Annotated in this window: 90 protein-coding genes and 3 pseudogenes; 33 read left to right on the forward strand and 60 right to left on the reverse strand. The window is 41.4% G+C overall.

What is annotated here, in order from left to right; all coding sequences use genetic code 11:
• Positions 1–71: 71 nt before the first annotated feature.
• Positions 72–266, reverse strand: a complete 195-nt coding sequence (locus HWQ23_RS25785; RefSeq protein WP_292834732.1) for a CopG family transcriptional regulator — start codon at positions 264–266, stop codon at positions 72–74.
• 34 nt (positions 267–300) lie between these two features.
• Between HWQ23_RS25785 and HWQ23_RS25790 the strand changes: the two are divergent.
• Positions 301–1,520, forward strand: a pseudogene (locus tag HWQ23_RS25790) (RNA-guided endonuclease InsQ/TnpB family protein).
• Here the strand turns inward: HWQ23_RS25790 and HWQ23_RS25795 are convergent.
• The gene (locus tag HWQ23_RS25795) at positions 1,458–1,721 is read right to left on the reverse strand and encodes a hypothetical protein (protein ID WP_292834735.1); all 264 of its coding nucleotides are present in this window, start codon (positions 1,719–1,721) and stop codon (positions 1,458–1,460) included. The pseudogene HWQ23_RS25790 and the gene HWQ23_RS25795 overlap by 63 nt on opposite strands.
• Positions 1,722–2,685: 964 nt before the next feature.
• On the opposite strand from HWQ23_RS25795, the gene HWQ23_RS25800 reads away from it, so the two are divergent.
• Positions 2,686–3,012: an STAS domain-containing protein gene (locus tag HWQ23_RS25800; RefSeq protein ID WP_292834738.1), complete on the forward strand. Its 327-nt coding sequence runs from the start codon at positions 2,686–2,688 to the stop codon at positions 3,010–3,012.
• Here the strand turns inward: HWQ23_RS25800 and HWQ23_RS25805 are convergent, their stop codons facing one another.
• The 10 genes from HWQ23_RS25805 to HWQ23_RS25845 all read right to left on the reverse strand — a co-directional run bounded on the left by HWQ23_RS25805 (position 3,013) and on the right by HWQ23_RS25845 (position 8,920).
• Positions 3,013–4,149 carry a PP2C family protein-serine/threonine phosphatase gene (locus tag HWQ23_RS25805; RefSeq protein ID WP_292834741.1) on the reverse strand — a complete coding sequence of 379 codons (1,137 nt, stop codon included), beginning with the start codon at positions 4,147–4,149 and terminating at the stop codon, positions 3,013–3,015.
• A gap of 154 nt (positions 4,150–4,303) precedes the next feature.
• Positions 4,304–5,071 (reverse strand): DUF1350 family protein, encoded by a 768-nt coding sequence (locus HWQ23_RS25810; protein WP_292834744.1) that lies wholly within the window; start codon positions 5,069–5,071, stop codon positions 4,304–4,306.
• A 409-nt stretch (positions 5,072–5,480) separates the two neighbouring features.
• Positions 5,481–6,200 carry a hypothetical protein gene (locus HWQ23_RS25815; protein WP_292834964.1) on the reverse strand — a complete coding sequence of 240 codons (720 nt, stop codon included), beginning with the start codon at positions 6,198–6,200 and terminating at the stop codon, positions 5,481–5,483.
• A gap of 282 nt (positions 6,201–6,482) precedes the next feature.
• Positions 6,483–6,734, reverse strand: a complete 252-nt coding sequence (locus HWQ23_RS25820) for a hypothetical protein (RefSeq protein WP_292834747.1) — start codon at positions 6,732–6,734, stop codon at positions 6,483–6,485.
• Positions 6,735–6,739: 5 nt separating this feature from the next.
• Positions 6,740–6,967 (reverse strand): DNA-binding protein, encoded by a 228-nt coding sequence (locus HWQ23_RS25825; protein ID WP_292834749.1) that lies wholly within the window; start codon positions 6,965–6,967, stop codon positions 6,740–6,742.
• Positions 6,968–6,991: 24 nt separating this feature from the next.
• Positions 6,992–7,585 carry a Uma2 family endonuclease gene (locus HWQ23_RS25830; RefSeq protein ID WP_292834752.1) on the reverse strand — a complete coding sequence of 198 codons (594 nt, stop codon included), beginning with the start codon at positions 7,583–7,585 and terminating at the stop codon, positions 6,992–6,994.
• Positions 7,582–7,767 carry a ribbon-helix-helix protein, CopG family gene (locus tag HWQ23_RS25835; protein ID WP_365742716.1) on the reverse strand — a complete coding sequence of 62 codons (186 nt, stop codon included), beginning with the start codon at positions 7,765–7,767 and terminating at the stop codon, positions 7,582–7,584. Before HWQ23_RS25835 ends, HWQ23_RS25830 begins: the two co-directional genes overlap by 4 nt.
• A gap of 194 nt (positions 7,768–7,961) precedes the next feature.
• On the reverse strand, positions 7,962–8,342 hold the full coding sequence (locus HWQ23_RS33505; protein WP_365742762.1) for a PIN domain-containing protein: 381 nt from the start codon (positions 8,340–8,342) through the stop codon (positions 7,962–7,964).
• A gap of 21 nt (positions 8,343–8,363) precedes the next feature.
• Positions 8,364–8,600 (reverse strand): hypothetical protein, encoded by a 237-nt coding sequence (locus HWQ23_RS25840; RefSeq protein WP_292834755.1) that lies wholly within the window; start codon positions 8,598–8,600, stop codon positions 8,364–8,366.
• A 101-nt stretch (positions 8,601–8,701) separates the two neighbouring features.
• Positions 8,702–8,920 (reverse strand): type II toxin-antitoxin system HicB family antitoxin, encoded by a 219-nt coding sequence (locus HWQ23_RS25845; RefSeq protein WP_292834758.1) that lies wholly within the window; start codon positions 8,918–8,920, stop codon positions 8,702–8,704.
• Positions 8,921–9,031: 111 nt separating this feature from the next.
• Between HWQ23_RS25845 and HWQ23_RS25850 the strand changes: the two genes are divergently transcribed.
• Both HWQ23_RS25850 and HWQ23_RS25855 read left to right on the forward strand, forming a co-directional pair.
• Positions 9,032–9,379, forward strand: a complete 348-nt coding sequence (locus tag HWQ23_RS25850; RefSeq protein WP_292834761.1) for a DUF6883 domain-containing protein — start codon at positions 9,032–9,034, stop codon at positions 9,377–9,379.
• Positions 9,376–9,600, forward strand: a complete 225-nt coding sequence (locus HWQ23_RS25855) for a DUF4926 domain-containing protein (protein ID WP_292834764.1) — start codon at positions 9,376–9,378, stop codon at positions 9,598–9,600. Before HWQ23_RS25850 ends, HWQ23_RS25855 begins: the two co-directional genes overlap by 4 nt.
• Before the next feature lie 14 nt (positions 9,601–9,614).
• On the opposite strand, the gene HWQ23_RS25860 is transcribed toward HWQ23_RS25855, so the two are convergent.
• The 4 genes from HWQ23_RS25860 to HWQ23_RS25875 form a co-directional block, all read right to left on the reverse strand.
• Positions 9,615–10,166 carry a hypothetical protein gene (locus tag HWQ23_RS25860; protein WP_292834767.1) on the reverse strand — a complete coding sequence of 184 codons (552 nt, stop codon included), beginning with the start codon at positions 10,164–10,166 and terminating at the stop codon, positions 9,615–9,617.
• On the reverse strand, positions 10,163–10,492 hold the full coding sequence (locus HWQ23_RS25865) for a hypothetical protein (RefSeq protein WP_292834771.1): 330 nt from the start codon (positions 10,490–10,492) through the stop codon (positions 10,163–10,165). The genes HWQ23_RS25860 and HWQ23_RS25865 overlap by 4 nt, the downstream gene beginning before the upstream one ends.
• Before the next feature lie 22 nt (positions 10,493–10,514).
• Entirely contained in the window at positions 10,515–10,718 is a 204-nt protein-coding gene (locus HWQ23_RS25870; protein WP_292834774.1) for a hypothetical protein, read from the reverse strand.
• A gap of 112 nt (positions 10,719–10,830) precedes the next feature.
• Positions 10,831–11,034 carry a DUF2281 domain-containing protein gene (locus tag HWQ23_RS25875; RefSeq protein WP_292834777.1) on the reverse strand — a complete coding sequence of 68 codons (204 nt, stop codon included), beginning with the start codon at positions 11,032–11,034 and terminating at the stop codon, positions 10,831–10,833.
• 150 nt (positions 11,035–11,184) lie between these two features.
• Between HWQ23_RS25875 and HWQ23_RS25880 the strand changes: the two genes are divergently transcribed.
• Positions 11,185–11,352: a hypothetical protein gene (locus HWQ23_RS25880; protein WP_292834780.1), complete on the forward strand. Its 168-nt coding sequence runs from the start codon at positions 11,185–11,187 to the stop codon at positions 11,350–11,352.
• Here HWQ23_RS25880 and HWQ23_RS25885 read toward each other — a convergent pair.
• Positions 11,323–12,654 carry a GIY-YIG nuclease family protein gene (locus HWQ23_RS25885; protein WP_292834783.1) on the reverse strand — a complete coding sequence of 444 codons (1,332 nt, stop codon included), beginning with the start codon at positions 12,652–12,654 and terminating at the stop codon, positions 11,323–11,325. The genes HWQ23_RS25880 and HWQ23_RS25885 overlap by 30 nt on opposite strands.
• Positions 12,655–13,311: 657 nt before the next feature.
• Positions 13,312–15,525, reverse strand: a complete 2,214-nt coding sequence (locus HWQ23_RS25890; protein ID WP_292834786.1) for a phosphoketolase family protein — start codon at positions 15,523–15,525, stop codon at positions 13,312–13,314.
• Positions 15,526–15,859: 334 nt separating this feature from the next.
• Here HWQ23_RS25890 and HWQ23_RS25895 point away from each other — a divergent pair, with 334 nt between their 5' ends.
• The 6 genes from HWQ23_RS25895 (at position 15,860) to HWQ23_RS25920 (ending at position 23,302) form a co-directional block, all read left to right on the forward strand.
• Positions 15,860–17,242: a cytochrome P450 gene (locus HWQ23_RS25895; protein WP_292834789.1), complete on the forward strand. Its 1,383-nt coding sequence runs from the start codon at positions 15,860–15,862 to the stop codon at positions 17,240–17,242.
• A gap of 322 nt (positions 17,243–17,564) precedes the next feature.
• Positions 17,565–18,323, forward strand: a complete 759-nt coding sequence (locus tag HWQ23_RS25900; protein WP_292834792.1) for an LmeA family phospholipid-binding protein — start codon at positions 17,565–17,567, stop codon at positions 18,321–18,323.
• 104 nt (positions 18,324–18,427) lie between these two features.
• On the forward strand, positions 18,428–20,122 hold the full coding sequence (gene crtO / locus HWQ23_RS25905; RefSeq protein ID WP_292834795.1) for a beta-carotene ketolase CrtO: 1,695 nt from the start codon (positions 18,428–18,430) through the stop codon (positions 20,120–20,122).
• Positions 20,123–20,763: 641 nt separating this feature from the next.
• Positions 20,764–21,138: a DeoR family transcriptional regulator gene (locus HWQ23_RS25910; protein ID WP_292834798.1), complete on the forward strand. Its 375-nt coding sequence runs from the start codon at positions 20,764–20,766 to the stop codon at positions 21,136–21,138.
• 457 nt (positions 21,139–21,595) lie between these two features.
• Entirely contained in the window at positions 21,596–22,339 is a 744-nt protein-coding gene (locus tag HWQ23_RS25915; RefSeq protein ID WP_292834801.1) for a tetratricopeptide repeat protein, read from the forward strand.
• Positions 22,340–22,417: 78 nt separating this feature from the next.
• Entirely contained in the window at positions 22,418–23,302 is an 885-nt protein-coding gene (locus tag HWQ23_RS25920) for an SDR family oxidoreductase (protein WP_292834804.1), read from the forward strand.
• A 273-nt stretch (positions 23,303–23,575) separates the two neighbouring features.
• On the opposite strand, the gene gcvP is transcribed toward HWQ23_RS25920, so the two are convergent.
• The 3 genes from gcvP to gcvT all read right to left on the reverse strand — a co-directional run bounded on the left by gcvP (position 23,576) and on the right by gcvT (position 28,342).
• Complete coding sequence (gene gcvP / locus HWQ23_RS25925; RefSeq protein WP_375466592.1) at positions 23,576–26,473, reverse strand: aminomethyl-transferring glycine dehydrogenase; 2,898 nt, start codon at positions 26,471–26,473, stop codon at positions 23,576–23,578.
• 217 nt (positions 26,474–26,690) lie between these two features.
• Positions 26,691–27,080, reverse strand: a complete 390-nt coding sequence (gene gcvH / locus HWQ23_RS25930) for a glycine cleavage system protein GcvH (RefSeq protein ID WP_292834810.1) — start codon at positions 27,078–27,080, stop codon at positions 26,691–26,693.
• Positions 27,081–27,205: 125 nt separating this feature from the next.
• A complete protein-coding gene (gene gcvT, locus HWQ23_RS25935) occupies positions 27,206–28,342 on the reverse strand; it encodes a glycine cleavage system aminomethyltransferase GcvT (protein WP_292834813.1) in 1,137 nt (378 codons plus the stop codon).
• A 238-nt stretch (positions 28,343–28,580) separates the two neighbouring features.
• Here gcvT and HWQ23_RS25940 point away from each other — a divergent pair, with 238 nt between their 5' ends.
• On the forward strand, positions 28,581–29,078 hold the full coding sequence (locus HWQ23_RS25940; RefSeq protein WP_292834816.1) for a pentapeptide repeat-containing protein: 498 nt from the start codon (positions 28,581–28,583) through the stop codon (positions 29,076–29,078).
• A 147-nt stretch (positions 29,079–29,225) separates the two neighbouring features.
• On the opposite strand, the gene HWQ23_RS25945 is transcribed toward HWQ23_RS25940, so the two are convergent.
• From HWQ23_RS25945 to HWQ23_RS25970, 6 genes are all read right to left on the reverse strand, one after another.
• Positions 29,226–29,522, reverse strand: coding sequence for a type II toxin-antitoxin system HicA family toxin (locus tag HWQ23_RS25945; RefSeq protein WP_292834818.1), 297 nt, complete (start codon positions 29,520–29,522; stop codon positions 29,226–29,228).
• Positions 29,519–29,719 (reverse strand): type II toxin-antitoxin system HicB family antitoxin, encoded by a 201-nt coding sequence (locus tag HWQ23_RS25950; RefSeq protein ID WP_292834821.1) that lies wholly within the window; start codon positions 29,717–29,719, stop codon positions 29,519–29,521. Before HWQ23_RS25950 ends, HWQ23_RS25945 begins: the two co-directional genes overlap by 4 nt.
• A gap of 168 nt (positions 29,720–29,887) precedes the next feature.
• On the reverse strand, positions 29,888–31,780 hold the full coding sequence (locus tag HWQ23_RS25955) for a tetratricopeptide repeat protein (protein WP_292834824.1): 1,893 nt from the start codon (positions 31,778–31,780) through the stop codon (positions 29,888–29,890).
• A gap of 435 nt (positions 31,781–32,215) precedes the next feature.
• On the reverse strand, positions 32,216–32,698 hold the full coding sequence (locus HWQ23_RS25960; RefSeq protein WP_292834826.1) for a PIN domain-containing protein: 483 nt from the start codon (positions 32,696–32,698) through the stop codon (positions 32,216–32,218).
• Positions 32,688–32,942, reverse strand: coding sequence for a UPF0175 family protein (locus tag HWQ23_RS25965; protein ID WP_292834828.1), 255 nt, complete (start codon positions 32,940–32,942; stop codon positions 32,688–32,690). The genes HWQ23_RS25960 and HWQ23_RS25965 overlap by 11 nt, the downstream gene beginning before the upstream one ends.
• A 141-nt stretch (positions 32,943–33,083) precedes the next feature.
• Positions 33,084–35,501 (reverse strand): tetratricopeptide repeat protein, encoded by a 2,418-nt coding sequence (locus tag HWQ23_RS25970; RefSeq protein WP_292834830.1) that lies wholly within the window; start codon positions 35,499–35,501, stop codon positions 33,084–33,086.
• A gap of 615 nt (positions 35,502–36,116) precedes the next feature.
• On the opposite strand from HWQ23_RS25970, the gene HWQ23_RS25975 reads away from it, so the two are divergent.
• A complete protein-coding gene (locus HWQ23_RS25975; RefSeq protein WP_292834833.1) occupies positions 36,117–36,413 on the forward strand; it encodes a hypothetical protein in 297 nt (98 codons plus the stop codon).
• Here HWQ23_RS25975 and HWQ23_RS25980 read toward each other — a convergent pair.
• From HWQ23_RS25980 to nfi, 3 genes are all read right to left on the reverse strand, one after another.
• Positions 36,405–38,363: an FHA domain-containing protein gene (locus HWQ23_RS25980; RefSeq protein WP_292834836.1), complete on the reverse strand. Its 1,959-nt coding sequence runs from the start codon at positions 38,361–38,363 to the stop codon at positions 36,405–36,407. The two genes, HWQ23_RS25975 and HWQ23_RS25980, sit on opposite strands and share 9 nt — an antisense overlap.
• Before the next feature lie 138 nt (positions 38,364–38,501).
• A complete protein-coding gene (locus HWQ23_RS25985) occupies positions 38,502–39,002 on the reverse strand; it encodes an FHA domain-containing protein (RefSeq protein WP_292834839.1) in 501 nt (166 codons plus the stop codon).
• Between the two features lie 157 nt (positions 39,003–39,159).
• A complete protein-coding gene (gene nfi, locus HWQ23_RS25990) occupies positions 39,160–39,825 on the reverse strand; it encodes a deoxyribonuclease V (RefSeq protein WP_292834842.1) in 666 nt (221 codons plus the stop codon).
• Positions 39,826–40,073: 248 nt separating this feature from the next.
• On the opposite strand from nfi, the gene HWQ23_RS25995 reads away from it, so the two are divergent.
• The 5 genes from HWQ23_RS25995 to HWQ23_RS26015 all read left to right on the forward strand — a co-directional run bounded on the left by HWQ23_RS25995 (position 40,074) and on the right by HWQ23_RS26015 (position 43,611).
• Entirely contained in the window at positions 40,074–40,595 is a 522-nt protein-coding gene (locus HWQ23_RS25995; RefSeq protein WP_292834845.1) for a hypothetical protein, read from the forward strand.
• 171 nt (positions 40,596–40,766) lie between these two features.
• Entirely contained in the window at positions 40,767–41,993 is a 1,227-nt protein-coding gene (locus tag HWQ23_RS26000) for a hypothetical protein (RefSeq protein ID WP_292834848.1), read from the forward strand.
• Positions 41,994–42,062: 69 nt separating this feature from the next.
• Positions 42,063–42,278, forward strand: coding sequence for a type II toxin-antitoxin system HicB family antitoxin (locus tag HWQ23_RS26005; protein ID WP_292834851.1), 216 nt, complete (start codon positions 42,063–42,065; stop codon positions 42,276–42,278).
• Positions 42,271–42,498, forward strand: coding sequence for a type II toxin-antitoxin system HicA family toxin (locus tag HWQ23_RS26010; RefSeq protein WP_292834854.1), 228 nt, complete (start codon positions 42,271–42,273; stop codon positions 42,496–42,498). The genes HWQ23_RS26005 and HWQ23_RS26010 overlap by 8 nt, the downstream gene beginning before the upstream one ends.
• A 147-nt stretch (positions 42,499–42,645) precedes the next feature.
• Entirely contained in the window at positions 42,646–43,611 is a 966-nt protein-coding gene (locus HWQ23_RS26015) for an aldo/keto reductase (RefSeq protein ID WP_292834857.1), read from the forward strand.
• Between the two features lie 31 nt (positions 43,612–43,642).
• Here HWQ23_RS26015 and HWQ23_RS26020 read toward each other — a convergent pair whose 3' ends face one another.
• The 8 genes from HWQ23_RS26020 to purC all read right to left on the reverse strand — a co-directional run bounded on the left by HWQ23_RS26020 (position 43,643) and on the right by purC (position 52,829).
• Complete coding sequence (locus HWQ23_RS26020) at positions 43,643–44,911, reverse strand: DNA cytosine methyltransferase (protein WP_292834860.1); 1,269 nt, start codon at positions 44,909–44,911, stop codon at positions 43,643–43,645.
• 155 nt (positions 44,912–45,066) lie between these two features.
• A complete protein-coding gene (gene lpxB / locus HWQ23_RS26025) occupies positions 45,067–46,233 on the reverse strand; it encodes a lipid-A-disaccharide synthase (RefSeq protein WP_292834863.1) in 1,167 nt (388 codons plus the stop codon).
• Positions 46,234–46,333: 100 nt separating this feature from the next.
• Positions 46,334–47,152: an acyl-ACP--UDP-N-acetylglucosamine O-acyltransferase gene (gene lpxA / locus HWQ23_RS26030; protein WP_292834970.1), complete on the reverse strand. Its 819-nt coding sequence runs from the start codon at positions 47,150–47,152 to the stop codon at positions 46,334–46,336.
• Between the two features lie 312 nt (positions 47,153–47,464).
• On the reverse strand, positions 47,465–47,995 hold the full coding sequence (gene fabZ / locus HWQ23_RS26035) for a 3-hydroxyacyl-ACP dehydratase FabZ (RefSeq protein ID WP_292834866.1): 531 nt from the start codon (positions 47,993–47,995) through the stop codon (positions 47,465–47,467).
• A gap of 99 nt (positions 47,996–48,094) precedes the next feature.
• A complete protein-coding gene (gene lpxC / locus HWQ23_RS26040; RefSeq protein WP_292834869.1) occupies positions 48,095–48,967 on the reverse strand; it encodes a UDP-3-O-acyl-N-acetylglucosamine deacetylase in 873 nt (290 codons plus the stop codon).
• A 203-nt stretch (positions 48,968–49,170) separates the two neighbouring features.
• Positions 49,171–51,822, reverse strand: coding sequence for a BamA/TamA family outer membrane protein (locus HWQ23_RS26045; RefSeq protein ID WP_292834872.1), 2,652 nt, complete (start codon positions 51,820–51,822; stop codon positions 49,171–49,173).
• Between the two features lie 45 nt (positions 51,823–51,867).
• Complete coding sequence (locus HWQ23_RS26050) at positions 51,868–52,068, reverse strand: hypothetical protein (RefSeq protein WP_292834875.1); 201 nt, start codon at positions 52,066–52,068, stop codon at positions 51,868–51,870.
• A 23-nt stretch (positions 52,069–52,091) separates the two neighbouring features.
• Positions 52,092–52,829, reverse strand: a complete 738-nt coding sequence (gene purC, locus HWQ23_RS26055; RefSeq protein ID WP_292834878.1) for a phosphoribosylaminoimidazolesuccinocarboxamide synthase — start codon at positions 52,827–52,829, stop codon at positions 52,092–52,094.
• Between the two features lie 693 nt (positions 52,830–53,522).
• Here purC and HWQ23_RS26060 point away from each other — a divergent pair.
• Positions 53,523–53,783 carry a DUF7219 family protein gene (locus HWQ23_RS26060; RefSeq protein ID WP_292834881.1) on the forward strand — a complete coding sequence of 87 codons (261 nt, stop codon included), beginning with the start codon at positions 53,523–53,525 and terminating at the stop codon, positions 53,781–53,783.
• A 67-nt stretch (positions 53,784–53,850) separates the two neighbouring features.
• On the opposite strand, the gene HWQ23_RS26065 is transcribed toward HWQ23_RS26060, so the two are convergent.
• The 4 genes from HWQ23_RS26065 to HWQ23_RS26080 all read right to left on the reverse strand — a co-directional run bounded on the left by HWQ23_RS26065 (position 53,851) and on the right by HWQ23_RS26080 (position 59,965).
• Positions 53,851–56,472 carry an adenylate/guanylate cyclase domain-containing protein gene (locus HWQ23_RS26065; RefSeq protein WP_292834884.1) on the reverse strand — a complete coding sequence of 874 codons (2,622 nt, stop codon included), beginning with the start codon at positions 56,470–56,472 and terminating at the stop codon, positions 53,851–53,853.
• A 101-nt stretch (positions 56,473–56,573) separates the two neighbouring features.
• Positions 56,574–57,704: a glycosyltransferase family 4 protein gene (locus HWQ23_RS26070; protein WP_292834887.1), complete on the reverse strand. Its 1,131-nt coding sequence runs from the start codon at positions 57,702–57,704 to the stop codon at positions 56,574–56,576.
• Positions 57,705–58,036: 332 nt separating this feature from the next.
• Positions 58,037–59,191 (reverse strand): NAD-dependent epimerase/dehydratase family protein, encoded by a 1,155-nt coding sequence (locus HWQ23_RS26075; RefSeq protein ID WP_292834973.1) that lies wholly within the window; start codon positions 59,189–59,191, stop codon positions 58,037–58,039.
• A 243-nt stretch (positions 59,192–59,434) separates the two neighbouring features.
• A complete protein-coding gene (locus HWQ23_RS26080; protein ID WP_292834890.1) occupies positions 59,435–59,965 on the reverse strand; it encodes a hypothetical protein in 531 nt (176 codons plus the stop codon).
• Between the two features lie 220 nt (positions 59,966–60,185).
• Between HWQ23_RS26080 and HWQ23_RS26085 the strand changes: the two genes are divergently transcribed.
• The 4 genes from HWQ23_RS26085 to HWQ23_RS26100 all read left to right on the forward strand — a co-directional run bounded on the left by HWQ23_RS26085 (position 60,186) and on the right by HWQ23_RS26100 (position 63,683).
• Positions 60,186–60,974, forward strand: a complete 789-nt coding sequence (locus tag HWQ23_RS26085; RefSeq protein ID WP_292834893.1) for an FHA domain-containing protein — start codon at positions 60,186–60,188, stop codon at positions 60,972–60,974.
• 258 nt (positions 60,975–61,232) lie between these two features.
• On the forward strand, positions 61,233–61,586 hold the full coding sequence (locus tag HWQ23_RS26090; RefSeq protein WP_292834896.1) for a slr0373 family blue light stress response protein: 354 nt from the start codon (positions 61,233–61,235) through the stop codon (positions 61,584–61,586).
• 92 nt (positions 61,587–61,678) lie between these two features.
• Positions 61,679–63,190 carry a stress-responsive protein Ycf46 gene (gene ycf46, locus HWQ23_RS26095; RefSeq protein WP_273762402.1) on the forward strand — a complete coding sequence of 504 codons (1,512 nt, stop codon included), beginning with the start codon at positions 61,679–61,681 and terminating at the stop codon, positions 63,188–63,190.
• Positions 63,191–63,332: 142 nt separating this feature from the next.
• The gene (locus tag HWQ23_RS26100; RefSeq protein WP_012407317.1) at positions 63,333–63,683 is read left to right on the forward strand and encodes a DUF1257 domain-containing protein; all 351 of its coding nucleotides are present in this window, start codon (positions 63,333–63,335) and stop codon (positions 63,681–63,683) included.
• Between the two features lie 126 nt (positions 63,684–63,809).
• Here the strand turns inward: HWQ23_RS26100 and HWQ23_RS26105 are convergent, their stop codons facing one another.
• Complete coding sequence (locus HWQ23_RS26105) at positions 63,810–65,255, reverse strand: hypothetical protein (RefSeq protein ID WP_292834899.1); 1,446 nt, start codon at positions 65,253–65,255, stop codon at positions 63,810–63,812.
• Between the two features lie 95 nt (positions 65,256–65,350).
• Entirely contained in the window at positions 65,351–66,211 is an 861-nt protein-coding gene (locus HWQ23_RS26110) for a hypothetical protein (RefSeq protein ID WP_292834902.1), read from the reverse strand.
• 491 nt (positions 66,212–66,702) lie between these two features.
• Between HWQ23_RS26110 and HWQ23_RS26115 the strand changes: the two genes are divergently transcribed.
• Positions 66,703–67,089 (forward strand): hypothetical protein, encoded by a 387-nt coding sequence (locus HWQ23_RS26115; RefSeq protein ID WP_292834904.1) that lies wholly within the window; start codon positions 66,703–66,705, stop codon positions 67,087–67,089.
• A 37-nt stretch (positions 67,090–67,126) separates the two neighbouring features.
• Here HWQ23_RS26115 and HWQ23_RS26120 read toward each other — a convergent pair whose 3' ends face one another.
• From HWQ23_RS26120 to HWQ23_RS26140, 6 genes and pseudogenes are all read right to left on the reverse strand, one after another.
• Entirely contained in the window at positions 67,127–67,372 is a 246-nt protein-coding gene (locus HWQ23_RS26120; RefSeq protein ID WP_292834907.1) for a DUF5678 domain-containing protein, read from the reverse strand.
• A 215-nt stretch (positions 67,373–67,587) separates the two neighbouring features.
• Positions 67,588–67,824 (reverse strand): XisI protein, encoded by a 237-nt coding sequence (locus HWQ23_RS26125; RefSeq protein WP_375466590.1) that lies wholly within the window; start codon positions 67,822–67,824, stop codon positions 67,588–67,590.
• Positions 67,740–67,946 (reverse strand): element excision factor XisI family protein, encoded by a 207-nt coding sequence (locus HWQ23_RS33740; protein WP_375466589.1) that lies wholly within the window; start codon positions 67,944–67,946, stop codon positions 67,740–67,742. The genes HWQ23_RS26125 and HWQ23_RS33740 overlap by 85 nt, the downstream gene beginning before the upstream one ends.
• Positions 67,934–68,350: a XisH family protein gene (locus HWQ23_RS26130; protein WP_292834910.1), complete on the reverse strand. Its 417-nt coding sequence runs from the start codon at positions 68,348–68,350 to the stop codon at positions 67,934–67,936. Before HWQ23_RS26130 ends, HWQ23_RS33740 begins: the two co-directional genes overlap by 13 nt.
• A gap of 46 nt (positions 68,351–68,396) precedes the next feature.
• Positions 68,397–69,062 (reverse strand): annotated as a pseudogene (locus tag HWQ23_RS26135) (Uma2 family endonuclease).
• A gap of 131 nt (positions 69,063–69,193) precedes the next feature.
• Positions 69,194–70,807, reverse strand: coding sequence for an NAD(P)H-quinone oxidoreductase subunit 4 (locus tag HWQ23_RS26140; RefSeq protein ID WP_292834913.1), 1,614 nt, complete (start codon positions 70,805–70,807; stop codon positions 69,194–69,196).
• Between the two features lie 298 nt (positions 70,808–71,105).
• Here HWQ23_RS26140 and HWQ23_RS26145 point away from each other — a divergent pair, with 298 nt between their 5' ends.
• The 4 genes from HWQ23_RS26145 (at position 71,106) to HWQ23_RS26160 (ending at position 75,115) form a co-directional block, all read left to right on the forward strand.
• Positions 71,106–71,840, forward strand: coding sequence for a glutathione peroxidase (locus HWQ23_RS26145; protein WP_292834915.1), 735 nt, complete (start codon positions 71,106–71,108; stop codon positions 71,838–71,840).
• A gap of 221 nt (positions 71,841–72,061) precedes the next feature.
• Positions 72,062–73,303, forward strand: coding sequence for a hypothetical protein (locus tag HWQ23_RS26150; protein ID WP_292834918.1), 1,242 nt, complete (start codon positions 72,062–72,064; stop codon positions 73,301–73,303).
• Positions 73,304–73,339: 36 nt separating this feature from the next.
• Complete coding sequence (locus HWQ23_RS26155) at positions 73,340–74,107, forward strand: phosphatase PAP2 family protein (RefSeq protein WP_292834921.1); 768 nt, start codon at positions 73,340–73,342, stop codon at positions 74,105–74,107.
• 513 nt (positions 74,108–74,620) lie between these two features.
• A complete protein-coding gene (locus HWQ23_RS26160; protein ID WP_292834924.1) occupies positions 74,621–75,115 on the forward strand; it encodes a DUF6174 domain-containing protein in 495 nt (164 codons plus the stop codon).
• Between the two features lie 490 nt (positions 75,116–75,605).
• Here the strand turns inward: HWQ23_RS26160 and HWQ23_RS26165 are convergent, their stop codons facing one another.
• On the reverse strand, positions 75,606–75,878 hold the full coding sequence (locus tag HWQ23_RS26165) for a hypothetical protein (RefSeq protein WP_292834927.1): 273 nt from the start codon (positions 75,876–75,878) through the stop codon (positions 75,606–75,608).
• A gap of 488 nt (positions 75,879–76,366) precedes the next feature.
• Here HWQ23_RS26165 and HWQ23_RS26170 point away from each other — a divergent pair, with 488 nt between their 5' ends.
• Positions 76,367–76,828 (forward strand): DUF7980 family protein, encoded by a 462-nt coding sequence (locus HWQ23_RS26170; RefSeq protein ID WP_292834930.1) that lies wholly within the window; start codon positions 76,367–76,369, stop codon positions 76,826–76,828.
• 318 nt (positions 76,829–77,146) lie between these two features.
• On the opposite strand, the gene HWQ23_RS26175 is transcribed toward HWQ23_RS26170, so the two are convergent.
• On the reverse strand, positions 77,147–77,956 hold the full coding sequence (locus tag HWQ23_RS26175) for a prohibitin family protein (RefSeq protein ID WP_292834933.1): 810 nt from the start codon (positions 77,954–77,956) through the stop codon (positions 77,147–77,149).
• A gap of 639 nt (positions 77,957–78,595) precedes the next feature.
• Here HWQ23_RS26175 and HWQ23_RS26180 point away from each other — a divergent pair.
• Both HWQ23_RS26180 and HWQ23_RS26185 read left to right on the forward strand, forming a co-directional pair.
• Entirely contained in the window at positions 78,596–78,724 is a 129-nt protein-coding gene (locus tag HWQ23_RS26180) for a hypothetical protein (protein WP_267923100.1), read from the forward strand.
• Positions 78,725–79,009: 285 nt separating this feature from the next.
• Positions 79,010–79,621, forward strand: coding sequence for a hypothetical protein (locus tag HWQ23_RS26185; RefSeq protein WP_292834941.1), 612 nt, complete (start codon positions 79,010–79,012; stop codon positions 79,619–79,621).
• A 20-nt stretch (positions 79,622–79,641) separates the two neighbouring features.
• Here the strand turns inward: HWQ23_RS26185 and HWQ23_RS26190 are convergent, their stop codons facing one another.
• The 3 genes from HWQ23_RS26190 to folK form a co-directional block, all read right to left on the reverse strand.
• Entirely contained in the window at positions 79,642–79,779 is a 138-nt protein-coding gene (locus HWQ23_RS26190) for a hypothetical protein (RefSeq protein WP_292834944.1), read from the reverse strand.
• A 7-nt stretch (positions 79,780–79,786) separates the two neighbouring features.
• Positions 79,787–80,335, reverse strand: a complete 549-nt coding sequence (locus tag HWQ23_RS26195; RefSeq protein ID WP_292834947.1) for an NUDIX hydrolase — start codon at positions 80,333–80,335, stop codon at positions 79,787–79,789.
• A gap of 68 nt (positions 80,336–80,403) precedes the next feature.
• Complete coding sequence (folK, locus tag HWQ23_RS26200) at positions 80,404–80,943, reverse strand: 2-amino-4-hydroxy-6-hydroxymethyldihydropteridine diphosphokinase (protein ID WP_292834950.1); 540 nt, start codon at positions 80,941–80,943, stop codon at positions 80,404–80,406.
• A gap of 271 nt (positions 80,944–81,214) precedes the next feature.
• Here folK and HWQ23_RS26205 point away from each other — a divergent pair, with 271 nt between their 5' ends.
• Both HWQ23_RS26205 and psb35 read left to right on the forward strand, forming a co-directional pair.
• On the forward strand, positions 81,215–83,611 hold the full coding sequence (locus HWQ23_RS26205) for a transglycosylase domain-containing protein (RefSeq protein WP_292834952.1): 2,397 nt from the start codon (positions 81,215–81,217) through the stop codon (positions 83,609–83,611).
• 311 nt (positions 83,612–83,922) lie between these two features.
• On the forward strand, positions 83,923–84,153 hold the full coding sequence (psb35, locus tag HWQ23_RS26210; RefSeq protein WP_292834955.1) for a photosystem II assembly protein Psb35: 231 nt from the start codon (positions 83,923–83,925) through the stop codon (positions 84,151–84,153).
• A 99-nt stretch (positions 84,154–84,252) separates the two neighbouring features.
• On the opposite strand, the gene HWQ23_RS26215 is transcribed toward psb35, so the two are convergent.
• The 5 genes and pseudogenes from HWQ23_RS26215 to HWQ23_RS26235 form a co-directional block, all read right to left on the reverse strand.
• Complete coding sequence (locus HWQ23_RS26215; RefSeq protein WP_292834958.1) at positions 84,253–84,675, reverse strand: tellurite resistance TerB family protein; 423 nt, start codon at positions 84,673–84,675, stop codon at positions 84,253–84,255.
• 57 nt (positions 84,676–84,732) lie between these two features.
• Positions 84,733–86,088 (reverse strand): 16S rRNA (cytosine(967)-C(5))-methyltransferase, encoded by a 1,356-nt coding sequence (locus HWQ23_RS26220; RefSeq protein WP_292834961.1) that lies wholly within the window; start codon positions 86,086–86,088, stop codon positions 84,733–84,735.
• An 82-nt stretch (positions 86,089–86,170) separates the two neighbouring features.
• Positions 86,171–87,625, reverse strand: coding sequence for a glycoside hydrolase 100 family protein (locus HWQ23_RS26225; protein ID WP_292834976.1), 1,455 nt, complete (start codon positions 87,623–87,625; stop codon positions 86,171–86,173).
• Positions 87,626–88,283: 658 nt separating this feature from the next.
• Positions 88,284–88,943, reverse strand: a pseudogene (locus tag HWQ23_RS26230) (Uma2 family endonuclease).
• A gap of 271 nt (positions 88,944–89,214) precedes the next feature.
• The gene (locus tag HWQ23_RS26235; protein WP_292834978.1) at positions 89,215–90,987 is read right to left on the reverse strand and encodes a DnaJ domain-containing protein; all 1,773 of its coding nucleotides are present in this window, start codon (positions 90,985–90,987) and stop codon (positions 89,215–89,217) included.
• Between the last annotated feature and the right edge of the window lie 40 nt (positions 90,988–91,027).

The raw sequence follows: 91,027 nt of genomic DNA on the forward strand, positions 1-91,027 counted from the left end.
GTTTTTACTGCTGAATTATTTTAATCTACGCTTAATTTAACAATGTATCAATTAATTTATCCTAAGTTTGGCTAATCCAGATGTTTTTTTCTCGCTCGTGAGAAATCCGGGTAAAGCCCCGTCGTTCGGGCGATCGGCTTTTTCTTCTTCAGACTTCTAATCAATTCTCTAAGAACATCGGTTTTTGTTCGCCCTACTAATTCGCAATATTCTTCAAGAATCTGAAACTCCAATTCTTCGATCCTAAAATCTAATCGCTTTTTCATTGATTATTCCGGCTATATGCTGTACAATATTAGCATGAAAACTCTAAAATTCAAGTTGTACCAACACAAGCGAAATAGATACCTCAAAGCTAGTATTAATGCTGCTGGAGTAATTTATAACTATTGTATTGCTCTCCACAAAAGATATTATCGGATGTGGGGTAAACACTTGAACTCTGCAAAACTTGGCTATCGCCACGCTACGCGAACAGGCGCACATTGCTAGATTGCGGAAACGCAAAGAATTCTGGCAATTAGTAGGTTCTCAGGCAGTGCAAGACATTTGTCAACGCATAGAGAAAGCCTACCAATTATTTTTTAAACACAACAAAAAGGGGGTTAAACTACCAGGGTTTAAGAAGGTCAAGAAATACAAATCATTCACTCTAAAACAAGCAGGATATAAATTTTTAGGTGGTAATCGGGTCAAGATAGGTCAGCGAGTTTATCAATATTGGAATTCTAGAGAGATTGAGGGGAAAGTTAAGACACTAACTATTAAACGCACGCCATTGGGTGAATTGTTTATGGTTGTTGTCGTTGATGGTATTGATGAACCAGAAATCAAGTTCACGACTGGTCAGATAGCGGGATTTGATTTTGGCTTAAAGACATTCCTAACCTGCTCGGACGGTTCTAAAATCGAATCGCCCGAATTTTTTAAACAATCACTTAATGCAATCAAGAAAGCGAATCGGCATCACTCTAGAAAATTAAAAGGTGACGCTCCTAACGTCGCTAACGCAACTCTTGGAGACGCTACGCGAACGCTATCATCCAATCGGGAACGAGCAAGGAAGAACTTGGGACGCGCCCATGAAGACATAGCCAACCGCAGAACTGATTGGTTTTGGAAATTAGCGCATGAGCTGACCGATAGATTTGATGTGCTGTGCTTTGAGACACTTAACCTCAAGGGAATGAAGCGTTTATGGGGAAGGAAGGTTAGTGATTTAGCGCTCCCTTGACTTTCTAAATATCCTGGAATGGGTAGCGAAGAAAAAGGGTAAACAAGTGGTCTATATTGACCGATGGTATCCTTCTACTAAAACTTGTTCTAACTGTGGACACATTTTAGAAAGTCTGGATTTGTCAGTCAGAGAGTGGCGTTGCCCATCATGTCAATCTGTGAATGGTCGTGATGACAACGCATCTAAAAATATTCAAATCGTTGGGGCATCAATGGTTGGGTTAGGCGAGGTAAGACGGTCGAAGACTGCAATCGCTGTTAGCAGCCCAGAATCCCTGCCCTAGAAGTGCAGGGAGTATGTCAATCTCAGCTATATCCCAGCGGTTGATGGTTTCATCCTGGCTACTTCTGAGGGGAGTTTTTCCGTTAGGCCCCAAGGCGATCGCTTCTTCAAAGAAGCGAAAAATATCTTCACGGGCATCTGCATCTATCCAAGTAATGTCTAACTCTGGCCCTAAATCTTCTCTAGACAAATCAATCAGCACCAGTTTGTTACGAACCTTCTAATCTGAACATAACCCTGTTTTGTCAATTTGGGAGAATACAATAGCTGGAAGGGTTGCGGAGCTTTAGTTTCCACTTTTTGTCTATAAATTTTAGTTTCTATTAAAAAATAAAGCCTCAAATATTGATGAAATCAAAGTTTCAGAGCTTGGCTTCGATTATTGTTTTCCGAGAGTGACAAAACAGGGATAAGTAAGTAGGCATAAACAAACCTAACTATGTAACGAAATATAAAATGCTCAAAACCTTTGCGATTGCTTCTCTTCTCTACGAGAGGCTGTGCCAACGAGACGCTCCGCGAACGCTTCACTTCTCTACGTTCCGCTCGCAATGACGTAGTTATGAATTTTCCCGCCTACCTACTTACAGCATTCTGCTTGATATTAAGTACCTTTTCCAGTATTATGCTCAAATAGCTTGCGTAAACGCGCAATTTTATTTGCAGTCATCATGTTGAGCAATAACAAACATTGAGAATAGTAAGTAAAACTTTTATGGTTAAGGAATTCTGGTAAGCTGTTCCACATCTAGTTTACATATCTAAATTTAATTAAAATCTTGTGGGGTGGGCCGGAAAGCCCGCCCTAATTATGCAAGTTAAATGTGGAACAGCTTAATTGTGTTTTTTATAGTTTTAAGGAGCGATCGCCACTCTTAATCTACTTGATACGACTGCTTTTCACCCTTCGCTAATGACAATCATTATCATACTTATTTGCACCCAGTGACTTCTTAACAGTCAAAGTATAATTATAAGTTAATAAATAGTTTTGCTAAAAAAAATAAATATTTTATAATTTACACTGCCTTATTCAAAATTACTTACAAAGTATTGAAGGTTAGTAATCGCTTATTTTTTATCTGGTAAGCATTTTTTAAATGATCTATGATTGGGATATGCTAACAAAAACAGAGCAGGATTTACACAAATCAGAGTGAGGTATTATGAGAGAAGAAGTAAAAGTTATTAAGCTCATCGGTAATTTAAACGCCACAACTTCACAGCAATTTCGACAAAATATTACTGATGTTCTAGTAAGTGGTGCGAAAATTGTATTAGTAGATTTTCAAGATGTAACATTTATGGATAGTTCAGGTTTGGGAGCTTTAGTATTAGCTTTCAAAACCTTGCGAGCAGCAGATACTAAGCTTGTTCTCTGCTCAATTAATGAGCAAGTCAGGATATTATTGGAACTGACTAATATGGATAAAGTATTTGAAATATTCCCCAGCCAAGACGTATTTAATCAGGTTTTAATCTCAAAGACTTAATTAATCAAAGTTCATTTGTAAAATAGATAAATCATCATCAAAAGCATCTTTGGAGTTCAAAGCGATTAAATAACTCAGTACGTGATCAAGTTGGCAATCAACAGGATGTTGTAAACTAACTAGTAGCTGAATAAAAGCATCCAAACTCCAAAGTGTCCCATCTGATTTAGTGATTTCATAAGCGCCGTCACTAAAAATGTAAAGGGAACTGAACTTTTCAATATTGCAAAAATTATCAACATATTTTGCCTCTGGAAACATCCCAACTGGCATACCGGGGGTTTTCAATAGTTTAACTTCAGACTTTCGTGGAGATGTGCCGGTTACTAAAACTGCTGGTGGATGACCTGCGCTAGCATAAATTAAGTGGCGGTTGATTCGGTTGTAAACTCCATACCAAATCGTAAAGTATTTGTCATTTTGATAATTCATCTGAAAGGTATCATTCAAAGCCTTCAATACATCGCTAGGTTGATAGTAATCCAGACTTTTGAGTGCACGGGAACGCAGCAGATTCAGCACTGAAACAGAGGGAAGAGTGGCTTTGAGTCCATGTCCGGCAGTATCCATTAAGTAAATTGCTAGATAATCAGGATCGAGCCAGTAGTAATCGAAACAGTCACCGCCAAGTTGCCGCGAGGGAAGGAATCGGAAATTTATATTGAAGGGTTCAGTCATGGAAAGAGGCAGCAGCGATCGCACATATTCTGCGGCTTCTGACATTTCTGATTCTAAAAGCAACTTTTGAGCCTGCAAATCTCTACTCAACTGATGCAGGCGTAATCCCGCTCTTACCCGTGCTTGTAATGCATTGTGCTCAATCGGTTTGGAGATAAAATCATCAGCACCAGCATCTAGACCTTTAACACAATCGTCAACCGAATCTAAGGATGTTAATAAAATAAAGAATGTGGTAGAAAATTTGGGTTCTGTCTTAATGCGATGGCAAACTTCCAGTCCACTCAACCCCGGCATGATCCAATCACAAATAATTAGTCCTGGACGGTAAACCAGCGCCTTTTCTATTCCTTCCTCGCCGCTACTGGCAGTAACTACCTCATAACCCTGTTTTTCCAACATCCTTTTCAGGAGTATTCTTATTGAATAGTCGTCATCAATTACTAGTATTTGAAACATAGAAAGTTGTATGAAACGCTCATTAATAACTTGCTGTAAAAATAGAAAATAAAAATACTATATGGGCTAATGAGTTAGTAGTATTAATACAGATATACTACTAGCTCATTGAGATTTTTCCATCGAATTTATGACTTTTTAAGGTCATAAAAGATTATGGTGGTGCAAGAGGATTCACCCACAATAGGATAGTATTTTTTAGCTGGTTCAAATCGCGGTATGCTTCTTGCTTGAACCATTGCCCTAAGGCATCAAAGGGGCTGAAAGATGTTCCAGTTTGCCATTTAATATCTTGGCCTAGAGGTGTTGTATGAGTTCCTGGTAACGTTTGTGCTGTCACCATCTCATCAAAACGTTCTTCTAAGATTTTGGTTAAAGCTGCCGATTGATCAATGGTGTCATTACTAAATTTTATTAATAAATTGCGGCGGATATTGTAACGCTCTTGGACAAGCTTGTTAGTTTCCAACGGTGAGGGGGTAAACTCGATTTTCAAAGTAGAATTGAACTGTTCTACTAGGGGGATAGCTTCTTTAGCGGCGTAGTTGTTGAAGGATATTAAAATATTGCCTGCGCGTTCTACTTGAAAGAGGCTACCAATCAGCAAGTGAAGTTTACAGCCCATGCTGTGTCCAATGCCGTAGATGGGAAAGTAAAGCTTGCGTAATGCCCCAGAGTCATGTAAGCGTTCCAGAGTGCGGTCAAAGTTTAGCAGTACAGATTTTGCGATCGCAGTATGATCCAATGTATTGACGAAAGGCGTAGCAATTACAACATAACCTTTACTTGCCAGTTGTTCGAGTAACCAGCGATAAGTAATGTGCGGTGCAGTGGCGACAAATGCACCTCCTAAAAAATGGATGATACCTATGGGATTTCGGGGAATGATTACCCAGTTACCTCTGACTTCTTTCCAGTCCATACCGATGAGCGATCGCTTTAGGAATATTCTTTATGTTAGACCGGGGATCGTAACTGTGGGAAGGATTATGCAAAAAGCCATTCAGGATGTCTGGCAAATACATGGCAAGCCAACCCACCCAGCAGCGTCTATGGACTTATCGGGAGCATTTACGCCTTCTCCAACTCTTACTGAGTGCTGTTAGCTTTCTTCGCGGCGTTTAGCCCGTGATCAGTGCTGAGTAAATTCAGGAGTGCTTTCTAAATGCCCATTACAAAACGTGTCCGCGTAGAGAGCGCGTCTTTTAGAGAGCGTCATTACGTTAGCGTAGCGGTAGCGAGTCCACGTACTCCTGCGGAGGACAAGCTAGCAAGAGCGTCTGTCTGCGACACGCTATTCGCGTTCGTAGAGAGCGTCATTACGAATTATTTTAACGCTGAGTCTGTAATCTTTTCATTTCGTGTTGCACATCTAATGCAATCTCTAATGCTTCATTGAGCAACCTTCCATGCTCAGTAGCCTGTTCAGTTACTTGCATGGCTGTTAAAGTTGCTAAATTGTTGACGAATAGTTCTGTATTACTAAGGATAAAGCTCTTATGCTCCCTCAAAATCCTTTCTGTCTTCAAAGCCCGAACTAAATCAGCTTTGGTGAGTTTAAGCGCTTCGATAACACCCTCTCTTTCCTTTATAACTACTTCTGGATTACCAGCTTCTTCTATTTGGTCATTGATATCTATTACTCTAATAACAGTATTATATCTATTAACCTCATTTAACAGGACTTGCAGAGATTTTGTCATATTACTTTTGACAATTTTATTTCTAGCTTTCCATATTAAATATAAGATAGTTTGCGTCAGTCCACCAATCCAAAGACCTAAGATAATTAACAATATCCAAGATGGAATTGTTATCCACGTCACAAAAAGTTTAATAATTATATCAAAGAAAATATAGACAAAAACAAATGTTGAAAATCCAATAAACACTACAGTTGCCCCTTCAGAGCTTTTAAGCTTTTGTATATATATCTTTGCTAATCTCTTCAGAGGATTTGTAATGATTACAAGTTTCTCGTTGACAGGTAAATTAGTCAGCTTTTGCAGTTCATCCTGACTAATTTCCAAGCCCTGTAAATCATCCCGCACTGCTTTTAAACCCTTGCCAGAATAGTTATTTAATCTAATATAGCAATCAAATTTCTGGAATGCTGGCATTTTGTCTAAACTTTTTTAAGTAAATTAATTACTTCTAGGCAATGTCAAAAATTTTTGTACAATATGATACTCTTTTGCCAAGGGAACTATTTATACTATAGTAATCCAAAAAGATTCCCGACTTCTTCAAGAAGTCGGGGTTCTGAGCCTATCGGTGGAGAGCAAATCAAATAGGATTTGGAAAGCGCCGATTAAAAAGTGTAGCTAGATAAATTACCTATGAATCTGAGTAAATAGGGAATAACCACTGATAGCAAAAATAAAAAAGATGGCGGCAGGAAAAATTACTACATCCCTGACAATAAATAAAATCCAATCTTTTCTCAGTTCTTGTTTAAACTTGAGTTCTCGCAGCTTTTGCTCAAGTTCTACGTCTTCTTGTGACTGCAAGTTTACAGTTGAGATAATTAGTGGATTGTCGCCTTTGCTGGCAATTATTTTTGATAAATCTGTTCTATCTGTCATGCTGTTTAGATACCAATAATTTCAGTTTCCAGGTTTTGGTTATCATCTGCAATCCAAATGTACTTGCCTTTTTGCTTGGCTTCTACGGCTACCTCTAGGAGGGCAATCGCCTTTAACAGCACCTCAGCATTATCTCCATTAATCTGTTGCGCCAGATTATTTAGTGTTTCATAAAGTTCTGGCGATAAATCTAAATTTATTTGAATACGCTGATTTTTTAATTCTACAATCATTTTTAAATTATTTTCCTTAAAATCTTACTGCCGAATTCCTTTGATAAACTCTGTCCTTGCTTCAATTATTGAAGGTATTAAAACGCAACGTGCTAACAATTTTATATCTAGTTCTGGTAGTAATTGACTCTCAGGAATTTGCTCATAGTTATCATTAGTCAGGTGATATACAGATAACTGATTATTTTCCCAAAACCAGACTTCAGGAATTTGAAACCGCTTATACTTTTCTAATTTATCTATGCTGCCACTAGTAATATTTATTTCAATTGCTAAATCAGGATTTTCTTTCTTTTCCCCTATATAATAAGACTCATCAGGTTTAAAAGAAGCTCCCTTTTCTTTTGCTCGACGGGTGGCGCTACCTACAGGAAAAAAGTTGATATTTTTTTCAAAGAAGTACAGCGCTAGTAATATAGCAATCACACTTTTAATAGCTTCGTGTTGTTCACCAAGAGTCATAAATTCCACACACCCATCAAGATAAGTTATCCGCAAACCTGGCGCATCTACTGTTAAGGCTTCAAGTTTCTCAAATTCGTCCCAAGTGTAATGGCCAGGTAAGAGAAAACGCTGTTCTTCGAGGGTGGTGATTTGGTCTAGGGTTTGTGGAGTCATACAGATATAGGTATCAGTGTCGAGTAAAATTTAGCTATAACCATGATTTGCATCAAGGTTATAGCCTGACGCAGAACATCACTTTTACTTATGCCTATTTTATTTGCTAGTTCGTCTAGTATCTGATTTAGTTCAGGTGACAAATCTAAGTTTAAGCGAACCATCTTTTCAGTGTCAGTCATGGTTCCATGCTTGTGTAAAATCTTAAGTACATTATAATTGGCTGAGGCTGTAAGATTTATAGTGATTATGATTCAAGAATTTGATAGGGTTATTCTGAGTAGTGATCTCCCAGAATATTAGATTAGGGTAATATGGATATAGTTGTTTTGCGACAGCAACGTAGCCAAGAATACAAGGGTGATGCAAACATAAATCAAACAAATGGATTAAGGATTCTTACTTTGTTATCTATTAGCTGATTGTGTTGCATATCTTCTGAGTAAATTATGGAACATTTACCTAGTAAAGCTGTAGCTATAATTAGGCTATCCCAATAAGAGTAGTTATATTTCGTATTAATTTCTAATGCTTGTATAACTTCTGTTGTGTTAATTGCTTGAACAGGAAAGGTGTTGATTACATCTGATATAATTGTGATTGCATCTGTTCTTGATGTAAATTTTTTTCTAGTTAAAACATGAAATAACTCACCCAAAACTTGAGTGCTAACTAAGAGCAATGAGGAATTGTTTTTGATAATTTCTGCAACCTTATGGTATTTTTCAGGTGGGTTTTGGCGTAGAGATAAATCCAGAGATTGCTATCGAGAAAAATATTATTGCTCATATATTTCTTCTCGATTAAATTTGTAATCTGGAGGAAGTAAAAAAGAGTAATGATTGACTTTTTCTAAAAAATGGTGGATTTTGGATTCTCCATCATTAATTGTTTGAGTAGATTGAGTTGGTTCCAAAATTACAATTTGTATGGTTTTACCTTCTAATTCCGGGCTAAGTTTTTCACTCAGAACTAGTTCGCCATTAGTGCAGGTTGCTTGGACAATTTTGAGCATAAAATTACTGAAGATGAAAATTGACTTTTTTTCAATGTAAGTTAAAACTTTTCAAAAATCTTGACAGCTTCCTTATCGGAGATATTTAATAAACGTCCCATTTATATTACAACTTCCTCGATAAACACTTGCGATTCTTTAACAATATAAGGTTTACTATGTTTAGCTTGAACGTGCAGATATCCTGTAATGGCATCTTTAATATTTTCAACTGCCTCATCTAGTGTTTTGCCTTGACTCACACAGCCTGGAAGTTCAGGAACCTCAGCAACATAACCTGCATATTCTGAATCAAAAGTAAAAATCACTTGAAATTTCATAATAAATTAATCTTGGATAGTTGAGGTCTAGAATAAATATAACGCTCAAAAAGGCGATAAATTAAGAGGCGACAGGCGATAAACTAAAGATAAGAAGGTAACAAAGGCGGATTGAAACTGCCGAATTATGAACTGGCAGTTGTGCCACAGCGAAAAATCACTGAGTATCTGTTGTCGCCAACTCACCCCGATGGACGCAGCAAGGAAAAGTTTTTCGCTGCGTTTGGTTTTTCAGTAGAGGATTGGGAAACTTTTGCTAAAGCATTACTAAATCATCTTGCTGATAACTATGTTACAAAGATTGAAGATTCACCATTTGGAACTCGATATGCTGTAGAAGGTACACTGCTTTCACCAGATGGGAGAAACCCGATGATTCGTTCGGCTTGGTTTATTGAAACAGGGGAAACTATTCCTAAATTTGTTACTTCATACCCACTGAAACGGAGAGAAGAATGATTCAAGAACTTGATAGGGTTATTCTGACTAGTGATATACCAGAATATAGTTTAGAAGAAGGTGATATAGGTACAGTTGTTTTAGTACATCAGAATGGCAAAGGATATGAGGTTGAATTTGTCACATTAGATGGAGAAACTGTGGCAATTGTTTCACTCTACAGCATACAAGTACGTCCAATCGGTAGAAGAGAAATTGCGCGATCGCGGCTGATAAATTAATACTATATTGATGGCTAATTAATTGCAACAGAAGCCGTAATCAACGATGATAAGAAAGTAATTATTTCTTGGATTAATGGATGTTGTTGTATTATCCTAATTTCTTCATCATTTATATTGCTAAATATTCTAGCGTTTATTTGTTGATTATTACCAAATACTCTCTCTAAAAAATCTTTAGGTTTACTTTGAGATAATTGCCATTCTAAATCATTAAATTGGCGTTGTGCTATTTTCTCAATTAATGATTTATTTTGGAGAAATACAATTTCTAATTCGGGAACTCCCAGAAATACTTGAAAGGGAGTTCCAAATGATACTTGCTTTAATACATAATTAATTAAATCACGTTTTTCAAATATTTGAGATTCGTTATCTGTGTCTGCATCTAAGACAATAGCAACAGGTGTTTTACGAGTAGCAAGAAGTGAAGTACCTAAAGAACGCGCTCTGTAAGAACTTTCACCTGCGATAAATTTGATATCTTCACTCAGATGTTTTGGCAGTAATCTCTGTAAAATTTCTACATCTTTATTATTTTCTGTAATCATGTATGCTAATGTCATGAAAAAATCTCCGTTGTAATGTCGTGATTAGGGATACCTTTATGAACACAAACACGATATTTTTTAACTAGGAATTTACATATACATTTATTTCCTAGTGAATACTCAATTTCTTCTCCTCCCCACAAGAGAATAGTTTGAGGAGCAACAAACCCAGTTAAAATTACGGCGGCTTCTGTAAATCCAGTGCGACTAAACACGCTACCAATTGCTGTTGCTGGTCTTCGTAGTAGTTGATTTCGTAGCTTTGCTATGGGTTCAATATTAACTTCTTCAGTTGTATCTTTACATTCTATCAGGCAGGCTAGGCTGTCTGTATATACCACTCCGTCAATTTGTTCTACTATTTTATCTTGAATTTTTTTTTACAGTATTAGGCCAAGCTACCTCCCCACCATCAAGCTGGAATGCGCGTAAAATTAAATATTCTAATGCTTTACCTGCATCCCAAAAATTTGAAGTATTTCTTGCTTTAATTTCTGACCATAAAATCATTAAATTATCCCAGTCATAACTAATAATTCTTGCTTGATATTCTGCATCTGTGGTCATGATTTAATTTTAGAGGATATAATATTTGAAACGTTAACATAACCAAAATCCTGTATCAACGATGATCATATTTATTAGTTAATGTATTACACAAAACTTATTTATATGTAGTTTATAAATTTTCTTCCACAGAACAACAACCAATTAATCCAATTTCATTAAACTTTTCATAGAGACTTTTTTCCTGACTATGATTTGCTGATTCTGGTTGTGGATAACGCTTTTTGAGTAACTGAATAAAATCAAGTAGTAAGATTTGAGCTTCTTCTGGTAAAGTATCAATATCTTTAGATATGTCTTCAAATTTGATTACCATAATTAACTTCTAAGATTGAGGAAAGTTTTCAGCATTACCCTATTATAAAGTACTTTTAAACCGATCGCGGCTGATGAATTTATAAAGGCATACAGCCTAAGAATATTTTAAACTTTAAAATAAATTAGTTGATACCAGAGGCTAGAGAAAATGAGCATTGAGGAAATTATTATACATAAGGTAAGAATATTACCTCTTGATAAGCAACAAGAGGCATTAGATTTTGTAGAATTTTTACTTGCGAAAATCCAAGTGTCTTATTATATTGTTGGGTTTTCTCAACTCAACCTACTTATTGTTATTGGTTTGAAGCAGTGAAAATAAAGAATTGGATTGAAGCCATGCGAATAATTTTATCCTTTCACTATCATCTGGCTTTGATTTGTACTCACCCTTTTTAATTTCTTCTATAACATTGGTATTATGAAAGCCATACTTGTCTTTCATTAAGTCTTCAAACATAGCTAATGGAACTAGTAAACTATCAACTTCTGCATCATCTTCACTAAATCTAATCGTTTCATATCTAAACCTATAGCCAGACCATCTAATAGTAGGTAGTCTATCTATTTCCTCTTGTAAGCGTTTTATTGTAATATCATTTGGAACATCAGAATTTTTCCTTTTGTACATTATCCACAAGTAAAGATTGTGTCTAACAAAATACTTTCCATTGTCGTTAGTACATACTTCTATTTCTATATCATCCACATAAACAAACTGACGAGTCATTATTCTAACTTCACCTTCAGCCATTGGTTCTAATTCCTCCCAAGGTTCAGCTTCAACTGTATTTTTATAATTACTATTTAAAGGTTGAATTCTATAAATATTTTCTACTGGGATAGGATCATCTTCTAATGCTTCTAAACCTGATGTCTTCTCATCATTTTCTTCTTTTTTATCTAAAATTAATTCTAGCTGTTCCCTACTAAATGCCATAAGTTCTATTCCAGCTAGAGTCTGACGGTTTGAATTTTCCATGAAGTAAACTAAACTATCAAATGGAGATAAATCTATTCTTAAACCTTTGTATTCAGTCTCCCATAAACCAAATTTACCGGAAGATTTAGGATAAGTTTTGTATTCTTTCCACTTTAGCGAACTAGCCTTTTTGTTAATGTTTTTTAATGTAGTTCTAATACTGCCAGATAATCCTTTCATCCCATAAACAGGATATACTAAATATATTGTTGGTGGTTCTCCATCTGATATTGGATCAAAGCCAACTATCATAACATTGAACTTGGCTAACTGCTGAAGACTTTGCTGCAAAGCAGTTTCGGCTGGAGTTATTTTTCTAATTAATACTACTACTTTAGACCAATTAAGAGGTGGTTTGTATAACTTGATAAACTCATTTTCGAGATTTGATAGATTTTCTATATCACTACTACAAGTCAACCAACTAATACTAAGAGGATTTTTCCGATTAAATCTTCTTAGCTGATTAAATCTATGATGTGCTTTCCATCTTTCAACTAAATTAATAGTTCTACCTATATAAATAATCTGACCTTTACTGTCAAATACAAAGTAAATAGCTGCACAATTAGGAAGACGATCTTTGTCAAGTAAATAAACTGATGGTAATTGAGATATTTTGATGTTTTCTAGCAAAATTAGACACCCATAAATAAAAGATATATAATATATATTTTGAATTCTACTTTATATAAACACCAAAAGCTATCTAATAAAACCGCAAATCTACGCAACCAAACGCCAAATTCTCCGCGTTTCACTGCGTATATCTGCGGTTTGAAAATCTTTAATGTACTAACGCGATCGCACTTTTCCTCAAGTCTCCACAGTCACGCTGTAATTTCCCCACGCTTCCAGATAAAAGTATCCCGCTTCTAGCTCAAAAATCAACTTTTGCGACTTGTAAACTAAGTTTCTGACTCGTAAACTAACTTTTGCGACTCGTAAACCAGCTTTTGCGACTCGTAAACTAACTTTTGCAACTCGTAAACCAGCTTTTGCGACTCGTAAACCAGCTTTTGTGACTCGTAAACTAACTTTTGTGACTCGTAAACTAACTTTTGTTAACGGATTTCAGCAAATTTATCCCCATTGTTTCTGTCTGCTAAGTTCTCTTCAATAAAAAACGCAAATATACGCATTCCAACGCCATTTTCAGCGTTTGTATACGTATAAATGCGATAAAAGTGCAAACAATTCCAGCTTTATTTAATGGGCGTTGCTGAATCTAGGGATGAATATTTCACGCAAAGGAAAATTCAATAAAATTATCCCGCATTTATGCAACATCATTTAATGGACTAACGCGATCGCACGTTTTGTCAACGCTTCAGCAGTCAATCCATTAAACGCCATCAACTCACCAGCACTGGCTGTAGTTTCCCCACGCTTCCACGCAAAAGTATCACGCTTGGCTGTACTCCGCAACAGAATTGGTTCTAACATCCCCGCAGCACCACCAGTAACAGCAATTAACGCATCGCCATCAAATAATTCGGCAAATTTCGCATCATCCAAGAAACCGCCTTCGGGTTCAGAACAAGTATCCCAAGCAGTATCATGGCTACGGTACAATTGCCGAGGATTGATCACAGAAATAATCTTGGCACCAATACCTTCAGTTTCTAAGAAAGCAGCAGCTTCAAATACTGGCATTAATGTTAAATCACCAATTACAGCAAATACAACTTGCCTATCACCAGCAACTTCATGTAATAACACTGCACCATCGCGTAACCCTTGACGAGTTTGTTCTAAAGTTGTGCGAATTGGTAACGGGGTTTTACTTGCAGTAATCACAATTCCCTTATTCTTAGTTTTCAACGCCCAGTCATAACAAGCTTGAATACTATTAGCATCAGGCGGAAATAATGGGAAAACATTTCCATTTCGCATCAACGAAGCAAAGTAAGCTTCAATTTCTGGACGTTGGTGAGTCCAACCGTTGCGCCCTTGCTCTAATGCGCCTGCTGTGAATAAAGTAATAGTCGAGGGAGTTTTACGGCGCAATTCTGCCATTGATTGGGTTACAGTTTGCCAAATTGGTACTCCGTTGATGGCAAAAGATTCGTAAGAACACCACAAAGTTCTCGCACCCATTAACGCCAAACCGGCAGCTAAACCGGCACAAGCATCTTCACTCAATGGTTCATAAACTTGTCCATTTGGTGCTTGGTTATATAAGTCGTCGGTTGTGGGGTGGATAATCTTTAATGCTTGGTTGATGTTGGCAATTCCTGATGCTTCATTACCATCGGCGTTAGTGACAAGGAAATTCTGATCTTTATTTCCAACTATTCCTACCAATCGTCCCATCGCTGTTGTGGAAACTTTGGCTTCGCTTCCAACTGCATATTCTTCTAAAGGTAATTCGCCTAAATCTGGTAATGGAAATTCAAATTCTGTCACCACAGTTTTTGCTGCTGGGCCACCACCGGCGCGTTCTGCATTTGTTCTGACTAATTGCCAAGCTTCCGCAGACAAAGCACGGGTTTGCAATGCACTGACAATATGCGGCGCATCTAGCGTATCTTTGGGATACAGATTGTGAGATTTTGCCCCGCGTGCGTGGACTCCTGCACCTTTGAGTTGTTTAATAATGAAGACGGTAAGTTTACCACCCAGTGCAAAACGCGCGGCTTTATCCACACCTGAAAGTACTGCTTGAGTGAATGCTAGCCGCTTCTCGAAGGAAAAGGCGGTACTATCAACGTAATCCCCTGGTTGGTTTTGATCGTCAAAATCCTTGGCATCAACTAATACGACTTCATCAAAACCGTTACCTTGCCAATATGCTTGCATCTGTTCGTTGGTTTTCAGGGAAACCATGCTGTGATGTTCTTGGCTGTAACCGTTCCACACCAACACCGGTAAGAAGTTGGTGACAGCAGGATAAGCAGTATGGAAGTGCGCGATCGCACTTACAATATAAGGCTCACCCAATCCACCATCCCCGACTGTAAAGGGGAATAACTTATCTTTGTGTAACAGTGCAGCCGCCATTGCAAAGTGTTGCCCTTGTCCCAAAGGCCCCGCAGGTGCGAGAATACCGGGAATGAAACCAGAAAGGTGTCCTAAAAGTCCGTGCTTTTCTCGGAAGCGATCGCGCAATTCTTGAACTGTAAAAATTCCCATGTCCTCTAGTGAACGATCCAAGAACATGGCACTATAAAATCCGGGGGCGTGGTGTCCGACTTCAGTAATAATGTTCTTGTATCCCAGCATGACAAGAGATGCGTAAGCTTCTGCTTGGCTGGCGAATCCGCCGGGATGCCCAGAAGCTTTACTAGCAGTAACTTGTAAAGTCAGGTAGCGCAAGGCATCGGCAGCGAGTAAAGTTTGATATACAGCTGCTTTGTCTGTGGGAGATGCGATCGCTATTTTGCCCGACTCGATAGCAGGTGTTGCACCATAAGTTTCAAAATCTGGTAAAGCTTCACCAAAATATTGAATCCCTTCAGAAAAATCGGGAAGTGCTGAAGATGCCTTTGGGGAGATTGCAGTCATGCTGAGTACCTTTTGACGATTAGGTGAAACTGTCTGACAATTCAGGTTATCTGGAAAACCCCTTCTTCATCTCTCTTTTTTTAGGAGAAAGACTTTGAATTTCCCCCCCTACAGCGTTGGTTAGGGGGTTAGATTTTTCGTGGGCTTTTCCAGATGACATGAAAAGTCAGACGAAACTGTAGATGCTCGTTGAATTTAACAAAAATTTTACATCTTCGAGGTTGTAACAGTTTATTGCTTTTTTGCAACGTTAGAATAAGTACTTTAAATGGTCACGCAACCAAAATTCTAGTTAGTTTAAGTAGTAAAAAAATATTAAGCCGCAAAAAAATTTATGAAATTACCCAATGGCCCGCAAATCCCAGCACTTTTACAGATGGTGCGCTGGATCACCAATCCCATGTCATTTATGGAAGCTTGCGCCAAAAGGTATGGGGAGATTTTTACTATCAGATTAGAGAAAGATTCTCCTCCTATGGTGATTGTCAGCAACCCCCAAGCACTACAGCAGATTTTGACAAACGATACCAAGGAATTGGAAGCGCCGGGTGAGATGAATGATGTGTTTGAGTTTTTGCTGGGTAAGCATTCTCTGATTACCATTAGCGGGGCTGAACACCAGCGCCAACGGCAGTTGTTAATGCCTCCCTTTCACGGCGAAAGAATGCGAAACTATAGCCAGGTGATTACCGATGTTACCCAAAAAGTCATCAGCCAATACCAGATAGGCAAACCCTTCAATATTCGGTCTGCTACCCAAGCCATTACCATGCGGGTGATTATGCAAGCTGTATTTGGGCTACATGAAGGGCCTCGCGCCGAAAAACTACAGCAAATTTTGGGTGAGATTTTAGAAAAGGCCAGTTCTCGGTTAATTGTGACTTTACTTTTTTTTCCGGCTTTGCAAAGGGATTTTGGCCCGATTAACTTCTGGGGAAAGCAGATGCGCCGTCAGCAAGAAGCTGATAAACTCATCTACGAGGAAATTCGGGAACGTCGAGAACAACCAGATTCATCGCGCACGGATATTCTCAGCTTACTCATGGCTGCTAAAGATGAAGCAGGTCAACCCATGACCGATGAAGAGTTGCGCGATGAATTGATCACTCTGTTAGTCGCCGGTCACGAAACCACAGCGACAGCCCTAGCATGGGCATTCTACTGGATTCACAAACTACCATCAGTGCGCCAAAAGCTACTACAAGAATTAGATAGCTTGGGCAATCACCCAGACCCCAGCATGATTTTCAAGTTACCTTATCTCAACGCTGTTTGCTCCGAGACATTGCGGATTTACCCAGTAGCTATACTAACTTTTCCCAGAGTAGTAAGAAAACCCTTCTCGCTGGGCGGTTACGAACTAGAACCGGATACAGTCCTACTTGGTTCTATTTATCTGACCCACCACCGGGAAGATATTTATCCAGAACCTAAGCAGTTTAAGCCAGAACGCTTTTTAGAAAGGCAATTTTCTCCCTATGAGTATTTGCCTTTTGGGGGTGGTGCAAGGCGTTGTATTGGTCTAGCATTTGCGCTGTTGGAAATGAAGCTAGCACTCGCCACAATCCTTTCCAGCCTCGAATTAGAGCTAGTTGACAATGGTGAAGTGCGGCCTAAACGCCGTGGTTTGGTGACAGGCCCAGATCGTCCGATTCAGATGGTTGTCACCAGTCAACGTCAGGTTAAGTCTCCCATCCTACAGACAAGCACTGTTTGATAGTTCCAGGGGGTTGATGGTTGCGTTCAGGAAATTTTGAACTCCCATCTATACCGTTTTTCAAAAGACCTAACCCCCAACCCCTTCTCTTATAGGGAAGGGGAGTAAGATTCAAAGCGTCTCAGGAGTGGAAAAGAGGAATGGAAGCGGGGTTTATAGTATACTTTGTGACTTGACAAATACCTGGACTGCGATCGCAGTCCTATTTAAAAATTACGAATTACTTTAATTCTACAACCTACATATACCCCAATATAGATTCATTCTTCAGAACCAGCCTTTACAGTAACTAGTAAGAGGACATTTAGGAGATTACTAGTTCATGGCTGATGAGCATCGGTTGGAGGAAAAATTTCTATCCCAGGAAGCTGAAAAAAGAATATCCGAAAAGCTAGATGAGGTAGAACAAATAGAAATAGATGTACAAACCGATCTGTTGAAAATAGCTCAGGGACAGGCGGATGGAGTTTCGGTTGCAGGTCAAGGATTAGTGATCCAAGAAGGCATTCGCGTACAGGAAATAAAACTGCAAACAGAAAGTATTGCTATTAATCCCTTAAGCGCTCTTTTTGGTCAAATAGAATTTAATGAGCCAGTTAATGCCATAGCTCGCATTATAGTTACAGAAGTAGATATTAACCACGCCTTGACCTCAGACTTGATTCGCGGCCAGATGCAAAAGTTGGAGTTGGATGTAGATGGCGAAATTGTGAGTTTTGAGCCGCAAAAAATTCAAGTATTTTTACCTGGTGATGGCAAAATAGAATGTAGGGGAAGAATACTGTTAAAGGAAATGGGAAATACTCGCCTTTTCGCTTACACTGCGATGCTTCGCCCACGGACTAGTTCACAACCCGCGATGCTGGAGAGTTTTAACTGCACTGAGGGAGACGGTATTTCAATAGAATTAGTTACAGCTTTAATGCAGAAAGCCAAAGAACTGATGAATCTACCCTATTTTAAATGGGAGGATATGGCGTTTTCTATTAAAGATATAAAAGTAGAAATTGGTAGTTTGACACTTCTGGTAGAAACTCAAGTAAAGCAAATACCATCATCCTTAACTGTACTATCCCCTTAGTAGTATTGACAGTAGTTAAGGATAATTTTTGTAACTAAGGAGTGATGTAAATTTCTTAAAATTTTTATAAGCTTTTTAAAGCTACTTATTTCTAAAGAACAACTATGCAAGAGTATGATGTTGTGCTTATCGGTGCTGGACACAATGGGTTAGTTTGTGCAGCTTATTTGCTAAAAGCTGGTTATAGCGTCCTGTTACTAGAAAAGCGTTCTGTTCCAGGTGGTGCAGCAACAACTGAAGAATGTTTACCACAAGAGGCTCCTGGATTTAAATTTAACTTGTGTGCTATTGACCATGAATTTATTCACTTGGGGCCAGTAGTTGAAGAATTAGAACTAGAAAAATACGGCTTGCATTATTTGGAGTGCGATCCAGTTGTTTTCTGTCCTCATCCTGATGGGAAGTATTTCTTAGCACATAAGTCGCTAGAAAAAACTTGTGCAGAAATCGCTCGTTATAGTGAACGTGATGCTAAGAAATACGCCGAATTTGTAGACTATTGGCAACGAGCGATCGGTGCAATGGTTCCTATGTTTAATGCACCGCCCAAGTCAATTATAGATATCGTGGGCAACTACGATATCAAAAAACTAAAAGATTTATTTTCGATGATTGGTTCGCCAAACAAAACGCTGGACTTTATTCGCACCATGTTAACCAGCGCTGAGGATTTACTTAACGAGTGGTTTGATGAGGAATTTCTAAAAGCGCCATTAGCCAGACTCGCAGCAGAACTTGGTGCGCCGCCATCGCAAAAAACCCTTGCCATTGGTGCAATTATGATGGCGATGCGTCACAACCCTGGAATGGCCAGACCACGCGGCGGAACTGGCGCACTTGTGCAAGCTTTGGTGAAATTAGTTACAAGCAAAGGTGGCGTTATTCTCACAGATCAGCATGTTGAAAAAGTTTTAATTGATGATGGAAAAGCTGTGGGTGTGCGAGTCGCTGGTGGCAAAGAATATCGCGCTAAATATGGGGTTATTTCTAATATTGATGCCAAGCGGTTATTTTTACAAATGACTGATAAAAGCGATATCGATGGAGCTGACCCAAATTTATGGGAAAGATTAGAACGCCGCATCGTTAACAACAACGAAACTATCCTCAAGATAGACTTAGCTTTAGACGAACCACTGCACTTTCCACACCACGCCCACAAAGACGAATATCTCGTCGGTTCTATCTTGATTGCCGATTCCGTGGCTCATGTAGAACAGGCTCATAGTAAATGCACCTTGGGAGAAATTCCTGATGCTGACCCATCAATGTATGTGGTGATGCCTAGCTTCTTAGATCCCACACTAGCACCACCAGGTAAGCACACCGTATGGATTGAGTATTTTGCCCCTTATCAAATTGCTGGTGCAGAAGGCACTGGTTTAAAAGGTACTGGTTGGACAGATGAATTGAAAAACAAAGTTGCAGATAGGGTGATTGATAAGTTGGCAGACTATGCACCAAATGTCAAGAATGCAACTATCGCCCGTCGTGTAGAAAGTCCAGCAGAACTAGGAGAAAGATTAGGTGCATACAAAGGGAATTATTACCATATTGACATGACTTTAGATCAGATGGTATTTTTCCGTCCCTTGCCAGAAATAGCCAACTACAAAACGCCAATTGAGAATCTATTTTTAACTGGTGCAGGAACTCATCCAGGTGGTTCGATTTCAGGAATGCCGGGACGCAATTGTGCGCGTGTATTTTTGCAGGCAAAGCATCCCATTAGCCAAACTTTGAAGGATGCACGCGATTCGATTAAGTCAACTGTCGAGTCAGTCTTTGGCATTAGTTAAGCGTTGCACAGATAAAGTATATTATCACCAAAGCATACATTTGTTTTTGCAAAAATTAAAAACAGATGTATGTCTTTATGTGATATTTACTACAATCATCTAAAATAATTCGTAATTCCTAATGACGCTCCTATGGCGCTAACGTAATTAAGTTTTGCAATGGGATTTGAACCCCATTGCAAGACTCGTCGCTTGTTAGTTGCGAGAGACTTAGACCCCTCAAAATGTTAAAAATACCCTGTTAATAAGGGACTAAAATTAATTATTATCGAAAATATTTACTATTAAAATGACTACAAGCTCAATACGCTTGGTTAAGAAAAATTGCTTTGTTGGGTTAAGCAAAGCGCAACCCAACAAAGCCCCACAAATGTTGGGTTACGCTGCAGAAGGAAAGCTACGTTCCTCAAACGCCACTTGCTTCTCCTGTCGGAGACGCGCAAGGGACAAATCGGGAAACCGCACCTATAGCAGTGGCTCACCAACCTACGCAACTTAAGGTTTTTGGTGCTAACCCAAGCGTATTGACTACAGGCTGCTGATTAAAAACTTTTGTTAATCAGAAGTTGCTTTTTGATTGCAGAGTATGTATTAAGTAATTACAACCTGAAAACCTGTTAATTACTCAAAGGTATTTTTCAATGAAGTTTAATCAATTGCTAGCAGCAATATTCTCTTTTACAGCTTTATCAGTGGTAATGCAACCTCCTGCTCCCGCCTTAGCTCAAAGTACTTGTGCCTGCGTAACAAGTCAACCCCAACCTCAAAGGGGTCAAAAAAATCGGTCAAGCGGAAATTTTAGTACCCAAGGTTGTGCTGCTAACTTAATATGGACTTCTCCAACTCCTATTGTTTTTGATGTAAAGCAAGACAGATCCGGGAAAAGCGATCCAACCACGTTTTCAGGTTTGACTAACGGTGTAGTAACCGGGAACCCTAACCAAAGGAGTTTGTATATTGCAAATCCAAGAAATGCAAGCGGTAACTTTAGAGTTTGCGCTAAAAACCGCCGTTAACTTGTTCTAATACCCTTGCTTTTGACGGTCTTTGCTGGTGTTGTAGTGGCCACTCAGAGTGAAAGAAACCTCGTTACCCTCTGCGACAATATGAAAACTCCACCTTGGAAGATTATACATTAAAGATTTATTGTCCAATTTAAAGAGTTAGTGTCATTGACTCAAATCCTTTCTCAAATAGGGTTTGAGAGGCGGGTATTAATTGTTTAAATTGGACATAAATTATTTAATCCACACCAATAATCGTTTTTTGACTGAAATAGTTTCTAAGCAATTGCTTTATGTGTATTTAATATGATAATGTAACATACACTTGATTTTCAGAAGCTTCTATGCATCGTCAGCAAAGTTATTTATCAAAAAATAAGGGAATTAATGGGTAAAAACTAGTGTATTTTGAGAATGTTCAAAAAATGAACAATTTTTAACATCATCTTATAAGTTTTGTAGGTACAGCATGGTCTTTCGGCGCTGCTTGGTTGCATCTGGCTTGATCGCTTTCTTTGCATTTGGCTGTAGTGGTGGGGCAAACTCATCGACAGAAAATACTACACAATTTGTCCAAGAAAATAATGTAACCCAACTTTTAATAGAAGCGAAGGCTACGCAAAAAGCAGAAGATTTATTTCATCAAGGCAATAATTTATTAGATGGACAACGTTACGAAGATGCAATAAAAGCATACGACAAAGCGATCGCGATCAAAGTTGAGAGTCCTGAAGCTTGGATTAACCGTGGTATAGCCCTAACATCGTTGCAACGCTACCAAGATGCGATCGCATCTTATAACAAAGCGATCGCCATCAAACCCGATAAATATGAAGCTTGGTATAATCGTGGGATAGCCTTAACATCGTTGCAACGCTACCAAGAGGCGATCGCATCTTACGACAAAGCGATCGCCATCAAACCCGATAAATATGAAGCCTTAATTAACCGAGGCATTGCTCTGACAAAGCTGCACCGCTACCAAGATGCTATTTTGTCTTATGATCGAGCGATCGCTATCAAGCAAGATTTGCACCAAGTATATTACAACAAAGCTTGCTCTTATGCTTTACAAAGTAATCTGGAATTAGCAATTGAGAACCTAGACAAAGCAATCCAGCTTGTTCCTGATAAATACAAGAAGTTAGCAAAAACTGACCCAGACTTTACCAAAGTGCGTAGTGAAAAGCGCTTTCAGGAATTACTACAATAGTATTTTATAATCACCACTCAGTGTAGAATATAAACTTGCTGTAGCAAAGATTTTTTCTTGAGCGGTTTACGATTAGACATGAAAAAATTGTTAATCACCGGAGCGAGTGGTTTTTTAGGATGGCATCTTTGCCAGCTTGCAAAACAAGAATGGGAAGTTTATGGCACTTATTTTTCTCATTCTCTAGAGATTCCTGGCATCAAAATGCTAAAAGTGAACTTAACAGATTTTCAGGAATTGCAGCGCATATTTAGTGATGTCAAACCAGCAGGAGTTATTCATACTGCTGCACATTCGCAACCAAATTTTTGTCAAACCCACCCCGAAGAATCGCACGCAATTAACGTCATAGCATCCTCTAATCTTGCCGGACTTTGTGCAGATAATTCTATTCCTTGTGCTTTTACCTCAACCGACTTAGTTTTTGATGGCTTAAACGCCCCCTATCGAGAAACAGATGTAGTGTGTCCTGTCAATCTTTACGGTGAGCAAAAAGCGATCGCAGAAGCAGGTATGCTACAAAGATATCCCATGACCGCAGTGTGCCGAATGCCGTTAATGTTTGGTGCAGCAACACCCACAGCTAAAAGCTTTATTCAGCCATTTATTCAAACTTTAAAAGCCGAAAAAGAACTAAGTTTATTTATCGATGAATTTCGCACACCAGTAAGTGGAACAACTGCCGCCAAAGGACTTTTATTAGCATTGGAAAAAGTTAACGGCATCATTCATTTAGGTGGCAAAGAACGGATTTCGCGTTATGATTTTGGACAGATATTAGTGGAAGTATTTCAACTTCCCGCCACCAAGCTTAAATCCTGCCGACAACAAGATGTGAAAATGGCAGCACCTAGACCAGCAGATGTTTCTTTGGATAGTTCCAAAGCTTTTGCATTGGGGTATCAGCCTTTATCTTTACGAAAAGAATTAGAAGAGTTAGGAGTGAGTAGGGGCAATTCATGAATTGCCCCTACATGTTGTAATTTTGCCTAAGTTTTATCAGGGTAAGCGCGATCGCTTGCCAATATACATTATTCAGAACCCCGACTTCTTAAAGAAGTCAGGGTTCTGGGGGGATATTTATACAACTTGATATTTTACAAACATCCTCTAAGGGATTTCCAAGAAATAAATTATTCAATCTTGTGGGGTGGGCATCTTGCCCGCCCAATAACCAAAGGCGGGCAAGATGCCCACCCCACAATAAATAATTGGATATTTTTTATTTGTCAGTCCCTAATAAGCATCCATTGGCAGACATGAGCAAACAAAATTCCTGTCGCCAAAGGCTGCATCAATGCGACCAACAGCCGGCCAGAATTTATGTTCACGAGTCCAAGGCGCAGGATAAGCGGCTTGTTCACGAGAATAAGGATGATGCCATTCTCCAGTGATGAGACTTTCGGCGGTGTGGGGTGCGTTCTTCAAAACATTATCTTGGATATCCACCTTACCTGATTCTATTTCGGCGATTTCTTGGCGAATAGAAATCAACGCATTACAGAAACGATCCAACTCTTGTTTAGATTCACTTTCTGTAGGTTCCACCATGATTGTACCCGCTACAGGCCACGAGACAGTCGGCGCATGGAAACCATAATCCATCAGACGCTTGGCAACATCATCGATTTCGATCGCAGCCGATTTTTTGAGCGAGCGCAAATCTAAAATACACTCATGGGCAACTAGACCATTTTTCCCCTGATACAAAACCGGATAGTACGATTCCAGTTTCTTGGCGATGTAGTTAGCATTGAGAATCGCCACCTTAGTTGCTTGGGTTAAACCAGCTGCACCCATCATCGCAATGTACATCCAAGAAATCACCAAAATACTAGCACTACCCCAAGGCGCAGCAGCCACAGCACCAATACGTTGGGAATTAGAGATTTTTTCTCCATTCCCCACAACAGGATGTCCGGGGAGAAATTGCACCAAATGAGAGGCAACACCAATAGGCCCCATACCAGGGCCACCGCCACCATGAGGAATACAGAAGGTTTTGTGCAGGTTTAAGTGACAGACATCTGCGCCAATATCTCCAGGACGGCAAATCCCCACTTGGGCGTTCATATTTGCCCCATCCATGTAAACTTGTCCACCGTGACTATGGACAACAGCGCAGATTTCCTGAATTGGCTCCTCAAAAACACCGTGAGTTGAGGGATATGTCACCATTAAGGCAGCGAGTTCATTGCTGTGTTTTTCTGCCTTAGCCTTCAGGTCATCAACGTCAATATTACCTTGTGAATCACAGGCAACTGCCACTACCTTCATGCCGCACATCACCGCACTTGCAGGGTTTGTTCCGTGTGCTGAGGTGGGAATCAAACAAACATTACGGTGTGCTTCACCTCGATTTTCGTGATACTGACGAATTACTAAAAGTCCGGCGTATTCACCCTGAGAACCAGCATTGGGTTGCAGAGAAATTCCGGCAAAACCAGTAATTTCAGCTAACCATGTCTCAAGTTGCTCAAACAGAATTTGATAACCCTGCGTTTGTGACAAAGGGGCAAATGGATGAATCTTGCCAAATTCCCCCCAACTTACTGGAATCATCTCAGCAGTCGCATTCAACTTCATTGTGCATGACCCCAAAGGAATCATTGATGTAGTTAGCGACAAGTCCTTGCTTTCCAGCTTGTGCAGATAGCGCAATAACTCAGTTTCTGAGTGATAGCGGTTAAAAACTGGGTGCGTGAGATATGTACTTGTACGGGAGAGGGAGAGATGGGGAAGAGAGGCAGAAGTTAATTCTTCTAAAGTGAAGGGTAAATCATCTGTACCAGCAAAAATCTGCCAGAGGTCGATTAAGTCTTCTGGTGTAGTTGTTTCATCTAGCGAGATACCAACAGCAGTTGCATCAAAAACCCGCAGGTTAATTTGAAGTTGTTCGCTAACTGCCAAAATATCTTTTAAATTGCGCCTTCCCAGTTCTACTCGCAGCGTATCAAAAAAATCTTTGGAACTGATGCTGTAACCTAAACGCTTCAGTCCTTCCGCTAGTAACACCGTCAAGGAATGGATATTTTCAGCAATTTGTTTCAGTCCAGCAGGCCCATGATAGACCGCGTACATACTTGCCATTACCGCCAGCAACACCTGTGCAGTACAGATATTACTAGTAGCTTTTTCGCGGCGGATGTGCTGTTCGCGGGTTTGCAAAGCGAGACGCAATGCAGGCTTACCCTGAGCATCTTTTGATACTCCCACAATTCGCCCTGGAACTAGCCGTTTATACTCTTCCTTCGTAGCAAAGTATGCCGCATGAGGCCCCCCAAACCCCAACGGAATACCAAAGCGCTGGGTGCTACCGACAGCAATATCAGCGCCAAATTCCCCAGGAGGGGTGAGCAAAGTTAAACTTAAAGGATCTGCTGCTACCGTTACCAATGCACCCTTAGCATGGGCTTTTTCTATAAAAGCGCGGTAGTCGTAAATGGTGCCATCACTTGCAGGATATTGCAGAACAGCCCCAAAAATTGCTTGATCAAAATCAAATGTTTGATGATCGCCGACAATGATCTTAATCCCTAATGGTTTAGCGCGTGTTTGCAACACGTCGATAGTTTGGGGATGGCAATCACTAGAGACGAAATAGGCATTTGCCTGATTTTTACAAACACCATAGCTTAGGCTCATTGCTTCAGCTGCGGCTGTGGCTTCATCAAGTAACGAAGCATTGGCGATTTCCAAACCTGTTAAGTCGATAATCAGGGTTTGAAAATTTAGCAGCGCTTCCAATCGCCCTTGAGCAATTTCTGGTTGATAAGGAGTATAGGCAGTATACCAACCGGGGTTTTCTAGGATATTGCGCCCAATCACAGGTGGGGTAATACTGTCGTAATATCCCATGCCAATGTATGAGCGAAAAACCTGATTTTTGGCAGCAACTTTTTTTAAGGATGCCAGTGCTGCGTACTCACTTTCTGCTTCTGGTAACTTTAACGGTTGCTTCAGCCGAATTGCCTGTGGAACTGTTTGGTCGATTAGGGCATCCAGGCTGGGAAACCCCAAAACCTTAAGCATTTGCTGGATGTCATCGGAGTTAGGGCCAATGTGTCTTGGCGCAAAACTACTTAACTTTTGACTTTTTTCGTCCAGCACTAGCTGCTGATTAGACTTAAGAATAGGGGCGTTTAATACCACAAATTACTCTCCAGATGGTACTATTTAATATTTTGCAATAAATACTCATCATAAGTAGATGTAACTTTTAAGTTCATCTAAATTTCATGACTTATCTTTATCTTTGGGCGGAGTGCGAGATGGGGGAGATGAGGAAGATGAGGGAGAAAATTTTACCTTGTCCCCCACTCCCTACTCCCTACTCCCTACTCCCTACTCCCTACTCCCCTTCTACCAGGACGCGATACTCATCTGCTGTCAAGGCATCCTCAACTTCGCCAGGGTCATTGACGCGCACTTTCAAAAACCACCCTTCGCCGTAGGGGTCTTCTGATACTTCTTCAGGAGAATTAATTAAGGCTTCATTGCGTTCTATAACTGTGCCTGTCACAGGTGAATTCAGTTCTTCAACGGCTTTCACTGATTCAATTGTGCCAAAGTTTTCTCCTCTGATAAGAGCGTCGCCAATTTCTGGCAGTTCCAAAAAGACGATATCGCCCAATTCATGTACGGCAAATTCAGTAATGCCAATCGTGCCAATTTCGCCATCTAGTCGCACATATTCATGAGAATCCAGGTATCTGAAATCTTGAGGGTATTCAAAAGACATATCACATCCTCTCCCTTATCAAAAAAATTATTACCCCAATAGTCATCCAAGCCATATCTGGTAATGAACCTTACTGTAGATTGAGTAACTTACAACACATTATTCCTCAAAAACCTTGGCGCTTATCAGTTGACGACACGATTTTTTGACCGATAAAAGGGACGTTTAACTACAACTGCTGGATAAGCTTTGCCGCGAATTTCGACTTCTACCTGCTGAGTGACGGTTGCTAACTGGCTGGGAACGTAGGCTAAGGCAATCGGATAACCAAGTGTGGGCGACAGAGTGCCACTGGTAACTTCTCCCACAATTTTACCTGCGGATAACACTTGATAGCCGTGACGGGCAATGTTACGTCCTTGAGTTTGCAAACCTACCAATCGGCGCTGCACTCCAACGGCTTTTTGCCGTGCTAAAACTTCCCGACCAATAAAATCGCCTTTGGTATCTAAGTGAACTAGCCATCCCAAACCTGCTTCTAAGGGTGTGGTGGTGTCATCGATATCTTGTCCGTAAAGTGCCATCGCTGCTTCTAGCCGCAGAGTGTCTCTCGCACCGAGTCCACAGGGAATAACACCAGCTTTATCGAGACTTCGCCACAATTCTACTCCCACATCCGGGTCTACCATCACCTCAAAGCCATCTTCTCCGGTGTAACCTGTGCGGGCTAGGAAGGCGGGTTTACCTAGTAGGGTTGCTTCTAAATGTCCGAAGGCTTTGATTGGTTGTAAGTCTTCTTGCACTAATGGCTGGAGATATTTAATCGCTTTTGGCCCTTGCACGGCTATTAAGACTTTATCTGGTGAAAGGTCTTGGAATTGCAGTTTATCCAAGTCAAGGTGTTGCAATAGCCATGCTTTATCTTTACTGGAGGTTGCCGCATTAACTATGATAAATGCCTTCTGTGTCCCAGTGGCGTCTTCACCTTGATAATAAACAATAATGTCGTCAATAATTCCGGCTTGGGGATTTAACAATACGGTGTATTGCGCTTGACCGATTTGCAAACGACTCAAGTCTGAAGGCACTAGTGGCTGGAGTTGGGAAATCAGGTTTTTACCTTGGAGGGTAAATTTACCCATGTGGGAAATATCGAACATTCCGGCTGTATTTCTTACAGCCTCGTGTTCGCGGCTAATACCACTAAATTGCACGGGCATTTCCCAACCGCCAAAGCTGGTAAGGCGGGCTTTGAGTTCTACACCCAGTTGATATAAAGGGGTTCGCGCCAGAGATTGGGCGTTGTCTTCTTGATTAGCCACAGGTAATTATTATGCGATCGCACCTCAACATCTATCATCCTACGAGATGCTTTCTGGTTTTACAGTCTTGTATATCGAATTTGGGCATTGGGCATTGGGCATTGGGCATTGGGCATTAGTTATTTTTCCTCATCTCCCTTATCTCCCTCATCTCCCTTATCTCCCTCATCTCCTTTATCGTCTTCTGTAAGCTTTAATAGTTAGTGGTGCAAGTGTTGAGATTTATTAAGAAGAGATTATGAAATATTGGCGACAGTTAGCTAGCTTTGTCTTAGCTATGGTTCTTTTTTTGTTTCCCCTATCGGCGCAAGCTGCAAGTTCTTCGAGTATTACCCGTTCTGTGGGGAATGATGAATTTAAGGGCAAAGATTACTCTGGTCAGAGTTTAATTGGCACTGAGTTTACCAATCTCAAATTAGAGAATGCTAATTTTACCAATGCTAACTTACGTGGTGGCGTGTTTAACGGTAGCCTATTGGAGGGAGTAAATCTGCATGGTGCCGATTTTAGTGAAGGCATAGCCTATCTAACAAGGTTTAAGGATGCTGATTTAACTGATGCTGTGTTGACTGATGCAATGATGCTGCGTTCTAGTTTTGATGGCGTGGATATCACAGGTGCTGATTTTACGAATGCGATTTTAGATGGAATACAAGTGAAAAAACTTTGTGTTGCGGCAAGTGGTGTGAATTCTAAAACTGGTGTAGATACTCGTAAGTCTTTAGGATGTAAGTAGAATCTAACCCCTCTTCTTCGCTGGTGAAGAGGGGGATACTATTTTAAACCGTTTTCGGATGCAGAGGGCGATCGCGTTTACAATAACTCTAAAAATCGCTCAACTTTTATACGAGCTTGTTTCAAAATTTTAGCTAGAGTAGAACGCTTATATTATGTCCGCTTGATTACTTATTAAACCCGAAGAACCCCACCCCCAACCCCTCCCCGCAAGCGGGGAGGGGAGACAAAGCACAGCTTTGGCGGGGTGGGGTTCTTTTATTATAGGTAATTTGGCGGATATGATATTAACTGGTCGATGAGCCGGAACCGTCAATTTTAATACTTCATCTGGGGTGAGCTTTTCAAGTCTGATGTGACTACCTCGCTGCCGGACAACTATCCATCCATCTCTTTGTAAAGCAGCAATAATCTCAGTATAGGGTAGGTTTGGAACTTTGCTCACAGAACTAATTCCCTGACGATCGCTCCTTCAGTAATGAATTCGTTTTCCAGTGGCTCAAGGTAAAGTTCTATTGCTTCTTGGATATTTTCTAATGCTTCTTCGAGAGTTTCTCCTTCACTGATACAGCCTGGAAGTGAGGGAACATAGACGGTGTATCCGCCTTCATCACTGGGTTCTAATAGAACTTTTATCTTCATACTTGAGCTTTGTAACTACTTTTTCTATTTTGAATTACTTTTGTGCTGTACTAGTACACCACGGCGTAAATAGAGCAACCATTTAAAATCCATAAAAAGCCTATTCCATAATACTTTTGAATGCGTGAATGCGTGAATGCGTGAATGCGTGACTTCCGCCGTGCGGTACTAGTGATATGCTTCTCTTAAAAAGCTGGCATAATTTGTCCGAACCGTCATAGTAGTAGGATGACTTACACCTAAAGTCCGTTCACAAATTTTCAAAGCTTTCTCAAATAAGGGTTTGGCTTTCCTGTAGCGTCTTGTATTACGGTAGAGTGCTGCTAGATTGTTTAGACTAATGGCGACATCGGGATGGTTGTCTCCCAGCAGGCGTTTACTGAGTTCTAAAGCTTGCTGATACAAGGGTTCGGCTTTGCTATAGCGTCCTGTAGATTCGTAGAGTTGTGCTAAATTGTTCAGGCTAGTGCCAACATCGATATGTTCTTCTCCCAGCAGGCGTTTTCTCAGTTCTAAAGCTTGCTTAAGCAAAGGTTCCGCTTCGCTGTAGCGTCCTGTATAACAGTACAATGCTGCTAAATTGTTCAGGGTAGTGGCGACATGGGGATGTTCTTCTCCCACTAGGCGTTTCCACAGTTCTAAAGCTTGGTGATACAAAGGTTCGGCTTCGCTATAGCCTCCTCTAGATTCGTAGACTAATGCTAAATAGCTCAAGGTAGTGGCGACATCGGTATGTTCTTCTCCCAGCAGGCGTTTTCTCAGTTCTAAAACTTGCTCAAGCAAGGGTTCGGCTTCGCTATAGCGTCCTGTAAATTCGTAGATTCTTGCTAAATTGTTCAGGCTAGTGGCGACATCAAGATGGTTGTCTCCCAGCAAACGTTTTCTGAGTTCTAAAGCTTGCTGATATAAAGGTTCAGCTTCGTTATAGCGTCCTGTAGATTCGTAGAGTCCTGCTAAATTGTTCAGATTAGCAACGACATCGGAATGTTCTAAATTAAGATGATTTTGAGTCAGTTCTACAGACTGTTGCAACCAAGGTTCTGCTTGCTGATAAAGTTCTTGACCTTGATAAAACCAGGCTAATTTGGTAAACAGAGTAATTAGATTTTCATCGCTCAAATATTCGGATAGGTGGGTTGCAACTTCTGTAATGTGCGGGATATGTGGAGTGAGGTTGAGAATATCTTCAGGGTTAAGCTGTTGGGGAATTAACTTTGCTACCTCTAGCATCATCGCTGCAAATTTAGTTTTTGCTTCATCCGCCTCACTTGAGTTATCCAATTTCATTTGGATAAGTCGCCGAATCTGTGGATTTAGACGATAAATTCCTTTACTTTTCTGTTGTAGCAAATGCAATTCTAGTAAATCGGCTATGGCTTTCTCCCAAAGTTGTTGTTTTTTGTCATCTTCTATCGTCTCAACAGATAAGGGAATGTCAGCTAATGCACACAAACTTAGCAAATAGCCAAAGCTTTGTGCATTTTCATCCAGATGTTCCCAACTCAATTCAAAAGCTTCAGCTAGACCATATTCATAAGGCATCAAAGAGTTAGCATTAACTACTGCTTCATGTTCTAGTCGCTTTCTCTGTAGCTGCATCAGCAGTGTTTCCAGAGACAAATCTGGCATTTTATTCAGATATCGCCCCACTAGTTCTAACGCTAAAGGCAAATATCCCAAAAATTTACAAATTCTTCTCGCAACCCAAGGTTCTTGTTGCAGCCGTTCCCAAACCACCAGCGATTTTAATAATTTCATGGCCGCCAATGGTTTGAGGACATCCAATTCGCTATTATATTTCGCGCTCAGGTAAGCTTGTAACTTTTCTAGTTTGCCCCGACTGTTGGAAATAGCTAACTCAGGATAATTCTGGGCGAACTTGTCGTATACCTCGCCCATCCACTTTCTGAAAGCAGCAATATCAACGTTTAATTCGCTGGCAAGTTTAGCTTCACTGTTACCTAAGTTTTTAGTCTTAAAATATTTTATAAAAGCTGCCGTTTGCTTTAGAGATAAGTCATGAGTAGCAGCTTCTTTGGCTAGAAAATTACCCCATTGCATAAACAGCTTGTGAAATTTATTTTTAATTCTACTTTGTCTACATTTGGAAAGCACCTCTCTTTGGGGTAGAAATAGCATTTGCATAGGAACATTTACAAGCAGTGGTTGCCGTTAAACATCGCTACTTGAGCCTTTGAACCTCGAAGTTGAGCCTTTGAGCCTCAAATTTGGCGTTTGGAACTCAAAACAGCTACGCAATGTCTACGACTGGCTACGCCGGAGCAGTATTAAGCTGTTCCACATTTAACTTGCTCCCATTAGGGCGGGCTTTTCGGCCCACCCCACAAGATTTTAATTAAATTTAGATATGTAAACTAGATGTGGAACAGCTTATTGACTTGACTATTGGGTGTGTAAAGGCGATCGCTGCTAAAATTTGAACTACAACTGTTGTGTGGCATCCATTTGGTGTGATTTTGGGAAAGGGTGCGATCGTTATTCCCCTGCTTGTTGTTTTAGCAAATCGACCAAACTATTGGATAACCATAAACCAGCATCACGCAAAGCTTGAATCCCAGGAGATATGCTTGGGATTAGTCCCCGTCTTTTTGCTAATATCAGCAAGCCTCCTGTTCCGATAGTAGTAATACCTAAAGCTTGACCACAACGCCGTGCTGCCCTATCGTCAACAATAGCGGCACAGTCTGAAGTTTTTAGTGCCAAACTCAATACTTGTGATTCTCCCTTCCCTAAATCCCAAGCTGCTACAACAGGAGCAATAGTATTAACTTCTACTATTTGTGTCCAAGAAATACTGGGTAATTGTGTTGATGCAACATCATCTTTTGTTGTGACTTCTTCAAAAACACCTAATGGAACTAAAACTTCTGTGAATAATTGTGGAATTAATTTTGCTTGTTGACTTTTCAACAAAACAATCAAAGGTGAAGAGTTAATAATTACACGATTAATCGACATTTGCCTGTTCCTGGGCTAACTCTTGAGCAGTATATTGCATAAAATCTACTTGGTAGCGTGATAATGCATTAATAAATTCAGCACGAGTTAGCCCAGCAATTTCTGCTGCTTTGGCTTGTGAAATGTCACCTAATTCATACCATTTAACTGCTGCTGCAATTCGCATTTCTTGGATAAATTCTTCAGGATTTTTACGAAGTGCTGAAAATACTGTTTCTGGTAATTGAATTGGTACTGTTCGCATAAATTTATCCTCAGTTTATTAGAGAGCATTCCTCAGCTTATAGTCAAAAGCGCTAATATTGATGTGCGATCGCTGCTAAAATTTGAACTACAACTGTTGTGTGGCATCCATTTGGTGTGATTTTGTGAAAGGGTGCGATCGTTAGCGATATGCTTCTCTTAAAAAGATTGCATAATTTCCCCTAACCCTGATTGTATGGGGATGACCTACACCTAAAGTCTTCTCACAAATTGCCAAAGCTTGCTGATACAGGGGTTCAGCTTCGCTGTAGCGTCCTGTAGAATGATAGAGTGCTGCAAGATTGTTCAAGCTACCGACGACATCGGGATGGTTGTCTCCCAGTAAGTGTTTCCACAGTTCCAAAGCTTGCTGATACAGGGGTTCAGCTTCGCTGTAGCGTCCTGTAGAACCGTAGAGTAATGCGAGATTGTTCAGGCTAGTGGCGACATTGGGATGGTTGTCTCCCAGTAAGTGTTTCCACAGTTCCAAAGCTTGCTGATACAGGGGTTCAGCTTCGCTGTAGCGTCCTGTAGATTCGTAGAGTCCTGCGAGGTTGTTCAGGCTAGTGGCGACATTGGAATGGTTGCCTCCCAGTAAGCGTTTTGTCAATTCCAAAGCTTGATGATACAGAGGTTCAGCTTCGCTGTAGCGTCCTGTAGATTCGTAGAGTAATGCGAGATTGTTCAGGCTAGTGGCGACATTGGGATGGTTGTCTCCCAGTAAGCGTTTTGTCAGTTTCAAAGCTTGCTGATACAAGGGTTCAGCTTCGCTGTAACGTCCTGTAGAACGGTAGAGTTCTGCAAGATTGTTCAGGCTAGTGGCGACATTGGGATGGTTGTCTCCCAATAAGCGTTTGCTCAGTTCCAAAGCTTGCTGATACAAGGGTTCAGCTTGGCTGTAGCGTCCTGTAGATTCGTAGAGTACTGCGAGATTGTTCAGGCTAGTGGCGACATTGGGATGTTCTAAACCAAGACGATTTTCAGCTACTTTTACACATAGTTTGTACCAAGGTTCTGCTTGCTGATAAAGTCCTTGACCTTCATAAAACCAGCCTAAGCCTGTGAAAGGCCAAATTAAATCCTCGTCGCTGAGATATTGGGAAAGGTGGGTTACAACTTCTGCAAGGTGGGGGATAAAGGGAGTGAGGTTGAAAATATCTTCACGGTTAGGCTGTTGAGGAATTTGCTTTGCCACCTCTATCATCTGCATTGTAAAGTTTGTTTTCACCTTATCTGCTTCACTTGACTCATCCAACTTTATTTGGAAAAATTGCCGAATCAGTGGATGTAGACGATAAATTCCTTTAGCCTGCCATTGTATTAAATGCAGTTTCCGCAACTCAGCTATATCTTTCTCCCAGAGTTCTTGTTTATCGTCATCTTCTATCGCCTCAACAGATAACGGAATGTCAGCCAAAGCATACAAACTCAGCCAACAGCCTAAGTGTTGTGCATTTTCATCCAACTGTTCCCAACTCAATTCAAAAGCTTCAGCAACACTATATTCATAACGCATCAATGGGTTAGCCTTGGCTATTGCTTCGTGTTCTAGTCGCTTTTTCTCTAGCCGCTTCAGCAGTTTTTCCAGAGACAAATCTGGCATTGTATCCAGATATCGCCCCACTAACTCTAACGCCAAAGGCAAATATCCCAAGAATTTACAAATTTTTCTCGCAACCCAAGGTTCGCTTTTAAGTCGTTCTCTATTAACCAGCGATTTTAATAATTTCATCGCCGCCAATGGTTTGAGAACACCTAAAGGTAATTGCGGTAAAGTTCTGTCAAATTTCTCGCGCGTTGTCAGCAATACTTTAAACCGGGGTGATTCTGGGGGTAAATAAGGCTGAACCTGTGTTTTGTAGTCAGTGACATTATCAAACACCAGCAGTACTTCACCTTGTTGCCAATTTTGCCAGCAGTATCTCAGCCTATCTGCTAATTCCCAATCGTCCGGTGCAATGAGTTTAAATTTCAATTCTGCAAATCTGAAAATCTGAATTCCGACATCAATACCCTGTGCTGATAACCAGCAAACCCCACCTTGATAATTCTGCAAGTGCTGTTTGGCGTATTGGGTAGCGAGTTCAGTTTTGCCTACTCCACCCATACCCGCCACAGCGACAATTGCAACTTGCCGAGATGTTTGTAATAGCTGGTGCAGTTTTTGTAGTTCCGCCTCACGTCCCACAAATTTTTCAAATGAGACAGCCGGGGGAATATTTTGATGAATTTCTTTAATTGTTGATTGGGCAACGTTCAACTGAGCGCTCACGCCGAAGTCTTGCCCGCCATTATATTTTGCTGTGAGGTAAGCCCGTAACTTTTCTAGCTTACCCCGGCTTTCAGAATTGGCTAACTCAGGATAACTCTGGGCGAATTTGTCATACACCTCAGCCATCCGCTTTTTGAAAGCAGCCGCACTAATGTTTAATTCGCTGGCAAGTTTTGTCTCACTCTTCCCTGAGTTTTCAGTCTTCAAACGCTCTATAAAAGTTGCCGTTTGCTCTGGGGATAAGCTATGAGTAGCAGCTTCATTGGCTAGAAAATCAGCCCATTGCATAGACAGTTTTAATAATTTCTACTTACTTTCTACTTATTTTCTACTTACTTTCTACTTATAGGGTATCTCTTTTTTTTAAGGCAGAGTTACACTAAACAAAGTAAAAGCCTAACGATTTTGCTAGGCTTTTTATGGATTAGAGTAGAGAGTAATTAAGTTCTATCTAGCTGTTCTCAGTCCTTCCTCCTTTTGTTATGGGCATAAGATAGTAAGAGCAAAGTGTTATGTTGCATAACCAAGGCAGAGCCAACTGGTAGAGAATCAGATACTAAGCCCAATGAAACGCTAGTTACATAAATGCCCACTGTGCAAAAGTGTGCATAAACGAACAAAGCAAATAGTTTATTCAACTTTTTACCTCATCTGGAGTGTATAAACGCAAAGCAGACACTGGATTACCGTCCAATTTGTGTCTGCTTATTCGTTTTTAACAGATTACATTATTTTTAGTCACATTAGCTAGGGTATAAAAATTAAAAAATTCCGCATTTTTCTTGATACCCTCAAATGCTGATGTAAAAAATATATCTCACTTTACTAAAGCCCCGGAAATGTTGGGTTTCGTTCCTCAACCCAACCTACGCAGCTTAAGGTTTTAGGCGCTAACTTGAACCTTTGAACTCGAACGTTGAACCTTTGAACTCGAACGTTGAGCCTTTGAACTCGAACGTTGAGCCTTTGAACCTGAACATTGAGCCTTTGAACTTGAACGTTGAGCCTTTGAACCTGAACATTGAGCCTTTGAACTTGAACGTTGAGCCTTTGAACCTCGAAGTTGAACCTTTGAGCCTCGAAGTTGCACCTTTTAACCTCGAAGTTGCACCTTTGAACCTCAAATTTCGAGTTTGGTACTCAAAACAGCTAGTTAAATACTGTATTCCTCCTGCCTTCTGCCTCTTAATACTAAGGTGACTGATTTAACACCCACTTCAACCACTGCCCAAAGGAACTTATAACATTCAACCTTTGGACTCCAGGCGCACGGGCGGCGGCGAGTCCATCAACGGCGACTAATGCGGCATACTGCAAGCCCAAGAAACTATCAACTGCTGCATAGGGGCCACCTAAAGTAATAGCCCCAGCAGCATACATCTGACCTCTATCACTACGCATTTCTACTAATTCAAAATTGTTCGCTACAGTCAATCGCCCCAGATGGTTCACTGGGAGGTTGTAATGTTTCACCAAATCTGCTATTAGGGGATTGGCATCTACCTTGGCATCCAGTCCAGTAGCATCAACAATAAAGTCAGCGAGCAATTTCATTTCCCCAAAGCTTTGCTCTCGGATACGGGTAATAGTCCGGTTTTGGGCATCTCGTTCCACATCCAGAACTTCACCGAAGGTAATTTGATACCAGCCTTCGCTTAACCCTTGGGCAGTAATTTGTTGCCAGTCGTGCCGGTCGGCGGTGGTAGTTCCACCCCAGTCTGCTAGTAAACGCTTGCGTTCATCGGGACTCGCTTTTTCTAACATTGCCCGGAGTTCGCCGCCCCAACAGGCTTTAGGCCAGTTAAAGGGTTGAAATTCGTAATGATTTTTGACTAGGCGCTGGGCATTTTGAAATTTGTTGCCTTGGGGTTTAGGCGATCGCATTAAATGCAAAACTGAAATATTCTGATTTCGCTTTCTGGCTTCATAAATTCGCTGGAAAATCCGCGAAGCCACGATTCCCCGCCCCCGAATCAACACGGTACCACCTTGTTGCTCTAGTTGCTGATAAACATGATCGTGAGCTTCATAAGCATTGACTACAGATTTAAAATCTTGATATTTTTCCCTATAAGCTTGCAAATCTGGGAGAAACTGAATCGCTGGATACCCAGTAGCTAAATGTAAATAACGACTAACTAAAAAAGCATAATTTCCTGGGGCGCGAGAATAGGCTACGCAATATCTGCCATCATCAGTTTTGCGAATTCCCCTAACTCGCCCATAGCGATAAATTTGATTCCAGCCAATGCGCTTGGCTTCCCTATCTATGGAATCAAAGACATTACCCGCACGGGGAGTATAAGTTTCTGCAAATGTTGGTTCAGCAAACACTTGCCACAAATACTTGAATGCTGATTTCATCTGTCCCTTGGTGAAATCGTGCCAAGCCTCACGCAAGGCATAACTAGGCCAGCCCCAAATATTATCAGGACAAGAGTCAGAATTAGAACGCAGTCTTTCATGTAAGGGAATTTGCGAATTCAAACAAAGGCGCTTGTAACGAGCATAAGGCTCCGCCTCTAATCCCAAAGCCACAATCTTCTCAGCACGCACACCACTAATTCGCAGCAAATCAGCCCAAAAAAAGCTACCCAGTCCCGCCCCGATCGCGAGATAATCAGATTCATCTACTGGTAATCCCGTAGCATGAAGTGCTTGCACAGCGACCTTTTGTGCCTGAAATGCCAATGGCGGGAAATTACTTGCCAAGGGCGTTAGCGGCTGGATTACAGGCAACGTGGGGTCTGGAAGATTGGTATTTGCATTGAAATGAATCGTTGAAGGGGGGCTGGTATTTGGTGCAGAAGCGATCGCAGCAAATGTCACCATTATCACATAGGGGCCAATTTGCAACGTATCGCCATTAGCCAGAACACTGCGCGTTTGTGGTTGACCATTGACATACACACCGTTAACGCTACCTTGGTCAATCACCACCAGATGGTCTTGTTCCCAGTCAATTAGGGCATGGTAGCGAGAAACTTCATTACTGTTAAGCAGCATCCTAGAAACCCGCACTCCCCTAAGTTCAGCAGGTAAGCGAGCGAATTCTCGACCAAAAGCGATCGGCATATTCAACCTTGGTTCTCGCCGTTCACCCGTCGCTGGTTCTTCCCAACTCAATTGGATTTGTAAGTCATTTGTCATTTGTCATTTGTCATTGGTCATTGGTTATTTATAATTGGGCATGGAAAAAACTTTTCTCCAGTCTCTACTCCTAACAGACGCGATTAATCGCCTCTACTCCTAACTCTTGTACAGACGCGATTAATCGCGTCTCTACTCCTAACTCCCTACTACGATCACACTCACAGCCGCAGCTAAAGATGTTCCACACCAACGACAGCCTATGTATAGATTCTCTCCTGGGGAAACCTTATGACATTTGGGGCATTCTAAGCCATAAACTCCTGGCTGTGGATGGGGTGGCAGCAAAATTGTTGCTGGAATACTGCCCGTGGAAATGTTAGTAACGTTGAGTTTTATTTGTCCCAAAGAGATACAACTGCCTTCGGTTAAAGGCATTTCACCTTGGACTAATTGGCGTCCATCGACAACGGGGGGATTTTGCGATCGCAAATTTCTGATATAAAAGCGCTGTTGCTGGTGATCAAAAAATATTTCAACGTGCAGACCAGAGACAGTGGGGTGACTCAGAACAATATCGCACTGGAGGCGATCGCGACCGATGCGGACAGTGCCAGGATTTTGACTTGGCTGTTGTTCATAAATGTTCTGAGTTTTATCTTGACCTGCATCGTGCCACTGTAAAGTTAGTGCGTTCATTGTTCTAACTTCATAACTCGTATTTAGTTACTTCAACTTCTTTCTGTGCGATTCCTAACACGATTGAGTCGGTGCAAGCAACTATTTAGAAAAAACTTCAACAAGCTTTATCCCCCCTCTCCTTAGTAAGGAGAGGGGTTGGGGGTGAGGTTTCGCTTTATTTCGCCGAGGCTAATTTATCAGCAATGCGTGTAGTTTCTGGCAGCCGATATTTTGGCGTACAGCGTAATACATAGTCAATCGCTGTCGATAAACTAATCCGATGACCACTGGAGATGTAGAGAGGTTTTACTCCTGTGCGCGATCGCAAAACTGCCCCAATCGTTTCACCCTTATATATCAGTGGTTGCGTGCTGCCTTTTGTTTCTGGCAATTCCTCATGCTTACCTATCAACCTGGACTTGGCTACACCAATTGTTGGCATATCTATAAGTAACCCTAAATGGCTAGCTATACCTAATCTGCGGGGATGGGCAATTCCCTGACCATCACACAGGATGATATCTGGTGTTGTTTTAATCTTTTCCAGCGCATCGAGAACAGCTGGAATTTCCCGAAACGAGAGGAACCCAGGAATATAGGGAAAGGTCGTAGGACGGTGTGCTAGGCTTGTCTCAACTACTTGCAAATCAGGAAAACTCAGTACTGCGACAGCTGCACGGCTAATTGTTCCATCAGCTTCAAAACCCATATCCACACCAGCAACGTACTGGATAGGTTCTTGAAATTGATCCTCAGTAATTACTTGATCTCCCAGCTTTTCTTGGACAACTATGGCTTCCTCCAGTGTCAATGGCCAAGCATAATCTTGATAAATCTTCATGTTTTAATTTGGAATTAAATTGATTGATCTAAATCCTGGTAATTTGGCAAGCAGAGAAAACAAACAGTAATTTTTGATATTGATGCCGGAAAAATATATTTTTTGCAAAAGTCTATGAAAGACTATCTTTATACTAGATATTTTAGCCCAGGTTAGCTGATATATTGCATCATAATGTTACTTAAGGCTGTCAAAAGGGAATCCTGAGAATATAAGTTTATTTTTCCAGATTTTCTCTTTTATTGGTTATGACACAGCCGAATATTCTAAAACTTGCAAGACAGGGAGATGTACAGGCGATCGCATCTCTGATGAACCGCCACCTACGCCCGAAAGCAATCACTGCAAAAGTTGCCTTCAAAGATGCTTGCTTAGAGGTAATGCTAGAATCTGCCCAAGTACCAAATCAGCGAATTTCAGTTGCATTTGTCCGCAAAGGGCTAACGGCTTTAAAGGCTGCATCTATTGAAATAGTGAAAGTTTATGGACAGCAAACGGGCAACGACTTTCCAGCTTGGAGTAAAGAGTTTGATTTAGGCATAGCAGAAGCTGAACTAGAAACAGTAGATAATGAACAGTTTTCCAGGAATCCTCAAACCCTAACTATTTGTATTAACTTAAGTGGCGATACTGCACGCGGATTAACAAGCCAAGATTTTGAAATTATTGCTAATCAAATAAGCACTGATATTTTATCATCTTGTACGAACGTTTTTATTCAAAAAGTAAGTATTAGTAATGGTAGCTCTATGATTACAAAAGAACGCTAGTATTTTATTTTGTTTCACGCAGAGGCGCAGAGAAAAAGCCTAAAATTAGGGCTTTTGTAATAAATTTAATAAATCTATGTAAATTTTAAACATCGGGCTGGAAATATTCTAAAAATGTTGCTTTTACCTGTAAATTGGGAATCCTGAGATAGAAGATATTATCTCAGGTTTTTGGATTTATTGGTTATGACACAGCCGAATACTCAGGAAGTTACTAAGCAAAAGCTACAAACCTTTTACTGGCCTTTATGGTTTCCTTATCCTAGTTCTTGGTTAAAAGCATTGATTTTGACTCTATTTTTGAGATTTATTATATTTCTAGTCACTAATACTGGAAAGGTAGGCTACCGTATCGCATATTTTGTAAACAGTCCTGACTTATTTGCTCTATTTACAATACTGTTAATCTTATCTCCAATTCCTATAATTTCTTGGACTCATCACTGCTTACACTTGCTTATTAGTCGGTTTGTATCAGAAATTCAGGCACCTGAAATAGGTAGAACACAAGGATTATTACCAGGAATAATGAGTTGGTGGGAAGGATTGTACGCTTGGCTTGTAATTGCAATTTCTATACTGATAGCAGCTTGTTTATCTATAATCCTCCTACCATTCTTTAATCTTAGCTACGCTAGACCAATTGAATATTACACAAAAATGCAAAATATTAACAATAATGTAATAGGAATAATTGGGCTGTTCTATATTTCTGCTGGGGCACTAACTTATCAAATTGAATATTTGGTAAGACGACGATTAATATCTACTTATTCTGGTAATCAAAAAACAGATGCAAGTAAATCTAACACTGATTTGAATACAGATAAAGAACTCAATATATTACGTGGTAAAATGGGCTTACACAAAATAAAATCAAATATTTCATCGAATGAGGAAGAAACTACAATTATTAAGGCTCCACGCAAGTATCGTAATTTAAATAAAAATTTGCTGCTCATTTGTTTGATATTTTTAATTCCTATAGGAATATACTTCTATTCTAAGTTCGGAGAAATACTTCCCCTAACCTCTAAAATCGCAACACAAATACCATCAAAGTCTGTATTAGTTACACCCTCACAAATGACTTCAGAATCGCCAACTGTGTTACTTAAAACTGATACATTCCCAGAAGCAGTAAGTAAAGCAATCAATGCAGCTAACCTTACTCAATCAGCAAAATCTCCAGATGAGTGGAAGACAGTTGTGAGTGAGTGGGAATCTGCGATCGCACTTATGAAAACTGTGCCATCTTCTAGCCCCAATTATGTAGTCGCTCAACAAAAAATCAAAGAATATCAGATAAATCTAAACTATGCTGAGAAAAATTCTGTTGATAATAAGGGAAGCGATGTCTACGACGGGCTACGCCTACGCACCTCAAAATTAAACTAGAAAAAGCAGTGCTGCATCTCTACGCCCGTCGTAGACATCGCTCAACTATCTCTATCAAAATAAAACCCTATGAAGACCAAAACATTAACTGCCATTATTCACAAAGAAGAAGATATGTATGTTGCTGAATGTCCTGAAGTCGGCACAGTTGACCAAGGTGAAACAATTGAAGAAGCTCTTGCTAATCTTAAAGAAGCTACAAGGCTATACCTAGAAGAATCTCCTTTGCTCGACACTGATGCTAGTCCCAGATTTGTAACGAGTATAGAGGTCAGCTATGCCTAGATTGCCAAGAATATCAGGCAATGAGGCAATTCGTGCATTAGAGCGCTTAGGATTTATTCAAACTAGACAAACTGGTAGTCATGTTGTACTTAAAAAACCAACTCTTGAAGGAGAGATTGTTTGTGTTGTACCACTCCACCGCGAGTTAAAAGTTGGTACACTCAGTGGTGTTCTTAAGCAAGCAAAAGTCACACCTGAAGAGTTTATAGAAAATTTGTGAGCGCGTAGGCGTAGCCCGTCGTAGACATCGCTCTTATTTTTACCTATCCTGATGAAATGTGATGGATTTATCCTTTAGAAGGATATCCGGTTAATTCTCCCTAGCTAAAATTTTATAATAAAAGTTATTTCGCCCCCGAAGCCAATCATGACAGAAGGAAAAACGCGGCGTAATTTCTTAATTACCAGCATTGCTGTAACTGGAGGTATTGTGGCAACTAATGCTTTTCAGGAAAATACTACCAACATCGCAACACCCCCAGCAACTATGCCAGAACGGGTGTTGGGACGCACAAAAGTAAAACTCCCGATCTTCGGGTTAGGAGGGGCAGGACAAACCCCGCTATCCTGGGAAGGAAAAGAGAGTGATGCTACGGCAATTATTCAAAGAGCGCTAGAACTTGGTATTCGCTACTTTGATACAGCACCTAGTTATGGGCCGAGTGAAGATTATTTAGGCAAAGTGTTACCACCCCATCGCTCAAAGCTGTTTCTAGCAAGCAAGACTGATCAAAGAGATCGGGATGGTGCATGGCGAGAATTGGAGCGATCGCTTAAACGTCTCAATACAGATTATCTCGATTTGTGGCAGTTGCATCGCGTTTCTTTTTCCGAAGAACTCGACACCATCTTTAGTGCATCTGGCGCAATTAAAGCTTTGGAAGAAGCCATACAACAAAAATTGGTGCGGTTCGCAGGTATTACCGGACATCACGACCCTCAAGTAATTGCCGAAGGATTACGCCGCTATCCTTTCCACACTACACTGATTCCTGTGAATGCCGCCGACAAACACCACCCACATCCATTTATCCCAGTGGTTCTACCAGTAGCTCAAGAAAAAAATGTCGGTGTGATTGCGATGAAAGTCCCGGCTTATGGTCGGCTGTTTAAATCAGGTGGGTTGACAGGTATGGAGCAAGCTTTAGGTTACACAATGTCTCAGCCTGGAGTACATTGTTGTGTAATTGCGGCAGAGACTATTGCACAATTAGAGAAAAATGTCAAGATAGCGCGGGCTTTTGTGCCTCTTAAGGAGCAAGAATTGGCAGCGATCGCAGGGCGGACTGCTAATATCTGGGAAGATAGTACATTCTTCCGTGCTTGGACTTAGTACAAGCTTGCACATATTACAAAGTGTATTCTTAACAGCCACACTGATAATATTGTGCCGCTTGCGAAATATTAAACTGTAATAGCTTCTCCTCTGGCAACTTGTATGGGAAACTCGGCTTAAAAGGCGAAAAATTCAAACTGCGAATAATTTCCGCCGCCACAGCCTTTGCTAGTAGGGGTGGTACAGAGTTACCTACTTGTCGAAATCCGTGCCATTTGGTTACATGAAATCTAAACCAATCGGGGTAAGAATGCAATCTCGCCGCTTCCCTGACTGTGATACAACGCGGTGTAAATGGATGAATCGGTCTAGGAGATGTGAAAGAACCCCTATACTTGTCTGTTCCGGCTCTTAAAGTATTACAGACACCAGCAGGATGCAGCTTATAAAAACGACTAATTTTTTCTCTCTCGCCTTGTTGAGTCTCCTGAAAACGTTTAATAGTTTCCGCAGAATGTTTTGTTCTTAAACTTGAAGAAAGTATTCGCAAATCATATTCACGTTTGTAAGAATAATCATCGTCTAGGCATTTGATCCCGCGAAGTACAAGAGCATAGTTACTAGGCTTTTCGTATTCTGCTACAACCCAATCTTTTGTTAGTAACTCAGGATATTTTTCTATTTCAGGTAAATCTCTAATTGCATCCCATACTGTAGGACTCAACGGAATATCAGATATTTTTTTAGAAGTTAAATTATTTGGTAATGCTTGTTTACTAATCGGCTGAGGATATTTCGGTAATTCTACATCCTCCCTTGCACCTATGAGAAATAATCTCTCACGGGACTGTGGGACTCCGTAATTTGCAGCGTTGAGAATTTGGTAATTTTCTTCTACTTTATAGCCGTGAATTCTAAACTCGCTAATTAAGGCTTGGAGTATTTGTTTATGTTCGCCAACTGTGATCCCCCGGACATTTTCCATTACAAAGAACTTTGGTTTTAGCTCAAAAACCAGCCGATGAAAGTGAAATACCAAAGAGTTTCGGGGATCATCAATAGCCCGTTTACCAATTAGGGAAAATCCTTGACATGGTGAGCCACAAATTACCACATCAATTTCACGATCGCCAATCTTAGACCGATTCCTAATTTCTTCCCCGGTTGTATCCACAACACTTTTACATAACACTGAGCAATAAGGGAAGTTAAACTCATGTGTTGCACAGTGGATCGGGTCGATTTCCACAGACGCCAGCACATCAAAACCAGCTTGTTCAAATCCAAGAGTCATACCGCCTGCGCCAGCGAATAAGTCAACTGCGATCGCTCGTTGTTTTCTCATCTCATAAGCCATGACACCTTAACATAATTCATAATTGATAATTCATAATTCATAATTACCCTATGGATAAATGCGGCTTCTGGCAAAAACAGATGCTTTGCACTTAATTTTACTCCTAAATAAACTGATTGATTCTCTATTTTCAATTACGAATTACGAATTACGAACTACGAATTATTTGGTCGCATTTGCAAAATTTCTTGAGCAGCGCGATCGCACACTCCAATTTCTCCCAAACTCTGCCGCATTTCCTGATAATCTAGCAAAGTTTGCTCTCTGCGACTAGGATTGAGTAGCAGTTCCATCGCCGCTTGGATAATATTCTCTGGTGTGGCTTGCTCTTGTAAAAATTCTGGCACAATCGGCTTCATCACGACTAAATTGGGTGGCGATGCAAAGGTTATAGAACCTTTGAGGATTTTACGAGCTATCCACGCAGTCAGACGACTGAGCCGATAAACTACAACTTGCGGCACATTTAACAGAGCAAGTTCTAGATTCACAGTACCAGATTTGCTAATGGCTAAATCAGCCGCAGCAAAAACTTCCTTTTGTTGATCTAATAGGACTGTAGCCCGCAAACCGTAACGCTCAATAGCCTCCTCAATTGGCTGTCTATAGACTTCCAAAGATAGGGGAATCCAAAAATGAACTTCGGGTAATTTAGCTTGAATAGTTTGGGCAGCTTGAAAAATAATTGGTAAAAGATATTTTAGTTCTTGGCGGCGAGAGGCGGGTAGGAGTGCGATCGCAATTTCTTCTGGCGCAATCCCCAATGTTGCACGCGCTGCTTCCCTACTAGGAGCGTCTTGCATCCGGTCAACCAAGGGATGCCCTACCCAACTAACTTTTGCCCCTTGTTCGTGAAAGTAACGGGCTTCTTGTGGGAAAATTGCCAACAGCTTATCTGTAAAACCAACAATCCGGTTAGTTCTACGCAAATTGACTGACCAAGCCCACTCTTGAGGAGCAATATAATACACCACAGGCACATGTGGTAAGTGCCGTTTCATATAAGTCCCGATTTCCAGATTGGGAGTCATATAATCGATCAGCACCACTAAATCCGGTGGATTTTGTTTTAGGGAAGCGATCGCTTTACGTTGCACCTGGAGAGTCGGTAAAATATAGGGCAGCCCTTCTTGAATACCCATTGAGCCAATACTACTGGTATTTCCCAGCAGAATTGCCCCAGCCTCTACCATTTTTTCGCCACCCAGCGCCACAATCTCTAATTCCAACCCAATCGCCACAGCTTGACGCTTCAGCGCTGTAATTAGCAACGACCCTTGTAAATCGCCAGATACTTCGCCAGTGCTGATAAATAGCCGCATTTGATAATTAGTAATTAGTAAAAATTAAGAGTGAGTAGTTAGGAATGAATAGTTAGGAGTTAAAAATTTAACTCATAACTCATAACTCCTAACTCATAACTCACGATTCATCACTCGCGCCTTTTTTCCCCTTACCGGGAATCAAGCCACGCCTTCCTGGCATCTGAGAAAGTAGCAAAAAGCGTCGCAGATGCTGCAATTCTTTGCTATCCCCTAACAATTCCAACTGTTCCAAAGCATCCTTAAAGGACAAATCAGAACGGTAGAGAATGCGGAAGGCTTTTTTCAGCATTTGCAAATCTGCTGAGTCCATACCAGACCGTTTAAGTCCGACAAGGTTGAGGGTTCGTACCCGCGCCGGATTTCCCTCCACGAGCATATATGGGGCCACATCCCGGTCAATACGTGCCATGCCTCCCACCATTGCCTGTCTACCAATACGCACAAATTGATGGACACCTAAAACCCCACTCAGCCTAGCGCGTGACTCTATATGGACATGACCTGCCAACGCCACAGAGTTAGCAATCACTACTTGGTCTTCAATCACGCAGTTATGAGCCACATGAACATAAGCCATCAGCAAGTTACCATCACCAATTACCGTCGCTTCACCAGCACCGGTAGCGCGGTTAATCGTAACGTACTCACGAATCAAGTTGTTATCACCAATTTTGACCCAGGTTGGTTCTCCCACAAACTTGAGATCCTGGGGTTCCATGCCGATGGCTGCACCTGTAAAAATCTGATTTTGCGCCCCAATTTCACAAGGCCCCTCTAGCACTGCATGAGCGCCGATTATTGTTTCAGGGCCTACTTTGACATGCGCTCCAATCACAGCATAGGCACCGACTTGCACTGTATGGTGGAGTTCCGATTTCGGATCAATTACAGCAGTTGGATGAATTAGCGTTTTCAAGGGTGAATCTCCAGAACTGTCTTGATAATCCAGCGCCGGGCCGGGTTTCTGAGGCAGCGTGTTACTCTGGTTAAGAGAGTTGTACCGACTGCCGTCCCATCGAGGCGACTGGCGTTGTTGAGCGTGAAGTATTTCAGTGAACGAAAGTGTCGGGCAAAGCAAGTTAAGTGTGTTTGTGAGTGCATCTCGTCAAGAGGGCGTCGAAAATCAAGAAATTATCAGATGCTGTCGTGGATTTTTTTTTACTGTTATCCTTTTTCAGGATTCAGTAGGGGCATGTCACGGCTATGCCCACACCACGAAAGCAAACTTTTAGTTAACTAGAGAAAACATTAATTCCCCTTCACAAGCAAGTTGACCGTCAACTTCGGCACGACCTTGCATCTTACCGAAACGACGTTGTTTTACCCATAACAGTTCCACCGTCATTACTAGTTGATCTCCCGGTACGACCTGGCGGCGAAAGCGGACTTTATCGATACCAGCGAAGACGAACAACCCGCCTTCTACCGGAGACATTTGAGTTAGGACAATGCCCCCAACTTGTGCCATTGCTTCGACAATTAGCACCCCTGGCATCAGTGAACGTCCAGGGAAATGTCCTTGGAAATGGGGTTCGTTGATAGTGACATTTTTAACGCCTACAGCTTTTTTACCTGGAACGTAGTCAATTATTTTGTCTACAAGTAAAAATGGGTAGCGGTGGGGTAGCAATTTCTGAATTTCTTCAGATGTGAAAGTTGTTTTAATCTCAGAACTGATTTTAGTCTCATTTATAGCCTGTGGTTCGGTAGATGTAGGTGTAGCCGTATCGATGATATTCACTTCAGTGAGGATTGACATTGGCCGTGTGGTTAATTTTTCATCTGAAAGTTGAGTAGGCAGGCGTATATCCAAAGCCTTAATAATCCAGGGTTTTAGGCTTTAGATCCAATCCCAAATCTAAAATCGTTCGACTGAGCGATCCCGAAGTCCAAAATCTAAAATTCTTTGAGCCAGCTGAATGTGTAAATTATGACTGGCTTTATACGCTAAGAAATGAGCAGTAGGAAAAGTTCCTAGTAAACTTAAATCTCCTACTAAATCCAAGATTTTATGACGGACTGGCTCATTTGCAAATCTCAATGGTGGATTTAGCCAGCCTTCTGATCCACAAACGAGTGCATTATCCAAACTGCCACCTTTAATTAAACCTGTTTTTTGTAAGTGTTCAATTTGATGCAGTAACCCAAAAGTACGGGCAGGAGCAATTTCCGCAGCAAAGCTAGCAGAAGCTTTTTCTAGTTCAGCATTTGGTGACCAACTATGCCATTGATTACCAATGGCGGGCAGGTCAAAATCAATACCGTAACTAAAGCGGGTTTCTGGTGCTGGGAGGGCACATACAAAGGCATCCCCTTGATAGACCCATATTGGTTCTGTAATAGCCTTGGGAACTTGGTTGTTAACCGGTTGTGATACTAAGCCAACTTGGGCAATGTTGGCTGTCCACACACTTGCTGAACCATCCAAAAGTGGAACCTCTGGGCCATCAATTTCAATCCGGGCATTATCCACACCCATACCCGAAAGCGCTGCCAACAAATGTTCTACCGTGCGAACATATACCTCACCCTTACCCAACTGAGTTGAGAGAACAGTGTGACTAACTGCCGCAACTTGAGCTGGAATGATCGGCAAATCCGGTAAATCCACCCGCACAAAGTAGCGTCCACTTCCCGCCTCAGCTGGTAGTATCCGCACCTGGGTACTCACACCGCTATGCAGTCCCACCCCTGTTTGAGTGATTTGGCCTGCTAGAGTGTGTTGCTGCATAACCGAAAAGTCAATATATTTCCTTTAGTATTGTTCATCGTCTGTTTTGGTAAAATCCCTGATATTCCCCTAAAAATGTCATTAATCCCTTTATCGGAACAGTATTGAGGTAAATGTAAAAATTAGCAAGCTAATCCAAAAAAGTTATTAGTTAAGAGTGAGGAATGAGGAATTAAAATTCATAACTCCTAACTCCTAACTGGTTAAAACCTTTCGCCAATACCAAAATTAATCCGGCTATCACCGTCATCGTTGATACCATAGTCAATACGAATTGGCCCTAGTGGAGACTGGACGCGAACGCCGAGACCATAGCCGTAGCCACTTCCGTTCTTATTGAGCACATCAGCTGCTAGGGTACTAGTACCCAGGTCACTGCCGATATCAAAAAATAGTGCGCCGCTAACTACTGAAAAAACTGGGAACCGATACTCAACTGATGCTTGCACATAACTGCGTCCACTACCTAATGCTCCTTCTTCATAACCCCGGACGGAGTTGCTACCCCCAAGGGTAAAAGCTTCGTAGGGAGGCAAGTCACCGAAAATGGTTCCTGCTTGGAAGTTAAATGCTAGAGTTTGTGCCCCTTTGGAGAAACTAATCAGCTTGATGGGTAAATATTGGCTGTAGCTACCCCGTAATCTGGTGAGGAAAATGCTGCCTAGTCCCACAGGCACTGACTGATCGATTCCAAGGCGGAGATAAGAACCACTGGTAGGCTGCAAGGGGTTATTACGGAGATCGCGCTGTACCCCTAGTTGCAATAGCACCAAGTCGTCTTCACCTGAACCAGAGAAGCTAAGTGGAACTTCTTGGCTGATGCGGTTCCCATTATTCTCATCAAATATCGCTCCTGTTTTTCTGAGATTGCCATCGGCATCACGGGCGGAAACTCGTTGATACTGTAAACCGGCTGAGGCACTCCATACGGAAGTTTTGTAGGGATTGGAGGACAGGGGACGGGTAAAGGTGACACCACCACCTAGACGGAGAATGCGAGGGCTATCGTGAGAATCTGTATTAGTGGGATTTCCTGGGTCAAATGTTCTAATATCCTGATCTTTGCCATCAAAAATCAACGAAATGGAACTGCGGCGAAAAAGATTGACTGTGTAGGAAGTCCGGTAGGGATCTCCGGCGATCCAGGGGTCTGTATACCGCAGGTCAAACAGCAGTTCTCGCTCTCCCACCTGTACCTCTGCACCCAGTTTTTGGTTCCTACCGTTCAGGTTTTGCTGTTGATAGCTAACTGTGCCAAACAGTCCGCTAGCAGAACTAATCCCTGCCCCAGCTGCAATAGAACCGCTACCGCGTTCAGCTACATTCACTACTACATCCACCTTGCTGGGGTCAGTACCAGGGTCAAGGGAGACATTTACATCTTCAAACAGTCCCAGTCCATACACTCGCTGTAGGTCTTTTTGCACCGTGTTGCGGTTGAATACTTGTCCTGGCTTTAATTCCAATTCTCGTTTAATGATGTAATCTTGCGTCCGTCCGCGAATCGGTTGTCCCTTCTCGTCTGTCTCCTGACCATCTTTATTGCGGAACCGGACTCTAATGTTTTCTACTACCCCTTCTGCTATTTGCAAGGTGACAATTCCGTTTTCAGAGACTTGTGGCGCTCCAATCACGTTGGCTAGCACGTAACCTTGGTCTTGATACCGCTTGTTTAACTGCTTGATGCCTTCCTGCAAGTCACGCAAGTTGAGGATTTTACCATACTGCTGGCGAAAGACTTCATCTACAGTGTTAGGTGGTAGTACGGAAGCAACACCAGTACCAGGGTTGGCTTGTACCTGTACCTTGGTGAGGACGGGGTTAGGCTGTACTACAAAGCTCACTCGCACTCCCAAGGGCGTATCTTCTGGCGCGGCTTGGACGTTGGAGAAGAAGCCAGTACCAAAAATGGCGTTAATATCTTCTTGCAGTTGGCTGCGGGTTGTCGTTCGTCCTGGTTGGGTACGGATTACTCTGTAAACTTGGTCTTCTAATTCTGGTGATAGTTGCCCAGCCTGGGATCTAACTACTACTTCCGACACCAGTACACGGGGGTCATTGGCTTCTGGGGCTGTGTTGGGTTGAGTATTTCCCGGAGTTATCGGCGGGCTAACATTCTGCGGATTTGGAGTCCCGCCTGGGCTTGGGGTAGGTGTTCGTTGTTGAGTACCTGGGGGTGCAATGCCTGGAGCGGTTGATGGTTCTGGAGTTGTGGGTAATAAAGGTTCGTTTGTCGGTGGATTGACATTTCCTGGGACTGGAGTAGTCTCAAGAGTTGGCGAAGGTGTTTGTTCTTGAGTACCTGGGGGTGGAATGACTGGAGCAGTTGATGGTTCTGGAGTTGTGGGTAATAAAGGTTCGGTTGTCGGTGGATTGACATTTCCTGGGACTGGAGTAGTCTCAAGAGTTGGCGAAGGTGTTTGTTCTTGAGTACCTGGGGGTGGAATGACTGGAGCAGTTGATGGCTGTTGAGTAGGGTTGGGATTTATTAGAGGGGCTTGTGCAGTTCTTGGCGTTGTCGAGGTTGGTACTATTACCCCTGGTTTTGCTTCGGCGTAGCCCGCCTTCTCTACGAGACGCTCCGCGAATGGCATCGCTGCTCGATTGACAGGGTAAACTGTGGCAATGGGAGATTGTAGATGTTCCGCCTCTGTAACCCCTGTGGGATTAGGTCGAGATTTTAAATCACTAGAGTCACCCTGACCAGTGTCCTTTTCTGGCTGCTCATTTGTTCCTAGTGTCAAAACTTCTGTTGTCAGTTTTGAACTGTTGGCGGTTTGTGCATTTGCACTCATTGAGCCGCCCAAAGGGGCTGCAATTGCTACTGCTGCCAGCAATACGGGAGATAAACGCATTTTACTTATGATTCCTATTCACGACCACACACACACCATCACAAATTAGTCATTGGGCATTGGGCATTGGGCACTTGTACTGAGCGTTGCCGTTGGCGTGGTCACTGAGCTTTGTTGAAGTGCAGCCTCTCGTAGAGAAGTATTGGGCACTTGTACTGAGCGTTGCCGTTGGCGCAGCCCAAGGTAGAGAAATATTGGGCATTGGGTATTATTTACCAAAGACAAATGACAAATGACAATCCACACGAGTTTAATTGATTTTTGCCCATTTAGTTATTACTCTGTACCGCTTTTAGCACTCTTTGTAAAACCTCCTGGTAGGCATTCTCTACATTTCCTAAGTCTCGGCGAAAGCGGTCTTTGTCCATTACTCGGCGGTTTGAGTCCTCTTCTGCGGTATCCCACAAACGGCAGGTATCGGGGCTAATTTCGTCTGCCAAGAGCAACTGCTGTTGTGAGTCCAAACCAAACTCTAGTTTGAAGTCTACTAGGGTAATGCCGCACCGTTGCCAAAAGTTACTGAGAAATTCGTTGATTTGCAATGCTAGATGTGTAATTGCGTCTACTTGTTCCGCAGTAGCTAGTTCTAGCAGGTACAGGCGATCGCGTGTCAACAAAGGATCTCCTAACTGATCGTTTTTGTAATAAAACTCAACCAAAGGCTTTTTCAGAATTGTACCCACTGGTAACCCTGTTTGCTGACACAGACTGCCAGCAGCAATATTTCTGATAACTACTTCTAAGGGTAAAATCTTTACTGCTCTCACCCGCATCTGATTCGGGGCGGGGCTGTCGATAAAGTGAGTCTTTATACCATTTGCCTCCAACTGTTTAAAAAGCTGGCTGGAAATGCTACAATTAATTTTTCCCTTATCTTGGATGCTGCCACGCTTTTGGGCGTTAAACGCCGTGGCGTCGTCTTTAAAATCGGCCAACAAGACTTCCGGATCGTCCGTTGTATAAAGAATTTTCGCTTTGCCTTCGTATAATTTGGAATTAACAGACATGGTGGCAGGTAAGTTCTAGGCGATGAACCAAAGGTTGTCCTTTGAAGCTTCACCATTTTATCTTTAGTTATTAACTATTAACCATTGGTGATTATTTAAGAGGATGCGGGGATGCCGATAATTGGGCAGAGGGGCAGACGAAGATAAGGGATATCAGGGAGAAATAATCAATGTCCAATGCCCAATGCCCTGTTCTTAGTCATTGGTTAGCAGCAAGTTGCTAAAGATTCACAACTGAATCTCTAACTTTTAACAGAGGACGATTGGCTTTGATAAATAGTATGTTAATGCAAGTGCTTTTATTTACGCCTCTGTAAGAAATATTGCGGATAAAATTTTACTAAGACATACGGTTATGTTTTAATAGTTTGTAACTCAGGGTTTCGGCTGAGGTTAGTTACAATCGGAACTTCATAAATTAAGATGAGAGAAATTGACAACCGGGAGGAAAGTCAAATATTCTTTGTAGTTACTTTAGCAGAAACTTTTTTTGTAACATTTACAACAAAAGTATTTCAAGCTTTATCTTCTAGTCTCAAAATCTGAATTAACCAATTCCCGCATCACCGATTGGAAAAGGAGTTGGATGATTTGATTTCCCCTAGTCTGACGAAAGTAAAGATCAGCGTAGCTAGTAATTAAGCTTTAAAGATTTAAACAGAAAAAGAGGTGAATAAATTGGAGAACAAAATAGTGAACAAGGATGATTTTCTCTATCCTCGTGGTCGCTACTACGGTCAGGTCAAGCCAGAAAACTTGGTTTTTAATGCGAATCTACAGGAATTTGCCCAACGCGTCAGCTACATTTGCAACTTAGAAACAGGTGGAAAACTGCCTCCAGGTGCAGCTTACGAACAAATAAAGGATTTATGGAAACAGTTGAAACGCTCAAAAAAAGAGCTAAGAATTGGCGAAGACCCCTTTCAGGATGACCAGGGAGAGGCTCAAGGGTAAAGGGGAGATGAGGGAGATGAGGGAGATGAGGGGAAATAACCAATGCCCAATGACAAATGACAAATGACTACTTAGTAACTATTGTCCAAACACCATCCCAATGTTCTGGGGGCGGCGTTTGTTGATAATTACGCGCACGTTCTAGGTGGATATCAACAGCTTGGTCTTGGGGTTGAATGCATTTGGCGGCTTGAAAACAGATGATCGCTTGTGAGAAGTTGCGCGATAAATAAGCCGAGCGTCCAGTATGATAGTGAAATAAAAACTCTTGAGTATTGGCATCTAGGGTAGTATTGCGATCGCCAATTAACTCGTAGATATTCACCGCTTGGTGTTTCCCTTTGACGCGAATTTTATCTAACTCGCGCACCCAAATGCGATCGCTGCAAAGCTGGTAAGTAAATTCACTCAAAAGTATATCACAACCATAATCCTTAGTTACCGCTTCCAAACGTGAACTCAAATTTACACCATCCCCAATTACGGTGTAATCCATCCGTTTGCGGGAACCAATATTACCCGAAACCACATCCCCAGAACTAATCCCAATGCCAATACGAATTTGTGGCTGCGCCTGGATAATTCGTCGTTGGTTAAATTCCTCTAGGCGGCGTCTCATATCTAAGGCTGACTGCACAGCCCTCCAAGCATGATTTTCTGTAAGTGGTAGCGGCGCACCAAATACCGCCATTAAGGCATCACCAATAAATTTATCGAGAGTGCCTTCGTAGTTAAAAACCGCCTCCACCATCGTTTCAAAATACTGATTGAGCAGCGATACCACCTCAGCTGCACCGAGATTTTCCGTAAGTGTTGTGTAGCCCCGGATATCAGAAAACAAGATGGTTACTTCCTTGCGCTCACCCACCATTAAAGCATCTTCCCCCAGAGCCATAACTTGTTCGGCTACATGAGGCGTTAAATAGCGGGACATGGTAGTTTTCATCCGTTTTTCCTGACTGATGTCTTCCAACACGACCAAACCACCCCGAACACCGCCTTCTGGGTTAGTTAGGGGATTAACAGTGAGATTCGTACTGCGTTCTAATTGTTGCACCTGATCGGAAGTGAGAAACTCAGATTGGGGAGTGAGGGGTAAATTCCAGGGAATGAAGACATTGGGATTAGTGCGATCGCGCACTGCTAAAATTGAATGCTGATTCCTAATTCCTGTTAACGGTAGCGGGGCGTTTAGCCCGTATTGAGTTTCACTTTTAACTCCTAACTCCTCACTCATAACTTGGTATAGTCCCACCAGCAAACTTTGCTCTGGCACATAATGTTTAGCCCCAGTTTTTAAACTATCTTCTAGCCGCATTTGCAGATTATCAATCGGCACAACTTCCCAAACTAGGCGACCAATCAAATTTTGTTCCCACAAAAGCTTGTAATTTTTAGTATTAGCGTCTCCTATCGGACAACCCAGTAACTCCAGTGCTGCATCATTAATCGTGACAATCCGTCCTGCCATATCTGTAGAAATCACAGCATCTGACAGACTTTGCAAAATGTCTTTTTGATACTGTTTTTCTAACAGCACATTTTCAAACAGACGAGCATTTTCTAAAGCAATTCCTGCCTGAATATTAAAAGCCCGCATAAACTCTTCATCAGATGCAGTAAAACTGCTTTGTTGCTTATTAATTAATTGTGTTACCCCAATCAATTCATTTGCAGAATTAAATACTGGCAAACATAGGATATTACGAGTTCTATAACCAGTTTTTCTATCTGTAGTCGGGTCAAAGCGGGGATCTTTATAGGCATCGGAAATATTTAAGGCTTCACCAGTGGAGGCCACATAGCCAGCAATACCACGGTTCGCGGGAATGCGGATTTCTATCAAGTTTGTGCCATCTGCCGCCGCTGCTACTTTCGTCCAGAGTTCGCTCATCTCTTTACGATATAAAAATAGTGTGCTGCGGTCTGCTTGCATTAAAATTCGAGCTTGCTCCATGACTATCTGCAAAGTTGCTTCTAAATCCAGACTTTGCCCCAGTGTCTGAGTTGCCCGCAACAAAGCCGTTGCGCCTCGTTGATTGCGAGCTGCTACATAAAAAGATTGGCAGCTTTCCAGAATAATACCAATAGAAGCGGCAAAGTCTCGAAAACGTTCTTCATCATCAGAATTAAACGGAACATTCCCGGTTTTATTAGCTAGTTGAACTACTGCTACAGTCTGGTTTTTGCTACTGATAACAGGCATACATAAAATATTATGGATTTTGTAGCCCATTTGTTTTTCAAGTTCTGGGCTAAATAAGGGATGAGTATAAGTTTCAGATATATTTAGATATTCACCTGTACTAGCAACATGACCGGGGATACCCACTGTAATGGGAGTCCGAATTTCTAAGAATTTTTGGGTATTATCTTGGGGAACTTTTGACCACAGTTGACCTTTGTCATAGTCAACTAAAAAAATAGCTGTGTGTTCTGCTTGCAGGATTTGACCAATTTTGAGTGTGATTGCTTCTAGCACCTTCTCCAACATAGTTTCTAGAGCTTCATTATTAATCAGTTCAATGGCTCTAAGAAATTGCTGGAACTCAGCAGTTATGAAGTCGAGTAAACAAACAAATTCATTAACAGATAAATCTTTAACGCGACGCAGTAGGGCGTGAGTACGATTAACTTGAGTCAGTTCAGTTAATGTAGCCAAGACGCTGCCAGGGTTGGGGAGTGTCATGGGAATTTTAGATTTTAGATTTTAGATTTTGGATTTTGGGCATTGGGCAAAACAGTTCCGAGTAAAGAAGTGAGATTCCCCACTCCCTACTCCCCACTCCCCTATTTTGCCAACTGTTCAGCAAATATCACCTTTTGATAGTAATCTTGTAGCTGCCTAGTGGCAGCCGCCCAACCCCAACTTTCTGCTTCCTGGCGAGCATTTTGACGGATGATGTCTCGTTGTTGTTTTTGTTCTAAGAGGCGAATAGTAGCAGCTAATGCTCCTTGAACATCTGCTGTTGGCTCGAAAAGATATCCATTTACGCCATCTGTCACAATATCAGGAATCCCTCCCGAACGGGCTGCTACCACCGGACAGCCAGCAGCCATCGCTTCTAGTAGTACTAAGCCTAGTGTTTCTGTACGGGAAGGAAAGATAAAGGCATCAGCACTCGCAAAGGCAGCACCTAACTCTTTCCCCATGAGATAGCCAACAAAATAAGTGTTTGTGCCAGCAAAGTGTTTTTCCAGTGCTTGACGGTGGGGGCCATCCCCAACCAATGCCAACCGCGCTTGGGGAATTGCCTCTAAAATGGGTTTAATGCGCTCAATTTCTTTTTCAGCAGAAAGCCGCCCCACGTAAAGTAGCAATGGGCTTTCTGGATGATTTTGCGATAGGCGCGATCGCATCTCTACACTAGCTAAATCGGGGTGAAATAATTCCGTATCCACCCCGCGCTGCCATAAATCTACACGTTCAATACCATGTGCTGTCAGTTCCTCCACCATTACTGTGGAGGTACACAGATTTAAAGCTGCTTGATTATGAGCGCCTTTCAGCAGTTCCCAAAGAAAACCTTCCAGCATCCCCAAGCCGTAATGCTGGAGGTATTGGGGTAAATGCGTATGATAAGACGCCACTAAGGGTATTTTGAGGATTTTGCTATAAAATATGCCAGATAAACCTAAAACTGCTGGATTGACGACATGAATAACATCTGGCTTAAACTCTTCTAAAACATACCCAATGGCTGGGCGGGGAAGTGCCATTTTCAATTCTGGATATAATGGCAGAGGAAAGCCAGTAACGCCATAAACTTTAGCGCCTTTGTGTTCAGTGATGCCTCCATCAGGGGCAATCACCAGCACTTGATTACCACTTCGCTGTAAATGGTCAACAGTATGGCGCAGGCGCGTTACAATGCCGTCAACCTTGGGTAAAAAGGTTTCGGTGAATAGGGCAATTCTCATATAAAACTATTCAGTCCAGGCAGATAATCTCAGCTTAGAGTGCATTTTGCTATTAAACCAGAGTAAACTGTCTCGCGTGCTGTAATCAATTCTGCACAGTCAAAATAATTATGGTAAACGCAAATTTAGTAAGCTGTTCCACATTTAACGTGCATAATTAGGGCGGGCAAGATGCCCACCCCACAAGAGTTCTGTTTAATTCGGTTATGCAAATTAGATGTTTTTCAGCTTAATAGCTGGACGATACGCCTGATAAATAATAATTGATTGGTCGTCATATTGTGCTAAAACATGACGACCAGTGTTAAACCCGCTATTTACTGGGGTTTATCCTAATTTCTGTGCCAAGAAACTTTGGGCATAATTTGCTTGTGATCAACTCGTTTTTGATACTTGATGGCAAAGTTTAAGAGAGAATCGAGTAAAGAATCAGAAAGCAAGTGAGGCTGTAAACCTAAATCGAGCAATTTAGTGTTTTTAGCGTTGAAGTAATGTTCTTCTTTCTCGACTCTAGGATTATCTAGGTGATTGATATCTATATTCAATCCGATAGCGTTACCAGCTTTTTTCACCATCAATGCCAAGTCACCAACGCTGAATTGTTCGGTAAATTGGTTAAATACACGGAATTCACCAGCTTCGGCAGGGTTAGCGATCGCTAATTCCACACATCGGACTGTATCCCGAATATCCAAAAATCCGCGAGTTTGCCCACCTTTACCATAGACGGTTAAGGGGTGTCCAATCGCTGCTTGAATACAAAAGCGGTTCAGTGCTGTACCAAACACACCATCGTAATCCAGCCGATTAATCAATAATTCGTCCATCCCCGTTTCTTCGGTTAAAACGCCATAAACCACACCCTGATTTAAATCCGTTGCCCGCAATCCCCAAATCCGGCAAGCAAAGTGGATGTTATGACTATCATGGACTTTGCTTAAATGGTACATTGAACCGGGCTGCTTGGGATAAGGTAGGGTATCCTTGCGTCCATTGTGTTCAATGGTGATGTACCCTTCTTCTATGTCAATGTTGGGTGTACCATATTCACCCATCGTCCCCAGCTTCACCAGATGACAGTCCGGGAAATCTTCCCGCATGGCATACAGTAAGTTCAACGTACCAACTACATTATTGACCTGGGTGAGAACTGCGTGTTCGCGGTCAATCATGGAAAATGGAGCCGAACGCTGTTCACCAAAATGTACTAGAGCGTTTGGCTGAAATTGATGTAATGTTTTATGGAGAAACTCGTAATTAGTAATATCGCCGATGAACAGATCGATAGATTTACCTGTCAAATCTTGCCAGCGCTGGAGGCGTTCCTGAATTAGTGCGATCGGCGTGAGAGTTTCGACACCAAGTTCATTATCCCAGTGCCGCCGCACCAAACTATCTAAAATTCCAACTTCATAACCTCGATTGGAAAGGTAAAGAGCAGTTGCCCAACCGCAATATCCATCACCACCAATAACCAGGACTTTCATCTTCACCAGTTTTTACTTGCTGATAGCTAAATCTATCAGGTTTCTGTCCTTTCTCAATCATCATTCTGGCGGAGATATGGATTTTAGTGGAGTACAGAGTGGGTAAGATGAGGGAGATGAGGGAGATGAGGGAGCAGGGGTAAATGGGTGAAAATGAAGGCAATTCTCCTAACTTTTCACTCCAAACTCCAAACTCCTAACTCCTGTACAGACGCGATTAATCGCGTCTCTCTAACTCCTAACTCAAGACTTGGAAATCCGATACTGTTGGGCAATGTAATAAAACAAACGATAGTAATCTGGAAATTTTTGGCTTTTGCTTCGTCCCTGCCAACAGTATTTCACTTGACTCTGAGTTAGTGTCAGTGTCATCGAACCTACTCGTTGATCAACTTCTACAACCATTACCCCAGATACTCCTTGGGCGGTTTGAAAGTTGGGATTTATCTTTTTCACAGATTCTTGGCCTGTAACAATCGAATTTGGTAACTTCTGACTTGCCCACCCCCGAATTTCCACTGAGTTATCCTGTGGTGAAATAAACGCAACTCCATCATCATTTGCTGGGGCTGCTAAAGAAGTCCAGTTACTCGGATATGGAAATTCAAAGCCATAACGGGAGTTGGTATAAGTTTTCCAGGCGATCGCTCCAGCATTAAAATCATTTGCAGTACAACCCCACAAAATTATTAACAGGGCAATGACTCCGCTAACAGTGGCGGCAAACCGATAAATTCTTCGCCCCAAACTACAGATTTTATTAGCAGTAGCCATTTACATTACACATTTTGCCAAAGTCACTGATTTTAGAGAAGTACCAGAAACTCAGATCAATACCTTCGCCAATTTACTAGCTATTCCCGAATCCGTAAACTCCTGAAGAAACTGCACTAAAAGAGCGCTCATTAAAAATTCAATAATATTCAGGATATTTACCATTCTCTTTTGAGTTCTCAGTGGGGAAACTTATAAAGAGTGCTTTATCACACAATTTATGCACAGTGCATCTCAGACAGCCGAGCTAACTTTGGAGCTTTTCCACTTCCAAACCAACGCATCTTTACAATTTCCAGCAAATCTTTCTGTAATTTGCATCGGGAAGCCAAACGACCAAAAACCACCAGATATTGATATTTCTGGCTTACCAGATTCGGATGTGGCATCTCGCATCCACGCACAAATTTGGGTAAATGGAGATGAATACCATATCACCGATTTGGGCAGTTCTAATGGCACATACATTAACGGTGCGAAACTTCAACCTCAAGTTTTTTGTCCACTGCATCCAGGAGATAGAATTTCCCTTGGGCAGGGAGACAAAATAACTTTCATGTTTAGGGTGCAGCAGCACTCTGCATCTGCCACAAAAAATCCTACACCAAACTCCGCCCCAACAAAAATTACAGCGCCTACCATCGGTAAACAAGAGGAACAAGTAATCCTTGCCAGCAAGCTTATTGGTTTAGGACTAATCCTAGCAGGCATTACATTTTTAAGTACAAGTATTTATGTGAGCGTCTACTTACGCAGCACACCTGGAATTTTGCTGTGTATGGGAGGTGTAGTAGCTCTAAATTGGAGTGGGCGCGATAATCGGATACTGGGATGGGTGTTGATTGGCATAGGAATTGCTCTATTCCTTGCCAGTGGTGTTGTAATCGGCTCTGTGTCTCTTTTTTCTCTGCTGGTGTCATTCGCTGCCATCTCTTGTGGATATCAGTTGTTTACAACCGGAAAGGTGTTCAACTTTAATCCGCTTACGCTCCAAATAGTTAAAAAATAAGCCAACTCAGGCAATCATTGGTTTATTGTTGGTTTAGCGATCGCTAATTTCCATTCAGGTTTCAGATTTTGAGTGCCTAAGTCCTGATTAATTCTCAGAGGTTTGTAATCAGCTATTTATCACTCAATAAACAGCATTTCAGCCTCGATTGTAAACAAATGTAACAAAATTAGCGTTAAAACGTTTTGCTGTCTTGACAAGCAATAAAAGAACCGATACCTTGATATACATACCCGGGTAAGACCGTTAAAGAGTTATATGCAAACGCAAACTAAGCAAAAGGTCACTTTGTATTTATCGCCAGAGTTGCACAGGAAACTGAAGATTCGTTCAGCAGTCGATTCCGAGCCAATGTCAGAACTTGCCGAACGTGCCCTTGGTTTTTACTTGTCTAATCAAGAATTGGTTGATGAGTTAGAAGATTCTTCTTATGGGCGGACTCATAGAGTTTATTCATGCCCAACTTGTGATAGCTCACTAGTCTTACGTGATGGGGAACTGGTTACTTTAGGCAATCAACCAGGAGTAGTTGGTCAACAACATCTTTCCATTGATGAGATGGATGAAGATGAAACCCATCCCAAGAGCGAGGAAGAGTTAGTTCCTTGCTAAATAGATTGGAGTTATGAATTATTCATGATTCGGTTGTCTTTACCAGAAGCAATGTCTCTACTGTCTCTATAAGGTCTCAAGTAGGTCGAAGTATGAAAGAAGAGCTCAATATCCTAATTCAAGCTCAATACCCTTTAATCTACCTTGTGACCTCCGAGGAAGAGCGGGCCGAGCAAGCAGTTTCCACGATCGCCCAGTTGTTAAAGCCCCAGCGCCGAGTATTTGTTTGGACAGTAACACACGGGATTGTGGAGTATGGTCAACCCCGGAATGTCACCCAACATAATACCGTGTCTCCAGAGGCGGCGATTGAGTGGATAATTCGGCAGAAAGAACCTAGTATATTTATTCTTAAAGATTTACACCCCTTTATTGATGCGCCTGCAACAAACAGATCGTTACGTGATGCGATCGCTAGCTTCAAAGGTACGCAAAAGAATATCATTTTGATGTCGCCGATGCAGCAAGTACCTATAGAGTTGGAAAAAGAAGTTGTTGTTATCGACTTTACACTGCCAGATATGGCGGAGTTGAATAAAGTACTGACTCAGCACGTAGACCAAAATCGTGGTCGGCGGCTGACAACAGAAGCTAGAGAAAAGCTTCTGAGAGCAGCTTTAGGTCTAACTAAAGATGAAGCTGAGAAAGTCTACCGAAAGGCGCAGGTAACTACAGGGCGTTTGACGGAAGATGAAGTAGATATCGTTTTATCTGAGAAAAAGCAACTGATTCGGCGCAATGGGATCTTAGAATACATTGAAGAAGATGAAACCATTGATGCTGTAGGTGGCTTAGAAGAGTTAAAAAGATGGCTCAAGCAACGCTCTAACGCTTTCACAGAAAGAGCGAGAGAGTATGGTTTGCCTCAACCAAAAGGGATGTTAATTCTCGGAGTTCCCGGTTGCGGTAAGTCATTAATTGCCAAAACGACTTCCCGGCTGTGGGGTTTACCACTGTTGCGGTTGGATATGGGGCGAGTTTACGACGGCTCAATGGTGGGACGAAGTGAGGCAAACTTGCGGAACGCCCTGAAGACAGCAGAATCTATTTCCCCAGCGATTTTATTTATCGATGAATTGGATAAATCCTTTGCTGGTAGTGGAGGTTCATCTGATTCTGATGGGGGGACTTCCAGTAGAATCTTCGGTTCTTTCCTCACATGGATGCAAGATAAGAAATCACCAGTGTTCGTGATGGCAACTGCCAACCGAGTAGAACGCTTACCTGGGGAGTTCTTGAGGAAAGGACGCTTTGATGAGATTTTCTTTGTCGATCTGCCAACACCGGAAGAACGGCAGCAGATTTTCAATATTCATCTGACCAAGCGCCGTGAAGACATCTCTCGATTCGATCTTGAGCAATTAGCTAAGATGTCTGACGGCTTTTCTGGGGCAGAAGTTGAGCAAGCGATCGTTGCGGCAATGTATGAAGCTTTTGCCCAAGATCGGGAGTTCACGCAACTAGATATTATTGCTGCACTGAAGGCAACATTGCCGCTGTCTCGAACGATGCAAGAACAAGTAACGGCTCTGAGAGATTGGGCCAGACAGCGCGCACGCCCCGCAGCATCCTCCGTAGCTGAATATCAGCGAATGGAGTTTTAAAAGCTTTCCTCTGCCATCCCAGGGGGAAAGGCTAGCTCCCAATGCTAGCAGTTATAAGAAAAGCCGCATCCTGATAAGCGCGGCTTCGCCGAAAACAAACCGTTGTCGTTTTTCTCAATCTTCATCATTGGAGGAAACCCAAATGTCTCACTTTAGCACCCTGCGTACCAAGATCACCGATGCCGAAATCCTCAAGGCTTCCTTGCGCGACTTAGGTATCAGCGTAAAGACTGAAGCTGATGTCCGTGGTTATAACGGTCAGCGTGTCCGTTCTGACATCGTTGCTATGTTGGATGGCGAATATGACCTCGGCTGGTCTCGCAACAGCGATGGTTCTTTTGACCTAATTGCTGACTTGTGGGGAGTTGCTAAGAAGCACAACCAAACCGAGTTGATCAACTCCATCAACCAAAAGTATGCAGTTAACAAAACTTTGGCTGAAGTAAAACAACGCGGTCTGCAAAACGCTAACGTGAAGTTGGTATTGCAATAACAATTTCTCTGCGCGTTCCCAAAGCTGCACGGGTTAACCATATAAATAGCGGTTAGCCCGCTTTTTTATCGGGACTGAGATTTATTTCTCAGTCCCGATTTTTTATATTTTATTCTTTACTCGTACTCAGCTAAATATAAATAAGTCTAGCTCATCTACATTGTGAATAATATTTGAATCAGGAACGCCATATGACTCAGCTAGTTTAATGCTAGCTTCCAATCTCAATTCTAGGTTTAATTTAGAGTCAAAAGCTGCTCTAGCTAGGTCGCCCAATTTGTCATAAGTAGCGATAATATTAGCAATAGTAGTTTTGTAATCCTGATCAATTTGAGCAAGTAACTTTTGATAATATTGTTCTACTTGCTTGCACAGGGTTGCATTTTCTCCTAATAAATTTTTACAGAAATCAGAAACTATACGACCTGCAATTGTACCAATAACCGCACCAACAACAGGAATAGGTATCAATGCTTGTCCTATAGCTGCTCCAGTTGCCACCATTGCGGAATCTGCACAAGCAAATAAACTCAATTCTACAAATTCTTCTGAAGAAATTTCTCCGCGATTCCAACTTCTGACCAAACTGGCAACTTCCATACCAGCACTGACAAATGCACCAGCTAAAGGAGCAGACATTTGGTTGAAATTAGTTAACCCATAAATCGCCGTCGCCGATATACTACTAAGTGTTGCACCTGTAGCTGTATCTATACCAATTTCTTTCCAATCTTCAAGTGTTAACTCACCTTTAAAAACATTTTTTCCTTCCTTATATTTCCCATAAATTTTAGTAGCAAATCTAATGCTACCTCCTATAACTGCACCTTTAACCGCAACCCGACCAAAATCAGTTATGTTAGGTTGAGCTTCGGTACGTATTCTGTCTTTAATTTCTGCGTTATCTCTCTTTAATTCTTTGTCATGGCGAGCTAGCGTATCATCGACTTTACCTATTTGTACATCTGAATAGTTAGATGATGCAGGTTGGATAGTTTGATTAAAATGATGACCAGAAAGCTGTTCTATCTCATGAGCTTTTTCTTTTATTGCTTGAGCAGTACGAGTTGTTATTCCTTCTACATTTTCACCATTCAAAATTTTTTGAATGGTGTCATACTGGTCTTTAGGGATATGATAAAAAGACCCATCTCTGCCAAAATTATCATATTTCTTCATGTGGTCGAGAACATGATCCAGAGTATTTCCAGTACCATTGATAAATTTAGACTGTACCTGAACACCGTTAATTAAATAATCTTCTGGTGCTGTTCTTCCAACTCCCTCAAATGTGGCGCGAGGAGTCGAAGAGTTCAAGAGCGATTTAGCATTACGAATACCAACTTCTACTTGTTCAGCTATTTCACCGTGTTTTGTGCTTGTATTTGCCAAGATATTTTCAGGAGTAGCTAAAAAATCACGGACTTTATCAACTTCTTGAATAGCCGCAAAAAAGGCTTGGTCTTGTTTACTGAGTTCCCCAGCTAGTTGTTCTGCATGGTGCAAATTATCTTCTAATATTATTGCGGCAATAAATTGATTTGTCTGATGTCTATTTTCCAGTTTATCCATATACCAAACCTTTTATGTGTTGATTTGATCTAGCAAAATAATTGAGCTACCAACGAAACAAGGTTAGTAGCTCACTAGAAACTTACAATTTATTTCTACAGCTTGAGGTCTACTGTTTTTTTGAGTGACTGACTCAGCGCATGGATAGAATTAATTAAAACTGCCAGTCTTTCTTTGAAAAGCTGACTGAATTCTGGGTAATCTTTAGGAGCATTCTTTTGGAAGTATTGGATTTCGCTATAAATGAGATCAGCTAATCTGATAGTTTCCTTCTCAATAAGTTCTACTTCTTGTCTTGATGCGTTGACTTTAGGTATCAAACCTTCAATTTCAAAGGCGCGGCTATTGGCTTCTTTGCCAATTTTCTTATTTTCATGCTCTAAAACTAATCCACTAGTAGCTAAGGCTGCACCTCCAATAGCCCAGCCAACAGGCCCAGCCATTGCTAGTAATGCACTTCCACCTGCCATGCCAGTACCTCCAACAGTAGTAAGCGCACCACCACCTAAAAAGGCTAAAGCAGCATTAGTAGCCGCAGCACCGGAAAGAGAAGATATTGCAACACCTGTTGACGCTGTGCCGAAAGTGGTTGCAAACGCCATTGCAGCTGTCGGGCCAAGAAAGGCAACTCCTGCTCCGGCAACTAATCCAGCACCAGCTGTGGAACCTGCTACGAAGTTTTTATTGGTGTCTGCATCAATTAGCTGCCAGTCTTTACCTGTAATTTCTTTAAGCTGAAATTTAAGTTCAGCAATAACTTTGCTAAATTCTTTTGGTGAATTTGCCAGTGTGTTTATGTAACTTTCACAAAGTTTAATAGTATCAACCCCACGCTTGACTCGCTTTTGATAAAGACTTGCAGCCGCATCTTGTAAACACTTACAGACGTTTTCGTATTTATCTACTGCACTGCGTAGCCTCTGTTGAGCCTCTTTCCTGTATGTTCTTTTAAACATTGATTCCTCAAAAACTAAAAATAAGTGGTTGGCTTAAGATGAGCCATTGAATACAATATATTCAAAGTATGATTAAAATCATAATTGTATAAACACTTAAGTTATACTCTGTAAAAAAAAATTGGTTATGGTATAATCATTTAGTTATTCTAGTTTAGAGTACAAGATATAGTTTATTGAGTTAATAGTAGAAACTGAAATTGTTGAACAAATATTAACTGTTTAAGTTTATTTATAAAATAAAAATAAAGTAACCTATACATAAAAATTAAGTAATACTGCTCTAGTAATTTTTCTGTGATTATCAAAAATTTATATATGTTTTGAAATGTTGAATTCATTATCTACCAAACCTGAGTTAAATCTAAAAAAAAAACCAGATAGCAACGCTTCACTGCACAGTCTCTTAAATTAGATTCTTCAGTTTTGTTACCCTGAAACATATAATTACTAATTGCAAGTGAGAATAGAGAGGAGTATTTACAAGAGCTATGAGTACCCAAATCATCATTACCCTCCCAGATGAGATTTACCAACGTGCAGAACGCTTTGCACGGTTGGCAAATCGTGATATTGCTAGCATTTTAGTAGATACCATTCAACTTTCAATTCCGCCCGTCAGTGGGGACATTACCGACCTTGAGCCTGTATTTGCCCTTTCTGATGAACAAGTCCTGGTGCTGACTGAACTGCAAATGGAATCGGCACAGGATGCCCGATTAAGTGAACTGCTCGAGCGGCAACAATCAGGGATTCTTACTGAAGGCGATCGCTCAGAGTTACAAACCCTGATGCAGGTCTATCAAGAAGGACTGTTAAGAAAAGCCACTGCGTTGAGCGAAGCTGTCAAACGTGGGTTGATTGAACCCTTATGCTAGTGAGCAAGATTATTAACAATCATGGTGAGTGACGGTGCTAAAGCGAATTGGTAAAATTTATTTCTCTAGAAGCAGTGCGACGGGGAACTAAGTAAATTAAAAAAGGCTGTTTTGCAGCATTAGCTAATGCTAAAACTTCGCGTAAGTTTTCGCTGTGAGCAATTATTCCATTTACATTGTAAGCGATATATTGATTTTTATATAAATCTAATAACATCTGGCGGTTACGATTCAACCACTTGAACATTTCATCTCTTTCGCCTTTAGAGGGTGTTGTGTTCATATATTTAATATTTTCTTAGAATGTGAAATATCTCTGGCACTATTTTTAATCAGAAGCAATCCCAACCCTTGCGATTCTAACTGGTGCGCCAACTCTCACCGCATCAGATTTTGTGTTGTAAGCGTAGTTCGCCCAAAATACGGAGTTGCAACCCGGAAGCAGCAAATGTCAACCCGATGTTATTTGGGACTATTTCCTTTCAAACCTCAGCCATATTAACCAACAGCGAACTCGGTAAATTGTCGTTTAAAGGGGGAATGAAAAGCCAAAACGATGTCTTTTTTGGGTATACCTCGACTAATAAGTTCATTGGCGATACCTCCTTCAGTACCATCGTGTTGAATCCAAATTTTTTCGTTTTTAATATCTAAATGCAAAACACAGCCATATACACGGCGCTTATTTGACCATCCCGCGTGAATAACTTGGTAGCGATGCCTACGGCGGGGCAAAGCCCAACGCGTTCTCGATCAAAAATAACTTCTGCTTCGACTTCTTCGTTGCTGGCTTTAATTTCGCTGTAAGCTAGCAACAGTTCTTGAATAAGTTGGCGGTATTGTTCTACTTTTGCCATTTTACAATTGCCTCCTCTTCTGGATCGAAAACAATCAGCCGAACTTGGTAGCGTTGGATTAATAAGCGCGGTAGTTCTAAAGTAAAAAAAGAACGATAGGTGTCTAAGGGAACTGCTAAATATAGAAGTCTCTCAGGTTGTTCTTCTTCAAGTGCTAATTGATATTTGAGATACTGTCCTAAAGCAGTACTAAATTCAGTTGTAGTAGATGGAGCAACAAAGCTTTTAACTTCAACCGCAATTTTTTCTTGATTTCGTTCAGCTGCTAAAACTTTCTCTGCACCGAGGTTGATGTACATATCCAAACCACCAAAACGCAGGAAAAGCGGGTCATTAGTGATGAGCCAACCCTCTTTCTCCAAAGCGCGTTTTACTGCATCATGGAATATGTCTTTCGCCGGCATAGATTCCTAGAATTTTGATTTCGATATTATAAAACTAGCTTACTCCCTACCAAACCTGACTTAAATCCAAAACAAACCCAGGTAGCAACGGTTCACCATAAAGTGTCTTAGGATTATCTAATTCCTCAACCGCAATATTAGGACGATAAATAAAAACTCGGCGTTGTTTTCTATCAATTAACCAACCAAGTTGTGTTCCATTATCAATATACTCCTGCATCTTATCTTGTAAAACTTGCAAGCGATGCCTACGGCGGTAAACTACGCTCTGGGAACGCAACTCAATCACAAACTCAGGACAAATCGGCGCAAACTTTTTTCGCAGTTCCGGTGGTATCGCTTCCCAGCGATCGCGTTTTATCCACGCTGCATCAGGCGATGTCTACGACGGGCTACGCCTACGCACTGCACCATTAGGCAAAGTAAATCCACCACTGGAACCAAACCCTACACCTGTACCATCTTGCTTTACCCAAATACCCAACTGAACAATAACGTCAAAGTTGCGTTCATCAGTTTCGGAACCAGTAGGGGGCATAATCACTAATTCTCCAGCAGCATTACGTTCAATCCGAAAATCACCGTTTAACTGACAAAACTCGTAAAACTGGTCTTCGGTTAGTGCGTAGGCGTAGCCCGTCGTAGACATCGCAGGTTGTAATTGCAAGACCATTGGTACAATTTCTGTAGCTATAGGTAAGTTAATGGTCATAATTCATATTTTGGGGGCTTCACCTGTCTTTAAGATATATCTTGGCAAAATTTTAGGGGTGGTTTCGTAACCACCCCTTCATTCCCCTAATATTTAGAATTTACTTGCAGTCCCCTGAATGGGAAGTTAATTTACTCAGAAATATTAATCGAACTTTCAACTTGAGAATTAGCCAATGTTGGGGCAGAGAAAATCCGCGAGTACAGACTTGATGGTTGTTTATGGGCAACAACTGGTAGAACTTGGCGAGCATGGGCGGCTAATTCCACAGCCTTCACATCATAAGTCTGCGTTGCTAACTTGGGATAAAACCCGATTCCGATGATTGGCAGCAGCAAACAAGCGGTAATAAATATTTCGCGGGGTTTGACATCAGATATTATAGCATCCAAGTGCAACTCTTTACTTTGTTCACCGTAGAACACTTGACGTAGCATCGACAGTAAATAAATCGGTGTCAAAATCACGCCAACGGCTGACAGCAACACAACTACAATTTTGAAGCTGGAACTGTAAACATCACTGGTGGCGATACCGAGAAATACCATCAACTCACCCACAAAACCACTCATTCCGGGTAAGGCGAGAGAAGCCATTGAACCAATAGTAAACAGAGCAAAGGTTTTCGGCATTACTTTGGCCATACCGCCCATTTTATCCATCATCAAGGTGTGGGTGCGATCGTAAGTCACGCCAGACAGGAAGAACAAGCTAGCAGCAATCAAACCGTGGGAAACCATCTGTAGCACTGCACCGCTAATACCCAGTTCCGTGTAGGAGGCAATCCCAATCAACACAAACCCCATGTGGGCAATTGAAGAGTAAGCCAATCGGCGTTTGAGATTGGTTTGGGCAAAGGCACAGCAAGCACCGTAGACAATGTTCACTACACCCAAAATCGCTAATACTGGCGCAAAAGTCACATGGGCATTGGGCAACATTTCCACATTGAAGCGGATGAGAGCATAACCACCCATTTTTAACAACACACCAGCCAAAATCATTGAACCAGGTGCTGATGCTTCACCGTGAGCATCAGGTAGCCAAGTGTGTAAGGGGAAAATCGGCAACTTCACACCGAAGGCAATCAAGAAACCTCCATAAACCAACAATTCCAAGGTTTTGGGGTATTCTTTCATTCCCAGAGTCGCCATGTCGAAGGTGACGGTATCTCCAGAAAAGACAAGTGCAAAACCGGCAATCAAGATAAATATTGATGCGGCGGCGGTGTAAAGAATGAACTTGGTAGCGGCATAACGGCGATTTTGTCCTCCCCAGATGGAAATCAGCAGGTAAACCGGCACTAACTCGATTTCCCACATCAGGAAAAAGAGCAGCAAATCCTGGGCGACAAATACGCCAAGCTGGGCGCTGTACATCACTAACATCAAACCATAAAATAATCGCGGCTTGGTGGTAACTTTCCAAGCCGCGAATATTGCGAGGGTATTTATTAAGCCTGTCAGAAGCAGTAAGGGCATCGATAATCCATCAACACCCACAGCCCAATGCAAACCTAACTGTGGTATCCAAGGATAGTTTTCTACAAGTTGGAGTCTTGAACTTTGGAAGTCGTACTTATACCAAAAGGCATAAATCATCAGTGCAAAGTCGGCAAAAGCTACTCCCAAACCATACCAACGGACAGTTCTACCTTCTTTGTCTGGGATTAGGGGGATGGCTAAGGCAGCCACCAAGGGTAAAAGGATTATGGCTGTTAGCCAGGGAAATTCAATAGCATTCATCACTTCTGACAACCAATTTTGCCTTCTCGCTTTTATTACATTATATTAAGGAGGTTATAGTTTTGTAAACTTTATTGTACTCTAGAAGATTAAATTTTCTTTTCGCTTTTGACAGAAATATATACTCATCGAATGTCCATTTATCAGGATAAATAAGAATAAATACTTATCGGATTTTGCGGTTTGGCAGAGAAGCACGAACGGGGACGAAAGCGCGTAGCAAGACGAAGTACAGTTTTAATCAGTTCTGCCATGATAGGTTATGACTGGAATTGTGATTACTTCAGGAAACAAAATTATGTTCGCCAATCGCCGAGGACAAAGAGTACCCAATGTCACTTTCCATACTCGCAATAACAACGGCTGGGTGGATGTGACAACCGATGATCTATTTGCTAATAAGACAGTGGTTGTCTTCTCTTTACCAGGTGCTTATACTCCAACTTGTTCATCAACTCATCTCCCTGGCTACAACGAATTGGCTAAGGTTTTCAAGGAAAATGGTGTTGATGAGATTATCTGTATTTCTGTCAATGATGCCTTTGTGATGAACGAATGGGCGAAGGATCAAGAAGCAGAAAATATCAAATTAATTCCCGATGGTAATGGTGAATTTACTGAAGGCATGGGTATGCTGGTAGATAAATCAGACTTAGGGTTTGGGAAGCGATCGTGGCGCTATTCTATGCTGGTGAAAGATGGTGTAATTAATCAGATGTTTATTGAGCCAGACGAGCCAGGAGATCCCTTTAAGGTGTCCGATGCCGAAACAATGCTCAGATACATCAACCCCCAAGCAGTGAAGCCGGAAGTAGTTTCCCTGTTTGCGAAAGTTGGTTGTCCCTTCTGTGCCCGTGCGAAGGTGATGCTCAAGGAACATGACATTAGCTACGAAGAAATTACCTTGGGCAAGGATATCACCACACGCTCTTTACGAGCAGTTACGGGTGCGACAACAGTTCCCCAAGTGTTTATCGATGGTAAATTAATTGGTGGTTCTGAGGCACTAGAAGCCTACTTCGCTGCTAAATAGTTTTCAGTTGGCGCACACAGCCGTTACCAAAGTCATGGTATTTTTTACCGCAGCCTGATTTGTATTGAGAACCCCGACTTCTTTGAGAAGTCGGGGTTCTGTTTTTTCAAAAGTCAGCAGTTAACAAATCTTCAGATGGGTAGATGTATTTTTGCCCAGATACTCACTACTGATCATATAAAATTGACTCGGATTGAATTCCCATTTATTTAAAAGACAATATGTTTGCCAGAATCCGCCGTCTTTTGAGTCAATTTTTTAGTAAATCAAGGACAATCAACAACGAACCACTGAATAAAGTGAGTTTGATTGTGATTATTATAATTGATATTTTTATTTTGATTAATGTTTTTACAGGACTGGATGATATTAGCAGATGGCATATCAGCCCGAACAACGCTTATCCATGTTATTCAGAGTGGCAAAATTATCGCGCAAAAACCACTAAAGATAAAGACTATGAAATTGTTAAACTTTCATTGCCACAGAACACGAACAATCAACTCAGTTTTCAGCGAAACTATCAACAAGCCGAAGTAGGACATCTGGGTAAGGTTTCTAAAACGTGCTTGCAATATGCCGACTACAAAGATAAGATTAACAATCCTGAAAAGCAGCAAATCATCACAACTATTGATCAGAAAGAAGTGCAAATCAGTAGGTTTGAAGAAGCAAATCGCACTATTAAATCCCAATATGACTCAACGCTATTAGAAAAAATTGCCGGTCAGGGTCGTGAACAATCAATTAATCAAGTCAGTGCTGAAAAAGCTAAACAAGCATTAGAACAAAATAATCGCCAAATTTTCACCCTTAAACAGGAAAATTATACTCTTAAAAATGAATTGCTTGCCAAACCGGAAAGCATTAGTTTTATAGCCTTTCTTAAAGATGACAATCAATTCCGGGAAGTTGACAAAGGCTATCAGCAGGCATCATTTTGGTATCCAAGTATCCAGCTTGCTTTTCAGTCGCTCTTTCTTCTACCACTGATTTTCATTGCCTTATCAGTTCACAAATTTGCCCAAGGAAGAGGATATGGACTCATCTCCCTAATTAGCTGGCATTTGCTAGTTATCTTTTTTATCCCACTAATCGTTAAAATATTTGAATTTCTTCAAATAGGTGCAATATTTAAATTTTTATTTGATATTATTAGCGCCATTTTTGGTGGTTTACTTTTCCTGATAAATTATCTTTATATCTTGCTGATTCCAATTATCGGTTTTGGAATTATCCAGTTTTTTCAAAAATTTGTCTTTAATGCTAAAGTCCAGGCAGCTAGCAGAGTTCAAAAATCACGCTGTGTCAATTGTGCTAAGAAAATTCGACACCTTGATACTTACTGTCCGCACTGTGGCTATTATCAGTACACTGAATGCCAAAACTGTCATAATCTTACTTATACACATTTGCCGTATTGTAAACATTGTGGAACTTCTCAAGATTCCAGTAATTTGTAATCAGTGAAGTCCTTTATCAGTCTTTTTAACTTAGATATGGAAAAAGTGAAAACAGCCAATAAAGAGAGTCAGTCGCCGCTTTCTTTTCTCAAAAACCTGTTGATTGCGCGTTGGCGATCGCTCTTACTCCTCTTGATAGGAGTATATTTACCTTTGCAGACCTTTGAGATCCTAACAGTGAAGATATGGCAAAATCAAGCTGGCTTACCGTGGGATGTGCCTATTCTGTTAGCAATTCATTCTACAGCAAACCCACAGCTTGATGTTTTAGCAGTGACGCTAGCTATAATTGGGTTGCCTTGGACAGCGATACCGATTTTGGGTGCGATCGCACTCATATTATTACTTCAAAAACGCTGGCGATCGCTAACTTATTTACTCACCGCCTCACTGGGAAGCATCATCATCAACCGCACAGCAAAGGAATTAATGCATCGAGTGCGTCCGCAATTGTGGCAGTCCATTGCACCTGAGTCTAGTTTTGCATTTCCCAGCGCTCATGCCATGACAAGTATAACTCTGGTAGCAATTTTGCTATTCTTAACTTGGGCTAGCTCCTGGCGCTGGTTGTTTCTCATATTCGGCAGCTTATATGTAATAGCTATTGCGTGGTGTCGTCTCTATCTGGGGGTTCACTTTCCCAGTGACATTCTCGCAGGTTGGATGGTTTCATTAGGTTGGACAATTGGCGTCAGTCTAATCATCAGACCGTATACAACTAAAGCCAAATCCCTTGATGGCGAACGCCCTAAGGATGAAACTAGCTTACTCCCTGAAGAAAGAAAGTTGATAACTGAGGAGTGATATTATGTCCGCTTAAAGACTTATGATTTAGGCTGACGCACAGACACGCAGACAGGGAGAGATTTTAATGATAAATCATATGAAAGCTTGTTACCGTGTCCATGACTAATAAGATAGATTTACATATACAGATTATGGACACAGATCACGTTCATTTCTCCTCTTCATGAATAGGGGCGGTAGCGAAACGAATGGGAAATCTGTACTACTACAAAAAGTGAGTGTCACAAATAATTTCACTGTTTTGGTAATCACATTGAAGCACATTAAAATAATTCCTAATGACGCTCTCTACGAACGCTTTTAGCGTGTCGCAGACAGACGCTAAAAGCGTAGCTTGTCGGGCGCTGGAGTACGCGGACACGAGAAAGCGTGACGAAGACAGTAATTCGTAATTAAGTTTTGTAACGGGGATAAAGACAAGAGCCACAAAACTTACCGCTTGTTAGTTGCTCTTTACTTAAACCCCCGGAATTAGTTAAAGTGAGCAATTAGAGTTAAGGATAGATTTAGATGCGCTTGCCAATTGCAATTAGTACCATTTTAGTGGCGTCTTTGGGTTTGAATGCACCTGTTATGCCTCAACCTCCTATACAGGTAGCGCAAACACCAGCATTGACTAGTTTCACCTTTGAACAATTTAAGATTAATTACAAATTATGGAGACAGCAAAGAATCCCTAACTATCGCTATGAATTCACTAGAAGTTGCTTTTGTTTCCCCAAAGCCACAGAAGTAGTGATTATTGAAGTACGGAATGGTGTTACAACTTCTATCACTTCTAAACAGACTGGTAAACCAGTAGATGGACAATTGTTTCAAAAATACAATACTATTCCTAAACTCTTTAATATCATTGGAAATGCGCTGACTCGGAAAGCGGCAAATCTGACCGTACAATATGATCCGATAATTGGCTACCCAACTCAAATTAACATTGATTATAATAGCAAAATAGCTGATGATGAAATTTTCTTCACAATTAAGAATCTGCAAAAAATCAAGTAAATATAGCTAACGAGAGCAATATCGAAATAAGCTAAAAAACATCCAAGAAAGCATAATCGAATTAAATATAACTCTTGTGGGGTGGGCCAAAAGCCCACCCAGCTTATGTAATTTAAATGTGGAACAGCTTAGAACAACCCGCCCCTTAATTCAACTACTTCTGTATCAGCAGATATTTGGGGTGGGTTGCTTTTGTTATTTTGTCGGTCTAAATTCTATTTGTAAACCGGATTTTAACCGGGGCAGCAATATTATATATCATAAGTTTGCACTCTCACCGAATTTTAGATTTTAAATTTTGGAAAATGGAATTGTTGGGCGTTGCCTAAGAAGAGAAGATTCAAAATCCAAAATTTAAAAAGGTTCCAGAGCAAGCTTTCTTTAAACAAAAAATTGCCACCATATTCAATCTCATCCTGGATATTCTGTGGGAACGTTACGCAATGTACAACTTAATATTCTGACCTCTCTCCTGCAAGGAGAAGCCCTATTACGATCCTTGCAAAAGTTCATTAATTGAACTTATACCCTGTTTAATTTGTTCTGTCAGAGAAGTTATTAATAAGTTAAGAGTTTCGCCTGAAAAATTGAGTAATCCCAAAGCATATAATAGGCTGGAAATCCCAATAACTAGAGCCAAAAATCTCCCAAAACAACCGGGATTAATTTCAATAAAAGCTAATTTAGATTGCCCAATGACAGCAATCGTTATAAAAATAATTCCTGCTATTAAAAATGTGCTATTTGGAGTTAAATCTGTCATTTTCCTATTAAGATGCCTCGATACTTTCATTGTAGCTATTATTAGTTCAAATTTATGCACTGGCTATATGCAAAAACATAAAAATTTTCCTACTCAACATCCACCCACCCTAACATAAGGAACCTCTGGCTACTGGATCTGATCGTGTGCTATGATTTATAAAGATATATTCTGATTTTGAAACCTATTGAGCGACAAATAGCGTTGATTGTCTCAATTCTGTATAAATCGTTCTATTTCGCTCAAATACCGAAGAACTAACCCAGATTTTGCCAGAAGGGAACTGACTCATGCATCTCTGGTAGAAATCAGACATTGTTAAGTTCGCAGCTGATTTAAACCTGAATTTTGCTTTTTACTATTTTGCTGAAACTACGTAGTGGTAAAGCTTTCAGCATCAAAAAGCCAAAATATTATAACTCCTGTACTAGACTTTGGCTTAGTTTATATATTAAAGTACACTAAGTCGATAGGAATAGTGGGTTTTTATGGAAAGCGTCCAAAACGTCAGTCAAGAGTTGAATGTAGCAGGAGACACAACTCTGGAGGACTTACAACAGTCAACTCCAAAAGAGTTCAAAAAAGACATTTTCAAAAAACTCAGAGGTGGATTATTTCTAGTACTGGGATATTTGTTGTCACCACTATGTTGGTGGAATGACCTACTATTCAATTTGCCAATAGCTTATGGTTTTGGGTATGCATGTAGTTTATTTTCCCCAAAATTGCTTCTACCTTGTTCAATGATCGGATACTGGCTCTCTAATATTGTGGGAATTCTCTTGATGCAATTCGGTTCTAAGGACATTTTTCAAAAAGAACCTCAAGAGCATAACCTCAAAAAAGAATTAGTCACGGGTTTAATTTCTTCAACAGTTTATACCCTGTTGATTATGCTATTGATTCAGTTGAAGATTCTCGATCTTCCCATTTTATTCTCCAACGGTTAATTTAGTTGATCACCTTTCTACAAATGAACGGGTTGTAGGGATGTACAGATGTGCGTCCCTATGTATAAGCAGATACAAGTTCAGTTAAGGATTTTTGGTATGTAGAGACGTTGCAATGCAACGTCTCTTGCATTGGATTTGGGGCTTAACTGAACCGTATTGATGTATAAGCAGATATTTTCTTAAAAATAGGACTTACGCACAGGTAAGGGAAAATCGTAGACGCGGGGCGGCTTGCCGCAGGCTACCACAGAGGCACAGAGAACACGGAGGAATAAGAGTTTGAGAGGTATTTTGCGTAAGTCCTGAAAAAGAATCTCAATTTTTATCAAATTTTAAAATTTCACTTAAATTAAGCAATTTTGGAGCGTCCTTACTTACAATTAATGGCAGATTCCCATTCCATTTTTCTATCGCTTGCCTTTGCAGAATTTCTGGAGTTAAACCATCACGTAATAATCTATGCGCCTCAGCCTCTCCTTTTGCTAAATTAACTTTTACCTCAGCCTCTTTTGTTGCTTTTAAGGCGATAAACTCTGCTTGTTTTGCTTCTTGTTCAGCAATCTGCTTCGCCTCCACCGCCTCACCAAATCGTTCTGAAAAATGGACATGAACTAGAGAAATATCATCAACTGCGATGTGATAGCTACCCAGTCGTGTGGACAATGTATCATCTACTCCACCTTTGACTTCTCCTCGTTTAGTAATAATTTCTTCAGCAGTATACTTTGCCATTACTGCTTTTAGCACTTCTTCAACGGCTGGGTTAATAATCCGAATGACTATATCTTGTTCATCTCCAATTTCTTGAAAAATAGCATTTGCTTTCTGGGGAATAATATGCCAGTTGAGAGCTACATCGGTGAAAACATTTTGTAAATCTTTGGAAGAAGCTTCAGCCGAAATTTCCTGTTTTTGGACTCGAATACTCAACTTTTTCACAGTATTGACTACAGGAATAATTAAGTGAAGTCCTTCTCCTAATATCTGGTTTTGTACTTCGCCAAATTTCATCAATACACCACGTTCGCCTGCATTTACAATTACACAAGGCGTGAGGAAGAGAGTTATCAAGAACAAAAGAGCAGTGAGTTTACCGGCACTGTTAAAAGTTGTATTTTTTTTCATCTGTGTGAAACATATATGCGTCTGGGATAGAGACACATATTTAGGAGTTGTGGGCTTCTTGGTGTCATGCTCTTATAACTTTGGCTCTAAGTCAATTTTCGTATCACTCTAGACAAGGTAACAAATCAGTATTACCAATAAGCAAGTCCCTGACTAAGCAGTTAATTTATTGAATATACAGGCGTATAAGTAAGTCGGTGAGAATAAATCAAACTAGATTAAGTAATGTAAAAAATCTTGAGATTAGTTCGTAGTGAGGACTTTAGTCCTCAAATGATGGCTGAAGCCCTCACTACAAACCTTGAATTATTCACACCGCTCTACTTAGTTCAGCCGCCAATGTGTACTTTACTACCCCAACTTGGAGCTAGCGAAGCTTAGGGTAGCTTTATGTTTACCTAAATTACTGTAATAATATCGAAAAATCGTAGTATTTGAAAAGGTAATACCAATTCAAAAAATCTTTGCGACAGATTAATCATCTGTAGGGGCGCAAAGCCTTGCGCCCCTAGCCGTATATTTGTCGGATTCTTTTTTCAAACTGGTATAAAATTGCCCTTCATTGAGTAAAGCAGCAGGGCAAATCACACTGTTAATTATCAAAAAATGTACCCAGATGATTCCCCAACGATAAAGAATATGATTATTGAGGAAATTTGTCAGGAAGCAACGGGAGCAGCAATCACAGTTTTTCAAGGCTATACGCTACAGGATCTTTACGATAAAGCACTAGAGGCGCAACGTATCCAACCCATGTACTACATTTAGCTATTGTTTTCAATTTATAAAGTTACTGCAAAGTTTAAGATAAAACTTCGTAAAGTTACACCGTGAAAACTCTATAAGTGTAAAGTATAAGTTGTAAAAAGTTTAAATATTACGCGATCTGCAACTTATTCTTAGAACTCAGCTTCCATTCCTCTTGCCTAAAAGGAGAGAAGCTTTGATTCTTGCTCCCCAACCTAGTAGCAAAGGGGTTGAGGGTTAGGTTTGAGAGAAAGTTGCACACTGCGTAATATTAGCTTTGGGTATTTACACCAAATTTAGATAACTATGAAAATAGGAAGGACAACCTTATGTATGGGAGTGGGGCTGGGGCTTTCTTTTGCCCTTTCGTCGGCTCCTGCAATAGCAGTAGGAATTGGTGGCGGTATTACAAGCGGACCTGATGACTCATTTTCTATCGACTTCACTCTCTTTGACGAGGTGCTTTCTAAGTCCGATGTAGTTAGCATCACCCTAAACGGTAGTACAGCTAGTAGTTTTCCCCTTGTTTGGGAAGATGTCGTCAACAAAATTCCTCCACCTGGTGCATCAGTTTCAATCTCTGGTCAAAATACACAATTACTAGCTTTCAACTTTACCCCAACCTCTGATGGATTCAACCCCGGTGAAAGTTTTAGCTTCTCTGTAGACCCAGACACAGTTGATGACCCAGATGCTGCTATTACTATCCAACAACTGATTGGAACACAAGTCAATTTTAATTTTGCGGACTCCTCATCGTTTCTCGGTGTGTTCGTGGATAATCCAGCGCCAAATGCTGGATTAGTATTGCGTCCGCAGACTGTACCGGAATCGGCTTCATCTTTAGGTATGGTGTTTGGCGCTTTGGGTGTAGGTTTAGTGCTAAAACTCAAACAAAAAGCCATAGCTAAAGTATAGATTGAGAGGCAAGTATTATGTCATCCCTGGTAGCTACCAGGGATAAATCGAAAACGCGGATGTTTGACGTATCGACTCAAATCATTGTTAACTAAAATCTCGTCGGCATATTCAAAGTCTGCACCGTAGGCATCTGCCATCGCTAACTCTAGCAGCATATTGATATTAAATTAAAAACGGACGCGCCAGAAAAAAGCTAGAAACTGATTTAGCATCTACCGGTTCTCCCTCCAGAATCGCTTTCTCTAATTCTTCGGGAGTCAAAAACACAGTTTCGATATCCTCGTCTCCATCTTGTGGTGGTGGTGTCTCCAGCTTTTCCAAATCTCGCGCCAGAAAAGCATAGATAATCTCATCAGAATAGCCGGGAGCTAAGAAAAATTCGCCTAGTTTGTCCCATTTTTGGGCACTATAGCCAGTTTCTTCTGCGATTTCACGCTGTATTGTCTCTAAAGGTTCTTCATTGACTTCCACAGTTCCCGCCGGAAATTCTAATATCCGTCCCTGAATTGCAAAACGATACTGGCGCACGAGTACAAGTTTACCCTCTGGTGTCACCGGCACAGCTAGAGCGCCACCAGGGTGACGAATACATTCCCATTCTCCTTCTGATTTATTAGGCAAACGCAAGCGATTAACTTCAAAATCAAACTTGCGTCCTTTATAAAACAGGCGTTGTTTCAGTAGTTGTGGTAATTCTCTACCTAATGGCATAATATAATCTGATTATCTGTGAATACAGAGGCGAAATCAGCATTCTTCTGCGTTTAAGGATGGTAATTTTAATTGCCCATCAATAAATGTACATCAGAACAGTCTACCTCTTTCAGCAGTTCTTTAATAACACACCCAGAAACTGGTTCTATCCAATCTGGGGCAATTTCTGCCAGTGGTACTAACACAAAGGCACGATCCCGCATTCGCGGATGGGGAATCTGGAGATTTGGTGTATCCAGAATAAAGTCATCAAATAATAACAAATCTAAATCGAGGGTTCGTGGCCCCCAGCGTTCCTGACGCACACGCCCAAATTGTTGTTCAATTTCTAACAAAATTTCTAATAACTGCTGGGCTGTGATTTCTACCTGCAATGTGACACAGCCATTTAGGTAATCTGGCTGTGGTGGCCCCACAGCTTTGGTTTGATACCAATTGGATCTGGCTTCTAAGTGAATACCTGACGTTTGAGCTAAAATCTCTATAGCTGCTTCTAAAATGGTTTGTGAATCGCCGATATTACTACCAAGGGCAACGGCGCTTCTTCTAGGTTTTGCTTCGGCGTACCTCGCATTTCGGCTTGGCTCAGTGACCTCCGTAGGCATCGCACTCTCCTTAAGTAAGCCGTTTTTTGGCTGTCTTTGTGGATACTTTGCTGCACCTGTTCCAGAAAATGCCAATCGTTTTTATATTCTGAATATTGATCAAAATTACAGTAGTTTTACAAAATTAAATTAACTAAAATCTCAAAAACATTATTTTATAGTGAATTTAGTTAATTATTTATAGGATATTATACTAACACAATGGTGGTGCAGTAACCCCAAAGTTGATTGATGGTGGTTATATAGTTACTACTTTGAGCGAGGAACTGACGTGGGGAAGCTTACCTCCTGGTTCAACAAGCGAAGACCAACCAATTTGAGTGACTCTGAACAAGGAGGAACAAATGAGAGCTTACCACCAGCACATGTGCCGCAGGCGAGGCAGTTACTGAGCAAAATGAAAATTTTCCCATCTAGTAGGATGAAGTCCAATCAGTCAACTGGCGGTAAACCACTCTATCGTCGCATCTGGTTTTGGGCAGGCTTGGGTGTAGGTGGTGGAATAGCTGCCTTGCTCTACGGTGTCAGTTTAATAGATCAGACATTGCCAGATCAGGCACAGTTGAACGCCGTGCTCAGAGAGCAAACACTAACCATCAAAGCCGCCGATGGCAGCATATTACAACAACAAGGTGAAGCGACCAGAGAACAGCTAAAGCTCGAACAAATACCAGATAATTTAAAAAAAGCTTTTATCGCCTCAGAAGATAGAAGATTTAAACAACACAACGGAGTTGATCCTCAAGGGATTGTCAGAGCAAGTTTGAATAACTTGCGATCGCAAGGTGTGGTGGAAGGTGGTAGCACCATCACCCAACAGCTAGCGCGGATTCTGTTTTTGAAACAAGAACAGACAATCTGGCGCAAACTCAAGGAAGTCCGCCTAGCACAAAAAATGGAGAATGAATTAACCAAAGATCAGATTTTAGAGCGTTACCTGAATCTGGTTTATTTGGGAGGTGGAGCTTATGGTGTGGCAGATGCATCTTGGGTATATTTTAGTAAAACGCCAGACCAACTTTCCCTAGCCGAAATGGCAACAATTGCTGGATTAGCCCCTGCTCCTAGCTTATACGCCCCAGACAAGAATCCAGAAGCGGCGAAACGGCGGCGTGACTTGGTATTGCTACGGATGCAAGAAGATAAAGTAATTACACCGGAGCAAAGGCAGGCAGCAGTTCAGGAGCCACTAGCCCTGAAAAGCAGTTTACCCAAGCGAGTGCAAGTAGAATCACCCTACTTTACCAGCTACATCCAAAAAGAATTGCCGAAGTACGTTTCTCCTAACGTGCTAAAAAGTGGGGGTCTAGTAGTGGAAACTACGCTGAACCCAACTTGGCAGAAAGTCGCAGAAGAGGCGGTTGCCAAAACGCTGCGAAATCAAGGACGCTGGGAGAACTTTAAGCAAGGAGCAATGGTAGCCATTGACCCCCGCAACGGTGAAATTAAAGCAATGGTTGGGGGAAAAGATTTTGGTAAAAACCAGTTTAATCGAGTTACTCAGGCACAACGGCAGCCAGGATCGACATTTAAAGGGTTTGTATATGCCACTGCGATCGCTAGCGGTAAAAGCCCCTACGATAGCTACGAGGATGCGCCCTTTGTCGTAGACGGCTATGAACCGAAAAACTATAGTGAAAAGTTTCACGGTTCAATGAACATCCGAGATGCCCTCACCCGCTCTGTTAATATTATTGCGGTAAAGGTGTTAATTGATGTCGGATTTGCGCCGACGATTAAACTTGCCCATGATATGGGGATAAAATCTGAACTCAAGCCCACCTACTCCTTGGCTCTCGGCTCAAATGAAGTGAATCTGCTAGAGTTGACCAGCGCTTATGGCAGTTTTGCAACTCAAGGATTGCATACAGAGCCTCATGGTATTAGCCGCATCCTCAACCGCCAAGGCAAGGTGATCTGGTCAGCTAATTTCAAGTCTCAACGCGCTCTTGACCCTGACAGTACCGCGATCATGACTTGGATGCTACGCAACGTCGTAGAAGAGGGGACTGGTGCTGCTGCTCAATTAGGTAATAGACCAGTTGCTGGCAAAACCGGCACCTCCGATGAAGCCCGCGATTTATGGTTTATTGGCTACATTCCCCAGATGGTGACAGGGGTCTGGCTAGGTAACGATGATAACCACCCCACAGACGGCAGTAGTGGCAGTGCGGCTTACACCTGGCACGAATTTATGGAAAAAGCCGCAGAGGGGATGCCTGTAGAAAAGTTTCCCAAACGACCCAAGTTAGAAGGTCGCAAAGGCACGATCAAAGCCCAGGCCATCAAGCCTAAACAAGTGCTGAATCGTTCTATTAGCTCTGATGATGACTCAGAAGGGGAAAGTGCTAGAAATTCTAATTCTGAGGATAGTGGTTCATCTACAAGACGTAGAAGCAGAAGGAGATATTCTCAAGAAGAACAGCAATCTAGCGATTATACCCCAAGACGGAGAAGGCGCGATCGCAGCGAAGAATCAAGTTCCAGTAACTCTTCTGAGTCATCATCTTCTCCACGGCGGCGCTCTAGAAGAGTAGAATCTGATTCTTCCGCGCCTCGAAGAACTCGGCGAGAGTCGTCTCCAGCAAATAGTTCCGGTTCTTCAGGTTCTTCAGGTTCTTCATCACCACAGCCATCCTGGCGGGATAGACTTAGACCTCCTCAGTAATAAGGAAGTGGGCAAATAGGGCAATTCAATGCAAGGATTTTAGATTTTGGATTAAATTTCAATTCTTTAATCCAAAAGCGTTCGACCGAGCGCTCACGCCGTACTCCTTCTCTACGAGACGCTCCGCGAACGGAGAAGCAAGCTACGCGTAGCGTTCCGCAGGAAAGTCTAAAATCTAAAATTCTTACCCCCCTGCTCTTTCCCATGCAATATTAAGTTGCTCAAACTAAACTCCGGGGGGATGTTAGGTGATACGCTCATCTTATATATAGTGTATTAAATACTGTTGCATAATCTTGGAGAATATACTCATGGATTTCTTGATGCAAGTAGCAGCACCAGCCATAGATGCTGCTCCTCATTTTCCCTTCGCTTTCACCTTGGTATATGTCGTTGGTTTTATTGCTGCTGTAACCATTGGTTCAATAGCTTGGTACAACTCGAAACGCCCCGCAGGTTGGGAAAGCAAAGAGCGTCCTGATTTTGTGCCTAAAGTTGATAAAGAAGAAACTCCGGGTCTAGGTGAACCGAAGTCAAAGTAGTGATCACTGATGAGTGCTGAGTTTAATTGCCAAACTTAAAAAAATCATCTAGAGACGCGATTCTTCGCGTCTTGTCAACTCATAACTCATAGCTCGGTGTTAGTTTTGCACTTCAACCCAACGGCGGTAAAGTTTTTGAATTTGCTTGAGAAGCAGATTGTGAGCTGGTTGACTTGAGTCATTCGGCTTCGCTATATCCTGCAATTTGGTCAGGAGTCTGGCTTCTTCGACGGCAACTTCGCCATCGCTATAAATTAACCCACTGATGGCTTCAATCAGATTTTCACAATCTTCAAGGCTGGGGCGATCGCCTAAATACTCCCGCACCCAGTCATAGCACTCTTTTGGCTCTACAGGAACTAATTCATACAGCCAAGGCTTAATTTCTGGATCGTTAGCCAAACCTTTTGCTTGAGCTATTTCGCGCAGATATTGCCGTTCTTCTGGCTGGATTTTGCCATCAATCCAGGCTGCTCCAATCAGGATTTTAACTAAGTTTTTCACATTGGAAGGGCTAACCATTGCTGCCTCCTCTGGTAGATTAAGACCTCCATCAAATCGTACAATCTCAAACAGTATTCACTCGGAATTATTGGCTTTTCTTAAGCGCACCATAAAAAAGCCATCCATGTCCTGTCTATGGGGCCAGACTTTAAACCAACCTTGAGGCGTGCTATGGACAGAATCAGGTAACTCAACGCCGCTTGCAGACTCAATTTGCCAATCAGGTGACTCAGCTAAAAATGCCGAAATCACTTCTTCGTTTTCTGCTGGATGCAATGTACAGGTGGCATAAACTAGTACACCACCGGGCTTGACAAAAGTAGATGTATGTGTTAATAATTGTTTTTGCAGCAGCGAAAGTTCCCGGACAGATTCTGGTGTCTGTCGCCAACGAGCATCAGCATGACGGTGCATGGTTCCTAACCCAGAACATGGAGCATCAACTAATACGCGGTCTGCGGTGTTTTGAAATTGGTTGAAGTGGCGACTGTCACCAATGTAAATTTGAATAGATTGTAAATTCAGCCGTTGAGAATTTTCTTGGAGTTTGCGAAGACGAGAGTGAGTGCGATCGCAAGCCCAAATTTTACCCTTATCTGCCATTAATTCCGCAATGTGGGTTGTTTTACCCCCTGGTGCAGCACAGGCATCAATTACCACCTCACCTGGTTTGGGGTCAAGCAAATGACCTACCAATTGGGCACTACTATCTTGTACAGTCCACCAACCTTCTTTGAAACCAGGTAGTTTTTGAATTGACCCAGCATTACCAATCAATCGTAAAGCTTGGGGTAAATGAGGAATCCGTCTCACCAAAATATTAACAGATTGCAAAGCCGCCTCAACTTCCTCGATGGAAGTCCGAAGTGGGTTGATACGCAAGTCAATTGTTGGTGATTGGTTCATCCATTCACACAGTTGTTCTGTCTCGGCCAAACCCAGTTGTTCTAACCAAACTTGAATTATCCAGTCAGGAAAGCTGTGTAAAATGCCCAAGCGTTCCACTGGGTTTTCTGGAAGTTGTAACGGATCTTTCTTTATCTTCTCTGCAACGCGGATGTATTGGCGTAATAAACCGTTAACAAAACCTGTGAGTCCAGAAAAACCGTTTTCTTTAGCGAGTTGGACGGTGGTATTAACAGCAGCTGAAGCGGGAATACGCTCTTGATAGCGCAGTTGGTAGAAGCCCAGATGTAAGATAGTGCGAAGGTCTTGTGGTTGTTGATCAGAGTTCTTTTTAGCGAGTTGATCAATGAGAGTATCAAGAGTGCGCTGCCTTCTGACACTCCCATAAATCAATTCTGTCACCAAGCGGCGATCGTGATCAGGCAAATTAACTTTTTGCAGCACTCTATCTAGGGCAACATCAGCATAAGCCCCCTTATGAACATCTCGCAAGGCGGTAAAAGCTATTTGACGGGGGTTTGTCATGGAAACACGATTCAGGAGTCAGAAGGCTTTTGTATTCTAACTCCTGTACAGACGCGATTAATCGCGTCTCTAATTTAATTTCCTATCGAGTCAGATACGGGTCTACAGTGGCGATTTCAAACTCACATGCTCTAGAAACTTGTTCTGCTGGTAATTTTCCAAAGCTGATTAATGGTAAATAAGTGGGGTTTGCCATCAGTTCTTTTGCTAATAAGAACCCAGTAATTGTCCAAGTTTGATATTTCCTAGCTTGTTTCCCAATCAGTCGCCCTTTCTTGCCATCGTAATATTCTGGCCATTCATCTGCAATCAGGCGTGGCCGAGCAATTTCAATAGCCTTTTGTGCCAGACTTGTTTTATTAGTTTTTACAGCCGCCGCAGCCAACATCCACATTAAAACTGGCCAACTCCCAGCATTATGATACGACCAGGGTATATTTTTGGGGTCACATCCAGTTACAATTCTGTACTCTTCATTTTGCAAAGCTGGGAAACAAATTTTCATTGGCATATCTCCCACCAAGTCATCCCATCGTTCCTCAATGAGAGTCATAATCGCTTGAGACTGTTCTTCGGTGGCTAAGTCTGAAATGATTGCCATTAAGTTTCCGAGTGAAAAGAAACGAGTATCTAGCTGCGACGGGCCAACATTACCTGCTAGATAACCACCTTTTTTGGGCAGCCACTTATCTAATTCATAATAGGGAACAGAATCTACATATATGTTGAACAGATTAACAGCACCCTTGCCATATTCTTCACTTTTGAAGCGATAAATTGCATTCAGGCGATTAATATCTATCCAATAATGCTGGCGAATATGAGCACATAAAAGAGGCAAGCGATTATCAATCGCTTCAACAATATCGGAATTTCCTTGACAAATTAGCAGTTCACGAGATGCCCGCAATGCCGTGTAAAAAAGAACTTGTAGTTCTAGAGGATGCCCATAAATGCCCATACGACGGTCAATCATACAAGCACCATCTGGAACCAACAGCGTTGGGTACATATCAAAACGATTCGCCAAGCAGATTTCCATGATTAACCTGATCCCATTTTGGAATTCAGGTTTATAGGCTAGAGAAAAATCGTCTGTGGCCACTACATAAGCACGCAACAAAATAATCCACCATAGGCAAGAATCTACGGGTGTAACTCTAGCGATCGCATGTTCACCAAAGTCTGCTTCTAAATATTCTTGCCCATTTTCTGATACCACTTTAAAGCTAGCTGGGATTAATCCTCGTCCCGGCTTATAGGCATCTAATGCTCTTTCTGTCGGCTGTAACTTTAAGGTTTCTTCTAAGAAATTACGAACAATATCTGTTCTACCTTTGATCAGAAAAATTAGACCTGAAGAGACAAAATCCCGGATAAAGCACTGGTCATAATTGAGCGCCTCTACAGATGCATCATAAGCGGCTACCGTTCCAACGGGGCGTCCTTGATAGTAGAGAATTGACTTCTCTAGCGCTTGCCACGCTTCTTCCACTTCTTTTAAATTTTCAGTAGTTTCCAATTCGTTTAGGTGCATCGCCAGAATAACTCCATTTGGGTTGTAAATTTGCGGTAGATGCGTCTTCATTTATTCTTTTTGCTACTCTCAGCATAACAAAAACGATTCTTTGAATAGCAAATATAATTGAGATAAAAAGTCATCAACTAACAATAAATAAATCTGCTGACATTTATGCAGGTTTATTGCTAGTTAAGTTGCTGATAATCTATTACTCTTTTGGTTAATTTTGTTGTTCTTCACCGCCAGAAGTAATATAATTCTTAAAAACAGTCACACAAGATATATTTTTGGATTATTTATTGTTCCCTTTCATGTCTGGAATCTTTGCTTTACCAAACAAAAATATATCTTCAGTGCTATTTAGGGTTTGTGTGAAGTTAAAACTGGTTGCAGTATATTTACTTGAGCAGGATTAGTTTTTGACACTAATAAGTCAGATTATTCCCCTATAAACTAATAATTTATAACTTTTTTTCAGAATATGCAAGATGAATTATCTAAAAATTTAAGAGATCAATATTTCTCAAGGGTTAAATATCTCACCCTGCTGACAGATGACATGGAGCGTTTATGGGTAGTATATATAAATACATATTCTAACAGTAACCTTGCTTACTTGTGGTATATATATTGAATTAGATAGCTAATTAAGTTAGCAAACAAGTGATGTTAATTACTGTTCTCCCAAAGCAGCCTTAAACACTTGTTCAGCAGTCAGATTTAGCTCTCTTAAAGTTGGCGATTGAATTCGGTCATTTCCACAAAACTGAGTGATTTGGTACTCGCCTTCCACTAATCTGTAAACTGATATTTTAGGTTGTTTAGGATTGCCAATAAACCGTTTTCCACCAAGAGCAGCATAGTCAACAATCCAATATTCGTAAATCCCAATTTCTTCTCTTCTCTACGAGAGGCTGCGCCAACGAGACGCTACGCGAACATATTCAGCGAATTTGAGAAAGTAATCATCTCGCCAATTTGTACTCACAACTTCCACTACCAATGGAATGGATGCTGCTTGAGTAACTGTTGATGATTTTTTCCAAAGTGGTTCATTAACTAAGTTAGGGAGATTCAATACCAGCACATCTGGAATATAACCAGATTTTTGATCAACAGATTTGACTAATGCTTGACCAGGAATCGAATAAGCTAGGTTAAACCTGCGAATTTCAAAATTGAGTTCTCTAATCAAAAATGCTCTGACCAACTCATGTTCTCCTGTCGGCTGCATTTCAACTATTACTCCTTTATGCAATTCATATCTGCCATTCTCAGGCTTCCATTCGACGAATTCTTCAACAGTTATCGGCTCTGCTGCATATTGAAACATAACACTATTTCCTCAATTATTGTTCATATTTTGACTCTGACTTTTCACGGAATTTAGAAAACCTCTCTTCTTCATCTCTCTTTTAGAAGGAGGAGCCACTGCGCCCTTGCGTGCCGACTTGTTCGCGTAGCATCTCCGACAGGAGAAGCATGTGGCGTCAGAGACTTTGAATTTTCCCGCTTAGAGCGTTGGGAAGTGGGTTAGATTTTCGTGAGCTTTTCCAGATGACATGAAAAGTCAGATTTTGACTAGCATCGATAAACTGCTAACTTCATATTACCTGCTCCTGGAATTCTTTATAAGCTTGATTAATTGCTTGCATTGAGGCTTTTGCAATCGCAGAACTGTTGACATCAGGATGATACTGTCTTGCTAATCGACGGTAGGCAAGTTTGACAAAGTTGGGATGATCACCCTTATTTACACCCAAGACTTCCCACCATTCCCCAGATAGTACAGGGTCGAGATTAGATTTATCAAAGCTTGGTATTTGACTCCAAACCTTGATGCTTCCGCCATTACCGCCACTTACCAGCGTCTTGCCATCTGGACTGAAAGCAACAGGACTACAGCCAGAGAGAGTTTGTAGTAGTTCCCCTGTGTGGAGGTTCCAAAGTTTGATAATACCGTCTCTACTGCTACTGGCGAGGGTTTTTCCATCAGGGCTGATGGCAACAGACAAAACCGCCGTTAAGTGTCCAACCAGAGTACTGAGTAATTCTCCAGTTTGGAGATTCCACAGCTTTATTGTGGCGTCTGTGCTACCGCTAATAAGAGTTTGACTGTTAAGACTGATGGCAACTGTATTTACTGCTGCCAAATGTTCAGTGAGAATGGAGCGCTGTTGCCAAGTTTTGACATCCCAGAGCCTAATACTTTTATCAGCACTACTGCTTGCAAGGATTTTACCATCGGGACTAATAGCAACTGACAAAACTGCATTTGAATGTCCATTCAAAGTGCGTTTTATTGTTCCCGTGTAGCGTCCCCAAATTCTTATAGTCTTATCGGCACTACCACTAGCAAGAATTGCGCCATCAGGACTGTAGGCAATCGAGTTAACAAAACCATTATGACTATAGGCATTTAAATAAAAGAATGTATGGTGAAATTTTCTTGTGTCCATCTGCCAAGTGCTGATTTTGCAATCGACACTACCACTTGCAATCTGCTTTCCATCAGGGCTGATAGCAACAGATAAAACTGCCTCAGCTTGTCCAGAGAATATATAAATCCATTTTCCGGTTTTTAAATTCCACAAATTAACTTGTCTGTCATCACTGCCACTAATCAAGGTAATACCATCAGGAGTGATAGCGATCGCATTAACTGCCGCTAAGTGTCCTTTGAGTGTGCGTACACATCTCCAGGTTTCAGGTAGCTGGGTTGTCAGAGATATTATTTCTGCTTCAATATTGGGAATAGAAGGTTTAGGGGTAACAAATTCTGATTTTTTCTTAAATTCAGCCTTGAGTGCCTGTAACTCATCCTCGACTTCCAAAACAGCAAATTTTTGGTTGAGATCCTCACCAAATAAAAATGCTTCTAATTCCATCAATGCGTCTAATTCCATCAATGCTTCGGAATAGTAGCCCATCTGCAAGACTTTCTCTTCCATCCGTTCAAAAAGCTGTGCTGGAGTTTCCCTAATTCCAGATTCGTCTAACAGTTTGGCAATACCATAGGCGGCGAGTCCCACTACTGCACCAATTCCTACCATCGGTACTGCACCAATCCCAAATGCCAGCCCTACTTTAGGTGCGACTAAACCCATACCACCGATGACGCTATAAACACCAGCACCGCCGACTGCACCAATTCCCATTGTAGCGATCGCAGCAGCATCTCCCTCTGCGATCGCTTTAAAAGCGCCATAAGCAGCTGCACCAATCACAGCGCCAGCACCGACTACAGGAGTTGTCCCAATTCCAATAGCGCCAAATCCGCCGGCTAGTCCCATCCCGCCGACTGTTGCGGAAACACCAGCACCTGCTATGGTTCCGCCTGCAATAAATGCTGCACCTGTTTTACCCGGATTTCTCACCAAGATTGAAAAAAGAGGGGTCAAAAACTGCCAAAATGTA

This window comes from Nostoc sp. JL33 (assembly GCF_017114985.1).
Taxonomy (GTDB): domain Bacteria; phylum Cyanobacteriota; class Cyanobacteriia; order Cyanobacteriales; family Nostocaceae; genus Nostoc.

Coding starts and splice junctions, on each gene's coding strand:
- HWQ23_RS25785 (WP_292834732.1), bottom strand. CDS start 266: ATGAAAAAGCGATTAGATTTTAGGATCGAAGAATTGGAGTTTCAGATT.
- HWQ23_RS25800 (WP_292834738.1), top strand. CDS start 2,686: ATGAGAGAAGAAGTAAAAGTTATTAAGCTCATCGGTAATTTAAACGCC.
- HWQ23_RS25805 (WP_292834741.1), bottom strand. CDS start 4,149: ATGTTTCAAATACTAGTAATTGATGACGACTATTCAATAAGAATACTC.
- HWQ23_RS25810 (WP_292834744.1), bottom strand. CDS start 5,071: ATGGACTGGAAAGAAGTCAGAGGTAACTGGGTAATCATTCCCCGAAAT.
- HWQ23_RS25820 (WP_292834747.1), bottom strand. CDS start 6,734: ATGACAGATAGAACAGATTTATCAAAAATAATTGCCAGCAAAGGCGAC.
- HWQ23_RS25825 (WP_292834749.1), bottom strand. CDS start 6,967: ATGATTGTAGAATTAAAAAATCAGCGTATTCAAATAAATTTAGATTTA.
- HWQ23_RS25830 (WP_292834752.1), bottom strand. CDS start 7,585: ATGACTCCACAAACCCTAGACCAAATCACCACCCTCGAAGAACAGCGT.
- HWQ23_RS25835 (WP_365742716.1), bottom strand. CDS start 7,767: ATGACTGACACTGAAAAGATGGTTCGCTTAAACTTAGATTTGTCACCT.
- HWQ23_RS25840 (WP_292834755.1), bottom strand. CDS start 8,600: ATGCTCAAAATTGTCCAAGCAACCTGCACTAATGGCGAACTAGTTCTG.
- HWQ23_RS25845 (WP_292834758.1), bottom strand. CDS start 8,920: ATGAAATTTCAAGTGATTTTTACTTTTGATTCAGAATATGCAGGTTAT.
- HWQ23_RS25855 (WP_292834764.1), top strand. CDS start 9,376: ATGATTCAAGAACTTGATAGGGTTATTCTGACTAGTGATATACCAGAA.
- HWQ23_RS25860 (WP_292834767.1), bottom strand. CDS start 10,166: ATGACATTAGCATACATGATTACAGAAAATAATAAAGATGTAGAAATT.
- HWQ23_RS25870 (WP_292834774.1), bottom strand. CDS start 10,718: ATGACCACAGATGCAGAATATCAAGCAAGAATTATTAGTTATGACTGG.
- HWQ23_RS25875 (WP_292834777.1), bottom strand. CDS start 11,034: ATGGTAATCAAATTTGAAGACATATCTAAAGATATTGATACTTTACCA.
- HWQ23_RS25880 (WP_292834780.1), top strand. CDS start 11,185: ATGAGCATTGAGGAAATTATTATACATAAGGTAAGAATATTACCTCTT.
- HWQ23_RS25890 (WP_292834786.1), bottom strand. CDS start 15,525: ATGACTGCAATCTCCCCAAAGGCATCTTCAGCACTTCCCGATTTTTCT.
- HWQ23_RS25895 (WP_292834789.1), top strand. CDS start 15,860: ATGAAATTACCCAATGGCCCGCAAATCCCAGCACTTTTACAGATGGTG.
- HWQ23_RS25900 (WP_292834792.1), top strand. CDS start 17,565: ATGGCTGATGAGCATCGGTTGGAGGAAAAATTTCTATCCCAGGAAGCT.
- crtO (WP_292834795.1), top strand. CDS start 18,428: ATGCAAGAGTATGATGTTGTGCTTATCGGTGCTGGACACAATGGGTTA.
- HWQ23_RS25910 (WP_292834798.1), top strand. CDS start 20,764: ATGAAGTTTAATCAATTGCTAGCAGCAATATTCTCTTTTACAGCTTTA.
- HWQ23_RS25915 (WP_292834801.1), top strand. CDS start 21,596: ATGGTCTTTCGGCGCTGCTTGGTTGCATCTGGCTTGATCGCTTTCTTT.
- HWQ23_RS25920 (WP_292834804.1), top strand. CDS start 22,418: ATGAAAAAATTGTTAATCACCGGAGCGAGTGGTTTTTTAGGATGGCAT.
- gcvH (WP_292834810.1), bottom strand. CDS start 27,080: ATGTCTTTTGAATACCCTCAAGATTTCAGATACCTGGATTCTCATGAA.
- HWQ23_RS25940 (WP_292834816.1), top strand. CDS start 28,581: ATGAAATATTGGCGACAGTTAGCTAGCTTTGTCTTAGCTATGGTTCTT.
- HWQ23_RS25950 (WP_292834821.1), bottom strand. CDS start 29,719: ATGAAGATAAAAGTTCTATTAGAACCCAGTGATGAAGGCGGATACACC.
- HWQ23_RS25955 (WP_292834824.1), bottom strand. CDS start 31,780: ATGCAATGGGGTAATTTTCTAGCCAAAGAAGCTGCTACTCATGACTTA.
- HWQ23_RS25960 (WP_292834826.1), bottom strand. CDS start 32,698: ATGTCGATTAATCGTGTAATTATTAACTCTTCACCTTTGATTGTTTTG.
- HWQ23_RS25965 (WP_292834828.1), bottom strand. CDS start 32,942: ATGCGAACAGTACCAATTCAATTACCAGAAACAGTATTTTCAGCACTT.
- HWQ23_RS25970 (WP_292834830.1), bottom strand. CDS start 35,501: ATGCAATGGGCTGATTTTCTAGCCAATGAAGCTGCTACTCATAGCTTA.
- HWQ23_RS25980 (WP_292834836.1), bottom strand. CDS start 38,363: ATGACAAATGACTTACAAATCCAATTGAGTTGGGAAGAACCAGCGACG.
- HWQ23_RS25985 (WP_292834839.1), bottom strand. CDS start 39,002: ATGAACGCACTAACTTTACAGTGGCACGATGCAGGTCAAGATAAAACT.
- nfi (WP_292834842.1), bottom strand. CDS start 39,825: ATGAAGATTTATCAAGATTATGCTTGGCCATTGACACTGGAGGAAGCC.
- HWQ23_RS25995 (WP_292834845.1), top strand. CDS start 40,074: ATGACACAGCCGAATATTCTAAAACTTGCAAGACAGGGAGATGTACAG.
- HWQ23_RS26005 (WP_292834851.1), top strand. CDS start 42,063: ATGAAGACCAAAACATTAACTGCCATTATTCACAAAGAAGAAGATATG.
- HWQ23_RS26010 (WP_292834854.1), top strand. CDS start 42,271: ATGCCTAGATTGCCAAGAATATCAGGCAATGAGGCAATTCGTGCATTA.
- HWQ23_RS26015 (WP_292834857.1), top strand. CDS start 42,646: ATGACAGAAGGAAAAACGCGGCGTAATTTCTTAATTACCAGCATTGCT.
- HWQ23_RS26020 (WP_292834860.1), bottom strand. CDS start 44,911: ATGGCTTATGAGATGAGAAAACAACGAGCGATCGCAGTTGACTTATTC.
- lpxB (WP_292834863.1), bottom strand. CDS start 46,233: ATGCGGCTATTTATCAGCACTGGCGAAGTATCTGGCGATTTACAAGGG.
- fabZ (WP_292834866.1), bottom strand. CDS start 47,995: ATGTCAATCCTCACTGAAGTGAATATCATCGATACGGCTACACCTACA.
- lpxC (WP_292834869.1), bottom strand. CDS start 48,967: ATGCAGCAACACACTCTAGCAGGCCAAATCACTCAAACAGGGGTGGGA.
- HWQ23_RS26045 (WP_292834872.1), bottom strand. CDS start 51,822: ATGCGTTTATCTCCCGTATTGCTGGCAGCAGTAGCAATTGCAGCCCCT.
- purC (WP_292834878.1), bottom strand. CDS start 52,829: ATGTCTGTTAATTCCAAATTATACGAAGGCAAAGCGAAAATTCTTTAT.
- HWQ23_RS26065 (WP_292834884.1), bottom strand. CDS start 56,472: ATGACACTCCCCAACCCTGGCAGCGTCTTGGCTACATTAACTGAACTG.
- HWQ23_RS26070 (WP_292834887.1), bottom strand. CDS start 57,704: ATGAGAATTGCCCTATTCACCGAAACCTTTTTACCCAAGGTTGACGGC.
- HWQ23_RS26075 (WP_292834973.1), bottom strand. CDS start 59,191: ATGAAAGTCCTGGTTATTGGTGGTGATGGATATTGCGGTTGGGCAACT.
- HWQ23_RS26080 (WP_292834890.1), bottom strand. CDS start 59,965: ATGGCTACTGCTAATAAAATCTGTAGTTTGGGGCGAAGAATTTATCGG.
- HWQ23_RS26085 (WP_292834893.1), top strand. CDS start 60,186: ATGCACAGTGCATCTCAGACAGCCGAGCTAACTTTGGAGCTTTTCCAC.
- HWQ23_RS26090 (WP_292834896.1), top strand. CDS start 61,233: ATGCAAACGCAAACTAAGCAAAAGGTCACTTTGTATTTATCGCCAGAG.
- ycf46 (WP_273762402.1), top strand. CDS start 61,679: ATGAAAGAAGAGCTCAATATCCTAATTCAAGCTCAATACCCTTTAATC.
- HWQ23_RS26100 (WP_012407317.1), top strand. CDS start 63,333: ATGTCTCACTTTAGCACCCTGCGTACCAAGATCACCGATGCCGAAATC.
- HWQ23_RS26105 (WP_292834899.1), bottom strand. CDS start 65,255: ATGGATAAACTGGAAAATAGACATCAGACAAATCAATTTATTGCCGCA.
- HWQ23_RS26110 (WP_292834902.1), bottom strand. CDS start 66,211: ATGTTTAAAAGAACATACAGGAAAGAGGCTCAACAGAGGCTACGCAGT.
- HWQ23_RS26115 (WP_292834904.1), top strand. CDS start 66,703: ATGAGTACCCAAATCATCATTACCCTCCCAGATGAGATTTACCAACGT.
- HWQ23_RS26120 (WP_292834907.1), bottom strand. CDS start 67,372: ATGAACACAACACCCTCTAAAGGCGAAAGAGATGAAATGTTCAAGTGG.
- HWQ23_RS33740 (WP_375466589.1), bottom strand. CDS start 67,946: ATGGCAAAAGTAGAACAATACCGCCAACTTATTCAAGAACTGTTGCTA.
- HWQ23_RS26130 (WP_292834910.1), bottom strand. CDS start 68,350: ATGCCGGCGAAAGACATATTCCATGATGCAGTAAAACGCGCTTTGGAG.
- HWQ23_RS26140 (WP_292834913.1), bottom strand. CDS start 70,807: ATGAATGCTATTGAATTTCCCTGGCTAACAGCCATAATCCTTTTACCC.
- HWQ23_RS26145 (WP_292834915.1), top strand. CDS start 71,106: ATGTTCGCCAATCGCCGAGGACAAAGAGTACCCAATGTCACTTTCCAT.
- HWQ23_RS26150 (WP_292834918.1), top strand. CDS start 72,062: ATGTTTGCCAGAATCCGCCGTCTTTTGAGTCAATTTTTTAGTAAATCA.
- HWQ23_RS26155 (WP_292834921.1), top strand. CDS start 73,340: ATGGAAAAAGTGAAAACAGCCAATAAAGAGAGTCAGTCGCCGCTTTCT.
- HWQ23_RS26160 (WP_292834924.1), top strand. CDS start 74,621: ATGCGCTTGCCAATTGCAATTAGTACCATTTTAGTGGCGTCTTTGGGT.
- HWQ23_RS26165 (WP_292834927.1), bottom strand. CDS start 75,878: ATGACAGATTTAACTCCAAATAGCACATTTTTAATAGCAGGAATTATT.
- HWQ23_RS26170 (WP_292834930.1), top strand. CDS start 76,367: ATGGAAAGCGTCCAAAACGTCAGTCAAGAGTTGAATGTAGCAGGAGAC.
- HWQ23_RS26175 (WP_292834933.1), bottom strand. CDS start 77,956: ATGAAAAAAAATACAACTTTTAACAGTGCCGGTAAACTCACTGCTCTT.
- HWQ23_RS26180 (WP_267923100.1), top strand. CDS start 78,596: ATGATTATTGAGGAAATTTGTCAGGAAGCAACGGGAGCAGCAATCACA.
- HWQ23_RS26185 (WP_292834941.1), top strand. CDS start 79,010: ATGAAAATAGGAAGGACAACCTTATGTATGGGAGTGGGGCTGGGGCTT.
- HWQ23_RS26190 (WP_292834944.1), bottom strand. CDS start 79,779: ATGCTGCTAGAGTTAGCGATGGCAGATGCCTACGGTGCAGACTTTGAA.
- HWQ23_RS26195 (WP_292834947.1), bottom strand. CDS start 80,335: ATGCCATTAGGTAGAGAATTACCACAACTACTGAAACAACGCCTGTTT.
- folK (WP_292834950.1), bottom strand. CDS start 80,943: ATGCCTACGGAGGTCACTGAGCCAAGCCGAAATGCGAGGTACGCCGAA.
- psb35 (WP_292834955.1), top strand. CDS start 83,923: ATGGATTTCTTGATGCAAGTAGCAGCACCAGCCATAGATGCTGCTCCT.
- HWQ23_RS26215 (WP_292834958.1), bottom strand. CDS start 84,675: ATGGTTAGCCCTTCCAATGTGAAAAACTTAGTTAAAATCCTGATTGGA.
- HWQ23_RS26220 (WP_292834961.1), bottom strand. CDS start 86,088: ATGACAAACCCCCGTCAAATAGCTTTTACCGCCTTGCGAGATGTTCAT.
- HWQ23_RS26225 (WP_292834976.1), bottom strand. CDS start 87,625: ATGCACCTAAACGAATTGGAAACTACTGAAAATTTAAAAGAAGTGGAA.